This is a genomic window from Streptomyces sp. NPDC046915, from assembly GCF_040644935.1.
Lineage (GTDB): Bacteria > Actinomycetota > Actinomycetes > Streptomycetales > Streptomycetaceae > Streptomyces.
In genome coordinates, this window is sequence record NZ_JBEYXB010000033.1 from 1 (window position 1) to 80,951 (window position 80,951).

Genomic DNA, 80,951 nt, shown 5'->3' on the forward strand with positions numbered 1-80,951 from the left:
GCACCCCCCCTTGCCACTCAACGGTGCTGTGGAGCGCCGTCACTGGCGGTACGGTCGAGGGAGCGCAGACGAGGGGAGTGGACGGGGATGCTGACGGAGGCCTTGACGGCGCTCGCCGCCGCGGGGGGTACCGCGGTGGCACAAGCCGCGGGTACGGATGCGTGGGCGGGGATACGGCAGCGGGTGGCCCGGCTGTTGGGCCGAGGCGACCTGCAGCGCGAACGGGCCCAGTTGGAGCGGCTGGACGTGACTGCGGCCGCCTTGGTTTCCGCTGTCGGGGACGAGGCGGATCGAGTGCGCCAGGTGCAGGCGGAGGGGTGGCGCAGCCGGTTCGAGATGCTGTTGGAGGACCTGGACGAGTTGGCGGGCGAGGAGGCGGCTGCCGAGCTGCGCGCCCTGGTGGCTGAGGCGCGCAATGCCGCCGGCAGCGGCGCGCGGATGGAGGGGAACGTCTTTCACGGGCCTGCCGCGATACAGGTCGGGGACCGCAACCGACAGGACAACCACTTCGGGCCAGGGGCGTGACCGCGTCGGAGTCCGGCGGCCCCGCGCAGGGATGGGTGTTCGGCAACACCTTCTATGGTCCGACCGCCATCAACTTGGGGGCCGGCGGTGTCCAGAACAACTACTTCCAGCTCGTCATCGACGATCCGCAGGAGGCCTCGGCGCGCGACCTCGCCCGTACGGTGCTGGCGCAGTGGCGTGAAGAAGCCCGTATGCGTGGCCTGTTCGACCCGGTGCCGATCCCGGTCCCTTGGCGGGCCGTGCGGGATACGGAATTCGGGGATCACCCTCATCTGATCGGAGACAGCGCCGAGGGAAGCGGCGCCGACCCGGGCGCGTTCACCAAGGCATTCCTCGCGCTGCGGCAGCGTCGCCTGGTGGTCCTGGGCGAGGCGGGAGCCGGCAAGACGACACTGGCCGTACTGCTGGTGATCGAACTGCTGCAGGGGATGCGCGTCGGGGACGCCGTGCCCGTTCTGATGCCGATCGCGTCGTGGCGTCCAGGCGAGGAGCACTTGCACACCTGGCTCGAGCACCGTCTGCTCCGCGACTACCCGCAACTGACGGCCGACACGGCGCGGGACCTCATCCGCGACCAGCGGATCCTGCCCGTGCTGGACGGCCTTGACGAACTGCCGCCCGACCACGCGCCCCTGGCCCTCAAAAGCCTCAACGAGGCCCTGGCAGCGGGTGGTTCCCTCATCCTCACCTGCCGCACGAGCGCCTACGCGAAAGCAGCCCGCGCTGCTTCCGTACTGCGGTCGGCGGCGGTCGTACGGGCCGACCCCCTGTCCGCCGAGGCAGCCACCGAATATCTGCGCAGCAGCGCCACCCCGCAGCACGCGGCACGCTGGCAGCCGGTGCTGGACGACCTTGCCCGGCGCCCGCACGGCAGCCTGGCCCGGTGTCTGTCCATGCCACTGACGCTCTGGCTGGCCCGCGTCGCTTACCAGGAGCCTGACACTCGACCCGCCGGACTCACCGACCCGGCAAGGTTCCCCAACGCCACGGCGGTCGAACGCCATCTCCTGGACGCGCTCGTTCCCGCGCTGTACCCGGACGGCCCGGCACCGCCCCCGCCCAGGGGCAGACGCCCGCCGCGCCACTGGCGCGCGGACGCAGCCAACCGCTGGCTGACCACCCTGGCCCGCCACATCACCGACCTGAACGGCGAGGACATCTCCTGGTGGGAACTGCGCTGCCGGCCGAAGCACTGGCGCGAGCGAAGGGCGCTGGGCCTGCTGGCATTGGTAATCGTGTGGATGGTGGTGCCCATTCTCGATGGACCGGATTTCACCCTGGACGACGACATGGGCGGCCCGGTGTTCTTCCTCTACGTGGGGTGCCTGTTCCTCAGCTTCACCATGCGGGTCCCGGACGGTCTCGCTCGGGGAAAGGTTCAGTTCCGGCCCCATCTCGGGCTGCTGCTACGCCTCACGGTCCTTCCGGTGGGCTGGGTCATGGTGCTGTTCGTCGGGCTGACCGCCACAGCGTTAGCCGGGCCGAACAGCAGTCTTGTGCTGCAGATCCTCCTCCTGCTGGGAGGGCTGGCCGCGGCCGTGCTCGCCCTGCTGCTGTTGGCCTGGCTCATGGTCACGGCGGGAAGCCGGGTTGACCGCGACGAGGCCAGTACCCCGCACCGCTCGCTCACCCTCAGCCGACGGCGGACGCTGGTCACGGTCACCGGACTGGCTGTGCTGATCATCTTCTTCATCACCGAACCGGCCCTCACCACCATGTCGGCTGCTGACCCGACCGCAGCGGCTCCGGCCTTCCGACTCGCGGCGCTGGCCGCGGCCTTCACCGTGCCGGCCGCGCTCACCCAGTCGCCGTGGGCCGACTACCTGCTGGCACGGTCGCTGTTCGCCGTCCGCGGGCTGCTGCCCTGGCGCCTGGAGGCCTTCCTCGCCGACGCCCACCGGCGCGGCGTCCTGCGGCAGGTAGGGTCCGTCTACCAGTTCCGCCACGCCAGACTGCGAGACCGGCTGGCGTGGCGGAACGTTGCGCCCGCACCTGAAGACCGTCGAGGCCAGGATCTGCTGATCCATACGGACATCGACTCCGCGAAGGCCCGGTCCGGCACCATCAAGAAGATCAGCTTCGACACGGCCATACGGTGCGAGACCTGCGACGGCAGCGGCACAGTCACCTCCACTGCCTGCGACAGGTGCACCGGCCAGGGCCGAGTACGCACCCGACGCACCCTCTCCGTCAGGATCCCGCCAGGCGTCCAGGACGGCACACGCATCCGCCTGACCGGGCAAGGCCAGGCCGGCCTCCATGGAGGAGACCCGGGCGACCTGTACGTACAGCTCCGTTTGCTCGGACAGTGCTCGTAATCTGCCGACAGTGCTCACGGAAATACGCGCGCCCAGGGCGGTTGGTCGAAGAACGGCCCGGTGTTCTGGAAGTACGCCGACGAGGGCGAGCACTAATCCCCAAACCGGACGCCGCCCGCGCGGTCTGGGAAGACGCTGCCGCCGCGCCCGACGGGAAGGGCCCGGCACTGTGGCTCCATGGCGACCTGCATCCGGCCGACGTTCTCACCGCAGACGGCACCTTCTGCGGCGTGACCGACTTTGGTGACCTATTCGCAGGCGATCCTGCCTTCGACGAGCACGGCCCGGCGGCCTACGTCACCGACGCCTGTCGCCCGGCGTAAGCAGACTACTGACTTTGGCTCTTCAACTCCCTCTCCCCTCCGGCGATCTCGTTCACTCGGTCGACTCCTGGCCGATGAGCAGGTCGAGCAGGCTGGCGGGGGCATTGTCGCCGAAGACCAGCCGGTGATTCTTGTCGGATTCGGCGGCGAACTGGGCACTGCGGGGAAAAAGGGCCTGCTCGTACTCCGTAAGGGCGGCATCGATGTCGTCGGGATGTGCGGCGATGGCTTTGCCGAGTTCGGCGCCGTCGAACATGGCGAGGTTGGCGCCCTCCCCGGCGAACGGTGACATGAGGTGGGCGGCGTCGCCCAGCAGCGTCACGCCGGGAACGCGGTCCCAGCGGTGGCCGATCGGCAGGGCGCTGATCGGGCGCGGGGCGAGGGCTGTTTCCCCGTCAGTGATGAGTGCGGTGAGTTCAGGCGCCCATCCGGCGAATTCTGCCGCGACCTGGGCCGCCGCCGTTTCGGGACTGGCGACAATGGCGGCGATCCAGTCCTGCGGCTTGTTGAGCGCGATGTAGGTGTGAAGAACGGCGTCGGCCTCTCGGTGGCCAAGGATCCCCTTGCCTGCTGTGACGGCGAACAGGGAACCGTCGCCGGCGGCCTTGGCCGCTGCGGGGTGACGCTGGTCGGCGTCGTACAGGTAGGTCTCGATGAACGACGTTCCGACGTACTCGGGCTTCGCGTCGGAGAGCAGCGGCCGGACCCTCGACCAGGCGCCGTCCGCGCCGACGAGGAGGCCGGTCGTCACGGTCGGCCCGTCGGCGAACGTCAGCTCGTGCCTTCCGTCTCCGAGGGGGCGGACACTGGTGACCTTGTGTCCCCACTGGATCATCTCGCCGGGCAGCGAGTTGAGCAGGATCCGACGCAGGTCTCCGCGGAGCACCTCGGGGCGCCCGCCTGTGCCGTCGTCGGGCTGGTCGAGCAGAACCGCGCCGTGCTGGTCGAGCACGCGCACGGCCTCGCCGCCTTCGTGGATGATCGCGCGGAACTCGTCGGTGAGGCCGGCCGCTTCGAGGGCGAGCTGCCCGTTGTACTCGTGGATGTCGAGCTGGCCGCCCTGCGTGCGGGCGTCCGCCGACGTCTCGGCTTCATAGATGGTCGCGGGGATGCCGTGCAGGTGCAGGACCCGGGCGAGGGTCAGGCCGCCGAGCCCGGCGCCGATGATCGTGACGGGAGTGGTCATGGTGGTTTCCCTTTCGACCGGACACGTTCCACCCGGATACAGTGTTCGCAGTACTGGCGCTTACGATAGCACTACTGCGAACAGTGAACGCAGTAGTGAGGAGGGCAACCCGATGGACGACGCTCACACGGTGGTCTGGAACCGGCCGGAGCGGGCCGCGAAAGGCCCCGCCCCGTCACGCACGCGGGCGGAGATCACCGCCGCCGCCATCGCGATCGCTGACGCCGAGGGCATCGAGGCACTGTCCATGCGGCGCGTCGCCAAGGAACTGGGAACGGGCACAGCCTCGCTCTACCGCTACCTGGCATCCAAAGACGACCTGCTCAACCTCATGCTCGACGCCGTAGCGGCCGAAGACGGCGGCCCGCCTGCCCCCACCGGCGACTGGCGCGGCGACTTGCGGACACTGGCCTATCGCTCCCGGGCCACCATCCACCGACATCCCTGGATGACCTCCCTCGCGGCAGGGCGCCCATCACTCGGACCGAACTCCCTCGATGCCATCGAACACGCACTCGCCGCCCTCGATCCCCTCGGCTTCGATATCGACGTCATGATCACCGTCGTCGACACGCTGCAGGCCTTCGTCCGCGGCTACGCCATCGGCGAGCTCGCCCAGCAGGAAGCCGTCCGACGCTCCGGAGTCGGCGTCCAGGAATGGATGGACGCCCACGCGCCCTACCTCGACAAAGTCGTCAGGGCCGGGCGCCATCCACTCCTCGCCCGGGTCATTCGTGATGCCGAACTTCCCCACGCGGCCGACAGCGCCGAGCGCGGTTTCCAACTGGGACTCGAACGACTCCTCGACGGATGGGAGGCCAACCTCCCCGTCCGGCCCTGACGATTCGGCAGCGCCAACTGGAGGTTCCTCGGCGAACCCCGCGCTCCGACGTCGGCCTCCGCGCGCGCCGAACCCCCGACGCAGCACGACTCCCAGAAGCGCCCTCTGCCCGGGCAAGATCAAGAACGTGACGCCAGACTGGCAGGTGATGGTGCGCAGGATGGTCGACTTGCCGCCGCCGGTGCCTGCGGAGATCAGGATGTGCGGGGAGTCGGCGTCCAGGTCGACGGAGACCGCCTTGCCGCCGGATCCGACGCCGATGACGGGTGCGGACTCCTTGGCCTTGGCCATCATCTCCCGGATCTCAGGGTCCTTCAGCAGGGCCTTCGCCGGGAGCTTGCGGGTCTTCTTCACCACCACGTATGTCTCGCGGCCGGCCACGTGCCATGAGAACGTCACGCCCTCCAGTGCGAGCTTGTGCGTGATGAGGTCGGCGATCAGGTCCTTGGAGAAGTCCAGGCGCCCCGGCACGTCGACGCGTATCTCCGCAGCGTCGTCGGAGAAGTTCTTCGGGATGTGAAGGTAGCGGCGCGGGTCGGTCTGCTCCGGCAGCCTGAGCGGCAGCGCGAGCGCCTCATGCAGCGGGAAGACCCACTCACGCATCAGCTCCCGGCGCTTGCGGGTCACCAGCCCGTACGTGACACCGCCGACGGTCAACGCGGAGGCCGCGCCGATGCCGCCGGTCTCCAGCGCGGCGAGGGCCTGGTCCCGGTTCTCCCACAGATCCTGGGCCATCTGCCAGCTGATGTCCGGGTGCCTGCCGACCAGGTAGGCGCCCTCCCCCGCCGCTGCGAGCCTGGGGATCCGGAAGGCCAGGCGCTGCCACCCGGCCCGGTAGGCGGAACGCCCCACGCGGCCTTCGACTTTCGGCAGGACCCGGGTACCCGAGCACCAGAACGTCGCGTCGGTCCGCTTCGCCCCGTCCATGGAGCGCCCGGCGAGGAACCGGCCGATACCGAACGCGAGGGATTCGGCGGTCTCTTCCGCCTGCTTGTCGAACTTCGTCTGCGCCATGCCGTGCCCCGGCGGTGCGCTGGGTACGGGTCAGCGGGCGATTGAGATCGCGAAGGGTGTGAATCCGGTGGAGCGGATGACGTGCGGGACGAAGAGGATCGCGGCCTCTGTGGCGCGGGCGGTTTGGATCCCGCCGAGGTCGGTGATCCACTCCTTTCGCCAGCCGAGGTCGGTGAGCAGTTCGCGGACGGTCTGCTTGGCCTGCGGGTACTCGCCGGAGAGGAAGGCGTCGGGCGCCTCGGTGAGCATGGCCGGCGCGGTCATCACCGGGAAGAGCATGGTGTTGAGTGTCTTGACGACACGTGTTTCGGGGAGCGCTTCCTGGAGTTGCTCGGCGAGGCTTGAGCCGGGGTAGATCAGGTCGGCAGGCAGTCCGTCCGGTCCGTCGACGGTGGCGTTGGAGACGTCGACGAGGATCTTGTCGCGCAGTTCCTCGCGCAGGGCGACGAGCCGGTCCAGCGAGCCGGCGCCCGGGGTGGCGTTGATGACGATCTGGGCTGTCCGGGCAGCGTCGGCGGCGGCGCCCGGTGCGCGGTCCGCCACCCTCACCTCATGCCCTGCCCGGGTGAGGGCTGTGGCCAGATTGCCGCCGACGCGGCCGTTTCCGAGAACTGCGATCGTGGTCATGATGATCTGGTCCTTCCGTGCGTGCAGGTTGTAGTGCGCGTTCAGCGTGACAGCGTGGCGACGGCCTCGGCGTGGACGCCGGGCGCGGCGGCCAGGAGGCTCTCACTCTGCGGGGTCCAAGGGCGGCCCTCGGCATCGGAGATCTGTCCGCCGGCCTCGGTGACGAGCAGCGCCCCGGGCAGCAGATCCGCACGGGCGCCGGCGAACTGCCAGAAGGCGTCGATCCGGCCGGCGGCCACGTTCAGCAGGTGCAGGGTCGCGGGCACGGCGGTGCGGACGACGAGCGCGTCGAAGAGCATCGCGGTGATCGAGGAGCCGACGCGCCGCACGACCTTCTCGTCCTCGTCCGGCCGGGCCTGGCTGGTGGCCACGATGCTCAGGCCGAGGTCCGCGGTCTGGGAGACGTGCAGCGGCCGGCCGTCGAGGTAGGCGCCCGCGCCGGTGAGCGCGGTGTAGGTCTCGCCGGTCAACGGCAGGTGGACCGCAGTGAGCACCGGCTGGTTCTCACGCACGAGGGTGGCCGTCACCGCCCACTCCGGCAGGGCGTGCAGGTGGTTGACGTTGCCTTCGGCCGGATCCACGACCCACCATTCGCCGGGCGGCAGCGCCCCGCCGTCCAGCTCGTCCTCCACCCAGCCGGCGTCCGGGCGCAGGCGCGTGAGGCGGGGGCGCAGGATGTCGAGGGCCGTATCGTCGTTGGCGGCAAGCGCGCGCATCAGCTCTTCGCGGCTCTGGTAGCGGACCACCTCGCCGAAGCGCTCGCGCAGCGCCGAACCGGCCGCGCGCACGGCGATCGCGGTCTGGCCGAGCAGGTCGGCGTCGGAGGCGGCGACGTGAGTGGTCTGAAGCGTTTCGGACATGGTGGTACTCCCGTGTGAGGAGGGGTGATGAGGCGGGTCGGGCCAAGCTGTGCGTTCAGTCCTGCGCTCTCGTCTCCAAGGTAGAGAGCCCGATGATTAACCACAAATGCATGTCAGGCACGGCCAGGATTACTCACATGCAACTGGATTTGAACCTGCTCGCCGCGCTCGACGCGCTGCTGGAGGAGGGAAGTGTGGCCGGGGCGGCCGCGCGCCTGCACGTCACCGCCCCTGCGATGAGCCGGAGTCTGGGCCGAATCCGGCGCACGACCGGGGATCAGATCCTGGTGCGCACCGGCCGCACGATGACCCCGACGCCGTATGCGATCGCCGTCCGGGAACAGGTGCACGAGCTGCTGCACCAGGTCCAGGGGGTGCTGGCACCGAGCCGTGAACTCGATCTGGCAACGTTGGAGCGCACTTTCACACTCCGTTGGCACGATTCCCTGGTCGCCTTGAGCGGCCCCACACTGCTCTCGGCCGTGCGCGGACAGGCGCCGGGCGTGCGATTGCGATTCGTCGCGGAATCGAGCATCGACACCCCCGAGTTGCGGCGCGGCGAGGTCGACCTGGAGGCGAACGCCAACCGCCCGAGCGCACCGGACATCCGTGCCGAGAACGTGGGCGAGACCCGCCTCGTCATCGTACGCCGAGCGGACACAGCCCGGTGGGGCGGGGCAGTTCGAGCCGTACGGGCCCGGCGATGGCCGTCGGCACGGCGGACGCGCGAGCGGCCAGACCCAGAGCCGAGGCGGCGCCCAGCGCGGCTAAAGACCGTGTCCTACGTGGTGAGGCGGACGAAGCGCTTGTAGCAGCAGATGTCCGCGGCAAGCCCGAGAAAGGCCAGGTAGTTGCGGGGATGACGCTCGTAGCGGGGGCTGAGTCTGCGGTAGCCGGACAGCCACGACATCGTGCGCTCGATCATCCACCTGCGGCGGCCGAACCGTTCGCTGGACTCGATGCCTTTGCGTGCGATCCGGACTCCGATGCGCTTGCCGCGTAACCATTTCCGCAGGTCCCGGCGGTCGTATGCCTTATCTGCATGCAGGCGCTGGGCTTGAAGTACCGGCCGCGGTGGGGTCGTGTCTCGTTTGGTGGCCCTCGACCATGGGCTTCAGCCCTTCGCCGTCGTGGGTGTTGGCGGCCGAGACGCCGACGAGGAGGGGCAGTCCGTTCGTGTCCGACAGGACGTGCATCTTGGAGCCCGGCTTGCCCCGGTCAACGGGGCTCGGACCTGTGTGTTCGCCCCTTTTTTCGCCCTGCCGTGGGCGGTGTCCAGGACGACGCGGGTCACGTCAATCAGGCCGGCGCGTCCAGTCGGTGCAAGACCGCTTCGTGCAGGCGGCCCCAGGCTCCGGCTCTGGATCAGATCAGGAACCGGCGATGGGCAGTGGACTTCGAAACGCCGAAGCAGGGCGGCAGCGCCCGCCAGGCACAGCCGCTGACCAGCACGTAGATGATGGCCGCGAACAGCGCATCATCAGGAGCATTGACCGTCCCGCCGCCCTGCGGCCGTGCCCGTTGCTCAGGAATCAGCGGCTCGGCGATTTCCCACAGTCCGTCCGGCACGATCCAACTCCACGTTCCCCGCCCCCATACCGGGTCAACGTCCGCCTCACCACGTAGGACACGGTCTTAACGAGTCATCTCAATTGGCGATCAGGGACGGGGAATGCGCTGGCCGGGCTGGTGCAGCAACGGTTGAATGCCGCTGTGGAGAACACCTGGACGCCGGCCCATCAAGCGGTGGAGAACGGGGAGGGGGAGACCCTGGCTCAGCTGCTGGCCAAGGAGGCCAACCTCGATGAGATATGCGGCAATATAACCCTCCTGACGCACGCCATTGACGTCGAAGGCGATGGCGCCTTGCAAAGTGGCGGCCCGCTGACTGTGCATACCACCGCTGTGCTCCTGGCCTTCGGTGCTGACCCGCAACTCCCGGGGCGTGACGGGCAAACGCCCATGGACCTGGCCCTTCACTACGGCCATGACCTTGCAGTCGAGCTGTTGCAACGGCACATCAGCGGGTGAGGCGGCGCAGGCGCAAGGATCACGGTACGGCGGGGATGTGTCCGCCTGATCGCTGTTTGCCCCTCGCGCCAGCCGAAACCCGTGGCCCCGTCCGGCAGGTGTCCGGCGCCGCGACAGCCGCGCGGGACTCCTGCGTCCTCATGGCGACCGAGCCGCGCTGGGCAGGTGCTATTCAATTCAGTTCCAGGTCTGCTCCAGCGAAGCGGAGGCTTGCTGCGCACCCTCTGCGAGACTGGACCGAGGCCCGGCGTCTGGCCGGGGCTGCATGCGGCTCTGCTCGTCGAGCTGCGTCCGCGAAGACGCACGACGACAGCGCGATCCGCATGTCGTGTCCCCGCCGGGAGCGGGCCGTACGGTGTGACGGGCGGACGCCGAGCGGGTTCGCCGCCGTGCTCATGGGCCCGATGGCTGAGCGGTCCTGGGAGCTCCCGGCCATCGGCGGCAGCGTGCTGGGCCTTCTCTGTACTACTGACTCGGTCGTATGTCTCGCCACTGGCGCGCATGGTTACGCCGCCATGAGCGATCTTGATTTCGGATCGACAACCAGCCGCCCAGAACCACACCAAGCAGCGCGGCTATGGCCCTGATCGAAGTGTTCAGAACACTTGTTGACGTGCCTCCTCGACTGCTACTGAACTTGAATGCGCGATGTCGGGACCGGACGCCCGGCATGAGTCGCCCGTTTCGCGGGCCTATGGGTGTTGCCGGGCAGTCCGTCGGGAGAGCATCCTCCCGTGATCCAGCCCCTGCCGCAGTTGCCGAAACCCGAGTTCGTCCTGATCCCCGTCGAGACCCACCCGAGGTGCCCACCCAGATCGCTGTCGAGCTCAAGGAGACTGGCATCCCAGACGGGTTGATCGGATACGAGTACCGGCCACTGAGCCAGCCGGTGCACTTCGGGCGGATCGGTGAACGGGGGCTGGTCGCCATCGCGACAAGTGGCGTGAATGAAGACCGGCCGAATGCCCCGCCTCACGCTGCCGCGAGCAGCGGCCGTACGCACCCTGACAGTCGTCCAGAGCCCCACACCCCCTCTGAAGACGGGCTCAAGGTCCTCGCAAGCTGGGCAGCGACACGCCCTCCGACCTCGGAGCCGACCCGGCATCAGAGTCATTGAGGCTGGGAACGGTACTCACCGGGCGTTCGATCGAAACCCTTTCCGGCCATCGCTGCGCAGCTTCGGCACCCCCTTGGGCGCTGCGTAAGAAGCCTGGCCGTCACAGACGGGGACGGAAGGTCAGCCGGCGGCTGCCTCGTCGAACTGCTTGGTGTCGAAGAGCTGGTTGATGTGGCCGCCGAGCTCGGACCAGTGCCGTCCGGAGAGTTCGGCGGCGGCGCGTGCGTCGCCGCTGGCGCAGACGTCGATGAGTTCGTCGTGGTGCTCGATGGTGTTGCGGCCGCCGAGGAGGGTGGAGAACTTGCGGTAGAGGATGCGGTGGATCTGCGGGTGGAGCTGTTCGACGATCCGGCTGAGTACGGGGTTGTCTGCGGCCGCGATGGGGACGGCGTGGAAGCGGTCGTCGGCGGCAAGCGCCGCAGTGGTGTCGTTGGCGGCGACAGCCTGTTCGAAGTCGCGGTTGGCCTCGCGCATGCGCTCCAGGTCCTGTGCGGTCATGACCGGCACGGCTGTCTCGGTGGCGAGTTGGTCGAGGGAGCGAAGGACGGCGAGGGTCTTTTCGACGTCGCGGCGGTTGAGGGTGGTGATGCGGGTGTAGACGCCGGGCTTGGCCTCGACCAGGCCGATGTCGGCGAGCCGGGCGAGCGCCTCGCGCACCGGGGTGCGACTGAGTCCGAGGCGCTCGGCAAGCTCACCGTCCCTGACCTTCTCTCCGGGTACGAGTTCACCGCGCACGATGGAGTCACGCAGGCGGTGGAACACCTCGTCACTGAGGAGACGGCGGGAGACAGGGTGGTCAAGCGACATATTGCGTACAATACATCGCCGCGGTCTCATACGGCTGTGTTCCCGGTGGTGGCCCGGCGGACCAGAGCCTGAGCCAGGACGAGGGCCGGGTCGACGAGAGGCACGTCCACGGCATGCGTGGGAAGCCCGAGCGGGATCTCGGTGCAGCCGGCGATCACCGCCTGTGCACCCTGCTCGGTCAGGCGCCGCGCGGCGCGGGCCAGAAGGGCGGTCGTCGCGTCGTCGCGGGCGCCGGCTTTCACCGCTCGGACGACGGTCATGACCTCGTGCTCCTGGCTGTCGGCGTCGGGCAGGACGAGTCTGGTCCCGAAGCGGCCGAGCCACTCCTGGTACAGGCCTGCGCGGACGGTACCGGTGGTGGCGAGCAGTCCGGCGGTATGGATGCGCGGGCTCATAGTGCTGAGGTGCTGGGCAACTTCGCCAATCATGTGGACGATGGGCAGGCCGACGTGGTCGGCGATGCGGGGGACGAAGGCGTGAGCGGTGTTGCAGGGGATGGCGATGACGGTGGCACCGGCCTCGCGCAGGACGCGGCCGCCGTCGAGAAGCCAGGGGGTGGGGTCGGGACCGTCGCCGAGCAGGGCCTCGGTGCGATCGGGGATGGTCGGGTCGGACCAGATGACAGTACGGAGGTGGTCCTGGTCGCTGGATCCAGGAGTGGTCGCGACGAGCTTGGCGTAGAAGTCGGCAGTGGCTGCCGGGCCCATACCGCCCAGGATGCCGATGATCTCGGAGGTGGAGGTGGTCACTGTGCGGGTTCCTTCTGAAGCGAGGTGGCCGGCGCTTGGGAGGTGTCCCGGCTGTGATGCTTGGCTTCGCGCCGATTCTCTGAGCTGTCGACGACGGCGGCGGCCAGCGAGTTGCCGATGACGTTCACGCCGGTGCGGGCCATGTCGACGATGAAGTCCACGCCGAGGAGCAGGGCGATGCCCTCGGCGGGCAGTCCGATGGAGTTGCCGGCGGCGATGAGGACGACGATGGAGGCGGAGGCGACGCCGGCCATGCCCTTGGAGAGGATCACCAGCACGCCGACCATCAGGAGCAGGGCGGGCAAGGAGGTGTCGGCTCCGTAGGCGTTGGCGAGGAAGACCAGCGCGGCCGCCTGATACAGGACGGATCCATCAGTGTTGAAGGAGTAGCCGAGCGGGACGACGAACGAGGTCGTCGAGCGACTGACGCCGAAGGCTTCGAGCTTGCCCATCAGCGGGGCCAGCACCGACTCGGAGCTACGGGTGACGAAGGCGATCCCGGCCAGCCCGGCGATCGACTTCAGCAGTTCGAGGTAGCGGATGCGGTAGACCGCGGCGATGAGTGGGAAGAGCACGCCGATGACGATCGCCAGGCCCGCGTAGACCACGGCGATGAAGCCCAGCAGGCTGCGCAGGTTGCCGAAGCCGTAGTAGGCGACGTCGTAGGAGATGAAGCCGAGCACGCCCAGCGGCGCAACCCTGATGACGTAACCGACGACCTTGAACATGACCGCGGCGACCGACTCCAGCACGGACGCGAAGGGCTCGGACTTCTCGCCGATCGCGGCCATGGCGATGCCCACGAGGAGGGCGAAGACGATCGCGCCGAGCAGGTTGCCCTCGCCGAACGCGGCGAAGATGTTCTTCGGCACGGCGTCCAGGACCAGCTCGTGGAAGTCGATGCCCTGGCTCAGCCCGTCCAGGTCCTTGGCGTCGGCGCCGTGGACGGGGGCGCCCTTGCCGATGCCCGTGAGCTTAGCCAGGCCAACCGCGATCAGCAGGATGACGGTGGTGACGAGCTCGAAGTAGAGGATCGCCTTGCCGGCGATCCGGCCGACCTTCTTGACCGACTCCATGCGGGCGATGCCCAGCACGATGAGCGGGAAGACCAGGGGCAGGACCACGACCTGCACCAGGTTCAGGAAGACATCGCCGAGGATCTTCATCTGCTCGCCCGCGGCCGGGGCGAGGGATCCGATGAAAGCTCCGAGGCCGACGGCGATGATCGACTGGATTCCGATCGGCATCTTCAGACATCGCCTCCAGAACCCCGAGGGCCTGGGCGGCGGGGTGTCTGTGCTGGTGGGGCCGGGGTGGGTGCCGCTCATGGGGACCTCCTATATGCAATATATTGCATTCTGCGTGTTGGCCGGTAACACTGAAGGGGGAAGCGGTGACCTGTCAAGGGGTGCCGCAAGAACGAGGAGCAGCAGATGGCGCAGACGACGCGCATGGAGCACGACCTGGTGGGAGACAAGGAGGTCCCGGCCGACGCCTACTACGGCGTGCACACCGTGCGGGCCGTGGAGAACTTCGCGATCACCGGATCGACCATCGCTCAGTTCCCCGACCTGATCGCCGCACTGGCCACGGTCAAACAGGCGGCCGCACAGGCCAACCGTGACCTCGGCCTGCTGCCCCCGGACGTCGCCGAAGCGATCATCGGCGCGTGCGAGGAGATCCACTCCGGACAGCTGCACGAGCAGTTCGTCGTCGACCCCGTTCAGGGAGGGGCCGGCACCTCCACGAACATGAACGCCAATGAGGTCATCGCCAACCGGGCCCTCGAGCTCCTCGGCCGACCCCGCGGCTTCTACGAGGCGGTCCACCCCCTCGACCACGTCAACTTCGGCCAGAGCACCAACGACGTGTACCCCACCGCCGTACGCCTGGCCCTGGTCACCTCACTTCGCCGACTCGACGCATCGATGAAGGCGCTGGCAGCCGAGTTCGCTGTGAAGGCAGCGGAGTTCCGCGATGTCCTCAAGATGGGGCGCACCCAACTCCAGGACGCCGTCCCCATGACGCTGGGGCAGGAGTTCACCGCCTACGCCGTCATGATCGAGGAGGACCGCCAACGCCTCACGGAGGCCGCCTCCTTGCTGCTCGAGTCAAACCTCGGCGGCACCGCCATCGGTACCGGCATCAACGGCCATCCCCGCTACGCCGAACTCGCCTGCGCCTACCTCGCAGACATCAGCGGCGAAGCCGTGCGGCCCGCGGACGACCTCATCGAGGCCACCCAGGACTGCGGCGTCTTCGTCCAGCTCTCCGGCGTCCTCAAGCGCGTCGCCGTCAAACTCTCGAAAACCTGCAACGACCTGCGGCTGACCTCGTCCGGCCCCACCGCCGGACTCGGCGAGATCAACCTTCCGCCCGTGCAGGCACGGTTCGTCGATCATGCCCGGAAAGGTCAACCCGGTCATCCCCGAGGTCGTCAACCAGGTGGCCTTCGAGGTCATCGGCAACGACCTGACCGTCACGATGGCCGCCGAAGCCGGACAGCTTCAGCTCAATGCCTTCGAACCCGTCATCGCCTACAGCCTGCTGCGCTCCCTGACCCATCTGCGCGCCGCCTGCGACTCCCTGGCCACCCGGTGCGTCCCCGGCATCACCGCTAACCGTGAGCACCTCCACGACAGCGTCCACGGCTCAATAGGTCTGGTCACCGCGCTCGCCCCGCACATCGGCTACGCGTCCAGCACCACCCTCGCGCGCCGGTCCCTGGCCACGGGCCGCCCCATCAAGGAACTGGCCGCCGAAGCCGGCCTGCTCACCAGGGACCAACTGGACGCGATCCTGCGGCCCGAGGCCCTTACCGGACCCGCCACCCTGCCATCTGCGAACGCTTCCGTAACTGGGCCGAGGTCGGGAAGTGCTGGATAAACCAGCCGAGCATCTTCGCCAGGGGTACCGACAGGATGAGGAGCCGGTCCCCGGCGAGTTCGGGACTGGCCAGGTCGACGACGCACCTGTCCAACGGCAGGGGATCGTCCTGCTTCTGGTGGTGCTGCGCCCACCGGGTCAGGTTGGCCTTGAGCTCACCGCCCCGGCGTTCGCGGACGCGGAGCGAGGCGGCGAAATCCTCGAGGACGGCGTGGCGGATGGTCAGCCCCAGGGCATCGGTCGGGATGATTCGCTGGAGGCTGTCGGCGACCTCGAAGGCCAGTTGGTCGGCCACCTCCCGCACGCTCGGCTCGTTGCCCTGCCGCAGGACCCAGCGCTTGCGGATGTCAGGCCGCTTCCCAGCTGCGCCCCGTCGTCGGCCAGACCTTCTGCCCCTACAAGGGCCCTCCCGCCAGGCCAACCGCCAGCGTTCCACCGACCGCTCGCTGACCCGCAGAAGTTCCGCGCACTGTTCGTCCTGCCAATGGCTCATTGGGGCCACGCGAGACGCCGATCGGCTCCCGCCCGCTGACCACCAAGGTCAGACGGTCAGGCCCGGCGTCCCGAAGCCGGGATGCCGGGCCCTTACCGAGGCGCGATCAGGCGGGGCGGATGTTCTCCGCCTGCGGGCCCTTCTGGCCCTGCGTGACGTCGAACTCGACCTTCTGGCCCTCCTGCAGCTCGCGGTAACCCTGGCTGGCGATGTTGGAGTAGTGGGCGAAGACGTCGGGGCCGCCACCCTCCTGCTCGATGAAGCCGAAGCCCTTCTCGCTGTTGAACCACTTCACTGTGCCCTTGGCCATGACTGTCTCCTTGAAGGGATACCGGGCACGCACCCTGCACGCCCGGGAGGTGATCGCCCTGGTCCGGAGAGGCGCTGAACAGCAAGAACGCCCGTGACGGCGATCACGGGCGAACGGAACTTCGGAACCACGACTGCTGATCACAACGCTATAACGACATCGCGGAAGTCGCTAGCGATAACGCGCCAGCATCCGGCCCGGGACGAACAGCTGGATCGCCCGTGAGGCGCGGCCGATGGTGATCACGCAGTTTCCGGCACCACCAGCACGGCGCCCGCGCAAGAGCCGCTCAGGCCAGCCGCAACGCCGCCATACAGGAATCGGTTGACAAAGTGCGCCAGGACACCACGCGACAGCTGGCCGGCCTGGAGCAGCAGATGCGGGAACTGAACGAGGAGCTCGCACGGGCACGGCAGCGCGCGGACACTGCCGAGGCTGAAGGAGACGGCCTGCGGGCGGGGGTGCGTGATCAGGAGAAGAGTCTGGGCGACGCCCGTGATCTCGTACGCGGCATGAACGCAGACCTTGACCGTCAGCAGGAAGAGATTCGGCAGCTGTGTCAGGAGATCAAGGTCCTGCGCGGGCAGGTCGGACGCCTCACCCAAGAGAAATTCACGCGAAGAGTGTGGTGCACCTGGTCGCGGCGATCGGGCTGGGGCGGACCAGGTCAGGGTCGACGCACTGGCCGAAGCGTTCGCCGCCCACGGAATCTTCGGTCTGACAGCCGAGGACCTCGAGTGGAGCCTGTCGGGGGACCCCCGGCCGGACAGCGGACACTCATCCGCACCGCCGCCGGCTGCCCGGACACCGACGTCACCATCAACCCCGTCCCCTGAAGCGCGACCAGACCGTCACCACCGCCCTCGAGGAAGTCCGGCAGGCCGGCGGATACCGGCGCGGCATCGCCGCGCAGCTGGCGCGCGAGCACGGCGGCAACGAGCGCACCTGGCAGCGCGCGGTGACCGAAGCCCGCGCCCTGTACGAGCACGGCCAGGACTCGGACGACTGACATCTGTTCCCGAAAGCTGCGCAGGCGTCCTGTGTGTCTCGGCACAGCTGCTCTGCTGCGTCCCGCCGTGGCGGTGGGGCAGAATCATCCGCGCACTCCCAGCCTTCCTGGTCAAGGACACCGAACCGGAAGAGCTCCTGCACGCCGTGCGGGTGGCCAAACGCGGAGATGCGCTGATCAGCCCGTCCATCACGCGGCGACTCATCGCGGAGTTCGCGCAGCGACAGCCACGCGTATCGAAACCGGACACACGCCTGGACGTCCTTACCGGCCGTGAACGCGAAGTGATGCAACTGGTCGCCGCCGGATGCACCAATGACGAGATAGCGGCCCGCCTGGTGGTCTCCCCCCTGACAGCAAAGACGCACGTCAGCCGCATCACGGCAAAACTCGGAGCCAGAGACAGATCCCAGGTCGTCGTCCTCGCATACGAGTACGGGATGGTCAGCCCCGGCTGGCTGGCGGACTAGCCGACCGTACAACGGAACGTCCGCCCTACCACGGATCCCGCTTGGCGTGCATCGAGAACCGCGGGGCCAGGCCCGCACGATGCCGTGCCTGGCCCCGGTGTGTCAGTTCTCCAATCGCCAGCGCTGGTTCGTACCGCCCGTGCAACTCCACAGCTGGACTTTCGTCCCGTTCGCGGTCCCCTGGCCGACGGCGTCCAGGCAGAGCCCCGACTGCACTGCTGTGATCGTGCCGTCGGGATTGATGTTCCACTGCTGGTCTGCCTGTCCGCCACAGTCCCAGATCGCCACCGGGGTGCCGCCCCCTGCCTGGCCGGAGGTGCCCAGGCACTTGTTGCCGTAGACAACCACCTGCTTTCCGGCGCTGTAGGTCCACCGTTGGTTGGAGCCACCGTTGCAATCCCACAGTTGTGCCTGCGTGCCGTTGGCCGTGGTGGAGTTGTTGATGTCGAGGCACCGCCCCGACTGCTGGCCGACGATCTCCTGATTGCCGGAGGGCGGGGGCGGAGGCGGGGGCGGGTTCGTGCCCGAGCCGAACTGGGTGAAGAACTGCCACACCGCCGCCGATGTCCAGGTGCGCCAGCCGTCACCGGTGGAACCGTCTATGGGCCCGGGGTCGTGGCCCGCTCCGTCGAACGCCGCCCACACGACGGGGTAGCCGGACCGGCATCCGGAGTAGGTGGTGATGATGTGGGTCAGGCTTCCGTAGGCCGGCTCGGGCGGGTTCTGCGGGGTGCAGCCGTTCGTCCGGACGAAGGTGTCACGCAGCTGCCGTCCCGACGCGATGGGCAGCACGTTGTCCCTGAGGCCGTGCAGACCCATGTAGGCGATGGGCTGGTTGCCGCCGTTGCACCCGCTGAGGTTCGCACCCGAGTAGACCGCGACCGCGCGGAAGACTGTCGCCCGGGAGCAGGCCAGGGCGTAGGACATCGCGGCGCCGTAGCTGAAGCCCGCGGAGAACAACTGGGTGGTGTCGACGCACAGACCTGCTTCGATCTGGCTGACCATGGCGTCGACGAAGGCCACGTCCTGGCCGCCGGGGTTCGCCCAGCCGTTGCCGTTGCCCTGGGGCGCGACGAAGATCGTGCTGTTGTTCGCGTCCGCCAGGCGCCGCAGACCGTAGTAGGACCAGTTGTACCCGTCCGTTCCGCCCGAGTCGACGTCATTGGCCGTGCCGCCCCGCCAGTGGAAGCCGAAGACCAGCCGGTAGGGGTGGTTGTTGTCGTAGCCGGCCGGGACCCGCAGTATGTAACTGCGGGTCTGAGCGCCGCTCTGGATCGTGTGGTTACCGCTCGTCAGCGCCGGGGCCTTGCCGCAGCCGGCGGTCGTCCGGACGGCACCGGTGGTCCTTGCCGACGCGGGCGCGCCCGGGCTGCTGCTGAACGAGGTGCCCGCGGCCGACAGGACGAGAAGTAACGCGGCCGCGATCGACATCAAGAGTGGTTTGGGTTTCATGCACTCCTTCTTCCATGGTGGGGGGACGTGCGGGGAGCTTCTGTCGCCGGGGCGGTTCACACGCCGGTGATGGTCCATTCGTTGTTGGTGCTGGAGTTCGGCGTCCACAGCACCGCCGTCGAGCCGACCGTCGTGCTGCCGCTGCCGTCGAGGGCGGTGCCGGTGCCCCGGTTGACGATCTGGTAGCGGTTGCCACCGAGGTTGTTGAGGGACCACTGCTGGTTGTTGCCGCCGTTCCACGCCTCCTGGCGGGCGGGAGCACCGTTGGCGGAGTTGCCCCAGCTGTCGGCGGCCATGCCGTTGGTGCGGTTGATGATGCGGTAGTAGCCGTTGCCGAGGTCGATCAGCTGCCACTGCAGGTTGGTGCTGCCGTCGTAGTTCCACTGCTTGAGGTTGGCGCCGGAGGCGACGTTGCCCCCGCTGTCGAGCACGAGTCCGCTGGTCACATTGGCGATCTTGACCCAGGTGGTGGAGCCGCCCGGAGCGCCCAGCGGGGGGATCTGGCCGGAGAACGTGAGCTTGACCGTGTACGCCAGGGCGCTGAACGGCGCGTTGGACGAGGGCATGGTGAGGTGCAGGCCGGAAGCGTCCTGGACCGGTGCGGGCAGATCGGTGTAGCTGCCGGCGGTGTTGTTCAGCAACTGCGCGCCGGTCAGGCTGCTGAGGTTGAACTGGCCCGAGTTCAGCGTCGTGATGGTCATGGTGCCGCCCTGCCAGCCCAGCGCGGTGGCGTAGAGGACCTTGTTGTCCTGGCTGCGGGTGAACCTGACGTCCTGCGGTTTGCCGGCCACCGGACCGCTGAACGAGCCGCCGCCCATCTTGGTGGGGCCCTCGCCGTAACTGACCCAGGAGCGGGTGCCGTAGATCGCCTCTCCGAAGCGGCCGAGCCAGTCACCCATCCCGAGCAGGATCGACTGCTGACCGGAGGGGATGGTGCCGTCGGCCATGGGGGCGATGTTCAGCAGCATGTTGCCGCCCTTGCTGACCCGGTCGATCAGCGAGTGGAGCAGTGCCTGCGTCGAGTAGTAGCCGATGCCCACCGTGTAGCACCAGCTGGAGGAGGAGATGCTGTCGTCGGTCAGCCAGTAGGGGGTGAGAAGCCCGGCCGGGCCGCCGCGCTCGAAGTCGTAGACCTCGCCCTTGTTGTCGAAGCCGTCCTTGTAGGTCGCGACCACGTCTTTGTTCCACGAGACGGCCTGGTTGTAGTAGTGCGCGAGGAACTGGAGCCGGTAGGACTCCTGGACCAGGCCCAGGTCGAAGTCCTGATAGACCAGGTCCGGCTGGTAGCCGTCGACGATCTCGATCAGCTTGTCGTACCAGAGCTTGTTCTCCGCGGCCGAGCCCTGCTGGCCGTAGAGGATGCGCAGCGTCGGGTCCGACTGGTTCGGCACGTGGTCGTAGTAGCCGTTGAAGTGGTAGGCGTGGTGCAGCGCAGTGATGAACTTCAGCCCCTGCCCGCGGATGGCCTGCGCGTGCAGCCCCACGAGATCGAGCTTGGGGCCGCGCTGGACCGAGTTCCACGGGTTGGCGCGGCTGTTCCACATGGAGAAGCCGTCGTGGTGTTCGGCGACCGGGCCGGCGAACCTCGCTCCCGCGGCCTTGAACAGCCGCGCCCAGGCCTCCGGGTCGAAGTTGCCGCCCTGGGAGGCGAGTCTGGGGGCGAACTGCACATGGTTGCCGGCCTTGTCCCGGCCACCGTCGATGAAGTTGTTGTACGGCCAGACCGAGGGGTCGCCGTAGGTGTCGATGTGGTGCCTGTTCTCGGCCGAGCCGCCGATGTACATGTTGCGCGGGTACCACTCGTTGCCGAACGCGGGAACGCTGAAGACGCCCCAGTGGTAGTAGATGCCGAACTTGGCGTCCTGGAACCAGGTCGGGGCCGGGGGGTGCTGGTCCACGGAGGACCAGCTCGCGGTGTAGCTTCCGGGGCCGTCGGTGGCGGCGGCCTCGGGGGCGAACCGCAGCAGACCGAAGGCCGTGGCCGCGCCGGCCGCCGCGAGCAGCCGGCGCCGGCTGACCGGCAGGGAGGAGGAAGACATGGGGGCCTCTCTGGGGATTCACGGGGTGGAGCGGGAGTCGGTGGTCGTCGGGCGGTCAGCGGATCAGTCGCGTGTCCACTTCTGGTTGCTGCTGCCGTTGCAGGTCCACAGCTGCAGCAGGGTGCCGTTGGCCGTTCCTGCGCCGGTGGCGTCCAGGCACAGGCCGGACTGGTCACCGGTGATCGTGCCGTCGGCGTGGAGCGTCCACTTCTGGTTGGCGCCGCCGGTGCAGCCCCAGATGTCCACCTTGGTGCCGGGGCTGGTGCCCTGGCCCGCGGCGTCCAGGCAGTCGCTGCCGTAGACCCGCAGCTCACCGGCCGAGGTGCTGGTCCACTGCTGGTTGCTGCCGCCGTTGCAGTCCCACAGCTCCACCTGGGTGCCGGCCGTCTGCGACTGGTTCGGCACGTCCAGGCACCGGCCGGAACCGGCCCCGACGATCGCGCCGGTCGTGCCGCCGTCGTTGCCGCCACTGCCGGGAGTGATGGACAGGTTGTCGAACTGCGCCGTCTCGCCCTGGCTGGTCGCGTAGCCGATCTGTCCGGCGGCCCAGGTGCGGTCGGTCACAGAACCGACCATGGCACCGTCGACGACGGCGGTGATGGTGGTGCCCGACAAGGTGAGGGCCAGGGTGTGCCACCGGTTGGTGCCCAGCGCGGCGGTCGTGCCGCGGGCCAGGGTGGAGACGTTGCCGTTGGTGTTCGAGTTCAGGATCGACCAGGCCCCGGTGTCGCTCACCCGCAGGTGGTAGGCGTTCAGCCCTCCGGTGCGGTCGTAGTCGTGCCCGCCCGCACGGCCGATCAACTCGGCGTATCCGGGCTGTTCGAGCATGACGTCCGAGGAGACGGTGTAGTTGCCCCAGCTGGTGTCACCGAGCAAGGCGTGCGGATCGGTCAGCGCGTCCCAGGTGATCGGCTTCTGCGGGCTCATCTGGCGCACGCACTTGCCGCCGCGGCCACCGCCGCAGCCCACCGTCTCGAAGGCGCCCTGCCAGTCCATGAGGTACTTGGCCTCGGTGCCGGTGGCGTAGCTGTCGAAGGAGTCGCTGTACGGGAGCGCCAGCTTGCCCTGGGCGGGACCGGTGGCGGTGCCCTTGCCCTGACCGGTCGTGGTGGTCAGGGTGTACACGCGGCCGGGCTGTACGGTGAGGCTGAAGCCGCTGCCGGACGGGGTGATGTCCGTGGTGTGCACGAAGTAGTCGGCCGGGTCGCCGGAGCGGACGTCGGTCGACCAGACGTGGACGGTCCTGGTGGACAGCCCACCGGTGACGTTGAAGTCCAGCGTCTGGGCGCCGCCGGCGTCCATCGTCTCGATGACCGTGGACCAGTCGGAGTTGTTCGTGGACTTCAGTGCGACGTAGCTGCCGTTGTTCCGGTTGCCGCCGATGTAGCCGCTGGAGGCGTCGAGGTAGTGCCACCCCGGGGCGGTGAACTGGCTGGTCTGTGCCATCACCCAGGCGTTCTTGCCGATCGAGTAGTGGCCGGACCAGGGCTGCGAGGCCAGGGCGAGCCCCATGGTGGGGTACGGGATGTTGGGTGTGATGGCGGCCACCACAGGCCAGTTGAGGTACGCGGTCATCCGGCCGTCGATGTATCCGCGGTTGATGCCGCGGGCCACGGCCTGCGCTCCCCCGTTGTAGTCGTCCGAGCCGTTCTCGCTCGCCCACAGCGTCTTGCCGGACGACGTGGCGGCCGACGGCACCGAGCAGTTGGACTGGGACGACCGGTAGCCGCAGGGGTAGTGCGTGCCGATGACGCTCACCGCGGCGGCGAACGCCGGGTTGGAGTTGACGTCGTTCGCCACGTTCCAGTCGGAGTCAGCCGCGACGATCTTGACGTTGCCGTAGCCGTTGCTGTTGAGCGCGCTGCGCAGCTGCTCGTACCACGAGATGTTGTAGCCTCGCTCGTTCCACCCGCCGAGGTAGCCGATGCTCAGCCCGTGCTGCTTGGCGCAGCCCAGCCAGGAGAGCAGGTAGTTGACCATGTCGGTGGACCAGAAGTTCCCGCCGCCGATCCAGCTGGGCGCCCCCCAGGCGAGCCCGTACAGCTTGATGTCCGGGTTGCGCGCCTTGGCCTGCTCCATCAGCCACCACTCGTAGCCCCGGTCGCAGTTCAGGTCGGACCGGGTGTGCTGGTGGCTGGGCTCGGCACCCGAGGTGGAGTTGGTGTCACCTCCGACCTCCGCCTTGAGGATCTGCAGGGAGGCGCCGTAGCCGGGTTTGAACAGGTAGTCCAGGATCTGGCCCCGCTGGGGCTCGGGATAGTCGATCAGGAGTCTGCTGTTGCCGCCCCCGCCGCTGATCGCGCCGACACCGTCGAAGGTGCGGCCACCGGACGCGCCGTTGATCGTGATGGAGGTGGCGGCCTGGGCCGGCGCGGCGGCCGTGGCCACGAGACCGCCTGCGGTCAGGAGGAGGCCCGCGAGCACGGCCGTCAAGGCGCGCAGGCGCCGGAACAACCGGCTGAAAGCTGACACGGTGAGTTCCTTTCGCAGGTCGATCAGCGGGGAGTGAAGTCCTGGTTGCTGGCGGGCGTGTTCTTGCACTGCCACTGGTCCAGTTGCTGGCCGAGGTTGCTGCCGGCGCCGTAGACGTCCAGGCACAGGCCGCTGTTCTTGTTCTGGAAGGCGTAGGAGCCGTCGGACTGCGGCAGCGGCAGCCAGAGGCCGCTCGCCGCGGTGCCGGGGGCCTGCTGGACGATGTCCGGGGTGCCCGCCGCCGTGGAGCCGCCGGCCACCGCCACGTCCAGGCCGGAGTTCTGGGCCCGCAGTTCGCCGTAGCCGCCGGAGGCGGGCACGAACCGGAACTTCTGGTTGGCCTGCCCGTTGCAGGTCCACTGGTCGATCGCGGCGCCGGTGCTGCTCGAGTTGCCGTAGACGTCCAGGCACAGGTTGTCGGAGGCGATCACGAGTTGGTGGTCGCCGTCCGGGAAGCCGCCGCCACCGCCACTGGATGAGGCAGGTGTCAGGTAGACGGAGAAGGCGTCGTGAGCGCCCTGGAACGTGATCGGCACGGTGATGGACCCGCCCGAGGCGCTCACGTTCTGGTCGTACACCGTCTGCGGGGCGCCGAGCGGCGCCTGGTCCGGGATACGGCGCACGGTGACGTGCACGCCGTCGTCGCTCGCCAACCAGGGTACGGAGGCCAGCCCGTCGAAGGTCACGGACGCGGCGCCGGTGTACCCGTTCGAGTCGCCGATGACCGCCACCGCTCGCTTGGCGGCGGAGTCTTCGGAGGCCGAGATCGCCGTGGAGCCGACCTGGCCGGAGGTGTCCACGAGGGTGCCGGCCATGTCGGCGTAGTCCCGAAGCGCCCACCAGTTGCCGGTCGGCTGCCAGCTGCCCCCGCTCTGGGTGAGGACTCCGGTGAGGTTCGGGGTCATGCAGCACACCCAGTTGCCGCGCATCGCGTTGGTGTACCCGGACTGCGCGAACCGCGCCAGGTACCAGGCTGTCACCCCGGCGGTCTGCCGGTCGGCCGGCTGGTACTCGTTCGAGGACAGCGGCAGCGGGCCGATGCCCGCCGCGGTCAGGTCGCTGTTCAGCGTCCGCGCGACGGTGACCGGGTCGTCGACGTCGCCCTCGTTGTGGTTGGTGATCATGTCCGGCACCGTCCCGGCCGCCTTCACGTGCGCGAGCCAGGTCTGCCATTCACCCGGATTGTGCTGCGGATTGAAGGCGAGTGACGGCCCCACGATCTGCGCCTCGGGTGCGATGCGCCGGATCTCCCGGTAGGCGGTGTCCCACATCCGGAAGTACTGGGTGCTGTTCACCCCCCGGGTCCAGAAGGCGGAGATGTCCGGCTCGTTCCAGATGTCGTAGGCGAACGTGAGCCCCGAAGCCTGAAGCGCTCCCACCGTGGAGTCGATGAAGCTGACCCAGTTGGAGCAGTCCCCGTTGTCGCACGGGTACCTCGTGTTCGACGGCTGGCCGCCGTTCGCGCCGTAGATGTCGCTCACCAGCACCTGGTACTGCGCGTGATAGGGCGGCCGGGTGAGCCGTTTCGCCTGCGCGGTGATCGAGTCGAGGTCGGCCCGGGTGGCCGAGCCGTACTGGTAGCCGTCCCTGATCCAGCCGCCGGAGAACCATCCGCCGCCGCGGAAGGCGTTGATCCCCAGCGGCTGGATGAACTGGTCCGCCGGCTGGCTGCCGTCCTGGGTGATGCCGTAGAGGAACCCCTCCCCCACGCCGGTCGACGGTTCCCGCGTCGACGCCAGGTGCACGCTCAGCGACTCGCCCGCGGCGGCCTGGCTCGCGGTCGTCGACAGCAGCGGAAGCATGAGCGCCAGGATGATGCCGACCGTCAGTGCCAGTCGGCCGGGCCTCGCTCTCGTCCTCATTCCGATCCTCCTCCCGGTTCGGCGCCGCGGTGCTGCGGCGCGCGTCATGGACGGGGCCCGCTCCCCTGCTCGAGGCGGCGCGGCGCGGTGGCATGCCGGGGCGGCGGTCGGATTCCGCCCCGGCGTCGAGCGCGGGTCTCTCACAAGGTCAGCCCAGTGACCATTGCTGGTTGGATCCGCCGTTGCAGGTCCACAGTTCGACGGAGGTGCCGTTGGTGGTGGCGGCGCCGGTGACGTCGAGGCACAGGCCGGACTGGGCGTTGGTGACGGTGCCGTCCGTGTTGACGTTCCACTGCTGGTTGGTCTGGCCGTTGCAGGTCCAGGTGATGGCCTTGGTGCCGGGGCTCGTGCCCCGGCCCGAGGCGTCCAGGCACAGCCGGCTGCCGCCGGAATACACGGTGAGCTCCTGGGAGGCGGTCTTGGACCAGGTCTGGTTCGCCGCGCCGGCGCAGTCCCGGATCTGCGTCTGCGTGCCCGGCGTCGTGGACGCGCCCGGCACCTCCAGACACCTGCCCGCACCCACCGCCCGCAGCGCACCCGTCGTGTTGCCACCGCCGCCGCCCACCCCGTAGCCGGCGGCGGTGACGGCGGCCTGCACGGCGTTCTCGGTGGCGTCGGAGGGGTAGCCCGCCGTCATGGCGCCTTCGAAGAACTCGCCGGTGCCCGAGACACTGTTGTCGCCTCCGGTGCCGAGCAGGACCGAACTGTCGAGCTTCATCGGTGAGTAGCCGTTCGGCAAGGGGCCGGAGAAGGTGGTGGTCAGGCCGCCGCTGCTGCCGTTGCCGTATTTGAGGGTGAAGTTGCTGGTGCCGTTGTTCTTCAGCCACGCGCTGACGAACGGGAAGTGCACACCGGTATTGCCTGGGTCTTTGTTGGAACCGGTGTTGGTGTGGTACATACCGTTCTCCAGGTCGGCCTCGACCCAGGGACCGTTGCCCGTGCACCCGTTGAACCAGCAGGCGTTACCCCAGTAGATGGCGTTCATGGTGGCGTTGCCGGTGTCGGTGTGGGAGTTCTCACCGCTGCCGTAGTCGAAGCAGCACCACTGGTTCGTGAAGTTCGACGACGTCACCATGTAGACGCCTTCGGGCTGGGAACCGGTGGCCACACCCTTCGCGTGGTCGATCCGGTAGCCGACACCTTGCTTGACCTTGACGCCGAAGACCTGGTGGCCGGCCGCGGTCACCGGCAGGGCCATGGCGTCCGCGCCGACGTCGGATCCGTTCGGACCGGGCCCCTTCCAGAAGCCGCCCCAGGAGATCGGCAGGTCGTTGTGCATGCTGGTCTGGTCGTAGATCTTCGTGATCGTGCACGAGGTGCCCGCGCAGAATGAGACCTGGGAAGCCGCGTCGGCGTATCCACCCGCGCTGAGCACACCGATGTCGCGGTAGCTGTGGTCGGAGGACCGCTGGATCTGGTACAGCGGCCCGTTGTACGACGCGAAGAGCGCCCGGGTGGTAGCGTGCGCCGTCACACACGGAGTGCCGCCCGCGGCGTAGATGTCGCACGGGAGCGACGCGTCCGCCGCACGGTGGGCCGCCGGCTGGACGGTGGCGGTGGTACCGGGCTGCGAGGGTTTGGCGAACGCCGGCGCGCCGAACGCGGCCAGGGCCATCGCCAGGGCGACAAGGAGCACGGCTTTCCATCGCCGTCGCCGGTGGTGGCCGGCTGGTTCGATCATGGGGACCTCCTCTGTGGCGGTGCCGCCCCCACGGCGGCGCCGAAGCTGCGGGTGGTCGATGCGGAGGCGCCCGGCTGTCCGCGGCAGGCAGGACCGCAGGAGGGCCCGGCCGGTGCTCGGCCGAGGCGCGGAGGGGGACTCATCCCAGGGTCCACCGCTGGCTGCTGCTGCCGTTGCAGGTCCGCAGTTCGGCGAGGGTGCCGTCGGCCGTGGCCCCTCCGGTGACGTCCAGGCACAGTCCGGACTGGACGCCGGTGATCGTGCCGCCCGGGTTCAGCGTCCACTGCTGGTTGGTCTGGCCGTTGCACGACCAGATCTCCACCGTCGTCCCGGGGCTGGTCTGGTTGTTGTAGGCGTCCAGGCACATCTGGCGGCTGCCGGCGTAGACGGTGAGCTGGTTGGAGGTGGAGTGCGTCCATATCTGGTTGGCCCCGCCGTTGCAGCTCCAGATCTCCACCTGGGTGCCGGCGGTGGTGGTCGAGTTCGGTACGTCCAGGCACTTGCCGGCACCCACCGCGTGCAGCTCGCCGGTCACGCTGGTGCCGCCACCGCTGGTGGTGCCGCCCGCGACCCGGTACATCACCGTGCCGTGTGCCGGTACCGAGGCGCTGATCGTTCCGGAGGTGGTCGAGGACGCCCCCGACCACAGGTCGGTCAGGGTGTAGGCGGACGCCCCGGTCTTCCCGATGGCGGCCGCGGTGGTGGTGATGTTCGCCGTCGAGCCCGTCTCGTTGAACAGCGCCACCGACACGTCCCCGTTGGCGAGCGGCTTGGCCAGCACGTCCAGGCCGCCCGAGGAGGAGACCATCGTGCCCTGCTTGCCCAGCGGGTCCTGGTCGACCGCGATCACCCGGGAGTTGGTGAGCGTGGACAGGGTGTCCGCACTGGCCGAAGGGATGTTGGTGCCGGCGATCAGCGGCGCAGCCATCTCCGCCCACAGACTGAACTCGCTGCGGCTCTCGGTGGCCGTCAGCGAACCGTTGCCGACCTCCAGCATGTCCGGGTCGTTCCAGTGGCCGGGGCCGGCGTAGGAGGCCAGTCCCACGTTGCTGTGGAAGATCGACAGCATGCTGGAGAAGCTGGCGGTGATGTCCCCGGTGGTGCGCCAGCTGTTGCCCACGCCCGCGCCCCAGGTCCACACGTTCTCCTGGCCCCAGTTGCACAGGCTGAACAGGATAGGCCGGCCGGTGGCGGCCAGGGCGTCACGCATCGCGGTGTACCGAGTCCGCCCCGGCACTCCGGTGTTGTTGCAGTTGTCGTACTTCAGGTAGTCCACGCCCCACGACGCGAACGACTGTGCGTCCGTGGTCTCGTGCCCGAGGCTGCCCGGGTACCCGGCGCAGGTCGCGGTGCCCGCGTCCTCGTAGATCCCCAGCTTCAGCCCCAGCGAGTGCACGTAGTCCGCGGTGCCCTTGATGCCGTCGGGGAACTTGGCCGGGTCCGGCACCAGCCGTCCGCCGGAATCGCGACTGTGGGTCATCCAGCAGTCGTCGATGTTCACGTACGAATAGCCCGCCGCCTGCATGCCGTTGGTGTGCATCGCCTGCGCGGTGGACTTGATCAGCGACTCGGAGACGTTGCAGCCGTACGCGTTCCAGTCGTTGAAACCCATCTGCGGGGTCAGCGCGAGGCCGTTGCCCAGCGCGGCGGCGGGCTGCGCCGTGTCGAGGGCGAGGAGGGGGGCGGCCACGGCGAGCAGCACGGTCGAGAAGGCGATCGCCAGGGCCTTGCGCAAGGAAAGCAGCGCGCGCAGCGGTGGCAGGCGCCTGGCTCTCTCAGTGGTCACGGGCATGATTCATCGACTCCTGGGCCGAGGTGGGCCGAGTTGGGGGAGAACACACGCATGGACAGCGGGGAAGGTCCCGCGGCGGTGCTTCGGACGGGCCGGAAGACCGCCCGAAACACCGGTGAGAGCGGCTCAGCGGTAGCCGGCGGCGGTGATGTTGGCCTGCACCGCGTCGTCGGTCGCATCGGAGGGGTAGCCGGCGACGATCGCCCCTTCGTAGAAGGTGCCGGCGCTCAGGTTGGCACCGCCGCCGGGTTTGCAGCAGTCGCCGCCGCTCCCGAGGACGATGGCTCCCTGCTTCTTCATCGGGCTGTATCCGCCGGGGAGCCCGCCGTCCCACAGGGTGGTCAGGCCGCCGGACTGCGCGTTGCCGCCCTTGAGGGCGAACCTCGACGTCCCGTTGTTCTTCAGCATCGCGGTGACGAACTTGCTCGGAAACGCGCGCTGGTTGCGGTTCCAGGACTGGCTGCCGCCGGAGTACAGGCCCCACTCGAGGTCGGCCTGCACCCAGGGACCGCTGCCGGCGCAGCCGCCGAACCAGCATTCGGTGCCGAAGTTGATCGCGTCCATCGCCCCGGCGGCGTCGGCCTTACGGGTCGTCTCGCTGTTGCCGTAGTCGAAGCAGCAGCCGCCGTTGACGTGGGTGCCGCTGGTCACCATGTACGCCTCTTCGGGCGCGGTACCGGTCGGCACGCCCGTTAGGTGGCCGTCCCGCCAGTAGCTGTTCCCGGGGTTGATGTACAGCGAGTACGCCTTGCTGCCCCCGGCGGTCAGCGACTCGGAGGTCGCCTTCGAGGGGCTGCTCTGACTCGATCCGGGGACCTGGGCCGAGCCCTGGTACCACAGGTCGTTGCCGTGTCCGGACTGGTCGCGGACGACCGTGATCACGCACGTGGTGCCCGCGCAGAAGGAGTCCTGGGCCGCCGCGTCGGCGACGCCGCCGGGTGTCAGCACCCCGATGTCCCTGGTCGCGTTGTCCGAGGAGCGCCTGACCTGGTACAGGGCGCCGTGGTACGAACTGTAGAGCGCCCGCACCGTGCTGTGCGCGGCCACGCACGGCGTACCGCCCGCGGCGTAGATGTCGCACGGGCCCGATCCACCGGGCGGTGGCGGAGGCGGAGGTGCCGGAGTGCTCCACTTCTGATTGCTCTGGCCGTTACAGGTCCACAGGATCACCGCGGTGCCGTTGGCCGTTCCCGCCCCGTTGACATCCAGGCAGAGTCCGGACGCCACACCGGTGACGGATCCGTCGGAGTTCTCCCGCCACACCTGGGTCGGCCGGCCGTCGCACGACCGGATGACCACCGCGGCTCCGGGAGCCGTCCGGTTGTCGTAGGCGTCCACGCACCGGGTGCCGTTCATCGTCCTGAGTTCACCCGCCGACGTGAACTCGAAGGCCTGGTTGGCCTGGTCGTTGCAGTCCCATATCTGCAGCGCCGTTCCCGGCGTGTCGACGTTGCCCTTGACGTCCAGGCACCGCCCCGACGCCGAGCTCACCAGGGGCGCCGCCGACGCCGACGCCGACCATGTCGGCGCGGCGGCCAGCAACATGGCCAGCAGTGCCATCACGGAGACGGCGGCGGCCGCCGGTAAGCGTCGTCCGGGAGCCGCGGGGCTCCGGGACGGAGCGGTTGAAGGCTGCATTCTGTTCCTTGGATATGTGGGGGAAGGGGACAGAGAGTGCCGTGCCTGTCCGGGGGGCCAGGGCGCCCGAGAGGACTCTCAGAGAACCCTCAGACATCCCATGTCGATAGTGATTCCACACGGAACTCACAGCTGTCAATAGACTCCTCTCCATCCACCGACCTAGATTCATCCCATGTTTCTGCCTGGTCAGACCGCTGTGACGGCATGGCGAAACCCGCGTCCGGCGACGGCCGCCGTGCCGGGCGCGGGTGTTCGTTCCGGTCCGCCGAGGTTCCAGCGACAGGAGGGTGCTCGGCGCCCTTACCTCACCTGAGGTTCCAGTGCTGGTTGGCGCCGCCGCCCGCGTCCCAGATCTGGACGGGGGCCCCGTTGGCGCTCTGCCCGGCGGGAATCTCCAGCACCCTGCCGGAGGCGACGTTGGTCAGGGTGTACGAACCGTCATCGTTCCGGCTCGCCCGCCAGTGCTGGTTGGCGCCGCCATTGGCGTCCCAGATCACCACCCGCGTGCCGTTGCCCGTCTGGCCGCCCGGCTCGTCCAGAACCCGCCCACTGGCGATGTTCGTCAGCGTGTACGAACCATCACCGTTCTGACTCGCCCGCCACTGCTGGTTCGCGGCACCACCGTTGGCGTCCCAGACCTGCAACTGCGTACCGTTCCCCGTCTGCCCGCCCGGCACGTCCAGCACCCGTCCCGCGGCGACATCGCTCAGCGCGTAGACCTGGCCCGAGACGATGCCCCCTGGCTCCCCCGGGTTCCCCCCACTGCCGCCCAGCGCGGACAGGGCCGCGTCGTAGGCCGGCTTCTTGTTGCCGTTGCGGTCGAACAGCAGCGGATTGTCCCCGCTGCGCCAGGAGTCGCTGTCCCGGATGCCCCAGGCGGTGATGCCGGTGCAGCGGGCGACGTTCATACAGGCCTTGACGGTGTTCGCGTAGGCCGTGGGCGGTGCCTGGGCGATGTCGAGTTCGGTGATCTGGACGTCGACGCCGAGGGCGGCGAAGTTGGACAGGGTGGTCTGGAAGCTCGACGGCGGACCGCCGGCGCCGAAGTGGCTCTGGAAACCCACGCAGTCGATGGGCACACCGCGCGACTTGAAGTCGCGCACCATGTTGTAGACACCCTGGGTCTTGGCGTCGCTCCAGTTCTCGATGTTGTAGTCGTTGTAGCAGAGCTTGGCCGAAGGGTCGGCGGCCCGCGCGGTGCGGAACGCCTCCTCGATGAATCCGTTGCCCAGCACGTCATGGAACACCGAACTGCGCTGCTGACCGCTGCCGTTGTCGGCGAAGGCCTCGTTGACCACGTCCCAGGCGTAGATCCTGCCCTTGAAGTGGGTCATCTCGCTGGTGATGTGGTTGTCCATCACACTGCGCAGGGTGTTCGCATCCCTGATGCCGCCGACCCAGCCGGGCAGCTGCGAGTGCCACACCAGGGTGTGCCCGCGCATCCGCTGACCGTGCGCGGTGGCGTGGCCGACGATCTGGTCGGCCGGGCCGAAGTTGAAGTTGCCGCGGGACGGTTCGACGGTGTCCCACTTCATCTCGTTCTCCGGGGTGATCATGTTGAATTCCCGGTCGAGAATCGTGGAGTACGTCGAGTCACCGAGCCTTCCGGCGGCTACGGCCGTACCGAAGTAGCGGCCGCTGCCGGCCGCGGCCGCGCCCAGCGTGCCGGCGGCCGCATGGGCCGCGGTCGTCGCCGCGCCGGCCAGGGCCAGCACGGTGCCGGCGGTCAGCGCGGTTGCCGAGGTCAGGGCCTTGCGGACACCGGGCCCCTTGTTGAGCCAGGACATGGGCGATCATTCTCCTCGGGTGGGGGGTGTGGACCGGTCACGAGAAGTGCTGAGGTGAAGCCGGGTAGGGGAGGGTTCAGGTGACCGGTAGAGAGGTCCACTTCTGGTTGGCGCCGCCGTTGCAGTTCCACAGAACCAGTTGCGTGCCGTCGGTGGTGGACGAGCCGGGGTCGTCGAGACAGCGGCCCGAGACCGGATTGCGGTAGCCGCCGTCGTACGCCTGCCACTGCTGGTTGGTGCCGCCGTTGCAGTCCCAGATCTGGATCCTGGTGCCGTTGGCGGTACCGCGGCCGCTCGCGTCGAGGCACTTCCCGAGTACCCGCAGGGTGCCGTCGGAGCGCGCGGACCACGATTGCGCGTCGGAGCCGTCGCAGGACCGGATGTCCACGGCGGTCCCGTTGGCGCTGTTGCCGCCGGAGACGTCCAGGCACTTCCCCTCGACCCCGGAGCGCACCTGCCCGCCCGTGGAGACCGGCGGGGGCTTGATCCAGCCTGCCGCGTCCGCGGCCCGGACCCCGGCGCTGAAGGCGTCCGCCATCTTGCGGTAGCCGTTGTCGTTGGGGTGCAGCGAGTCGGCGAGGTCCGCGGAAGTCAGCGCGCTCATGTCCACCAGGAGTACGTGCTTGCCGGCAGCCTGCTCGGCCTGGACGATTCCGGGGAGCCTGGCGTTGAACGCGGGCCGGTTGGCCTCCTCGGTGCCGCTGGTGGAGACGATCAGGGTGCCGACGAGGACGGTCACGTCGGGTACGTCGTCGGTGATCCGGTCGATGAGGCCGTGGAGCCGGTCGGGGGCGGTCGGCACCTGGTAGTTGCCGTTCAGATCGTTGGTGCCGATCTCCAGGGTCACCACGTTGGGCCGGTAACGTGCCAGCGCGGAGTCAGCGATGCCGGCTATCTGGTCGATCCGCCAGCCGGAGTGGCCTTCGTTGTCCGGGTCCGGCATGGTGCCGGCCCGGCCCGAACCGACGAAGTCCAGGGTGTGGCCGTCGGCCGCCAGCTGGTTCCACAGGAAACCGCGGTAACCGTTCCCCGAGGGGCTGCCGACACCCCAGGTGATCGAGTCGCCCATCGGCATCAGCCGCAAGGCGGTGGGTGCGGCCGCGGCCTGCCCGGCGGCGGGCGGCGCCCCGGTGCCGGGGGCGGCAGCCACCGGCCATACGGTGCACACGCCGAGCGCGGCCGTCAGCGCCGCGGCCAAGAGTGCCGGGTACTTCTTCATCAGCGTTCCTCACGGGTGCGCGACAGGGGTGTGGGAGCGAGTCGGTCAGCGGAGGGTGAAGTCCTCGTTGCTGCCGGCGGTGTTCTTGCAGGTCCATTGGTCGAGTTGCTGGCCTGGGCTGCTGCTGCCGCCGTAGACGTCCAGGCACAGGCCGCTGTTCTGGTTCTTGAAGGTGTACGAGCCGTCGGACTGCTGCACCGGCAGCCACAGACTGCCGTCCCCGCCGCCCGGGGCCTGTTGCACGATGTCGGGTGTACCGGCGGTCGTGGAGCCGCCCGACACGGCTACGACCAGCCCGGAGATCTGGGCCTGCAACTGGCCGTAACCGCCCGAGACCGGCAGGAACTGGAACTGCTGGTTGCTCTGGCCGTTGCACGTCCACTGGTCGATCGCGGCGTCCGCACTGCCGGAGTTGCCGTACACGTCCAGGCACAGGCCGTCGCTGCTGATCACCAGCTGGTGGTAGCCGGTAGGGAAGTCGCCGCCGGACGGCTGGACGCCTGCCTGCTGGATGACCTGCCTCGCACCCTGCGGCCAGTTGGTGCCGCTGACCTGGACGTTGCCGGTGAGGACGTTGTTGTGCGGGGGCCCGGTGGCGACGTACGTGTTGCCGCCGTTGTACCAGTTGCCGGAGAAGGTGCTGTCGTCGGTGTGGTTGTTGCCGCTGGCATTGGTGAGCGCCCAGTTGCCGGCGTCCTGCACCACGTTGTGGGACACCGTCAGGTACCTGGATCCCTCGTCCAGGTACAGCGCGGTGGTGTGGTTGTTGCCGTACATGTAGTTGTCGGAGATCACCGAGCCGGGATTCGCGGACAGGCTGTAGATGCTGCCGCCGTCGAACATCGCCTTCTTGGTGTCGAAGACCAGGTTGTGGGAGACGGTGTTGTTCTTCAGCGTCGTGGGGGTGCTGTAGATGGGCTGGTAGTTGTACGTGCCTCGGTTGACGTAGTCCTGACTGCCGCCCGGGTCGTTCATGCCCCAGCCCCAGCCGATGTCGATCCCGTCGTAGGGAAGGTGGTCGCACTGGTTGTGGGTGATCGTCGCGTTCGTGACGTAGGTGGACAGGATGCCCGCGGTCTCCTTGTAGTCGGTGCCCACCCCGCTGACCCGGTTATTGCTGATGGTGATGTTCTGGTTGGTCATCCGCGGGTTGCCGGGGTGGTGCGCGTCCGGCTGGATCCCCCCGACCTGGATGCCGCTGCCGGCATCGTCGGTGAACGTGTTGCCGGTGACGGTGATGCCGTTCGCGCCGAGTCCGGTGCCGGAGGCCGTGGCGACGCCGTCGTTGCCTACGCCCAGGCCCACCTGTCCGAGTTCGGAGAACGTGTCACCGGAGAAGGTGATGCCGGTGGCGGCGGAGACCTGCACGGCCGCGGGCATCTGCGCCCAGTGGTTGCGGGTGGCCTCGAACTGGGTGCACCCCGACTTGCAGGTACTGAGCCAGTTGGCGGGCATCGCGAAGGCACCGGTGATGTGCGCGCCGCTCTGCTGGTCCGCGTAGCCGTCGGAGCCGCTCGGGCCGAGCCAGGAGGTCCCCGTGAACCGGATACCGGTGAAACCCAGGCCGGTCGCGGGTGAGCCGTAGCCGCCGCTGATGCTGAGCAGGCTCTGCAGCCGGGGCAGTTCGATGTCTAAGCTGTTCGGGTTCTGCCCCGGCTGGGCCCGGTAGTACAGGTCACCGGTGGACGAGTCGAGATACCACTGTCCGGCCTGTTTCAGAAACGCGTAGTTGTTCTCGAGGTACATCGTGCCGCCGGCGAACGGCGAGTTGATGGTGTCGTAGCCCCAGGAGTTGTTGTTCCACGCGGGCTGCTGCATTGTGATGGTCCTGCCGTTGATCGACTGGACCGGCGCGTAGCGGTCGGTGAAGGAGTTGACGCTCTCGACTTCCATGTGGCTCTTGTCCGAGAGCCCGGCCAGGTAGTCGAGGGACGAGTCGGTGACGGTGAGGCCGGTCTGGGTGAAGGTGAAAGCGGAGCGGGGCACCTGGACCGCCGCCCGCGGTGCCTCCCTGCCGTTCACGTACAGCTGGCGCGTGTTCACACCGGTGCCGACGTGAGCAGACCAGATGCCGCTACTCTGATCATGAACCTGCCAACTTGACACCTGCTGGGCGCCGCTCACGACCGGCTGCCGTCCGGACACCGCCTGGTAGGTGATGGTGTGGCCGTTCTGGCTGCCGTCGTCGGAGCCGAAGGTCAGCGGCTTGGACAGCCGGTAGGTGCCACCGGCCAGGTGGACCACGACGTCCGAATCGGCCGAGAGCCGGTGGGCGGGCTGCTGCGCCTGGTCGATCGTCGCGAACGGCTGCTCGGCGGTGCCGTTCCCGCCGGGAGCAGCGTCCGGCGCCACGTACAGGGCAGCGGGCGACGCCCGGCGCTCCGCGGGTGCGGCTCCCGCGGGCCCTGCCGCGCCCAGGCTCGCGGCCAGTAGGGCGAGCAGAGCTACTGGGGCGGCCAAGAGGCCGCGGAGCACTCTGGCTCTGGACATCGTCATCCTCCGGTGGCGGCGCGTGTGCGCTGGCGTGTTGGGCTGTCGGCCAGATTGGCGGGTGCCCGTGACCGGTGGCGAGCCGGCCACGGGCTGGAGCCGGTCAGGTCAGTCGAGACTCCATTTCTGGTTGGATCCCCCGTTGCACGGCCAGAGTTCCGCCAGGGCGCCGTTGGCGGTGGAGGCGCCGGTGACGTCGAGGCAGAGTCCGGACTGGGTGCCGGTGACGGTGCCGTCGGAGTTCAGCTGCCACTGCTGGTTGGCACCGCTGTTGCACGGCCAGGTCACCACCTTGGTGCCGGCGGACGTCTGGTTGTTGTACGCGTCCAGGCACATCTGGCTGCCACCGCTGTAGACGGTCAGCTGGTTGGAGGACGTGCGGGTCCATTTCTGGTTGTCGCCACCGCTGCAGTCCCAGATCTGCAGTTGCGTACCGGCCGTGGTGGACGAGTTCGGCACGTCCAGGCACTTGCCCGCGCCCACCGCATGCAGCGCACCGATGCTCGTCCCGCCGGAAGGGGCGTTGCTGTATCCGGCCGCGGTGATGTTGGCCTGCACCGCGTTCTCGGTGGCGTCCGACGGGTAGCCGGAGGTCATCACACCTTCGTAGAACGTGCCTTGGGCGCCCTTGCTGTTGTCACCGCCGGTGCCCAGGATGATGGCACCCTGCTTCCGCATCGGGTTGTAGCCCGGGACGTTGGGACGCACCCCGTCGTAGAAGGTGGAAAGGTTTCCGGACTGCGCGTTGCCGCCACGGATCGCCCAGTGGTTCGGGCCGCCCTTGATGATGGCGGTCGTGTAACGGTAGTTGATGGTCGGATCGTTTGCGTTGTAGTGCTGGTTGACACCGGAGAACAGGCCGTTCTCCAGATCGGCCATGATCCAGGGGCCGTTGCCCGATCCGTAGCCCCAGACCCTGATGTTGCCGAAGTAGATGGCCTCCATGGTGCCGTTGCCGTCGTCGTTGCTGTCCGTCTCGGCGTTGCCGTAGTCGAAGCAGCAGCCGCCGTTGTAGTGCGTGCCGTCGAAGATCGCGTACATGCCCTCCGGGTTGTCCCCGGTCGCGATGCCGTTGGTGCGGTTGTTGCGGTAGCCCGTGCCGGGGGCAACGTATACGCCGTAGGCCTTGTGGCCGCCCACCGTGGTGGGTGCGGCGGTCGCGTTCGCGAGATTGTCGGGGCCTCCCGCGGCACCGCCCCCGGGCGCCTGGGTGAGGTTGTTGCCGCGGCCGGACTGGTCGTAGATGATCGTGATCAGGCAGGTGGTCCCCGAGCAGAACGAGTCCTGGGCGGCCGCGTCGGCGTACCCGCCCGCGCTAAGGACGCCGATGTTCCGGATGGTGTTGTCCGAGGCACGCCGGACCTGGTAGAGCGGCCCGTTGTACGAGGCGTACAACGCTCGTGTCGTGCTGTGCGCCGCCACGCAGGGCGTACCGCCTGCGGCGTAGATGTCGCACGGCCCGGACGTGTCGGCACGGGCCGTACCCGCCGTGGCCGTACCCGCGGTGGCCGTGGCGCCGGCCAGCGTGCCGGCCACGAGCACGGCCGCGGCCCCCGCACTGGCGAACGCTTTCGGCCGGGAGCCGGGTGAGCGTACCAGCAGAGGGACGTGTGCCCGGTACGGCACGTCGTCCGGCCCGCCACGGCGCCGGGCCGCGAGTAACCGTCGCACGCCGCCGCGCCCGGACAGCAGGTGGCGTCTTGTACGTGTGGTTCGCATCCGATCTCCCTACCGTGCCGACGCAACCCGATCGGGTCGTGTTGGTGGCGCTGACAATCCGCAAGCGCTTGGAGGTGCCGTACTTACAGCGAGATTGCAGAGAGGTTTCGGGGGGAGACGGTGCTCCCGGCTTCACAGGGTGTCAAGGGCGCGGAGGCTCCTGTTGCGAACCTTGTCGCGGAATCGGTTCGACGGCTGATTCCCGCGGTTCGGGACCGATCGGCCGCTCGAACAATTCAAGGGGTGGAGGCCTACGGATGGCGGCGTGGCCTCCCGCCGTACGGGGCGCGCGGGGGTGTCTGACGGCCGGGCCCAGCTCGCCGGGTGCCTGTCCATCATGTCGGTGAGCAGGCATGCAGCTGGCAAACCCCATATGACGGAGGGCCGGTGCGGTAGGCACTGGCCGAAGCGGCGGCGTCTCGGCCCGCGCATCGGTGCCGCCTTCGCCGCGTGTCACGCCATTGACCCCACACTCCGCTGGTCGTACCATCCCGTCGAAGCGCTTGCGTGGAATCGATTCGCTCCACACCGTCCGGTGGTACGTGAGACGCGGGACGGTTCCCGGCAGCCCGAGGCCGTTCCCCCACGACTCGTGGCACTCGGGCACCCTTCGTCCGCCCCCCTCCGACCCGCCGGGGCGCACAGACCGGCTGCACGCACCGCCGGGCACCAGGACGCGAGAACAGCACCATCCGTTACGAGCTCCCCCGGGGTGGCTGCGACGCCGTACGCGCGGCCCACCTCCACAGACCGAGCACCCTTGCGCCACACAGCCGTAGCGAAGTTGCGCCGATCTCGAGGGATGACGCGATGAGACGAGACCTGACCGCCCGGCCACGGCTGCCATTGCTCTGCATACGACGGCGACCATGCTGACGGCGTCAGCGAGGTGCGAGGCGGCCACGCCACAGGCAACCGGTTCGACGACGGGCACCGCGTGGGCCCCAGCGCTCGGACGGCCGTCGACGAGGTCCCGCTCGATCCCGGCCTCCGGATTCGCGCTGCGCGCCGCCGACTACCACGGGATACCGCCGGGAGCGCCGCGGAACGCCCGGTGTCGTCGCGGCCGAGTACGAGTGAGCGCCGGACCGCACCAGCCACGAGGATCCGATCACCCCTTGCCCGCACGGCGGTGGTCGCCGTGTGCGGGCGTCTGGGCCGGCTGTCGAAGCCTGGTTGCACCAAGGAGGTTACTGATGGCAAGAAGCGCACTTTCACGGCGGGGAGCCGAAGGCTTACCGTCCGGCCGGAAGCAGCCCGGCTTGCGCGCACGGTCCGTCACGACGGTTGCGGCCGCAATCGTCGCGGGGCTCATCGCTGCGATGCTCGTGACCATCCAACCGGCGTCGGCCGTCGGCAAGCCCCACCAGCGCGGCCCTGATCCCACCGTGGCGAGTGTCGCCGCCACCAGCGGCCCCTTCACCACCGCGTCGGTCAGCGTGCCACCCGGCAACGGATTCAACGGCGGCACGATCTACTATCCCACCGACACCAGTCTGGGCACCTGGGGCGCCGTCGCGATCGTCCCCGGCTACACCGCCCGTTTCGCCGACGAAGAGGCATGGATGGGGCCATGGCTGTCGTCCTTCGGTTTCGTCGTGATCGGGGTCGAGACCAACAGCCGCACCGACTACGACACCGCCCGAGGCACCCAACTGCTGGCAGCGCTGGACTATCTCACCCAGCGAAGCCCCGTGCGTGACCGGGTCGACCCCGGACGGCTCGCGGTCATCGGCCACTCGATGGGCGGGGGCGGGGTCGTCAACGCCTCCGAACGACGGCCGTCGCTGAAGGCCGCCATCGCCCTCGCGCCCTTCTCCCCCTCACAGAACCTGGCCACCGACCAGGTGCCCACCATGGTCATCGGGGGGCAGAAAGACACCGTCGTCACCCCTTCCTACCTCGACGGCCTGTACGCCACCATGCCCGCCGCCACGCAGAGCGCCTTCCTCCAGATCGCCGGAGCCGACCACGTCTACTACACCCACCCCAACAACACCGAGATGAAGGTCCTGATCCCCTGGCTCAAGACCTTCGTCGACGAGGACACCCGCTACACCCAGTTCCTCTGCCCGGCCCTGGCCGACCCCGCCGGCATCTCGATCTATCACGGCAAGTGCCCGTTCGTGCCCCCGACCACCACTCCCCCCAGCGGTACGGGTGCGCTGCGTGCGGTAGGTGCGGGCAGATGCCTGGAGGTGCCGGGCGCGTCCACGACACCGGGCACGCAGACGCAGATCCGGGACTGCACCGGCGCGGCGAACCAGACCTGGTCCCAGTCCGCCTCCCACGAGCTCACCGTCTACTCCGGCGGCAGCCGGCTGTGCCTGGACGCCTCCGGCCGGGGCACCAGCCCCGGCACCAAGGTCGTCACCTGGACCTGCAACGGCCAGAGCAACCAGCAGTGGACGCTGAACTCCAACGGCACCGTCACCAGCGCCCAGTCCGGTCTGTGCCTGGACGTCACCGGCGCCGGCACCACCAACGGCACCCTCGTACAACTGTGGACCTGTGACGGCGCGTCCAACCAGCGATGGACCCTGAGCTGAACCAGTGAGGGCCCGCACCCCCCGCCGGGGCGGCATGCGGCCGCCGCCCCGGCGTGTCACCGCGCGCCACCGCCGCCTCCCAGCCGTCACATCCGGCGCCCGCCGGCGAACCGATTCCCGCGAGCTATCATGTCGACCGCGGGTGGGTTCTTGGGGAGCTGAATGAACATCGGGGAGATCGCTCGGCGCGCCGGCGTGTCACGCAGCACGGTGTCCTACGCGCTCAGCGGCAAACGACCCGTCGCGAGCGAGACCCGGAGACGTATCCAAGACGTCATCGACGAATTGGGGTATCGCCCCAACGCGACCGCGCGAGCTCTGAAGGAGGGCCGGACCCGGACGATCGGTCTCGCCATCCCGCCGGCCGGCAACAGACTCACGCACATGCAGCTGGACTTCGTGGCCAGCGTGGTCGACGCCGCCGCCCGGGTCGACCTGGATGTGCTGCTGTCCCCTTCCGGCGGGGATCACGACCGCTCTTTCGAGCGGTTGGTCTCGGAGAGCCGCGTGGACGGTGTCATCCTGATGGAGATCCGCCTGGAGGACCCTCGTGTGGGGCGCCTACAGGACGCCGGGCTGCCCTTCGTCGGCATCGGACGCACGGCCGGCGACCAGCAGATGTCGTGGATCGACGTCGATTACGCCGGCTTGGTCCAGCACTGCGTGCGACACCTCGCCGATCTGGGGCACCGCCGAGTGGCTCTGATCACTCGTTCCCCGGAACTCGTCTCGGCCGGTTACGGCCCTGCGTGCAGGGCCAGAGCAGGTTTCGAGGCCGCCGTGGCGGAACGCGGCCTCGACGGCACCGAAGTGCCTTGCGGGGACGACGCCCGCTCAGGTCAGGCATGTGTCGAGGCGCTCCTGCGCAGCCATCCGGACCTCACCGCTGTCACCACCATCAACGAGGCCGCCCTGCCCGGGATCCAGCGCGCGCTGGCGGACACCGGCCTCCAAGTGCCGTACGACTTCTCCATCACCGGAGTGGCGGCCAATACCTGGGCCGAAGACTTCCGCCCGCCGCTCACGGCAGCGGACGTACCTGCCCTGGAAATGGGCGAAAAAGCCGTCTCCCTGCTGGTGGAACGCATCACCGCGCCGGACACCCCGCCTCGGCACATCCTGTTGACCCCCCCGGTCTCGCTGCGCTCCAGCACAGCCGCCGCACGCACCGGCCGGCAGGCGAGAGTCAACCGCCGGGCGCGCTGAGCCGGGCGGGTTCGGCGATCGCGTCCACAGGACGTTCTCCGATGCGGACCGTTCCACACACATCAACCGCACCCGCATCCCCGAGGACAGCGTCGTCGGGGTCACGCTGGACCGCTCCGTGCAGCCGGCCGACATCGCCGTCGGCAGGACGGCCACGGCCGGCAGCGAGGAGACCTCCAAGGCCAACACCGCGGTCGCCGAGCCGGTCGGCGAGTTCGCGTACCGCGTCCGGTCCGACGGTCGACATCTCCACCCAGTGCGCGCCGGAACCCGTATCGCCTGGGAATCCCCGGCCACGAACTGCTACCGGATCGAGGGTTCCACCGACAACGCGGGCTGGACCATCCTGGCCGACCTGACTGCCACCACCAGCACCAGTCAGGTGCAGGTCTCGGCCTTCCGCGCTCAGGCACGGTATGTGCGGGTGACGGTGACCGGGCTGCCCCCGGGTGTCTGGGCGTGAATCCGCAACTCGAAGGTCTACGACCGGCCCTTCAGCGCGGATCTCGGCACCGTCCGGCTGAGCGGCAAGATACTGGATGTCAGCGACGCCTCGACCGTCGACGGGGGCGCCGTCATCCAGTGGCGCTGGGGCGGCGGTACCAACCAGCAGTGGAGGCTGTGGACCGACGACGGCGGGGACAGCCAGTCGTGGAAGCGGAACTCGTCCGTCGCTGCTGATGGCCACCGCCTGCGCTCGTGCGCTGCCATGGGTTCCGGTGAACACCCGCCCGTTCAGCACCACAGTGGCCATTCCCACCGGAGGTCGGCCGGCCGCCGAGGCCAGGAGCGTCCGTCGGTGCAGCGGGCCGGCCGCCGTCGCCCGGTACATTGAGTGATTAACGTCTTAACCGCAAGCCGCCACAGGGCTTGGGGGTACACACGACGAACTCGCGTGCCTGACGGCGTCCCACGCTCGGCACGACGACGACGTACGGTGATCTTCGTACGCCGAGATCCCGTACTACGCACAAGGGGCGCTGGGCGCCATGGCGGCGGCGCACGAGCCCTGCTACCTGCTCAACACGCCGAATGGACGGCTGCGGAAGCGTGCCATCCCGAATGGTCAGCGAGGGGCGACCGCCCCAACCGCGCTGTGTCGACCCGTGAGTGGAGACCGACCACGAAGCGGGCCTTGCGCATCCTGCTCGATCCCGCGGAGGCCGGCACCAGGCGGATCGGGCCCGCCCAGCCGCTTCACGACGACGAGTTCCCGCACCTGATCGGACGCACTCGTCCCTGCGTCCGACACCGAAGGACGTCACCGTACGGACAGGTGAGCGCAGGCGAACGAGGGCGTGGGCAGGCGGCGCCCGTCCGTCACTTCTCCGCTGTCGTCCCGAAGGGGAGGGGTTCGCCTGAGCGCAGGTGTCCCCTCAGCCACTGCTCGGTGTTGCTCACGTGCAGCAGTGCCGCAGCCTGGCTGAGGGTGGCGTCACGGGTGGACAGGGCGTTGAAGATCGCCTCATGCTCGGCGAGGGTGCGGCCCGCGGCCTTGTCGTCGACCAGACCGCGCCAGATACGGGCGCGCAGGGTGCGGCCGGAGATCCCTTCCAGGAGGGTGAGGAGGGTTTCGTTGCCCGTGGCCGAGACGACGGCACGGTGGAAGGCGGCGTCGTGGGCGTTGAGCCGTTCGACGTCGTCGCGGGCCTCACGCATGGCGTCCAGGTGCCGCTTCACCTCGGCCAACTGCTCATCAGAAATCCGCGTGGCGGCAAGGGCCGTGGCCATGGGTTCGAGGAGCCGCCGTACCTCCATGAGGTCCCGCAGGGCGACCGAGTCGCCCTGCAGCAGCTCCACCGCGCCGCCGAGCCCCTCCAGCAGCAGGCTCGGCTGCAGGCTGGTCACATACGTGCCGTCGCCCCGCCGGACCTCCAGAACCCGCGCGACGGCCAGCGCCTTGACCGCTTCGCGGGCGAGGTTGCGGGACAGGCCGAGCTGTGCTGCCAGGTCCGGCTCCGGGGGGAGCTTCGAGCCCGGAGGAAGGGCACCGGTTGTGATCAGCTCACGGATCTGCTCAATGGCCTTGTCCGTCAGAGACACCGCACACCCCTCCCCCGACCGTGCTCCGTGAACACGTCCGACCTGATCAGCCCCTGAGCGCGGAGATCGTCCCAGAGACCGTCGGGGACGTGCTGATCATGGAGTTCCACGTTTCGTACGACCTGTTCCGGATTCCGCATGCCCAGGGTGATGTTGATGATACTGGGGTGCGTGTGCGGGAAGGCGATCGCGGCGGCCGGCAGGGTGGTCCCATGTGCCGCGCACACCTCGGCGATCGCCCGAGCACGGACGACCAGAGCTGGCGGGGCGTCCCGGTAGTCGTACTTCATGCCTTCTACGGGCCGGTCTCGGGAGAGCAACCCCGAGTTGAACACGCCCACCGCCACCACGCTCTTGCCGAGTTCCCGCGCGGCGGGCAGGACGTCGTCCAGCGCCGACTGGTCCAGGAGTCGTGCCAGTCGCGAGACCGCCGTCGATGTCGTGATGCTGGTCGGGCAGCGCCCGGAGCCCCAGGAACGGCCGCCCAACGCCTGTTCGAGTCGGTCGCCGCTCGTCGGGCCGGCTTCTTGGAGCGCGTGGGCAGGGCCGTTGCGTGAGCTACTGCGGCACCTGCGACTGATGGCTGCGGCGGCGGCTTGGCCACCAGACCCGGTCGCCCAGGAGCGTGACCATCACCGGGACGAGAAGGGAGCGGACTAGAGGTTGTCCTACCTTCAAAACGCGGGCCTGATCTGGTCACTCGTACGATCGGGGCCCGGGGGCTCCGGGTATGGCTGTAAAGGTTGAGCCGCTGGATGGCTTACGGGACTTGGCCGCCCGGGCCCCGCGACGACTCGACCGCCAATTGGGAGATGCGACTCGATCGCTGCTGTAGGACAACGTCGGCGAGGTCGTCTGCGGGTTCGACGTACGACGAGTTGTCGGGAGGGGACCGTGGCCAGGATCTGGGCCGGGGTGGACATCGGCAAGGTGCATCACCACACCGTGGTGATCAACGCGCAGGGCGAGAGATTACTGTCCCCCCGGATCATGAACGACGAAACTGAGTTGCTGGCGCTGATCAGCGACGTGATGGCCTTGTCGGACGATGTGCTGTGGGCCGTGGACCTCAATCATGGCGGCGCTGCCCTGCTGGTCGGTCTGCTCGCTGCCCACGGCCAGCCAGTTGCCTACCTCACCGGCCTGGCAGTCCACCGGGCCTCGGCCACCTACAATGCCACGCAGTTAGCCCTGTTCCCGTGCCGTCAAGAGCCTTCGTGGGATGGGCGCTTGGGAAGGGATCCCCTGGTAGGAGGAAAGCCGACCAAGACTTCTCCTGTTCAGAGGATCCCGTTGTCGAGCCAGTCTGCCACCTGCACCTTGACACGCACCACGACTGTTGCCGAGGGAGCTTTCGCTCCCGGACACCTCGGCGGGTTGACCCAGTTCCTGCCCTTTGAGCTCGTCGACGACGTGCTCGAGCAGACCGGAACCCTGCAGCAGCGCGTGCGTGCCTTACCGTCCCGCGTCGGGATCTACTTCGTACTGGCGTTGGGACTGTTTCCAGGACTTGGTTACCAACGCGTGTGGGACAAGCTCGTCGCCGGCCTTGCGGGCCTCGACCTACACACCCCTTCGGAGGCAGCCCTGCGCCACCTGCGCAGACGGCTGGGGCCGAAGCCGCTGGAGATGCTTTTCCACGTACTCGCGGTGCCGCTGGCACGACCTTCAACACCGGGCGTGTCCTACCGGCACTGGCGGACTGTGGCCTTCGACGGCTGCAATTCCCTCAAAGCGCCTCATCTGCCTCGGATCCGGGCCCTGCTTGGCAAGGTCCGGCACCACTGGGGCATGTCCGGCTACCCCTCCTTGCGACTGACCGTGCTCTGCGAGACCGGCACCCGCGGTCTACTCGGCGCAGTTTTCGGCCGGTCCAAAGCCGGCGAGATCGTCCAGGCAACCCGGCTGCTGCCGAAGCTGACCACCCAGATGCTGCTCCTGGCCGACCGCGCCTACGACGGCGACGAGTTCCTGGGACAGGTCGCCGACACCGTCGCCCAGTTCCTGGTCAGACTGTCCGCCCGCAGGCGCCCTGCGGTACTGGCCGTCCTGCCCGACGGCACATACCTCACCCGCTTTCGCCACGTGCACGTACGCATCATCGACGCGGACATCACCGTCACCACCAACGGAGGCAAGACAGTCACCGGGCGGTACCTGCTCGCGACGACACTCACTGACCACCGCCACGACCCCGCCGATGCTCTCGTCCGCGTCTACCACGAGCGTTGGGAGATCGAGACCGCCTACTACGCGCTGCGGCACACGATGCTGACCGGACGGGTTCTGCGCTCGCAGGACCCACGCGGCCTCGAACAGGAGGTCTGGGCCCTGCTCACCCTCTACCAAGTGCTGCGGATGGCCATGGCCGACGCCGTCGAGTCGCTGCCTGGCATCGACCCGGACCGAGCCAGCTTCACCATCGCCCTTCAGGCCGCCCGTGACGAAGTCATCCGAGCCGATCACATCCTGCCGCAGCAGCAACAAGCCAGCACCAAGGGCATGGCGACAGCAATCAGGGCGAGCCTCCTACCGCCCAGACGGGCTCGCACCAGCGCCCGCAAGGTTAAGTGCCCCACCTCCCGTTACCCGGCACACCTGACCAGCGGACACCCTCTGAACAGCCAGAACGTCACCCGTCTTGCACTAGCGCTTCGAGCCCAGCCCCCGTCGACCGCAGCCGCCGGACACGGCGGGCAACGCAACAAGGTCTTGCAGATCATGCGAACGACCCCTGATCGGATCTGGCACGCCCGCGACCTGGCGAACGAACTCGGCATCACCAGCTACGACAGCTTCTACGTGCAGCTCGGTCGCTGGACCCGCGAAGGGCTCCTCGACAAGATCGCAAACGCTACCTACACGCTCGCCACCGACTGGCTACCGACCAGCCCTAGCCACCTCATCAAGAGAACCCCTTGACGAACTGCACCCGCCTCTAACTTCGTGGCATTGGCGATTGAAGAGATTGCGCAGGGCTGAGATGTGTCGGTCGCCGTTGGTGCATCTGCGGTCGTAGTGGGCTATGGCGCCCCTTGAGGCGGTGAGGGAAGCGCTGGTTCTTGATCCGGTGAGCCTTGACAGAAACGCTCTTGCCGGATGCTCGGGTCACCGGTGCGGCTCCGGCGTCCTTGAAGTGGCCGCCAGTGGGGAAATAACTGGCCGCTGGCAGCCGCCGCCGGATCGTTCACAGACGCTTCGGATAGCTCCGCGACGGCGGCTGCGCGACCAGCATGGGCCGCCAACGATGTGGGAATCGCACCCGGCGCACCTCGTTCGATGTGCCGACGCCAGCTGGTCTGTCGCCCCTGCGCGCAGGACGGGACGCGCGGGCACTGACCGCCGAGGGCCGAAACAGGCATGGTCCAACCTTGGCCGCCGGAGACCTGACCTGCGCACACTGGATGCATGCGCGGGACGACCGTCGGCCAGGCGGCCGAGCGCGAGGACCTGCTCGCCGCGGCCGTAGTAGAAGCCGTCCAAGGAACGAACGCCTACGCGGGGAGCATCTTCCTCCGCTCCCGCGACCGTCGGTCGATCGTGCTCGCTGCGACGTGTGGGGTGCCACCTTCCCTGCTGGGCAGCTGGCGCCTCATTTCGGTGAGCAGTCCTATCCCGGTCGCCGTGGCATACAAGTCCGGGCGCACGGTCCACCTGGCGAACGCGGATGAGACGATGCGGCGGTATCCCCAACTCGCGGTGGCCCTGCCGTATGCCTTCGGCTCCTGCTCGGTGCCGATGGAGGCGGGTGGGGAGCGCTTCGGTTCGCTGGCGATCGTGTGGCCGGCATCACCGGGCAGCGAAGGGCTGTCCAAGGCCCAGCGCCGCCACCTGCGGAGTGTCGCCAGTCGGCTGGGTAACTGTCTGGCCGCAATGCGTGAGCGTACCGGCGATCCCGTGGAGTGTGGCCCGAGGACGGTTCCGGTAGAGACCCCGGCTCCGTCGGCAGCAGCCGTGCGGGTCGGGTTGTTCGACTGGGACGTCGGCTCCGGCACCTTCAGCATGGACGACGCGCTGTGCGCGATCTTCGGTCTCGACCCCGATGCTTTCGACGGACGAGTCGAAACGCTTGCTTCGTGCCTGCACCCCGGTGACCGAGCAGCTTTTCGGGCCTGCGCCCGGGACGCGGCGGACGAGGGCCGGATCATCGCGCACCGGATGCGCGTTCGAGATCACAGCGACGGCCGCGGAGGCTATCGCGCGGTCGAGCTGTGGGGCCGCGCACCAGAAGCCGACGACCCGCGCCCCGGCACGCGACTGGTCGGCGCGGTCGTGGATGCCCGGGCCGGCACTGTGGCCGTCGCAGCGGTCGAACGGCTGCCCGACGGGCTGTTCTCCCTCGCCCCGGACGGACGGGTCACATACGCCAACCACAGCGCCCTGCGGCTGCTGGACGTTTCCGCCGACGAGGTACTGGGCCGGTTCCTCTGGGACGTGCTGCCGTGGCTGTCCGACCCCGGCGTCGAATACCGGTACCGGTCCGCGATGATCTCGCAGACGCCGTCGTCCTTCCTGGCCAGCCGCTCGCCCGACCAGTGGCTCGCCTTCTCCCTCCACCCGCGCGCGGACGGGGTGACCGGCTGGGTGGTGCCCGCCACCTGTGCCCCAGTGGCCGCTGCGGTGCCCGCCCCCCCGGTCACTGCAGTACCCGCCGCCGCACCGGCCCGTCTGGGCGCCATGTACCACGTCCTGCAGCTGAGCAGCGCGCTGACCGAGGCAGTCACCACGCGCCACGTGTGCGACGTCGTCTCCGACCAGCTCCTGCCGGCCTTCGGGGGCCAGCAGATGGCGATCTATGAGGTCCACAGCGGAACGATGCACCTACTCCATCACACCGGCCGGCACGAGAAATTCCTCGACTGGCTGGAGGGCGTTCCGCTGCACGCCCGGCTGCCGGGAACGGAGACCCTGACGTCCGGAGCTCCGCTCTTCATCGAGTCGCAGCAGGACCTCGCCCGGGGCTACCCGGGAATCCCCATGGGCGAGGTGAGCTCCTGGGCATATCTACCGCTGTTCGCCTCCGGCCGCCCGGTGGGCACCTGCGTCCTCGGCTTCGACGAGATCCATCACTTCACCGAGAAGGACCGTGGCGTCCTCACTGCACTCGCCGGGCTGATCGCTCAGGCCCTGGAGCGAGCACGGCTCTACGACTCGGAGTTCGCTGTCGCGCACGGCCTGCAGCAGGCGCTCCTGCCGCACCGGCTGCCAACCGTCCCGGGTATCCGCACCGTCGCACGCTATCTGCCCGCCACCAGCGGTATGGACATCGGTGGCGACTGGTACGACGTCATCCCCAGCCACAGCGGGGCCCGTCTCGTCATGGGCGACGTGGAGGGGCACAGCATCGCTGCCGCGGCCACCATGGCCCAGTTGCGTAGTGCGGTACGGGCTTTCGCAGCTGCGGGCGATACGCCCGGCGACATGATGGCCGGCGTCAACCGAACCCTGATCGACCTCGACTCCAACCTACTGGCCAGCTGCTGCTACATCCACCTCGAGCCCCACGGCCGGCACGCCTGCGCCGTCACCGCTGGCCACCCTCCTCCTCTGCTCCGCCGCCCCGACGGCACGACCGACGTCCTTGACCTGGATGTCGGCCCGGTCCTGGGCGTGGATCATGCGAGCGCCTATGCCCAAACCCGCATCGCCCTCCCACCGGGATCCGTTCTCGCCCTCTACACCGACGGGCTGGTGGAGGAACCCGGCATCGACATCGACGTGGGGATCGACCGCCTGCGAGCATCACTGGCACACACTCGTGCGGGCTCACTGGACGAACTCGCCGACCGGATCCTGCACAATGCCCGCGGCTCCCCCTACCGGGCCGACGACATCGCCCTACTGCTCACCGAGCACGGTGCCGACCTCGACCCACATCACACCTCAAGGAGACCGTGGGGAGACCGCTGACCGGCAGCGGTCCCGAGCTTCACTGACCGGAAAACAGCCACGAGCCGAACCCAGAATGGGCTTGCCGCGCGACGGACCGGATTGGTCCGGCCCGGGCACCGCCCCGCCGTCCCTTCCAGACGCCCCCGGACGTCCCAGCGGCCGGGCAGCGCGGAGCCCGGTCCCGCACAACACACCGCTCAGGTGCGGGTCAGTCGCTTTCCGGGGCGTGCGAACCGGGCTCGTAGTCGTCGAACGACGGCTCGTTGGGCGCATCAAGCTGGGCGTACAGGCACGCCCGCCGCGACCATCTACCTGGCCGGACTCCACGTCGCCGGCATCTTTCTGTGGTCCGCTCGGTGATCCAAACGAAACTGCTTAGTAGCTGTCGTAGCTGGGCTTACCGTTCGGCCGGTAGACGCCGACGATGGTGCCGCCCTTCGTCGTCGAGACGCTGACCGGCTCCAGCGCAGTGGGGATCGCTCCGTCGGCGAACAGCCGCTTGCCGGTGCCGATGATCATCGGGTGGATGGTCAGCCGGTACTCGTCGACGAGGCCGTGCTGCATGAGGGTCTGGGCGAGGTCGCCGCTGCCGACGACGTTGATGTTGCCGCCTTCGGACGCTTTCAGCTTGCGTACGGCATCGACGATGTCGCCCTCCAGCAGCGTGGAGTTCTGCCACTCGACGGAGGTCAGGGTCCGAGACGCCACGTACTTGTGCATGCTGTTCATCCGATCGGTGAACGGGTTGTCGGGATCGGCGGTCGGCCAGTACGACGCGAAGATCTCGTACGTCTTGCGGCCGAGCAGCATCGCGTCGCAGTGCTCGTACCAACCGGCGATGACCGTGCCGACCTCGTCGTCCGACACCGGCTTCTGCCAGCCGCCGTGCTCGAAGCCACTCTCAGCGTCCTCGTCCGGACCCCCCGGCGCCTGCATGACGCCGTCCAGCGTCAGGAACGTGCAAACGATGATCTCGCGCATGGTGCGCTCCCTTCGTCGACGGGTAGACCGCACAACCGCCGGAAACTCATCGGCGGAACTTCCGCGGCGCAGCACTGGCCATCGTTTGAATCAGCCTGGCTGCGAGATGTGGCACCTCGTGGCCGACCCGAGCGGGGTCTGGTGCGTGCAGCTGCAAGACGGGGGAGGGTGCATGTCGATGAGGGCCGGGGCTGGTGCAGTGGACCACCGAAAGCAGGGTAAAAGGGTGCACAGTCTGGCCGGTTGGCGGTGGGAACCGCTTCAGGATTCCGCTGCACTTGCTCAGCCTCACAGGGGGAGCCTTTGCGCGCTCGTCTTGCTGCCTCAGCCGTTGCCGTCGCCGTCGCTGGTGTCTTCTTCAGCGCGCCGGCCGCTTCCGCGGCGACACTGCCGTCGACCAACACCGCTCACCACTGCATCCACCACACCACCGGGGTATGCGGGTGGACGCACCACAAGGGGCCCGCGGACAAGTACGAGACCGCGAAGTGCAAGGACGCTTCCCTGTCGTACTCACGGCACTCGCAGGGCACCTGCTCCCACCACCACGGCGTCCGCTACTGGTTCAAGTAGACCGAACCCCGACATTGCCTGCCGTTCCCTGGTCATGTGAGGGGCGGCCATCCTGCAACATCTCGTGGTGCGGCGTCCGGAGGCCCTCGGGCGCCGCACCAGCGCACGCTCATTCACCGGTCGCCGCCGGGCGTCGGCCGAGGGGTCAGTGGCGGTGCTCGCCGCGGTGGCCGGCGCAGCCTGTCCGCGGCCGCGGCCTTCCGGCACAGCACCGCAAGGGCACGCGGTGCGGACCGGTACGCAAGGGGCGGGTGGCCGGCACCGCGTGTGAACGCGTGCCGTTCAGATGACTCCGAGGAGTCCGTTGCCCCCCAGGAGGGTGTTGTCCTTCTGCGGGAAGCCGACGGACGGGGCGGTGATCATGCGGCTGTCCTTGGCGGTGGGGCCGTCGGTGCCGCCCGGGAGGACCCAGACGGCGCCGGTGGAGCTGTTCTTCTCCGCGGCGCTGATGAAGAGTTCCGGTTTGCCGTCCTTGTTGATGTCGCCGACGGCGACGGTGGTGCCGAATGCGTCCTCGCTCTCGCCGACTCCGGGGATGTGGGCGGTGTCCTCAGTGAAGGCGTAGGCACCGCCGCCCAGGGCCCCGGTGCGGCGGCCGGGGATGACCGTCACCTGACCGGCGTTCCTGCGGTCCGTGTCCTCCATCGGAGAGCCGACCACGAGGTCCGCCAGCCCGTCACGGTTCAGGTCGGCCACCGTGAGGGCACCGCCGAATCTGTCCTCCTTCTCGCTCGCACCAGGAACACCAGGGGTGTTCTGGGTCAGCTGCACCGGTTTCGCCTCCCGCGCGATGCCGTGCGCCGAGCCGTACCAGAGCAGCACCCGGCCGCCGAGCGCACCGTCCACTCCGGCCCTGTCCGGCTCGTCCGGGTCTCCCACCACGAGATCGGCGTATCCGTCACCGTTGACATCCCCGGCGGCCGGGACCGAACCGCGCACACCTTCGCCGTCTGGCTGCGCGAACACCCCGAGGTGAGGGTCGTCTGCCGCGACCGCGCCGGCTGGGCCTTCTCGACCTCGCCGCCCACGATGCCCGGTGACGCCTGCACCGGTCCGGTGACCAGCCAGTGCAGGCGCGAGGACTTCAGCTTCGGGTCGAAGACCAGTACCCCGTCCAAGCCCTGAGTACGCGGACATCGTGACGGCGCAGGGACGGTCCGGCGTCGGCAGAAGCCCTTCCGGCCCTAACTTGCGTCCCCGTGGGTGATACGGATCTTGGACTGGCCGTGTGGCAGTTTCTCCCAGTCGTCCATGAAGCGGGCGCGCAGGCCGTGCCGCTCGGCCAGGGCGATGAGGGTCTCGGTGCGGTAGTAGAAGTCCTCACGTAGCACGTGGTGCTCCTCGCCCTCGGTGCGGTCGAAGGTGAAGTCGAACCAGCCGCCCGGTGCGAGCACCCGGCCGACATGGGCCAGGCACTCCTCGATGACCGGCAGCGGCGAGTGCGAGAAGACGCTGTGCGCGTGCACCACGTCGAAATGGGCGTCGGGCAGGAACCGCAGGGTCAGATCGCGCACCGGGGCCAGCGTGGGGAGCCGCTGCTGGAGCCCCATCTCCACGATGGTGTCCTGCGCGGCGACGAGGATGTCGGGCGAGATGTCGATGCCGTGGTAGTGCCCGGCGTCCAGATGCCGGATGAACCGCCAGCCTCCCCGCAGGTTCCCGCACCCGATCTCCAGCATGCGGTGCTCGGGCCGCAGGCCGTGGCTGATCAGATAGTCGAACTGCATCGCCCCGAGTGCGAGCCACCGCTCCCGGCTACGGCTGCCGACCGCCGCGTCCGCGTCGGCCCGGGTGTCGGAACGCATCACGGCCCGGTAGTAGGAGATGTGGTCGCTGTGACGGTGGCGCAGCCACATGTCGCGGGTGGCGCGCACCAGGTGACGGGGCACCCGGTCGGGGTGGCGCAGGGCATAGCCGATGCGGTGGCCGAGAGCGGCGCGATTGACGGTGAGGTTCTTGCCGGGCATGTGGTGCTCCCCTGCTTCCTGGTTTCCGAGGCTGCGAGCCGTGCCACAAGCCTCCGCGGGGAAGCGGGGTGTCCCGTTCGGCCAACAGGATCCGGTCCGCAAGAGGATCGGGTGGCCCGTATGTCAGCCGATTGGTTGAATCGGTCCCGTCGGCACCGTGTTAGACACGGAGGATGAACCACACCGACCCGGACGAGCGCTGGCTAACCGCGACCGTGCACATTGCGTTCTCCCTGCTGCTCGGCTCCTCGGTCGCCCGGTATCTCACCCACGACCGGGGCGCATCATGGTCCGGATGGGTGATGGCGATGTTCGCGCTCTTCTGCCTGCTCTACGTCCTCGGACGCCTTCTGGCCCCGGCGCCCCGCCCCGGCTCGGCACCCACCACTCGCCATCTGGTCTGGCTCGCCACGGTGTCCGCGGTCTGGATCGTCCTCCTGGTCCTCGCGCCGAGCGCCACCTGGTGCGCGATGCCGCTGCTGTTCGCCGGCCTGCACGCGCTGCCCCAGCGACTGGCCGTGCCGCTCGCGGCCCTCCTCACCGCGCTGGTCGTCGCTGCCGAAGTACGGGTGGCGGACGGCCCGCTCAATCCGAACATGATCGTCGCCCCACCGGCCGTCGCCGCCGTCGCCACCGCCGTACTGGTCCATCTGCAGCGCCAAGGAGCCCGGCAACGCGTCCTGATCGGCGATCTGGTGCGCACCCGGCACGAGCTCGCGGCAACCGAACGGCGGGCCGGAGTCCTCGCGGAACGCCAGCGCCTGGCCGCGGAGATCCACGACACCCTCGCGCAGGGCCTGTCCAGCCAGCAGATGCTGCTTCAGGCCGCCGAACGTGTCTGGCGGACGGACCCGGACGCGGCCCGCGCTCACCTTCGCGAGGCGACCGGGATCACCTCCTGCAACCTCGCGGAGGCACGCCGCTTCGTCCACGGCCTGGCACCGGCCGACCTCGCCGAACACACGCTGCCCGGTGCGCTCGCCGCACTCGCCCAGCGGGAGAGCCGCCCGGGCCTGACCGTGGAGCTCCGGCTCGACGGCGACCCGGGCCGACTGCCGGAACGGGTCGAGGGGGCGCTCCTGCGCATCGCCCAGGGAGCGCTGGCCAACATACGCGAACACGCGGCGGCGACCCGGACCGCGCTGACCCTGACCTTCCTGGACGACCAGGTCTCACTCGACATCGCGGACAACGGCCGCGGCTTCGACGTGGACCGCCCCCGCAGTACCTCCACCCCGACTGGCCGACCGGCCCCGGAACCGGACCGGGAACGGGGGCACGGGCTGCCGGCCATGCGGATCCGGGCCCGGCAGTCGGGCGGCACCCTCACCGTGGAGTCCGCCCCTGGCGAGGGCACCGTCGTGTCGGTGGCCGTCCCCCTGGCACCCTTGACCTCCACACCCCCGTCCGTCCCCGCCCCGTCCGAGGAGCCCGCCCTGTGACCACGCCGGAGTCCGCACCCTCCGTCCGGCTGCTGCTGTGCGACGACCACGCCGTCGTACGCGCCGGCCTGCGCGCCCTCCTGGCCAGCGCCGACGGCATCGCAGTGGTCGGCGAGGCGGCGACCGGCGAGGAGGCGCTCGCCATGACCGCCCGCCTGAGCCCTGACGTCGTCCTCATGGACCTCCAGCTCGACGGCGGCATGGACGGCGTGACGGCCACCCGGCACCTGACCCAAGCCGGTGCGGCCGTCCCCCGGGTCCTGGTGCTCACCATGTTCGACACCGACGCCGACATCACCCGCGCCATCGAAGCCGGCGCGACCGGCTACCTCCTCAAGGCCGAACAACCAGACGAACTGTTCACAGCGATCCGCAACGCGGCAGCGGGCCGCACCGCCTTGTCGGTCCCCGTGGCCGACCGCCTCCTGACCCGTCTGCGCAGCCCGCGCCCCACCCTCTCCACGCGCGAACAGGAGATCCTCGAACAACTCGTCAACGGCCTGGGCAACCGAGAGATCGCCCGAGCCCTCTTCATCAGCGAGGCCACGGTCAAAACCCACCTCGGGCGTATCTACAACAAGCTGGGCGTGGAAACCCGCGCCGGCGCGGTGGCCGCCGCCAAGGAACGACGCCTGCTGGCCTGACCGCCGGCTGGGCGCCCACAGCTGATGCGCGGCCGGATCTACGGAGCCGACCACAACCACCCAGGTGCGAAGCCGGGACGGTGCTACGCCGAACTGGTGGGCGGGCCGCTGGACGGATTGCTGCTCTTCTCTGAACTAGGACTTGTCCGGGCGATCATGTGACTGCATCGTGCCCGAATCGTTGGTGTGGGCATGGGGCGGGGCGATTTGACGGACATGGAATGGGAACGGCTTCGGCCGTTTCTGCCGGTCAGCAACGGCCGTCGCCGCCATGTCACCACTGACCCGGTGCCTCTGCGGATGATCCGCAGCAGGCGCTGTCCCTCGTCATCGTCGATGTGTCGAACCTGAACTCTGTCGGCACGCCGACCAGTTTCAGTGAACGCGCCGATCGGGATCCGGTTCCCGATCGGCGCGTCGCGGACCGCAGGCGGCGGTATCAGCCGAGGTGCCGGGCGAAGAACCTCAGCGTGCTCTCCAGCTCGAATGCCGGGATCTCCCCGTGCTTGCCGGGGTTGGCGTGCAACGTTTTCTCGGCCGAGGCCAAGGCGTCGAACAACGCCAAGCTCTGAACCCGCGGCACTCGCTCATCGTCCCACTGCACCAGGAACTCCACTGGGACGGTGATCCGCGCGGCGGCCTCGGCCGACGCCAGCACCCCACCCAAGCCCAGTACCGCCGCGCGGACCCGCGGTTCGGCAGCGACGAACGGAACACCGAGTCCGCATCCCAGCGAAACCCCCCAGTAACCCACCGGGCCGGCGCCTACGTGCTCGAGTTGCTGAACCGCGTCCAGGACCGCCCGCCATTCCGGCACGGTCTGGCGGGCCACGAGCGCCTGGAAGCCGGCGATCAGCGGGGCCAGCTCTCCACCGGCTTCCACGCGAGCCTGGTTCTCAGTCGCGATCCGGTCGTACTCCTCAACCTTCGGCCGGTCGCCATGGGCGGGAACGTCGACCGCCACGACCGCGAAACCGCATTCGGTCACGAAGCTGCGTACACGAGCCAGGATGTCAGGGGCCTTCTTGTGCTGCCCGCCACCGTGTCCCATCAAGACGAGCGGACGAGTGGCGACGGCACCTTCTGGCGTCCACAACACGCCAGGAATGTCGCCGAGGGTGAAGAGCTGTTCGCGGACGCCGTCGGACGACGTCTCAGATATGAAGCGCATAGCGGTTCATGCCTTTCGGGATGCCTCTGCGGGCGCTCCCTAGGCCATGCGAGGGAGGGAGGCCCGACCTGTCAAAGCGTTGATCGGTCTCACCTCCTCAGTTCGCAGCAGTGCACGGCGGCAGGAACGTATCACGAAGGACTCCACCCTGGCCCGGGCAGGGATGCCGACAGGGCGAACGTTGTCTGATGCGGCACTAGCGCTGCGACCGGAAACGTTCACGGTGTCGCCGAGGTCCTGTTCCAGGGTGGTGCAGGCCATGGAGAATGGGGCGGTGTGAAGCGGTCGACGCTGCGAGATCACAATGGCGTCATGGACCCGACCCGTCAGATCATCGTCGCGCTGGACTGTGACAACCGTCCAGCCGCTCAAACTGTCGTCGATCAACTCCGTGACGAGTGCCGCTTCTACAAGGTCGGCCTGGAGCTCCTCACCGCGGTCGGACCCCAGTTCGTGGAACACCTCGTTGCCCAGGGCAATGAGGTGTTCCTGGACCTCAAGCTCTTCGAGATCCCGAACTCTGTCGCCGGTGCAGTCCGCGCGGCAGGCGCACTCGGCGTCTCCATGGTGACGGTGCATAGTATGGGCGGGACCGGGATCATGGCCGCCGCGGTCGATGCGGCCCGCGACTATCCCGACCTTCGTGTCCTTGCCCTCACCGTCGTCACCAGCATGACCGACGCCGACCTCGTCGACATCGGCGTTTCCGGCCCCACCGAGGGCCAAGTGCTGCGATTGGCCAGCCTGGCCAAGCGGGCCGGATGCCACGGCGTGATCGCCTCACCGCGGGAAGTCTCAGCCCTGCGCAGGGCGTTGGGAAGCGAGGCCCTGATCGTCACCCCCGGAGTTGCCTTGGCCGGCGAGTCTGCTGCCGAACATGCCCGCCCCGGCACACCGCGGGCCGCCGTCGCGGACGGAGCCTCACATGTGGTCGTGGGCCGCACGGTCACGCGCGCGCCGCATCCGCTGTCCGCATTCCACCGTGTCTGCGCCAACCTGTCGGCTCGCAGTTGAGCTCACAGGTCGGTAGTCAGGCCGCTGCGGCAAGTGGGCGTCCGCGAGACCAGTCCAGGTCGCCACGCGAGCCGAGTTCGTCGAGGACCAGGCGGTGCAGCCTGGCCCACACGCGGGCCTTCGTCCACTCGGTGAACCGGCGGTGGGCTGTCGCCCCGGACGGCCCGAACGAGGGGGCCGGCAACTGCTGCCACGTGCAGCCTTAGAGGTCGTTCTCTTTCCGAACCTAGTGTCTTGTGATTCTGTTTGTGGCACCTGGGGCGTCTGTGATCGTTGAGTCTGTGCAGGCTCCCATTTCGCATGTCCCTTTCTCATTGACGATGGCCTTTGTCTGGCCCAAGGGACAGAGCGATGAGACGCACTCTGTTTTGATCGTTTACGTGTCAGGCTGCTCATCCTGCTCTGCGCCGCTGCCACGCTCTGGGTCCCGCTGGGGACGGTCTGCAGTGAGGGCCGGAAACGTTGATGAGGCTTCGGGAATTCGGCTCTCATCAACGTCGGCCGCGGATCGGATGGAGCGTCTATGAGGCGTCGCGAGTGAAGCGCCAGGCTCCGCAGGTGAGGGCGAGTGCGAGGTAGAGGGCGAGGTCGAAGAGGGCGAAGGGGAGGGTGGGGGTGCGTTCCGGGTGGAGGGGGTGTGGGTGGAGTTGGCCGAGGGCGTCCGCGGCGTTGCTGAGCATGAGTTTGCTGGGCAGGTAGGACCAACCTTCGACGGCTTTGGCTGCGCCGTAGCCGAGGTAGACCAGGGCGAAGAGCGCGGCGATGGCTCCGGCGGTGTGCCGGATGACAGCCCCGAGGCCGTAGCCCACGACGGTGACGACGAACAGGTAAAGCCCGGCACAGGGCACGGCGCGCAGCACGCCCGGCGTGCCCAGGCCGACGTCCAGGTGCCGCCTGGCCAGGACCGCCTGCCCGATGAAGAAACTGGTGAACGCGGTCAGTTCGCCCAGCAGCAGGGCGAATCCGCCGATGACGAGGGTCTTGGCGGTGTAGGCGAGCGCGCGCCGGGGTGTCGCGGTCAGCGTCGTGCGGATCAGTCCGGTGGTGTACTCGCTGCTGACGCCCAGCACGCCGAGGACGCCGAAGGCGAGGACGGCGAAGGCGAAGCCGGAGAGCGAGTCGCCCACCGGGTCGAACTGGGCCCGGTCGGCCGTCGCCAGGTGCGGCCACGCGCTGGCGGTGTGCGCCACGTCCATGACGCTCAGCGCCAGGCCGAACGCCACGGCGATGAGGGCGGTGATCCAGGTCGAGCGGAGGGAACGCAGCTTTATGACCTCGGCGGCCATGGCGCCTGTCAGTGCGGTGGGCATCAGTGGCCCGTCCCTTCGGTGCGGTATTCCACGGCAGATTCGGTGAGGCCGAGGTAGGCGTCCTCCAGCGAGGCCCCGGCGGGAACGAAGTCGGTGATCGGGACATCGGCGAGCAGATGTCCTCGTCCGATGACGAGAAGATGGTCGACGGTTAGGGCCATCTCGCTCATCAGGTGGCTGGAGACCAGGACGGTGCGTCCTTCGGCGGCCAGCGACCGCATGAGGGCCCGGATCCACCTGATGCCTTCCGGGTCCAGGCCGTTGGCAGGCTCGTCGAAGATGAGCACCGGCGGGTCGCCGAGCAGGGCGGCGGCGATGCCCAGGCGCTGCTTCATGCCGAGCGAGTAGGTGCCGATCCTGCGGCGGGCGACGTCGGTGAGGCCGGTGAGGGCGAGTACCTCCTCGATCCGGCCGCGCCGGATGTGGTTGGTGGCGGCGAGCGCGGCCAGATGCGCGTGCGCCGTAAGGCCTCGGTGGACGGCCCCGGCGTCCAGGAGGGCACCTACCCGGCGCAGCGGCTGTTCGGCCTGGCGGTAGGGCACGCCGTCGACCAGGGCGCGGCCGGCGTTCGGGGTGTCCAGGCCGAGGACGGCCCGGATGGTGGTTGACTTCCCCGCTCCGTTGGGGCCGAGGAAGCCGGTCACACGGGCGGGCAGGACCTCGAAGCTGAGGTCGTCGACGGCGGCCTTGCGGCCGAAGCGTTTGGTGAGGTGTTCGCATCGAATCACGTGCATTACGGTGCCGGGGCGGGGGAGGCGATTCGTCTGCCTGCGGGCAGGACTTTTCGGGGCCGGGTCTGCCGTACGGCATAGGTCCCGCGGACGATGCGGGCGGAGCCAGGAGGCGCATACGCTCCGGTCGTGGAACGGAAGTCGCGTGCGGCCCCGGAGTTGCTGCGGCCCTACTGGCCGGAGGGTCTCGCAGTCCTGTCGCTGGCGGTGTGCGGACTGGCGCCGTGGCATCCGCAGGCGATCTTCTGGGGCGGAGTGCCGCTCGCCTTCGCGCTCTTCTGCGTCACCTCCCTGCGCCCGGCCCGCACTGCCGGAGTCGCCCTGGCCGCCGCCCTGGTGATGGCGGTCTCCACCGGCCTGCCCAGGTTCGAACACACCGGGGCCGTGGTGCCGTTCGCGCTGCTCTTCGGCGTCGCCTGGGCGGTGGGCTTCGCGGTCGGTCAGCGGCGCCGGTATCTGCATATGCTGCTGCGTCAGGAACAGGACCGCGCCGATCGCGAGGCAGCGGCGGAGCGGCTGCGCATCGCCCGCGAACTGCACGACGGCATCGCCCACTCGATGAGCGTGATCTCCGTCCAGGCGGGCTACGGCCGCCTGGTGCTCGACGACCGTCCCCAGGACGCGCGCAACGCGCTGGAGGCGATCGAGACCACCGGCCGGGAGACCCTCGTCGAACTGCGCCGCATGCTCGGTGTGCTGCATGATGACGGGGATGACGGGGACGGCACCGACAACCCGGCCCTGGCCCCCGCCCCCCGACTCGCCGACCTGGACCGTCTCGTCGAACGGACCCGGCGCCCCGGCCTGCGGATCGGCCTCGCCGTCACGGGGCGCGCCAGACCGCTGCCCCCGGGGCTGGAGGCAGCCGCGTACCGGATCGTCCAGGAGGCGCTGACCAACGTGGTCAAGCACGCCGACGCGAGCACCGCGCAGGTCACCGTCGCGTACGGTCCCGGCGAGCTCACCCTCACGGTGACCGACGACGGCAGCATCCGGCCGGCCCCGAGCCGCACCGGGCGCGGGTTGACCGGGATGCAGGAGCGCCTCGCCCTCTACGGCGGCACCCTGCTGGCAGGACCGGCCGCGACCGGCGGCTTCCGGGTGCGGGCCAGCATCCCCGTGGACGGGCCCCAGCCCACCGCCGCAGCGCGGGAGCGGCCGTGACCATCCGGGTCCTGGTCGCCGACGACCAGCAGCTGATCCGCATCGGCCTGGCCGGAATCGTGGACACCGCCTGGGACCTCACGTCGATCGGCAGCGTCGCAACGGGCCGGGACGCCGTCGCAGCAGCCGCCGAACACCGGCCCGACGTCGTCCTGATGGACATTCGGATGCCCGAGATGGACGGCATCGAAGCCACCCGCCGTATCACCGCCGCCGGCCACGCACGTGTCCTGATGCTCACCACCTTCGACCTGGACGAGTACGTCTTCGGCGCACTGCGCGCCGGGGCCAGCGGCTTCCTCCTGAAGGACGCACCGCCCCTCGACCTGCTGTCCGCCGTCCGCACCGTCGCCCAGGGCGAGGCACTGCTCGCGCCGCGCGTCACCAAACGACTCATCGCGGCATACGTCAACAGGCCGACACAGCCACCACACGGTCAGGAACCGCCGCAACTGCCCGAGGCCGTCACCACCCGTGAACGCGAAGTGCTGCTGCTCGTCGCGGAAGGACTCACCAACGCCGAGATCGCCGAACGGCTGTACATCGGCGCGGGCACGGTGAAGACCCACGTCGCCCGGCTGCTGACCAAACTCGATGCCCGCGACCGCGTCCAACTCGTCATCCACGCCTACCGCAACGGCCTCACCGGCTAGTCCGCCCAGCCCTCGACCGGCCCCGAAAGGCCAAGTTCGCGAGACACGATGCCGTGGCCCACAAATGAGACAAACCACAAACACCCAGGTCGCCACAGCTGAACGGGACATTCCAATTGAGGGCCTACAGTCTGGTATGGATCTCACCTCTGAACAGATGGCAGAACTGCGGGAGTTGGCCGGGTCGCGGGATGTTCCGGCTGTCGTCGCGCTTCGCGCACGGATCGTGTTGTGGTCCGGCGAAGGGCGCCGGCGCAAGGACATCGCCGAGCTCGCCGGTGTGGCGCCGCTGACGGTGGACCGCTGCAAGGCCCGTTATGCCGAGCGGGCCCTTGCTGGTCTGGAGGAGAAGCGTCGCGGCGGGCCGCGTACCCAGGTGCCGCCGCAGGTGCGGGCCCGGGTGATCGCTTTGACGAGGATGTCCCCGCCGGCGGAATCCGGTCTGTCGCACTGGTCGACGCGGACACTCGCCGACCATCTGAAGCGACGGGAGGGCATCTCGGTGTCGTGGCATTACGTCGCCCGCATCTGGCGTGAGGAGAATCTGAAGCCGCACCGCTCGGGCACCTTCAAGATCTCGAAAGACCCGGCGTTCGCGGACAAGGTCGCCGATGTCGTCGGTTTGTACCTGGCCCCGCCCGGCGGCGCCGTGGTGCTGTCGATCGACGAGAAGAGGCAGGTGCAGGCCCTGGACCGGACCCAGCCCGTGCTGCCGGTGACTTTCGCGGCCACGGAGAAGCGCACCCACGACTATGTGCGGCACGGCACCACGAACCTGTTCGCCGCGCTGAACGTCACGACCGGTGAAGTGCTGGGCGAGTGCAGGCCGAACCTGAACGGCGCGACCTTCCTGGCGTTCCTGAAGAAGGCCGTCAGGCCGCATACGGGGAAGGAAATCCATATCGTCCTGGACAACCTCTCCACGCACACCACCCCGGACGTGAAGACGTGGCTGGCGAAGAACCCGCACGTCCACTTCCATTTCACCCCCGTCGGGTCCTCGTGGTTGAACCAGATCGAGATCTGGTTCGGGATCATCACCCGGCAGTCCATCCGCCGCGGCACGTTCGCAAGCGTCAACGTCCTGGTCAAACAGATCCGCGACTACATCAACTCCTGGAACGAGAACGCGAAGCCCTTCACCTGGACCGCCACCACCGACGAGATCCTCGTCAAGGTCCGACTCGTCCAGACCAGCCTGAAGAAACTCGCCAATAACAACGCGAAGTAACGCAATCAGGATCACGAGACACTAGGCGGTGGGAACCGCTTTAGGAGTCCGCTGCACTTGCTCAGCCTCACAGGGGGATCCTCTGCGCGCTCGTCTTGCTGCCTCAGCCGTTGCCGTCGCCGTCACTGGTGTCTTCTTCAGCGCACCGGCCGCTTCCGCGGCGACACTGCCGTCGACCAACACCGCTCACCACTGCATCCACCACACCACCGGCGCATGCGGGTGGACGCACCACAAGAGGCCCGCGGACAAGTACGAGACCGCGAAGTGCAAGGACGCTTCCCTGTCGTACTCACGGCACTCGCAGGGCACCCGCTCCCACCACCACGGCGTCCGCTACTGGTTCAAGTAGCGCACTGCTGCAGTGGCCTCGTGCAGCACCAGGCCACCTCGCCGGACTCTTACGGCGGTGGACAGTTTCGTTTTCGTCGCGTGACGGGCGCTCAACGGGCGGGAGCTGGTGCAGCAGCCCCGCAGAAATCAGGAGGCACAGGGTTCCACTGCTACTTCTGCGGGGCCGGTGCACGCCACACGTACCCCCTTGACGCGCCCGGCATGCCCGATCTATCCGCTCTATCGGAGCGGGATGCGCCTTCTTGCATGACGTGGGGCCCGGCCTGTCAGTATCAGGCCGGGCCCCACGTCAATCTCCGCTACAGGTAGCGCTCCTCACGCTGAGGATCTGTGTCTACCAGCGGTACCAGCGACCCTTGCCGCCTGCGCCGTCCGCGGACCGGACGACGAAGCCGAGCAGCCACACGATCAGCACGACCACCGCGATCCACCACAGCGCCTTCAGTGCAAAGCCCGCACCGAAGAGGATCAGAGCCAGAAGAAGAACCAGAAGCAGGGGAACCATCGCTATCAACCTCCTGACCACCGGATGCCCTTACATCACCCCTACAAGCACACAAAAGGGGAGTTACTTCCGGGGAATGAAGGGCATGTGCGCGTCATGCACGCTTCCCCCTCCCTGGCATCTGATGCACCGCAGTCATGCAGTGACGCTCACTCAACGCGTTGCTTTGGCCTTTGGTTTGTTCAGCGCCGTGAGGGGTCATGCGCACAGCCGGCATCCGAGCCCAGGCGCGCGGCAGACGCGGCGGACCGGATGCCTGGCAGGAGCCGAGGCAGGCCTTCCCGCCGCTCCGCGCCCGGCAGACCTGCGACGCGCCGCCGAACCCCGGGCACCGGCCCGGACTGCCCAACGTCCGTCAGTCAGGCCGAGCCGGTGGCGCCGCCCTTCCGGCGCGTCAGCCGGTGAGCAACACGTTCCGGACCGCCGTGACGCGCAGTTCCTCCAGCGTGCTCATCTGCCGTTCGGCCCGCGCGATCAGCCCGTCAAGTTCCTGCTCGTCGAGGCGGCCGTCCGCCTCGGCCAGGGAGCGCAGCGTGCGCCAGCCGAGTTCCTTGCCCTTCACCCCCAGCCGGAGGAACTCAAGTTCGATCACCAAGGTCAGCGGGGACCGCCGGTAGAGGCGCCCGTTGCTCTTGAGACGCCCCAGCCGCTCGGCCGTGGCGGCTGCTGCGATCTTGTACCGGCGCGTGGGCACACCGAGGCCGCGCATGACCCGCAGCAGACTCGCACGGTCCTCGGCGATCTCACCCGCGAGAGCCTGCAGCGGTTCGGTGAACGGCGGGTCGCGATGTGACCGGGCCATGAACAGGGCGCGTCCGGTCCCGGCCGCGGCACCGGCCAGGTGGTCGTTGAGGTAGATCCCGAGCAGGTCCGTGCGGACCCTGCGGATCTGCGGGCGGGTGCCCGACATCGGTGTCGACATGGCTTTCTGCACCTCGCTTCCTTCCGCTCACAAGCGGCGGCGTCGGACGAGTACCCGGCCGGGGCGCTGCGGCCCCGCCAAGACGGACGTCCGTCCTCTCGCCTCGCGCCTGAGCGCTGCGAGACCCGCCGACTGCGGGCGCACGAGCCACCACGCGCCCGCGATGGCGGATGCTGCGTGTCAGCACCCACGTCCGCTGCCTGTCAGCGCCCGCGCTGCGAAGGTCAGACCTGCGCGGGGAAGCGTTCCCAGACGCGGTGTGCGCCCAGGAGGGCGCTGACCTGCTGCAGGGTCTCCATTCCGCTGTCAGCGACGATGACGCCGGGCGCGTCGGCGGACACGCCCGCCCCTTCCAGGGTGGCCTCGGCGCCCTTCCCGCCGCCGATCGCCCTTCGAGGTATGCACCGGCAGGGGTACGCCGGCCCTCGTGTCGGCGACCATGAGTCGAGTGGTGTTCGATCCGGCGTCCACCACGTTCATTCTCCTCGCACCCAAATACCCGGGGCCGCAGAGGCGACGTCAGCCGGGTTCCGCGACGACCCGCACGGTCTCCAGCCGCTGGTCGGCCGCATCCGGCAGGAACATGCCGGCCTCGACTCCCGTGACCAGGTACTTCAGCACCGGCTCGGTCAGTCGTTCGCCGGGCAGAACGGCGGGGATGCCGGGCGGGTAGGGGGTGATCATCTCCGCGGCGATCCTGCCCGGAGCCTCGGCCGTGGGGATCTTCTCGTGCCGGGCGAAGTAGGCGTCACGGGGCAGGCAACCCTGGTCCATCCGCAGATCGACCTGGGACGGGACCGCGACCTGAGGAGCGTCGCCCAGTTCGGCGGCATGGCTGGCAAGGTCGCGCAGGGCCGTGAGAAGGCGCGCGGTGGTGTCTTCGTCGTCGGCGTGGGTGAGCTGCGCGCTGACGCGCCGGTGGTCGAAGAGGTGGGCGTCGATGTGATGGCGGGCGCGCAGCCAGTCGGCGGCGCGGTAGCCGGTGGTGCCGAGCTGGGTGATGTCGGTGTCGACCGGGAGGGGATCGAAGTCATGCGCGAGGCCGGGACCGCAGAAGTCCCGCGCGTCGTTGACATGGAAGCCATCGATGGCCTCGATGGCCTCGCGAGTGCGCCCGGCCAGCTCCAGTGCCCGGCCGATGAGTTCGTGACCCTGCTCGACCATCTGTCGGCGCCAGGCGTCGATACCGGCGTAGAGCAGGACGTTCGGGCTGGTCGTGCCGAGGAGGTCGGCCCGCGAGGCCAGTTCGGCGGGATCGATGAGGTCGCCCTGGAGATGGAAGACGGAACCCTGCTCCAGGCCGCTGCCCATCTTGTGGATGCTGGTCACGCAGATGTCGGCGCCCGCGTCCATGGCCCACGTCGGCAGGTCGTCGTGGAAGGGCAGGTGTGCTCCCCACGCCTCGTCCACGATCAGGGGCTTTCCCCGGTGGTGGCAGGCCTCGGCGATGCCTCCGAGGTCGGCTGCGGACCCATACGGCGTGGGGCTGGTGACCAGGGCGCCGTCGGCGTCCGGATGCTCGGCGAACGCCTGGTCGTAGGCAGCGGCGGACGGGGGATGGGCGAGGTGCCGGGAGGCGTCCCATTGAGGCTCCACCCACACCGGTTCGACACCGGAGAGGATGAGCCCGGCCACCACGGACTTGTGCGCGTCACGCCCGACGAGGAGCCGGTTGCCCGGGCAGGTCACCGCCAGCATGGCGGCCTTCACCGACAGGGAACTGCCGCACGTGGAGAAGAAGGTGCGGTCCGCGTGCACCGCGTCGGCCATGAGGTTCTCGGCCCGCTCCAGTACGCGGTCACGGGTCAGCCGGTCGTCCAGGCCCCCGCTGGCCAGGACGTCACCGAAGAAGACGGCATCGCCCAGAACCGCACGGGCGCGCGGATCCGCTCCGCGTGCCTGCTTGTGACCCGGCGGTGTGAACCCCAGTTCGTCGGCATCGTGATAGCGGGCGAGCGCGTCGAGGACCGGGGCTTCTGCGTGGTTCGGGACCATGCGCGCCGGGTTCCCCTGCCCCGGTGGCACATGCCCTGCGGGCTGCGCAAACACCTGAGGAGCGTGCTTCTGCCGTGCCTTCGGGGGAACCCGGCGGGCGGGATGAACACCCGAGCATCTGTGACCGGGCCCGTACGAGAGAGGAGCGGCGCCATGCCGGCCGGATCGAGCTCCAAGCGGGAGCGCCAGTACGAACATGTCAAGGAGAGTGCCCAGGACCGCGGTGAGTCGACGAAGCGGGCCAAGGAGATCGCGGCACGCACGGTCAACAAGGAGCGGGCCAGGTCGGGCGAGTCGAAGACCGCGAGCAAGACCACGACCCGTGACACGAAGCCGGCGTCCCAGCGTGGTGGGCAGCGCTCGCACAGCGGCGCGGGAGGACCCACCAAGGACCAGCTGTACGAAGAGGCCAAGAAGCGCAACATCGAGGGCCGCTCGACGATGACGAAGAAGCAGTTGGAGAACGCCCTCGGGCGGTGAAGCGATGCATCTGCGAGAGAGTCACGGCGCCTGTCCGCGCAGCGCCGTGTCTCCCGCACGCCAGGCGGTGAGCAGCCTGGCGGCAGGCGGTCCTCCAGACAGCTGGTCGCGCGGATCCCGAAGACCACGTCGGCTCGTTCTCCAGGAGGCCGCCTACGACGTCATGGCGTACGCCCTGTTCGTGCGCGGCGTCCGCCTCGACGTGCTCGGCATGGAACCGTGCAGCGTTGCTTTCACGAGTACTCCGATGCCGATGAGGCTGCTGGGTATCGCTGGTGCGCCGACCGGACGTCCCTCCCTCCGGGCCGGGAAATCTCGCCACGCCTCACAGGTCACGCTTCTCCAGCGGCTTCACGGCGGGCCCCTGGAGGATCCGGCCGTCCGGGGCGAAGCGGGAACCGTGGCATGGGCATTCCCAAGCCTTTTCGGCACGGTTGAAGGCGACGAGACAGCCGAGATGGGTGCAGGCGGCGGACACGGCCTGGAGCTGCCCGCTCGCGTCGCGGTGGACGGCGCACTGGTGTCCGCCGAGCCGCACCACGGCACCGTCGCCGGGTGCGATGTCCTCCGGCCGGGGCCCGCTCAGAGCCGGCAGCCGGTCGCCGATGAAGTGCCGGGCGACCTGAGCCTGGTGCTTCAGGAAGGAGACACCCTCACGGACCACCGGGCCCAGACGCCGAGGATCGTACAAACCGGCCCACTCGGCCTCGCGACCGCTGGCGAGATCGCTGATCAGGCGGCCCGCCATGATGCCGCCGCTCAGGCCCCAGCCGCCGAACCCGGTGGCCACGTAGGTGTGACGGCTACCGGGGTGAAGCGGCCCGACCAGGGGAACAGAGTCAGTGGAGTCGTTGTCCTGGGTGGCCCAGCGGTGGGTGAACGTCAGCCCGGAAAAGTGATCGTCGGCCCACTCGGAGAGCCGGGCGAAGCGCTTTTCGACGTCGGCGGTACCGGGCGTAAAGTGTTCGCCGGTGACGATCAGCAGGCGTTTGCCGTCGCCGTAGGGCGCGCTGCGGACGGACCGGGTGCCCTGCTCCGGCGTGATGTACATGTCGCGCGGGGCCAGGTCCTCGTCGATGGTCCCGGCCACGACCAGCTCGCGGCGCGGGGAGAGCCGGGTGAACAGCAGAGCCCGGTCGAAGATCGGGTAGTGGGTGGCGACCACGACCTCCTCGGCACGCACCGACACACCCGCGCCCGTCTCCAGCACGCAGGGCTTGCCCTCGGTAAGACCCACGACCCTCGTCCCCTCGTACACCGCACCGCCGCGCCGACGCAGGTCGTCCACCAGCGCCAGCAGATACTTGCGGGGATGGAACTGCGCCTGCCCACTCACCCGGACCGCACCTGCCACCGAGAAGGGCAGCTCCGTCTCCGTCACGAACTCGGCCGGTAGACCCGCCTCCCGCGCCGCCCGCGCTTCCGCGCGCAGCTCCTCCACCCGCCCCGGGTTCTGCGCGTATGTGTAGGCCGCCGCTTCCTCCCACTCGCAATCGATACCCAGCTCCCCCACGACCTCGGCGGCATGCCGGATCGCCTCGCTCTGCGACAGCGCGTAGAGCCGCGCGCCCTCGGGGCCTCGGGTGCGGCGCAGATGGTCGTAGACGAGGGTGTGCAGGGCGGTCAGCTTGGCCGTGGTGTGGCCGGTCACCCCGGCGGCCAGCCGGGCCGCCTCCAGCACCGCCACCTCACGCCCCTGCCGTACCAGCTCCCAGGCGGTACTGAGCCCGGCGATGCCACCGCCGACCACGGCCACCTCCACAGAGAGGTCACCGGCCGGCGGCGGGGCGGGCTCGCCGGGCGGTGCCGTCTCCAGCCAGTACGATCTCCGGGTTGCTGCCTCGGTGTCCTTCATGGCCGTACCCCTGTCGCGACGTTCATGACCGCCGGGTTCCCCCAAGGTGACGTGACACCCGGAACTTAGGAGGCCGAACACGGATGATCACAGTCGTCGACCTGTCGCGCTCAGGCTCAACCGCCCACAACACCGTCGGTGACAACCAGCGTGCCTATGTGACAACCATCGTGCTTCGGCTCAACAGACAAGTTGATCGCAGTCGTGAATTTCGTGCGGCTAAAACTCTATGCTGAGCCACTGAACGTCCTTGAATTCCACCTCCAGGCTCGCGCAACCGCCACCGGCTTGACGGAAATAGGCGTCCGCGATGGCCTCCGCGACCGCCTCGTGCAGGTCGGTGTCCGTCGCACCTTGCTCCTGTGCCGCCAGGATGAGGGCCGCATGGGAGGGTGACACGGCGATGCTGAGGTCCCGAACCCGGCTGTCGTCCGAGGACCCGTTCGCGGTGAAGCCGAGGGTGGCCCGGAACCTGATGACGAACCCGCCCGAGGTGGTCGCGCGCTGCCTCGCCTGTGTCCTGACCTGCGGTTGCCACTCCGACTGTGTCTCCTGGACCAGGGCCTCCTGGAGGCGCTTGTGCGGCTTGGTGGAGGCACCCGAGAGGTAGTGCTGCACCGTTTTGCGGGAGACGCCCAAGCGCTCCGCCAGGCTCTTAGTGGAGCCCTTCTCCCGCTTGCGGAGGAATTTCATCTGGGCTCGCGCGGATTTCGGCGCGGGACGGGTGAACAGGGCCCGCTCCGCGCGGGCGAGGCCCTCCATGATCTTGGCGCGCGTCCGGGCCGCCTGCTGTGCCTTCTCCTCGTCAGTCAGCTGATGGAGTTCACGAAGGAGTGCATGGCAGCCCACGGTTGGTACTGGCAGGAGACGCCGCCCGAGCAGCCCTGAGCCGCCTCGGGGCAGCAGCCGCCGGGTCTTGCTGCGGGTTCAGCCCTGGCCAGCACGCTGGGGACGGGGCTTCCTCGTCTCAGTCCAGGATGCCGAGGGCTGTGTCGGGTCGGCAGTGGATGCAGGGCGGTACCTGCCGACGCAGGGCATCGATCGCCTGCTGCCGGGTGGCCGGACGGCATCGGCCGCTCTTGGCCGCCGCCCAGCAGTAACCGGTGTGCACGGCGTCCACATTCGAGCGGTTGAGGCCGTACTGGATCAACCAGTCCGGCGGGGCCAGCCGCATCTCCTCACCCTTGCGCCGTTCCGTCTCGCGGCGTTCCTCATCGGCGATCCACCGGTCGATGAGCCGCAACTGCCGGACGGCCTGCTGCTCGACGACGCGCCGGGCGAAACGCAGCGCGTCCAGACGCGAGAGCGGCTGCTCAGCACCCACTGTCCCGTGCCACTGGATCTTGACCGTTTGCCATCGGACTTTGACGGACGCGAGTTTGTGTCATCGGAGTTTGATCACCGCAGGTCAGCGACTCAGCGCACCGAAGATGCGCTGAGTCGCTCACCTGCACTTATGTGCAGTTCCTCGTAAACGTGTAGGTCAGAGCCTTGCGATCGTCATGCAAGCTGCTCGATTTGTTGGGGACGGGGGGTCAGGAAGGCTTGACCGCCGAGACCGGGGTGACGGTCACCTTGTTGTCGCACTCGGCCCACACCCCGTCGTTCAGGGCGACCTGATGCTTCCCGGAGTGCGGCAGCCCGATGACCATCGTCGGATACGTCACCGGGTCCTTGCCCGACACGCAGTAGCCGTCGGCCTCCCCCTGGACCTGGACGAAGGTCAGCTTCACCCACGCCTTGCCGTGCGGCCGGACCGTCACGGTGGCCGCCCTGCCGGTGGGGGTGACCTTGAGCGGGGTGTTGTGGGCGGGGGAGCCGTTGCCGGCGCCCGCGACCGTCGGATGGCCCTTCAGAACGCACGTCCTCCGGGAGACGTTGGTGAACTGCACGACCGCCGCCCCGGTCCCGGTCCCGACGGGCCGGTGGACGGCCTGCCAGGCGCTGACCTGGAGGGCGGAGGCCGGGCAGGCGGGCGGCGGGGTGGAGGTGGTGGTGCTCGCCGCCATGGCGGTGCCGGGCAGGATGCCGGTCACCGCCGCCGCGACGGCCGTGACCACCGTCGTCGCCAGAGCCGCCCTGCGAATGCCGTTGCTGTGACGCATGCTGTCGTCCCCCTGAGTCGTCTCGTCCGCGGGTTTCGGTCGTCGGTTGTTGCCCCGCGGTACGCGTGGTCGTGGTACGTGAGTGCAGACAGGGCGGGAGAGCGGCAGGTTCCATGCGGCGACTACTTGTGACGCAACGGTGACGACAGGCTGCACCCGTGCAGATGGCCGTCAGGGCAGACAGAAGCACCTCCAGCACGCCACGGGTTTTACCACGCCCCCGGCGCGCACCGAAGATGCGCTGAGTCGCTGACCTGCGGTGATCAAACTCCGATGACACAAACTCGCGTCCGTCAAAGTCCGATGGCAAACGGTCAAGATCCAGTGGCACGGGACACTCAGCATGGCAGCTGACTGCCCGTTGGGAGAGGGCGTCCATTAACCGATCGGTTCCTGAACACCTCGCCCGGGAAGCCACATCTGTCCTTCCCTGCCTGGGGCGTTGTGTTCAGGAAGGGTGTTCAGGACACCAGAGGGCCAGGCTGCACTCAGCCGACATCACCTACGAGATGCTCCTAGCCGCGCCGCGGGCGGTGTCGTCGTAGTTGGGCCCGGACAAGGGCCGCGCTCACCAAGTCGGCGCAGATCGGCCGTCTACCGGGCCGAGGTGCTCCCCGTCGTGGGGTCCTGCGGCGTCCCGGTGCTGCGCGCCTGCCAGCACTCTCGCGGGTGGGTATGACCGCCGCATCGGCAGATCATGTCCAGCGTCGCACTCAGCGCGGTTATGTACTCATCGCTCTGCAGCCGCGGAAGAGCGAACCGTTCCTCCTGCGGGCCGGAGACCTGACGTCGGGGCAGCGGCGGCCGGGGGCGGCCGTCTCGCAGGTCCACGTCGAGGGACAGACCCACGTGATACTGCAGGTACCGGCTTACCTGCCGGCCGAACTCGACGTGCCAGAAGGCCGGTTCCCGGACCAGCAGTAGGGCCTCCCTGTCGGGTGCGGCCACGGTCCCGCTCACCACGCCGGCGCGCATGGTGGTGGACAGCACAGAGCATCGTCCGACGGCCTGCGTCAGGAGTGTCTCCACCCCCCATAGCGGCCGTGCCATGTCGGCCCAGGCGCGTTCCACGGCGGCACGGACGGTGAGGTCGGTGGGCGGTGCGGCCCGGGGCCGTTACACCACCCTCGCCGCCAAGGGCGATACCAGAGACATCAAGGCTGCCATCGACTTCATGTCCTGGCTGGACGCGCACGACATCGATCTGCAGGACACCACGCAGAACAACCTCGAACGTTGGCTCGTCGACCACTCCTGCCTGCACCGGACGGTCGTCACGTTCATCCAGTGGGCGGTTGCCCGACGGCTCACCGGCAAGCTCGCCATCACCCGACCGTCCAAAAAGAACGATTCCGGGTTCCTGGACGAACAAGACCTCCATGACCAGCTCCGGCGCTGCCTCAACGACGACACCCTCCCCCGGGAAGCACGCATCATCGGCGCCCTGATCAGGCTCTATGCCCTCCCTGTCTCCCGCATCGTCGAACTGACCACCGACCGCTTCCATCGCGATGAGAAGGGCGCCTACCTCACCCTCGACCGCCACCCCGTGCTGCTGCCGCCGAAGCTCGCTGTCCTCATCGAGGAGCAGATTGCCCAGCCCGCGACCGACTCACGGATGCGCCAGCAGTTCGGCAACGAAAACGGCTACCTCTTCCCCGGCAAGGCGCCAGGAAGGCCACGCAACGTGATCGGCACGCACAACCTGCTGAAGCAGCTCGGGCTGCCCGTCCTCTCCGCCCGCAACACGGCCATGATCGAAGCAGTCACCAGCCTCCCACCCATCGTGGTCGCCGATCTCTTCGGCATACACCCGGCCACGGCTCAGCGATGGGCGAACTACGCCAAGGACGACTGGAGTACATACCTCGCAGCCCGTCTGGCCACGGAGTAAGTTCGGATTCAGCGGGGTGGGCGAGGGTCAAACAGGCTCGCTTGACGCACGACCCGCTCAACGAGTCCGCGAGCCATGTTTCCGCAGCTCATGTCGATCGCCGGTTACCGGGAACTCATATTCGGCGCGGTACGGCTCCGTTCTGCCAGCGGTAGAGGTCGCGCAGCAGGGAAATCTCGGCGCCGTGATGGATCAGCTCCCTGTTGACGTGCAGGACCCTGTTCTCCATGGGAAACCGCTCGGGACCCACCGTGGGCGGATTCTCCAGCTCATCGTCCGAGAGCTCGCGGACCCCCGCGTTCCATCTCCCATACATCTCATCGAGCTGTTTCAGCGCCTCGTCAGCGGTCCCCGCGTAGGCGAATGTCTGGGAGTCGACGTCCTGGCCGCCGAAGTACCATCCGACCCGATAGCCCAGGCACGAGACGATGATGTGCGCCAGCCGCCAGGCAATCGTGGTCACCGGCGCCGGCACCGGGGCAGGGGACGCGGAGTCCATCGTCCACTCCCCAGAACCTGCCGACATCGGTGCGGCCGACGTGCCACGTGGGCGGATGCTCCAGCAGCCGCGCACCGGCTCCCAGAAGTACTCCTCATCGGTAAGACCCTCCAGCCGTGGCCGCAGGTTCTTGCGCCAGTACCAGTCCAACTGCTCCGCGAGCCGCTCGCTTCCTGTCATTGCCGCACACTACAGACCCGTCGAGCAGAGCGTGCCGGCCTGGTGGCCGCAGGACGACTCCGGCTATGCCGTCCGGCAGCGCGACCGGATGGCCACAGCCCTCGAATAGCGCACCCTTGGAATACTGCCTCTCCGCCAGTTAAACAGGAGATTCAGCTGATTTGGCCGCAACCTCTTCGTTGTCAGTGGGACTGCGTATGCTCCCGCCCTGTCCACATGGCGTGAGGCATCTTTCAACTCAACAGAGGCAACGTGGCAAAGATCGACCCCATCGCCCGCGCGGCAGAGATGTCCGCGCGCGGCCTGATCCTCAAAGCCCCTTACCCTGGCGCGGACAAGCCCTGGCCGGCCATCTGCGTGACGTGCAAAAACCCCACGAGGTCCAGCTACAGCAGCGTCATCACCAAGGGGCAAGGCCCCTGCTTCACGTGCGGGCAACGCAAGAGCTCTGCTGCGGCAGCCCTCAAACGTGCCGTGCCAGCCGACGTCGCGGAGGCGCAGATCCGTGAGGCAAATGTCGAACCGTTGGAGGATTTTCCCGGCACGCAGGGCACTTGGCGTTGCCTGTGCCTTACCTGCTTACACGAGATTGACGTGTGGTACTCCAGCGTCGTCTACGCCGGCAACGGAGCCTGCGACTACTGCTCCGGAAGCCGGGAGATCCCCGACGCAGACGCCCGCGCGGAACTCCTCGCCCTCGGCCTCGAAGCCCTCGTCCCCTACCGGGGATCGAACGTGAAGTGGCGCAGCCGCTGCACCGCGTGCAAAAAGATCGTTGACCCAACGCTGTGCAACGCCCGCAAGACGAAGTACCCCTGCCGGTACTGCGCTCAGCGCGCTACAGATCCTGACGTCGCCGTGGAGATCATGAAGGAGGCTGGCCTGAAACCGCTCGCCCCCTTTCCTGGGAGTGTCAAAGCCGTCTGGAAGGCAGAGCACATCGCCTGCGGCAAGCAGGTCGACGCCGTATTGGACAAGGTCATTCAGCGCCGTCGGGCTTCCTGCATCCACTGTGTCCGGTATGGCTTCAAGCCGAGTCTGCCCGCCTTCATGTACTTGATGGTCCACATCGCATTGGGTGCCGCGAAGGTCGGCATCTGCAACGAAGGCAGCGGACGGATTCGAGATCACGAGCGCAACGGCTGGAAGCAGGTGCTGATCAGTCCGTTGCCCGGCTATCACGCCATGCGAGCCGAGCAGCACGTCTTGGACCGATGGCTCCTGCTCGACCTTGCTCAGGGGGTCTCCCGCCTCGACATGCCGCAGGGCGGCTGGACAGAGACCGTCGCCCTCTGCGACCGCACCCTGCCGAAGCTTCGCAAGGACTTCCACACGGCGATCGCAGCCACCCTCGAGGTCGGCGGCGAGTTGGCCGAAGACTGCGGCAGCGATGAAGATTCGGGCTATCTGTTCTGACCGGTACCCGGCTACGTCGCCATCGCTTCGCCGTCTGAGAGAGGAATAGCGCGATCATCGAATACTGCCTCTTCACCAGTTTGAGGGCGGTGTAGAGGCCTCCTGGTACACGGTGTGGGTGAAGGCCCCCGACCATGTGGAGCCCGTCACCGACGTCGTGTACGACGCCGTTCCCACCACCCGCCTTGCGCCGCCGCCGATCGAACGGGAGATCCTCGGGCCGCGCCGCCCGACCGGTTGGGTGCTCCAGAGCTTGGACGGCTGGCGCGGGTCCGATCGCGGCGTCCTGCACGTCCCCGACTGCGATGAGGCACCCCCGGACTCGCCCGTCCTGACGGTGAGCCAGGCCTTGGACGCTGCCGAGAAGACGGGTGTCCGGCTGTGCTCGCTGTGCGGCGCAGTCCAGGAGCTGGAGCCGATGCTGAAGGGCATTGACCGCGGCTTCGAGCAGGGCTCCTGACCGGCTGCCGCATGGGCTCGCCGGGGCCCGCCCGAGCGTGCGACATAAGCGCGACACTGCCCCGCGATGGTGAGAGTGAACACCGGCGCGCCTGGTCTACGGCTTCGACGCAGTCGCCGACGCCGACCGGACCAGCCAGAACTACCTTGCGGTCGCCGACAGCATCCTGGAGTTCATCGCGCGCCGCGCCGTACGCGGCGGCGGCTGACCTGACATTCACTCTCCAGGGTGACCTGGGGCAACAGCTGTGTGCGGGATGTGCGTCAGGTAGGCAACGGGCCTGCCGCCTCCGGCGGGTGAGCGGCCAGGCTTCGGTCATGGAAAGTTTGATCGAGCTGGCCAGCTCGCTCGTATCCGGGGCGGTCATCGCCGTCCTCGCCTCGTGGCTGACCAACCGCGCCCGCAACCGCCAGGACCAGCAGGAGGAGATCGGCGCTCTGCGGGTGCAGGCCGACGCCATGACTGTGGCGGTGGCCGAACTGCAGGGCGCGGCCGCCGCCAACCGCCTGCTGTGGGAAGGCCCGGCTGAGCGGGCACGGTCGTTCCTGCTGGCCACCCTCGCGTACTTCGGCGGCGCGGCCCGGGCCCGGATCGCCGGCGGCACGGACGTGCAGAGCGGGCTGGTAGGCATGGGGCAGGCGGCGGAACTGCTGAGCCGGGACCGCCGGGCGAGCAAGCAGAACGCGGCCGCCGTACGGGAACCACTCACTCGGGTCGCCGCAGCCGCGGCCCCGCTGATGCGCTCCCCCGCCCCGGCCGTCGCTTCCGCCACCGAGCAACTGCTCAACGCCTGTGGGGACGTGGAGAACACCGAGCGCCTGGAGGCGGCCCTGGAAGCGTTCGGGCGGGCCGTCCGCGCGGCCACCGCCCCGCGACTGTCCTGGTGGGCGCGGCGCCGCGTTGTCCCGGCGGAATGACGGCCGGAACCTGGCTGTGCACGGCGTTCAGCTGCGGGCCCGCGCGAGTGCGGGCCCGCAGGCAGTTCCGCGTCGGGTTTCCCACCACAGCGTGATCAGGGTCACTGCGCCACTGCCAAGCTTGTAGGCGGCGCCCTGCAGGAACTCGCCCGGGACGTTCCGTCCCTGCTGGCTGATCCATTTACGCAGGTCACGGGCCCGGCGGGACAGGTGCTTGGGCTGGCGTTTCGCGTTACTCTCTTCCATACGGAGTTCCTCTCGTTGATAGGCGTGCTGGAACACCGCGCAAGGAGCCCTCCCAACTCAGAGGCCCGACTGCCTGTTCTCTATCCGCTTACGTGGTCGGCTGGGTTCGAGCAGCTTCCTGGATCGGGTGAGTCGGCCGATGTCGGGGCATGGAAGAGGGGCCTCTTGGTAGCTCGCGGTTGTCGAGTCCAGCGAGAATCAAGAGGCCCCGTTGTCGAAGTGTCGCGTGGTCGTGGTTGCCCGGTCCAGTTCGTCCACTCCTGCGTGTGACTGCCTCGCCCACAGGTTCGGGAACGCCTGCGACCGGCCAGATCGCTGGCCCCGCTACGGCTCGGACATGAGCGACGCGGAGTGGGCTGTGGTGAAGAATCTGCTGCCTGTTCCGGGATGGATGGCGGGCCGCGGCGGCCGGCCGGAGGGCTACTGCCACCGGCAGATGATCGACGCGGTGCGCTACCTCGTCGACAACGGCATCAAGTGGCGGGCGATGCCGTCCGACTTCCCGCCCTGGCCACGGGTCTACGCCTTCTTCGCCCGCTGGCGGGACACAGGGCTGACGGCCGAATTACACGACCGGCTGCACCAGGCGGTCCGCCAGGCGGAAGGCCGTGACCCGGAGCCAAGTGGGGCTGTGGTGGACTCGCAGTCGGTGAAAGCGGACGCGACCGTCGCCCACGCCTCACGCGGGTTCGACGCAGGCAAGAAGATCAACGGGCGCAAGCGGCACCTGCTGACCGACACGCTCGGGCTTCTCCTGGACGTGCTGGTCACACCGGCGTCCGTGACCGACCGGGACGGCGCCCGGATCCTCCTGCCGCCGGCAACCGGCCGCTTCCGGAGGCTGGCGCGGGTCTGGGCCGACGGCGGCTACACCGGCCACCTCACCGACTGGACCAGCCAGCATCTCGGGCTGGTCCTCGACATCGTCCGCCGGCGTGAGGACGTCCGAGGCTTCCAGGCACTGCCTCGCCGCTGGGTCGTCGAGCGGTCCTTCGCCTGGCTTCTACGAAGTCGGCGCCTGGTCCGGGACTACGAACGACGCACCGACACGAGCGAAGCCGTCATCCGGTGGTCGATGATCGCACTCATGAACCGCCGCCTGGCCGCACGAGCTCATCGGCCTGCCGCCCTGCCGGCAGGGTGAACCTTCCGGGCTTCGTCTCCACCAGCCAGCCACGTTCCACCAGCCTCTTCAACCGTGCTCTCGCTCCCTCGACGCGTGAGGCAGAGGCACTGTCCCAGCCGAGCACCACGGCCACCCGCCGGGCGCCCAGCCCGTCGTCTCCGGCCTCCGCCGCGGCGGCCATCACCGCCTGGTAGTCCACCGACAGGTCCGCGACCCCGGCCGCGTTCTCCCGATGCGGCACCGCACGGCGCGGGCCTACCGGCTCTGCAACGGACCGCCGACCGCCATGGCAGGTGCTTCCTCCTCGGCCAGTGCCTCCAGATACTGCTCGAGCCCGATCACCCGGCGTCTGAGGACCTCTTCGGCGTCCGCCAAGTCCGCCCGCACCCGCTTGAGTTCGGCTTCGAGCTGCTCCACCCGCACCACCGCGGCCTTCCGCCGCGCTTCCAGAACCGCCCGCATCGACGGCATCCGACACCCCCCACGGCAACTCGACCAGCAACGAGTCGAGGCTTCCGTGACAGCCGCAATCCCATGTCTGACCAGCAGAATCCGCACACGAGGTTCGGAAAGAGAACGCCCTCTAAGAGGCGATGGATCTGGAGATCGCGCCCAACAACGTCAACAACGTCCGACTGAAGCTCAAGCGGCTGGCCGAACGCGGGATCCTGATCGAGCCCGAGCAGGGGTTGTTCACCCAGCCACGGCCATAGCCCCCCAAAGCGGCCACCATCAGCCCGACAGCCCCAACTGCAAGCGCGAAACGGGCAGCATGTCACTTACCTACCCTCACCCCAGACCGTCGCCGGATGGATCCTCCGCCGTCCGGACACCCTCACCGAGACCGACCAACTCCAGCTCGTGGCGTCCGGACGCACTGCTTCGAACTCGACGCCCTCACCAGGCACGTCTACTCCTTCGCGACCATGCTCACCGAGCGCAAGGGCGAGTGCCTGCCCGACTGGCTCGACGCCGTCCGGCAGGGCGACCTCCCCAGCCTCCACACCCTCGCCGCAGGCATCGACCGCAACGCCGTAATCGCCGGCCTCACTCTGCCCTGGAGTTCTGGCGTCGTCGAAGGGCACGTCAATCGGATCAAGATACCCAAGCGCCAGATGTTCGGCCGGGCCGGCTTCCAGCTGCTGAGGAAGCGAGTCCTGCTCGCAGGATGAGCTCCGGTGCCGTGCGATAGATTGCGGGCGACACGTGAGAAGAGCTCGCATGGACTCCCGCATCCCGCGGTTGCGCCGCAAGCTGGCACGCATCCCCTACGCGCCCAACCGAAGCCACTCCTTTGGGGAGGAGCGGCACGAATTTCGTCTCGGCCCCCGCCTCACCAAAGGTCAGGAAGTCGCCTTTCTGCCGAGCATGACGTGGAACTCCCGCAGCCCTATCCAGACTTGCTCACCAACATGGGCGGCAGTGGTGCGTCTCCGTACTACGGACTCATCCCGTTGGAGGACTGCAGGCTCTTCACGATGAACTCCACAGACGCCAGTACGGGCTCAAGAGGATTCAGCCGGTCCTATCGCCCCACCCGCCGTGGTGACCTGTTCCTGCACGTCATGGAACGCGGCTGCAGCGATCTCCTCATGGAACTGAAGTGACGCCCCGGCCCAGAGCCCGCAATCGCCTCGCGCCACGGCTGCTTCCACCAGCGGCCGATTGCCCCGCGCACGCGACCCATGCCATGTCGTGGCAGGGCCATGCGGGCGGCTGCCTCGACGGCCCCGTACGGGCCGACTGCACTGAAGGCTGGGCGATGAGGAGGTCTGAGTGGCCGCGGTAGGTCCCCCACGTGCACGGCCCGGCCCCTGGCGCCCCGCCGCGCGGCGCCCGCGAGGCCCTGGCCTGGGGAACTCCTCTCCCGCACGCCGTACCCGTTCTGATCGAGTGGGACGGCCTCAGTTGGCACTGCGGTGATCACGGAGTTGCGGCGCTCTGTGATCACTGGGAGACCCGTGCCTGCGCTTCTCTTATGGCTGACCGAACCGCTCTGGGACCAATTCGCGACTCTGCTGCCGGCGCGGCCGGTCTACGACCCGGCCCACCCGCTGGGCTGATCCGCCGGGCATGGACGACTCACCGCTGGGAGGTCATCACCCACAGCTGCGAGGTGTGGGAGGCGTTGGACGCCGTAGCCAACCGGGCGGCGGCCGGGGCCGGCGTCCACTGCGTGATGACCGGGCACCTTCTGATCCTGTCCCTCGACGCCTCAGGCGACCAGGCCACCCTCCCCCGCCCCATCGTGACCAGTATCCTGCGCGAAAGCCTCGGCCACGACGGGACCGTGGTTCACCGACGCCTTCAACCAAGGGCGGGCGTCCGCTCGTGGTACGCCGACGACCTGGTGCCGGTACTCGCCCCTCGCGGCCGGTATTGACCAGCTCCTCGATCCGCCCGAGCCGGACGTGGCCTGGAACGCCGCGCTGAAGGCTGTACGGGACGACGAACTCGTTGAGTCGCGGCTCGACCGGTCGGTACTACGGATTCACTGGCGGTCGACGACACTGATCGCCGACGAAGGCCGGCTGCTCCCCCTCTCGCCCCGCACCCACCCCGGCCGCTGGTCGCGGGCGCCGACCCGACCTTCCCCTCGGGCACCAGGGGCTCGCCCACCGCCGTCCTCGCCGGACTCGGCTTCACCGGCAACGGTCCTGTCCACGGGCACGGACCCGTCGGCCGAGACGGCGGCCCCCGGTGGCAGTGGCCGGGGAGACGGACGCGGTGCTGCTGGCGACGTACAACGTCACCGCGGCGATTGCGTAGCGCGCCCTGGCGGACCGGCTGGCGGCGACGGGCCGGTTGATCGTCGTGGTGGCAGTCCGCCTGGCCACCTAGTCCTGTACCGAGGCCGAACTGCGCGCCTCCGCACGGGTGATCGCGGGGACGGTACGGCCACAGGGACGGCTCCCGGTGCCGGTTCCACGGGCGGACGACCCGGCCCGCGAGCTCTACCCGCTCGGCCACGGGCTGGCGCGACCCGGGCGGTCTGGTGCGTCAACCCGTGGGTTGACGTCAGGTATCAACCCAGGAGTCAACCCGCGGGTCGAGGCCGTGCGGCGCCGTGGGCGGCAAGCTCTTCCCCATGACGACGACTGACTATCTCATCTCCGCCGCCCTGATCCTTCTGGTGATTCCGCAGATGCGCGGCGGCCGTCTGACGCCCCGCACGCTCCTGCTGCCGCTGGTGTCCGTCAGCGCCGCGGCCGCGCACTACCTGCATTCCTTCCCGACCCAGGGCCACGACGTTCAGCTGGACCTCGTCGGCGTCACGATGGGCATGGTGCTCGGACTGGCCAGTGGACTGGCCACCCGTGTCAGCCTGACCGAGGACGGCGCCGCGTACTCCAAAGCCGGGTGGCTGGCCGCCCTGCTGTGGGTGCTCGGCATGGGCGCGCGCTCGGCCTTCGTGTACTGGGCCGAGCACAGCGGCGCTCACACCATTGCGCAGTTCAGCCGTGACAACCTGATCACCGGCACCGCCGCCTGGACCGCCGCGCTGCTGCTGATGGCCGTCACTCAGGTGGTGTGCCGCCTGGTGGTGGTGCGCGTCCGGGCCTACCGGCTTACCTCCCCCCTTGTCACCCCCGCCGTGGCCTGAAGCGTGGTGCCCTGCAGACCGCCGCTCGCAACACACTCCGCCCTGGCCCGGTTCCGCGTTCGCTGGCCCGGGCCGGGCTTTGCGATCAGCGGCGCAGCGTGC

The 80,951-nt window shown here is 68.7% G+C and carries 63 protein-coding genes and 14 pseudogenes; 34 read left to right on the plus strand and 43 right to left on the minus strand.

Annotation, left to right across the window (positions count from 1 at the left end; genetic code table 11):
* Positions 1-87: 87 nt before the first annotated feature.
* The 3 genes and pseudogenes from ABZ915_RS44595 to ABZ915_RS44605 all read left to right on the plus strand — a co-directional run.
* Positions 88-525 carry a hypothetical protein gene (locus ABZ915_RS44595; RefSeq protein ID WP_361815881.1) on the plus strand — a complete coding sequence of 146 codons (438 nt, stop codon included), beginning with the start codon at positions 88-90 and terminating at the stop codon, positions 523-525.
* Complete coding sequence (locus ABZ915_RS44600) at positions 522-2,843, plus strand: NACHT domain-containing protein (RefSeq protein WP_361815884.1); 2,322 nt, start codon at positions 522-524, stop codon at positions 2,841-2,843. The genes ABZ915_RS44595 and ABZ915_RS44600 overlap by 4 nt, the downstream gene beginning before the upstream one ends.
* A 92-nt stretch (positions 2,844-2,935) precedes the next feature.
* Positions 2,936-3,118 (plus strand): annotated as a pseudogene (locus tag ABZ915_RS44605) (phosphotransferase); the annotation flags it as partial.
* A gap of 100 nt (positions 3,119-3,218) precedes the next feature.
* Here ABZ915_RS44605 and ABZ915_RS44610 read toward each other — a convergent pair.
* Positions 3,219-4,352: an NAD(P)/FAD-dependent oxidoreductase gene (locus ABZ915_RS44610; RefSeq protein WP_361815887.1), complete on the minus strand. Its 1,134-nt coding sequence runs from the start codon at positions 4,350-4,352 to the stop codon at positions 3,219-3,221.
* Positions 4,353-4,599: 247 nt separating this feature from the next.
* Between ABZ915_RS44610 and ABZ915_RS44615 the strand changes: the two genes are divergently transcribed.
* Both ABZ915_RS44615 and ABZ915_RS44620 read left to right on the plus strand, forming a co-directional pair.
* Positions 4,600-5,193, plus strand: coding sequence for a TetR/AcrR family transcriptional regulator C-terminal domain-containing protein (locus ABZ915_RS44615; protein ID WP_361816037.1), 594 nt, complete (start codon positions 4,600-4,602; stop codon positions 5,191-5,193).
* 127 nt (positions 5,194-5,320) lie between these two features.
* Positions 5,321-5,713 carry a hypothetical protein gene (locus ABZ915_RS44620; RefSeq protein WP_361815890.1) on the plus strand — a complete coding sequence of 131 codons (393 nt, stop codon included), beginning with the start codon at positions 5,321-5,323 and terminating at the stop codon, positions 5,711-5,713.
* Positions 5,714-6,237: 524 nt separating this feature from the next.
* On the opposite strand, the gene ABZ915_RS44625 is transcribed toward ABZ915_RS44620, so the two are convergent.
* Positions 6,238-6,834: an NAD(P)-binding domain-containing protein gene (locus tag ABZ915_RS44625; RefSeq protein ID WP_361815893.1), complete on the minus strand. Its 597-nt coding sequence runs from the start codon at positions 6,832-6,834 to the stop codon at positions 6,238-6,240.
* Positions 6,835-6,875: 41 nt separating this feature from the next.
* Positions 6,876-7,694: a 3'(2'),5'-bisphosphate nucleotidase CysQ gene (locus ABZ915_RS44630; RefSeq protein WP_361815896.1), complete on the minus strand. Its 819-nt coding sequence runs from the start codon at positions 7,692-7,694 to the stop codon at positions 6,876-6,878.
* Positions 7,695-7,831: 137 nt separating this feature from the next.
* Between ABZ915_RS44630 and ABZ915_RS44635 the strand changes: the two are divergent.
* Positions 7,832-8,341, plus strand: a pseudogene (locus ABZ915_RS44635) (LysR family transcriptional regulator); the annotation flags it as partial.
* Between the two features lie 134 nt (positions 8,342-8,475).
* Here the strand turns inward: ABZ915_RS44635 and ABZ915_RS44640 are convergent.
* Positions 8,476-9,266: pseudogene (locus ABZ915_RS44640) on the minus strand (IS5 family transposase).
* A 141-nt stretch (positions 9,267-9,407) separates the two neighbouring features.
* On the opposite strand from ABZ915_RS44640, the gene ABZ915_RS44645 reads away from it, so the two are divergent.
* Positions 9,408-9,725 (plus strand): ankyrin repeat domain-containing protein, encoded by a 318-nt coding sequence (locus tag ABZ915_RS44645; protein ID WP_361815899.1) that lies wholly within the window; start codon positions 9,408-9,410, stop codon positions 9,723-9,725.
* 1,237 nt (positions 9,726-10,962) lie between these two features.
* Here ABZ915_RS44645 and ABZ915_RS44650 read toward each other — a convergent pair.
* The 3 genes from ABZ915_RS44650 to ABZ915_RS44660 are packed head-to-tail and all read right to left on the minus strand — an operon-like array spanning position 10,963 to position 13,726.
* Positions 10,963-11,649 (minus strand): GntR family transcriptional regulator, encoded by a 687-nt coding sequence (locus tag ABZ915_RS44650; protein ID WP_361815902.1) that lies wholly within the window; start codon positions 11,647-11,649, stop codon positions 10,963-10,965.
* Between the two features lie 26 nt (positions 11,650-11,675).
* On the minus strand, positions 11,676-12,398 hold the full coding sequence (locus ABZ915_RS44655; RefSeq protein WP_361815904.1) for an amino acid racemase: 723 nt from the start codon (positions 12,396-12,398) through the stop codon (positions 11,676-11,678).
* Positions 12,395-13,726, minus strand: coding sequence for a dicarboxylate/amino acid:cation symporter (locus tag ABZ915_RS44660; RefSeq protein ID WP_361815907.1), 1,332 nt, complete (start codon positions 13,724-13,726; stop codon positions 12,395-12,397). Before ABZ915_RS44660 ends, ABZ915_RS44655 begins: the two co-directional genes overlap by 4 nt.
* Before the next feature lie 105 nt (positions 13,727-13,831).
* Between ABZ915_RS44660 and ABZ915_RS44665 the strand changes: the two are divergent.
* Positions 13,832-15,284: pseudogene (locus ABZ915_RS44665) on the plus strand (aspartate ammonia-lyase).
* On the opposite strand, the gene ABZ915_RS44670 reads toward ABZ915_RS44665, so the two are convergent.
* The 3 genes from ABZ915_RS44670 to ABZ915_RS44680 all read right to left on the minus strand — a co-directional run bounded on the left by ABZ915_RS44670 (position 15,214) and on the right by ABZ915_RS44680 (position 16,692).
* Positions 15,214-15,579 carry a hypothetical protein gene (locus tag ABZ915_RS44670; protein WP_361815910.1) on the minus strand — a complete coding sequence of 122 codons (366 nt, stop codon included), beginning with the start codon at positions 15,577-15,579 and terminating at the stop codon, positions 15,214-15,216. The pseudogene ABZ915_RS44665 and the gene ABZ915_RS44670 sit on opposite strands and share 71 nt — an antisense overlap.
* A gap of 304 nt (positions 15,580-15,883) precedes the next feature.
* The gene (locus tag ABZ915_RS44675; protein ID WP_014670069.1) at positions 15,884-16,087 is read right to left on the minus strand and encodes a cold-shock protein; all 204 of its coding nucleotides are present in this window, start codon (positions 16,085-16,087) and stop codon (positions 15,884-15,886) included.
* A 242-nt stretch (positions 16,088-16,329) separates the two neighbouring features.
* Positions 16,330-16,692 (minus strand): hypothetical protein, encoded by a 363-nt coding sequence (locus ABZ915_RS44680; protein ID WP_361816050.1) that lies wholly within the window; start codon positions 16,690-16,692, stop codon positions 16,330-16,332.
* Positions 16,693-17,200: 508 nt separating this feature from the next.
* Between ABZ915_RS44680 and ABZ915_RS44685 the strand changes: the two are divergent.
* Positions 17,201-17,566 (plus strand): annotated as a pseudogene (locus ABZ915_RS44685) (response regulator transcription factor); the annotation flags it as partial.
* A 102-nt stretch (positions 17,567-17,668) separates the two neighbouring features.
* Here the strand turns inward: ABZ915_RS44685 and ABZ915_RS44690 are convergent.
* The 11 genes and pseudogenes from ABZ915_RS44690 to ABZ915_RS44740 all read right to left on the minus strand — a co-directional run bounded on the left by ABZ915_RS44690 (position 17,669) and on the right by ABZ915_RS44740 (position 37,720).
* Complete coding sequence (locus ABZ915_RS44690) at positions 17,669-18,997, minus strand: ricin-type beta-trefoil lectin domain protein (protein ID WP_361816040.1); 1,329 nt, start codon at positions 18,995-18,997, stop codon at positions 17,669-17,671.
* Positions 18,998-19,074: 77 nt separating this feature from the next.
* Positions 19,075-21,057: an alpha-L-fucosidase gene (locus tag ABZ915_RS44695; RefSeq protein ID WP_361815913.1), complete on the minus strand. Its 1,983-nt coding sequence runs from the start codon at positions 21,055-21,057 to the stop codon at positions 19,075-19,077.
* A gap of 63 nt (positions 21,058-21,120) precedes the next feature.
* Entirely contained in the window at positions 21,121-23,529 is a 2,409-nt protein-coding gene (locus ABZ915_RS44700; protein ID WP_361815915.1) for a ricin-type beta-trefoil lectin domain protein, read from the minus strand.
* A 23-nt stretch (positions 23,530-23,552) separates the two neighbouring features.
* A complete protein-coding gene (locus ABZ915_RS44705; RefSeq protein ID WP_361815918.1) occupies positions 23,553-25,391 on the minus strand; it encodes an RICIN domain-containing protein in 1,839 nt (612 codons plus the stop codon).
* A 148-nt stretch (positions 25,392-25,539) separates the two neighbouring features.
* A complete protein-coding gene (locus ABZ915_RS44710) occupies positions 25,540-27,072 on the minus strand; it encodes an arabinofuranosidase catalytic domain-containing protein (RefSeq protein WP_361815921.1) in 1,533 nt (510 codons plus the stop codon).
* A gap of 139 nt (positions 27,073-27,211) precedes the next feature.
* The gene (locus ABZ915_RS44715) at positions 27,212-28,864 is read right to left on the minus strand and encodes a ricin-type beta-trefoil lectin domain protein (protein ID WP_361815923.1); all 1,653 of its coding nucleotides are present in this window, start codon (positions 28,862-28,864) and stop codon (positions 27,212-27,214) included.
* 126 nt (positions 28,865-28,990) lie between these two features.
* Positions 28,991-30,424 carry an arabinofuranosidase catalytic domain-containing protein gene (locus ABZ915_RS44720; protein WP_361815926.1) on the minus strand — a complete coding sequence of 478 codons (1,434 nt, stop codon included), beginning with the start codon at positions 30,422-30,424 and terminating at the stop codon, positions 28,991-28,993.
* 389 nt (positions 30,425-30,813) lie between these two features.
* Positions 30,814-32,292, minus strand: a pseudogene (locus ABZ915_RS44725) (endo-1,4-beta-xylanase); the annotation flags it as partial.
* A gap of 76 nt (positions 32,293-32,368) precedes the next feature.
* Positions 32,369-33,511, minus strand: a complete 1,143-nt coding sequence (locus ABZ915_RS44730) for a ricin-type beta-trefoil lectin domain protein (protein ID WP_361815929.1) — start codon at positions 33,509-33,511, stop codon at positions 32,369-32,371.
* A 45-nt stretch (positions 33,512-33,556) separates the two neighbouring features.
* Entirely contained in the window at positions 33,557-36,001 is a 2,445-nt protein-coding gene (locus ABZ915_RS44735; RefSeq protein ID WP_361815932.1) for an RICIN domain-containing protein, read from the minus strand.
* A gap of 108 nt (positions 36,002-36,109) precedes the next feature.
* Positions 36,110-37,720, minus strand: a complete 1,611-nt coding sequence (locus ABZ915_RS44740) for an arabinofuranosidase catalytic domain-containing protein (RefSeq protein ID WP_361815935.1) — start codon at positions 37,718-37,720, stop codon at positions 36,110-36,112.
* A gap of 1,322 nt (positions 37,721-39,042) precedes the next feature.
* On the opposite strand from ABZ915_RS44740, the gene ABZ915_RS44745 reads away from it, so the two are divergent.
* From ABZ915_RS44745 to ABZ915_RS44760, 4 genes are all read left to right on the plus strand, one after another.
* Complete coding sequence (locus tag ABZ915_RS44745; protein ID WP_361815938.1) at positions 39,043-40,269, plus strand: ricin-type beta-trefoil lectin domain protein; 1,227 nt, start codon at positions 39,043-39,045, stop codon at positions 40,267-40,269.
* A 162-nt stretch (positions 40,270-40,431) separates the two neighbouring features.
* Complete coding sequence (locus ABZ915_RS44750) at positions 40,432-41,475, plus strand: LacI family DNA-binding transcriptional regulator (protein WP_361815941.1); 1,044 nt, start codon at positions 40,432-40,434, stop codon at positions 41,473-41,475.
* Positions 41,476-41,593: 118 nt separating this feature from the next.
* Positions 41,594-41,938 carry a hypothetical protein gene (locus ABZ915_RS44755; protein ID WP_361815944.1) on the plus strand — a complete coding sequence of 115 codons (345 nt, stop codon included), beginning with the start codon at positions 41,594-41,596 and terminating at the stop codon, positions 41,936-41,938.
* A gap of 69 nt (positions 41,939-42,007) precedes the next feature.
* A complete protein-coding gene (locus tag ABZ915_RS44760) occupies positions 42,008-42,310 on the plus strand; it encodes an RICIN domain-containing protein (protein ID WP_361816042.1) in 303 nt (100 codons plus the stop codon).
* A 485-nt stretch (positions 42,311-42,795) separates the two neighbouring features.
* Here ABZ915_RS44760 and ABZ915_RS44765 read toward each other — a convergent pair whose 3' ends face one another.
* Both ABZ915_RS44765 and ABZ915_RS44770 read right to left on the minus strand, forming a co-directional pair.
* On the minus strand, positions 42,796-43,518 hold the full coding sequence (locus ABZ915_RS44765) for a FadR/GntR family transcriptional regulator (protein WP_361815947.1): 723 nt from the start codon (positions 43,516-43,518) through the stop codon (positions 42,796-42,798).
* Positions 43,509-43,928, minus strand: a pseudogene (locus ABZ915_RS44770) (aldo/keto reductase); the annotation flags it as partial. The pseudogene ABZ915_RS44770 and the gene ABZ915_RS44765, both read right to left, overlap by 10 nt.
* A gap of 484 nt (positions 43,929-44,412) precedes the next feature.
* On the opposite strand from ABZ915_RS44770, the pseudogene ABZ915_RS44775 reads away from it, so the two are divergent.
* Together ABZ915_RS44775 and ABZ915_RS44780 are read left to right on the plus strand one after the other, a co-directional pair.
* Positions 44,413-44,691 (plus strand): annotated as a pseudogene (locus tag ABZ915_RS44775) (transposase); the annotation flags it as partial.
* Positions 44,692-44,838: 147 nt separating this feature from the next.
* A complete protein-coding gene (locus tag ABZ915_RS44780) occupies positions 44,839-46,440 on the plus strand; it encodes an IS4 family transposase (RefSeq protein ID WP_361816045.1) in 1,602 nt (533 codons plus the stop codon).
* 33 nt (positions 46,441-46,473) lie between these two features.
* On the opposite strand, the pseudogene ABZ915_RS44785 reads toward ABZ915_RS44780, so the two are convergent.
* Positions 46,474-46,645: pseudogene (locus tag ABZ915_RS44785) on the minus strand (IS110 family transposase); the annotation flags it as partial.
* Positions 46,646-46,926: 281 nt separating this feature from the next.
* Between ABZ915_RS44785 and ABZ915_RS44790 the strand changes: the two are divergent.
* Positions 46,927-49,428, plus strand: a complete 2,502-nt coding sequence (locus tag ABZ915_RS44790) for a SpoIIE family protein phosphatase (protein ID WP_361815950.1) — start codon at positions 46,927-46,929, stop codon at positions 49,426-49,428.
* A 357-nt stretch (positions 49,429-49,785) separates the two neighbouring features.
* On the opposite strand, the gene ABZ915_RS44795 is transcribed toward ABZ915_RS44790, so the two are convergent.
* Positions 49,786-50,391 carry a dihydrofolate reductase family protein gene (locus ABZ915_RS44795; protein ID WP_361815952.1) on the minus strand — a complete coding sequence of 202 codons (606 nt, stop codon included), beginning with the start codon at positions 50,389-50,391 and terminating at the stop codon, positions 49,786-49,788.
* 303 nt (positions 50,392-50,694) lie between these two features.
* On the opposite strand from ABZ915_RS44795, the gene ABZ915_RS44800 reads away from it, so the two are divergent.
* Positions 50,695-50,964: a DUF3761 domain-containing protein gene (locus ABZ915_RS44800; RefSeq protein WP_361815955.1), complete on the plus strand. Its 270-nt coding sequence runs from the start codon at positions 50,695-50,697 to the stop codon at positions 50,962-50,964.
* Between the two features lie 282 nt (positions 50,965-51,246).
* Here the strand turns inward: ABZ915_RS44800 and ABZ915_RS44805 are convergent, their stop codons facing one another.
* Together ABZ915_RS44805 and ABZ915_RS44810 are read right to left on the minus strand one after the other, a co-directional pair.
* Positions 51,247-51,930, minus strand: coding sequence for an FG-GAP repeat protein (locus ABZ915_RS44805; protein ID WP_361815958.1), 684 nt, complete (start codon positions 51,928-51,930; stop codon positions 51,247-51,249).
* Between the two features lie 218 nt (positions 51,931-52,148).
* Positions 52,149-52,931 (minus strand): class I SAM-dependent methyltransferase, encoded by a 783-nt coding sequence (locus tag ABZ915_RS44810; protein ID WP_361815961.1) that lies wholly within the window; start codon positions 52,929-52,931, stop codon positions 52,149-52,151.
* A 173-nt stretch (positions 52,932-53,104) separates the two neighbouring features.
* Here ABZ915_RS44810 and ABZ915_RS44815 point away from each other — a divergent pair, with 173 nt between their 5' ends.
* Both ABZ915_RS44815 and ABZ915_RS44820 read left to right on the plus strand, forming a co-directional pair.
* On the plus strand, positions 53,105-54,373 hold the full coding sequence (locus tag ABZ915_RS44815; RefSeq protein ID WP_361815964.1) for a histidine kinase: 1,269 nt from the start codon (positions 53,105-53,107) through the stop codon (positions 54,371-54,373).
* A complete protein-coding gene (locus ABZ915_RS44820; RefSeq protein WP_361815967.1) occupies positions 54,370-55,017 on the plus strand; it encodes a response regulator transcription factor in 648 nt (215 codons plus the stop codon). The genes ABZ915_RS44815 and ABZ915_RS44820 overlap by 4 nt, the downstream gene beginning before the upstream one ends.
* A gap of 439 nt (positions 55,018-55,456) precedes the next feature.
* Here ABZ915_RS44820 and ABZ915_RS44825 read toward each other — a convergent pair whose 3' ends face one another.
* A complete protein-coding gene (locus ABZ915_RS44825) occupies positions 55,457-56,188 on the minus strand; it encodes an alpha/beta hydrolase (protein ID WP_361815970.1) in 732 nt (243 codons plus the stop codon).
* Positions 56,189-56,500: 312 nt separating this feature from the next.
* Between ABZ915_RS44825 and pyrF the strand changes: the two genes are divergently transcribed.
* Positions 56,501-57,202, plus strand: coding sequence for an orotidine-5'-phosphate decarboxylase (pyrF, locus tag ABZ915_RS44830; RefSeq protein ID WP_361815973.1), 702 nt, complete (start codon positions 56,501-56,503; stop codon positions 57,200-57,202).
* 43 nt (positions 57,203-57,245) lie between these two features.
* Here the strand turns inward: pyrF and ABZ915_RS44835 are convergent.
* The 3 genes and pseudogenes from ABZ915_RS44835 to ABZ915_RS44845 form a co-directional block, all read right to left on the minus strand.
* A pseudogene (locus tag ABZ915_RS44835) lies at positions 57,246-57,404 on the minus strand (transposase); the annotation flags it as partial.
* Positions 57,405-57,723: 319 nt separating this feature from the next.
* The gene (locus ABZ915_RS44840) at positions 57,724-58,512 is read right to left on the minus strand and encodes an ABC transporter permease (RefSeq protein ID WP_361815976.1); all 789 of its coding nucleotides are present in this window, start codon (positions 58,510-58,512) and stop codon (positions 57,724-57,726) included.
* The gene (locus tag ABZ915_RS44845) at positions 58,512-59,240 is read right to left on the minus strand and encodes an ATP-binding cassette domain-containing protein (RefSeq protein ID WP_361815979.1); all 729 of its coding nucleotides are present in this window, start codon (positions 59,238-59,240) and stop codon (positions 58,512-58,514) included. Before ABZ915_RS44845 ends, ABZ915_RS44840 begins: the two co-directional genes overlap by 1 nt.
* A 132-nt stretch (positions 59,241-59,372) precedes the next feature.
* On the opposite strand from ABZ915_RS44845, the gene ABZ915_RS44850 reads away from it, so the two are divergent.
* From ABZ915_RS44850 to ABZ915_RS44860, 3 genes are all read left to right on the plus strand, one after another.
* Positions 59,373-60,407: a sensor histidine kinase gene (locus ABZ915_RS44850; protein ID WP_361815982.1), complete on the plus strand. Its 1,035-nt coding sequence runs from the start codon at positions 59,373-59,375 to the stop codon at positions 60,405-60,407.
* Positions 60,404-61,060, plus strand: a complete 657-nt coding sequence (locus ABZ915_RS44855) for a response regulator transcription factor (protein ID WP_361815985.1) — start codon at positions 60,404-60,406, stop codon at positions 61,058-61,060. The genes ABZ915_RS44850 and ABZ915_RS44855 overlap by 4 nt, the downstream gene beginning before the upstream one ends.
* 64 nt (positions 61,061-61,124) lie before the next feature.
* Positions 61,125-62,291: an IS630 family transposase gene (locus ABZ915_RS44860; protein WP_361815988.1), complete on the plus strand. Its 1,167-nt coding sequence runs from the start codon at positions 61,125-61,127 to the stop codon at positions 62,289-62,291.
* 688 nt (positions 62,292-62,979) lie between these two features.
* On the opposite strand, the gene ABZ915_RS44865 is transcribed toward ABZ915_RS44860, so the two are convergent.
* The 4 genes from ABZ915_RS44865 to ABZ915_RS44880 form a co-directional block, all read right to left on the minus strand.
* A complete protein-coding gene (locus ABZ915_RS44865) occupies positions 62,980-63,150 on the minus strand; it encodes a hydrophobic protein (protein ID WP_190177074.1) in 171 nt (56 codons plus the stop codon).
* 394 nt (positions 63,151-63,544) lie between these two features.
* Entirely contained in the window at positions 63,545-64,072 is a 528-nt protein-coding gene (locus tag ABZ915_RS44870; RefSeq protein WP_361815991.1) for a hypothetical protein, read from the minus strand.
* Positions 64,073-64,296: 224 nt separating this feature from the next.
* Positions 64,297-64,473 carry a hypothetical protein gene (locus tag ABZ915_RS44875; RefSeq protein WP_361816047.1) on the minus strand — a complete coding sequence of 59 codons (177 nt, stop codon included), beginning with the start codon at positions 64,471-64,473 and terminating at the stop codon, positions 64,297-64,299.
* A 118-nt stretch (positions 64,474-64,591) separates the two neighbouring features.
* Positions 64,592-66,067, minus strand: a complete 1,476-nt coding sequence (locus tag ABZ915_RS44880) for an ornithine decarboxylase (protein WP_361815994.1) — start codon at positions 66,065-66,067, stop codon at positions 64,592-64,594.
* A gap of 153 nt (positions 66,068-66,220) precedes the next feature.
* On the opposite strand from ABZ915_RS44880, the gene ABZ915_RS44885 reads away from it, so the two are divergent.
* The gene (locus ABZ915_RS44885) at positions 66,221-66,547 is read left to right on the plus strand and encodes a plasmid stabilization protein (RefSeq protein ID WP_361815996.1); all 327 of its coding nucleotides are present in this window, start codon (positions 66,221-66,223) and stop codon (positions 66,545-66,547) included.
* 21 nt (positions 66,548-66,568) lie between these two features.
* Here the strand turns inward: ABZ915_RS44885 and ABZ915_RS44890 are convergent.
* From ABZ915_RS44890 to ABZ915_RS44910, 5 genes and pseudogenes are all read right to left on the minus strand, one after another.
* Positions 66,569-66,773: pseudogene (locus ABZ915_RS44890) on the minus strand (iron-containing redox enzyme family protein); the annotation flags it as partial.
* A 99-nt stretch (positions 66,774-66,872) separates the two neighbouring features.
* On the minus strand, positions 66,873-68,402 hold the full coding sequence (locus ABZ915_RS44895) for an FAD-dependent oxidoreductase (RefSeq protein WP_361815999.1): 1,530 nt from the start codon (positions 68,400-68,402) through the stop codon (positions 66,873-66,875).
* A 219-nt stretch (positions 68,403-68,621) separates the two neighbouring features.
* On the minus strand, positions 68,622-69,251 hold the full coding sequence (locus tag ABZ915_RS44900) for a terminal protein (protein ID WP_361816002.1): 630 nt from the start codon (positions 69,249-69,251) through the stop codon (positions 68,622-68,624).
* 118 nt (positions 69,252-69,369) lie between these two features.
* Positions 69,370-69,726 carry a DUF6233 domain-containing protein gene (locus ABZ915_RS44905; RefSeq protein ID WP_361816005.1) on the minus strand — a complete coding sequence of 119 codons (357 nt, stop codon included), beginning with the start codon at positions 69,724-69,726 and terminating at the stop codon, positions 69,370-69,372.
* A 211-nt stretch (positions 69,727-69,937) separates the two neighbouring features.
* A complete protein-coding gene (locus ABZ915_RS44910) occupies positions 69,938-70,507 on the minus strand; it encodes a DUF4232 domain-containing protein (protein WP_361816008.1) in 570 nt (189 codons plus the stop codon).
* A gap of 1,048 nt (positions 70,508-71,555) precedes the next feature.
* Between ABZ915_RS44910 and ABZ915_RS44915 the strand changes: the two genes are divergently transcribed.
* On the plus strand, positions 71,556-72,401 hold the full coding sequence (locus ABZ915_RS44915; protein WP_361816011.1) for a hypothetical protein: 846 nt from the start codon (positions 71,556-71,558) through the stop codon (positions 72,399-72,401).
* 115 nt (positions 72,402-72,516) lie between these two features.
* On the opposite strand, the gene ABZ915_RS44920 is transcribed toward ABZ915_RS44915, so the two are convergent.
* The gene (locus ABZ915_RS44920; protein WP_361816014.1) at positions 72,517-73,080 is read right to left on the minus strand and encodes a DinB family protein; all 564 of its coding nucleotides are present in this window, start codon (positions 73,078-73,080) and stop codon (positions 72,517-72,519) included.
* A gap of 252 nt (positions 73,081-73,332) precedes the next feature.
* Here ABZ915_RS44920 and ABZ915_RS44925 point away from each other — a divergent pair, with 252 nt between their 5' ends.
* From ABZ915_RS44925 to ABZ915_RS44935, 3 genes are all read left to right on the plus strand, one after another.
* Entirely contained in the window at positions 73,333-74,496 is a 1,164-nt protein-coding gene (locus ABZ915_RS44925; protein ID WP_361816017.1) for a hypothetical protein, read from the plus strand.
* A 118-nt stretch (positions 74,497-74,614) separates the two neighbouring features.
* Positions 74,615-74,956, plus strand: a complete 342-nt coding sequence (locus ABZ915_RS44930) for a DUF6233 domain-containing protein (protein WP_361816020.1) — start codon at positions 74,615-74,617, stop codon at positions 74,954-74,956.
* 317 nt (positions 74,957-75,273) lie between these two features.
* Positions 75,274-75,873: a hypothetical protein gene (locus ABZ915_RS44935; RefSeq protein WP_361816023.1), complete on the plus strand. Its 600-nt coding sequence runs from the start codon at positions 75,274-75,276 to the stop codon at positions 75,871-75,873.
* Between the two features lie 27 nt (positions 75,874-75,900).
* Here ABZ915_RS44935 and ABZ915_RS44940 read toward each other — a convergent pair whose 3' ends face one another.
* Positions 75,901-76,119: a hypothetical protein gene (locus ABZ915_RS44940; protein ID WP_361816026.1), complete on the minus strand. Its 219-nt coding sequence runs from the start codon at positions 76,117-76,119 to the stop codon at positions 75,901-75,903.
* Positions 76,120-76,456: 337 nt separating this feature from the next.
* Here ABZ915_RS44940 and ABZ915_RS44945 point away from each other — a divergent pair, with 337 nt between their 5' ends.
* Positions 76,457-77,263 carry an IS5 family transposase gene (locus tag ABZ915_RS44945; protein WP_361816029.1) on the plus strand — a complete coding sequence of 269 codons (807 nt, stop codon included), beginning with the start codon at positions 76,457-76,459 and terminating at the stop codon, positions 77,261-77,263.
* Here ABZ915_RS44945 and ABZ915_RS44950 read toward each other — a convergent pair.
* A pseudogene (locus ABZ915_RS44950) lies at positions 77,205-77,707 on the minus strand (hypothetical protein). The gene ABZ915_RS44945 and the pseudogene ABZ915_RS44950 sit on opposite strands and share 59 nt — an antisense overlap.
* 464 nt (positions 77,708-78,171) lie before the next feature.
* On the opposite strand from ABZ915_RS44950, the gene ABZ915_RS44955 reads away from it, so the two are divergent.
* The 5 genes and pseudogenes from ABZ915_RS44955 (at position 78,172) to ABZ915_RS44975 (ending at position 80,849) form a co-directional block, all read left to right on the plus strand.
* Entirely contained in the window at positions 78,172-78,417 is a 246-nt protein-coding gene (locus ABZ915_RS44955) for a hypothetical protein (RefSeq protein ID WP_361816053.1), read from the plus strand.
* A gap of 306 nt (positions 78,418-78,723) precedes the next feature.
* The gene (locus ABZ915_RS44960) at positions 78,724-78,852 is read left to right on the plus strand and encodes a hypothetical protein (protein ID WP_361816032.1); all 129 of its coding nucleotides are present in this window, start codon (positions 78,724-78,726) and stop codon (positions 78,850-78,852) included.
* A 354-nt stretch (positions 78,853-79,206) separates the two neighbouring features.
* Positions 79,207-79,305, plus strand: a pseudogene (locus tag ABZ915_RS44965) (IS5/IS1182 family transposase); the annotation flags it as partial.
* A 20-nt stretch (positions 79,306-79,325) separates the two neighbouring features.
* Positions 79,326-80,224 (plus strand): annotated as a pseudogene (locus tag ABZ915_RS44970) (glycoside hydrolase family 3 N-terminal domain-containing protein); the annotation flags it as partial.
* 109 nt (positions 80,225-80,333) lie between these two features.
* A complete protein-coding gene (locus ABZ915_RS44975) occupies positions 80,334-80,849 on the plus strand; it encodes a hypothetical protein (protein ID WP_361816035.1) in 516 nt (171 codons plus the stop codon).
* Positions 80,850-80,951: the final 102 nt, after the last annotated feature.

Coding starts and splice junctions, on each gene's coding strand:
- ABZ915_RS44595 (WP_361815881.1), top strand. CDS start 88: ATGCTGACGGAGGCCTTGACGGCGCTCGCCGCCGCGGGGGGTACCGCG.
- ABZ915_RS44610 (WP_361815887.1), bottom strand. CDS start 4,352: ATGACCACTCCCGTCACGATCATCGGCGCCGGGCTCGGCGGCCTGACC.
- ABZ915_RS44615 (WP_361816037.1), top strand. CDS start 4,600: ATGCGGCGCGTCGCCAAGGAACTGGGAACGGGCACAGCCTCGCTCTAC.
- ABZ915_RS44625 (WP_361815893.1), bottom strand. CDS start 6,834: ATGACCACGATCGCAGTTCTCGGAAACGGCCGCGTCGGCGGCAATCTG.
- ABZ915_RS44630 (WP_361815896.1), bottom strand. CDS start 7,694: ATGTCCGAAACGCTTCAGACCACTCACGTCGCCGCCTCCGACGCCGAC.
- ABZ915_RS44650 (WP_361815902.1), bottom strand. CDS start 11,649: ATGTCGCTTGACCACCCTGTCTCCCGCCGTCTCCTCAGTGACGAGGTG.
- ABZ915_RS44660 (WP_361815907.1), bottom strand. CDS start 13,726: ATGAGCGGCACCCACCCCGGCCCCACCAGCACAGACACCCCGCCGCCC.
- ABZ915_RS44675 (WP_014670069.1), bottom strand. CDS start 16,087: ATGGCCAAGGGCACAGTGAAGTGGTTCAACAGCGAGAAGGGCTTCGGC.
- ABZ915_RS44690 (WP_361816040.1), bottom strand. CDS start 18,997: ATGTCGATCGCGGCCGCGTTACTTCTCGTCCTGTCGGCCGCGGGCACC.
- ABZ915_RS44695 (WP_361815913.1), bottom strand. CDS start 21,057: ATGTCTTCCTCCTCCCTGCCGGTCAGCCGGCGCCGGCTGCTCGCGGCG.
- ABZ915_RS44705 (WP_361815918.1), bottom strand. CDS start 25,391: ATGAGGACGAGAGCGAGGCCCGGCCGACTGGCACTGACGGTCGGCATC.
- ABZ915_RS44710 (WP_361815921.1), bottom strand. CDS start 27,072: ATGATCGAACCAGCCGGCCACCACCGGCGACGGCGATGGAAAGCCGTG.
- ABZ915_RS44715 (WP_361815923.1), bottom strand. CDS start 28,864: ATGCCCGTGACCACTGAGAGAGCCAGGCGCCTGCCACCGCTGCGCGCG.
- ABZ915_RS44720 (WP_361815926.1), bottom strand. CDS start 30,424: ATGGCACTGCTGGCCATGTTGCTGGCCGCCGCGCCGACATGGTCGGCG.
- ABZ915_RS44730 (WP_361815929.1), bottom strand. CDS start 33,511: ATGAAGAAGTACCCGGCACTCTTGGCCGCGGCGCTGACGGCCGCGCTC.
- ABZ915_RS44735 (WP_361815932.1), bottom strand. CDS start 36,001: ATGTCCAGAGCCAGAGTGCTCCGCGGCCTCTTGGCCGCCCCAGTAGCT.
- ABZ915_RS44740 (WP_361815935.1), bottom strand. CDS start 37,720: ATGCGAACCACACGTACAAGACGCCACCTGCTGTCCGGGCGCGGCGGC.
- ABZ915_RS44745 (WP_361815938.1), top strand. CDS start 39,043: ATGCTCGTGACCATCCAACCGGCGTCGGCCGTCGGCAAGCCCCACCAG.
- ABZ915_RS44750 (WP_361815941.1), top strand. CDS start 40,432: ATGAACATCGGGGAGATCGCTCGGCGCGCCGGCGTGTCACGCAGCACG.
- ABZ915_RS44790 (WP_361815950.1), top strand. CDS start 46,927: ATGCGCGGGACGACCGTCGGCCAGGCGGCCGAGCGCGAGGACCTGCTC.
- ABZ915_RS44795 (WP_361815952.1), bottom strand. CDS start 50,391: ATGCGCGAGATCATCGTTTGCACGTTCCTGACGCTGGACGGCGTCATG.
- ABZ915_RS44810 (WP_361815961.1), bottom strand. CDS start 52,931: ATGCCCGGCAAGAACCTCACCGTCAATCGCGCCGCTCTCGGCCACCGC.
- ABZ915_RS44815 (WP_361815964.1), top strand. CDS start 53,105: ATGAACCACACCGACCCGGACGAGCGCTGGCTAACCGCGACCGTGCAC.
- ABZ915_RS44825 (WP_361815970.1), bottom strand. CDS start 56,188: ATGCGCTTCATATCTGAGACGTCGTCCGACGGCGTCCGCGAACAGCTC.
- pyrF (WP_361815973.1), top strand. CDS start 56,501: ATGGACCCGACCCGTCAGATCATCGTCGCGCTGGACTGTGACAACCGT.
- ABZ915_RS44840 (WP_361815976.1), bottom strand. CDS start 58,512: ATGCCCACCGCACTGACAGGCGCCATGGCCGCCGAGGTCATAAAGCTG.
- ABZ915_RS44860 (WP_361815988.1), top strand. CDS start 61,125: ATGAGACAAACCACAAACACCCAGGTCGCCACAGCTGAACGGGACATT.
- ABZ915_RS44865 (WP_190177074.1), bottom strand. CDS start 63,150: ATGGTTCCCCTGCTTCTGGTTCTTCTTCTGGCTCTGATCCTCTTCGGT.
- ABZ915_RS44870 (WP_361815991.1), bottom strand. CDS start 64,072: ATGTCGACACCGATGTCGGGCACCCGCCCGCAGATCCGCAGGGTCCGC.
- ABZ915_RS44880 (WP_361815994.1), bottom strand. CDS start 66,067: ATGGTCCCGAACCACGCAGAAGCCCCGGTCCTCGACGCGCTCGCCCGC.
- ABZ915_RS44885 (WP_361815996.1), top strand. CDS start 66,221: ATGCCGGCCGGATCGAGCTCCAAGCGGGAGCGCCAGTACGAACATGTC.
- ABZ915_RS44895 (WP_361815999.1), bottom strand. CDS start 68,402: ATGAAGGACACCGAGGCAGCAACCCGGAGATCGTACTGGCTGGAGACG.
- ABZ915_RS44910 (WP_361816008.1), bottom strand. CDS start 70,507: ATGCGTCACAGCAACGGCATTCGCAGGGCGGCTCTGGCGACGACGGTG.
- ABZ915_RS44915 (WP_361816011.1), top strand. CDS start 71,556: ATGTCGGCCCAGGCGCGTTCCACGGCGGCACGGACGGTGAGGTCGGTG.
- ABZ915_RS44920 (WP_361816014.1), bottom strand. CDS start 73,080: ATGACAGGAAGCGAGCGGCTCGCGGAGCAGTTGGACTGGTACTGGCGC.
- ABZ915_RS44935 (WP_361816023.1), top strand. CDS start 75,274: ATGGAAAGTTTGATCGAGCTGGCCAGCTCGCTCGTATCCGGGGCGGTC.
- ABZ915_RS44940 (WP_361816026.1), bottom strand. CDS start 76,119: ATGGAAGAGAGTAACGCGAAACGCCAGCCCAAGCACCTGTCCCGCCGG.
- ABZ915_RS44945 (WP_361816029.1), top strand. CDS start 76,457: ATGAGCGACGCGGAGTGGGCTGTGGTGAAGAATCTGCTGCCTGTTCCG.
- ABZ915_RS44955 (WP_361816053.1), top strand. CDS start 78,172: ATGCTCACCGAGCGCAAGGGCGAGTGCCTGCCCGACTGGCTCGACGCC.
- ABZ915_RS44960 (WP_361816032.1), top strand. CDS start 78,724: ATGAACTCCACAGACGCCAGTACGGGCTCAAGAGGATTCAGCCGGTCC.
- ABZ915_RS44975 (WP_361816035.1), top strand. CDS start 80,334: ATGACGACGACTGACTATCTCATCTCCGCCGCCCTGATCCTTCTGGTG.